This window comes from Mycobacterium decipiens, assembly GCF_963853665.1.
GTDB lineage: Bacteria > Actinomycetota > Actinomycetes > Mycobacteriales > Mycobacteriaceae > Mycobacterium > Mycobacterium decipiens.
Map to the genome: position 1 here is coordinate 2,474,502 of NZ_OY970459.1, position 115,343 is coordinate 2,589,844.

A 115,343-nucleotide genomic window follows, 5' to 3' on the forward strand; every position below is an offset into this window, starting at 1 on the left:
CCCGCACCCACCAGGTCATCGTGGTCACCCATCTGCCCCAGGTCGCCGCGTATGCCGATGTGCACTTGACGGTGCACAGCACCGGAGGCGATGGTGCCAGCGGCGTTCGGCGCCTCACCAGTGACGATCGGGTGGCCGAGCTGGCACGGATGCTGGCCGGGCTCGGTGAGTCGGACAGTGGCCGAGCCCACGCCCGAGAGTTACTCGAGACGGCGCAAAGTGACGAGCTCAACTGAGTGGCGCCGACACCGGGCCTCAATATTACTGTGACTAAAGTGACGCGGTTTAACTTCTGGGGCTGAAGTTACGGCGCGCCTCCACGCACCTGCCCGGCTTCACCGACAGAATCCCCCCATGAGGATGTCAGCGCTTCTGTCCCGTAACACCTCCCGGCCGGGCCTGATCGGCACCGCGCGGGTCGACCGGAATATTGACCGGTTGCTGCGCAGGGTCTGCCCTGGAGACATTGTGGTCCTCGACGTCCTGGATCTGGACCGCATCACCGCCGACGCACTGGTGGACGCCGAGATCGCCGCCGTGGTCAACGCATCACCGTCTGTCTCGGGCCGCTACCCGAACCTCGGACCGGAGGTGTTGGTCACCAATGGTGTCACCCTGATCGACGAGACCGGACCGGAGATCTTCAAGAAGATCAAAGACGGCGCCAAGATTCGCCTGTTCGAAGGTGGGGTGTACTCCGGCGACCGCCGGCTGATCCGCGGTACCGAGCGCACCGATCACGACATCGCCGACCTGATGCGGGAGGCTAAGAGCGGGTTGGCGGCTCACCTGGAGGCGTTCGCCGGCAACACAATTGAGTTCATCCGGAGTGAAAGCCCACTCTTGATCGACGGAATCGGTATCCCCGATATCGACGTCGATCTACGGCGCCGGCACGTGGTTATTGTCGCCGAGGAGCTCAGCGCAACCGATGATCTGAGGTCCCTCAAGCCGTTTATCAAGGAGTACCAACCGGTACTGATTGGCGTCGGTACCGGTGCGGACGTGTTGCGGAAGGCGGGCTATCGCCCGCAACTCATCGTCGGCGACCCCGACCAGATCAGCACCGAGGTGCTCAAGTGCGGTGCTCAGGTGGTGTTGCCCGCCGACGCCGACGGTCACGCGCCGGGCTTGGAACGAATCCAGGATCTCGGTGTTGGTGCTATGACGTTCCCGGCCGCGGGCTCGGCGACGGACCTGGCCATGCTGCTGGCCGATCATCACGGCGCAGCGCTACTGGTCACGGCCGGCCACACCGCCAACATCGAAACGTTCTTCGACCGGACCCGCGTGCAGAGCAACCCTTCGACCTTCCTCACCAGACTCCGGGTAGGGGAGAAGCTGGTGGACGCCAAGGCGGTCGCCACCCTGTACCGCAACCACATCTCCGGTGGTGCCATCGCGCTGTTGGCGCTGACCATGCTGATCGCCATCATCGTGGCGCTGTGGGTGTCTCGCACCGACGGCGTGGTACTGCATTGGATCATCGACTACTGGAACCGTTTCTCACTTTGGGTGCAGCACTTGGTCACGTAGCTTTCGAGGACGGTGTGTTCATGATCTCGTTACGTCAACATGCGATCTCACTGGCCGCGGTGTTCCTAGCACTGGCCATGGGTGTTGTGCTGGGGTCCGGGTTTTTCTCGGATACCCTGCTGTCCAGCTTGCGCAGTGAGAAGCAGGACCTCTACACGCAGATTGACGGACTCACCGATCAGAGAAACGAGCTAACCGAAAAGCTTAACGCGGCAGGTGATTTCGATATCCAAGTGGTCGGCCGGATAGTCCACGACGCGCTGGGTGGCAAGTCGGTGGTTATCTTCCGCACCCCGGACGCCCAAGACGACGATGTCGCCGCGGTGTCGAAGATCGTGGGACAGGCCGGCGGCTCGGTCACCGCAACGGTGTCGTTGACCCGGGAGTTCGTCGAAGCCAACTCCGCGGAGAAACTGCGTTCAGTGGTCAACTCATCCATCCTGCCGGCCGGTACGCAGTTGAGCACCAAACTCGTCGACCAAGGTTCCCAAGCCGGCGACCTGCTCGGGATCGCCTTGCTGATCAACGCCAACCCGGCTGACCCGGCCGTCCCCGGTGTCCAAGACGTCCAGCGCGACACCGTGCTGGCGGCATTGCGCGAAACCGGCTTCATCACCTATCAACCCAGCGATCACATCGGGGCGGCAAACGCCGCGGTGGTCGTCACCGGCGGAGCGCTCCCCACAGACGCCGGTAATCAGGGCGTCAGCGTTGCGCGGTTCGCCGCCGCGCTGGCGCCGCGCGGGTCCGGCGCGCTGCTCGCCGGCCGGGACGGTTCGGCGACCGGAACCTCCGCCGTCGCCGTGACCCGCGCCGACGCCGGCATGGCGGCCGCGACCAGCACCGTGGACGACGTCGACGCCGAGCCCGGGCGAATCACCGTCGTCCTGGCCCTGCACGAGCTGATCTCCGGTGGCCACGTGGGGCACTACGGTACCGGCCACGGGGCGACATCGGTCACGGTTCCCCAGTAGGCCCCGTTAGGGCGTGTTCCCCGCCGCGCGGCGGCGTGGATGTTAGGGTGGGTTTCCGTGGGTCGGCAGGCCCAGCAAGGCCAGAGAACACCTGGCAGCGTCTAGTAAAGGCAGCCCTGCCCGTCTTCACGGAGGTCGCTCAGTGCGAAAGCACCCGCAGTCCGCTACCAAGCACCTCTTCGTCAGCGGCGGCGTCGCTTCGTCGCTTGGCAAGGGACTGACCGCCAGTAGCCTCGGCCAGTTGTTGACGGCTCGCGGACTGTACGTCACGATGCAGAAGCTCGACCCGTACCTCAATGTCGACCCGGGCACCATGAACCCGTTCCAGCACGGCGAGGTCTTCGTGACCGAGGACGGTGCCGAAACCGACCTTGACGTCGGCCACTACGAGCGGTTCCTGGATCGCGACTTGTCTGGCTCAGCGAATGTCACTACCGGTCAAGTGTATTCGACGGTCATTGCCAAAGAGCGTCGCGGCGAATACCTCGGCGACACCGTACAGGTGATCCCGCATATCACCGACGAGATCAAACGGCGCATCCTGGCGATGGCCGAACCGGACGTCGACGGCAACCGTCCGGACGTGGTCATAACCGAGATCGGTGGCACCGTCGGTGACATCGAGTCACAGCCCTTTCTGGAGGCAGCGCGGCAAGTCCGGCACTATCTCGGCCGGGAGGACGTCTTCTTCCTGCACGTGTCGCTGGTGCCCTATCTGGCGCCGTCGGGCGAGCTCAAAACCAAGCCAACCCAGCACTCGGTGGCCGCGCTACGCAGCATCGGGATTACCCCGGACGCGCTGATCCTGCGCTGCGACCGCGATGTTCCCGAAGCGCTGAAGAACAAGATCGCGTTGATGTGTGACGTCGATATCGACGGCGTCATTTCCACCCCGGATGCCCCCTCGATCTATGACATACCCAAGGTACTGCACCGTGAGGAGCTCGACGCGTTCGTGGTGCGACGCCTCAACCTGCCGTTCCGCGACGTCGACTGGACCGAATGGGACGATCTGCTGCGCCGGGTTCACGAACCGCATGAGACGGTGCGAATTGCGTTGGTGGGTAAGTACGTTGAACTATCGGACGCCTACCTCTCGGTCGCCGAGGCGTTGCGTGCCGGCGGATTCAAGCACCGGGCCAAGGTCGAGATCTGTTGGGTGGCATCCGACGATTGTGAGACGGCCGGCGGCGCTGCCGCGGCGCTGGGCGACGTTCATGGGGTGCTCATTCCCGGCGGGTTCGGCATCCGCGGCATCGAGGGCAAGATCGGTGCCATTGCGTACGCGCGAGCGCGCGGGTTGCCGGTGTTAGGACTGTGCCTGGGCCTGCAGTGCATCGTGATCGAGGCCGCGCGCTCGGTCGGTCTCACCAATGCCAACTCGGCCGAGTTTGATCCCGACACACCAGATCCGGTTATCTCCACGATGCCCGACCAAGAAGACATCGTGGCCGGCGAGGCGGATCTGGGGGGCACCATGCGCCTCGGATCCTATCCCGCCGTCCTGGAGCCGGATTCGGTTGTCGCCCGGGCATATCAAACGACGCAAGTGTCTGAGCGTCACCGGCACCGCTACGAGGTGAACAATGCCTACCGGGATCGGATCGCCCAAAGTGGGCTGCGGATCTCCGGGACCTCACCCGACGGGCATCTGGTGGAGTTCGTGGAATACTCGCCCGACCAGCATCCGTTCGTTGTCGGCACTCAGGCCCACCCCGAGTTGAAGAGCCGACCCACCCGGCCGCATCCGCTGTTCGTTGCGTTCGTCGGGGCAGCCATCGACTACCAGGCCGGAGAGCTGCTACCCGTCGAGATCCCCGAGCACGCCTCCAACGGCAGCCCTCATCGAGATGGCGTGGGCCAGTCGCTACCTGAACCCGCGTCTCGTGGCTGAGCACGATTTCGAGACGACATCGTCGGAAACCTTGTACCGCGGAAACATTTTCGCGCTACGCCGGGACCAGGTGCGGATGCCGGGCGACACCATCGCGGTGCGTGAGGTCGTCGAGCACTATGGGGCGGTTGCCATTGTGGCGATGGACGAGGACAACAACATCCCGATGGTCTACCAGTACCGGCACGCCTTTGGTCGTCGGCTCTGGGAGCTGCCCGCCGGGTTGCTGGACGCTGCAGGGGAGCCCCCGCACCTCACGGCCGTCCGTGAGCTCAAAGAGGAGGTTGGCCTGCGGGCCAGCACCTGGCAGGTGCTGGTCGATCTCGATTCCGCGCCGGGCTTCAGCGACGAATCGGTGCGCGTCTATCTGGCCACCGGGCTAGCCGAGGTGGACCGGCCCGAAGCGCATCATGAAGAAGCCGACATGACGATCGGGTGGTATCCCATCGCCGAGGCGGCTCGCCGGGCGCTGCGCGGCGAAATCGTCAATTCCATTGCTATTGCAGGGATCTTGGCCGCCCACGCAGTGACTACCGGGTTCGCGCGGCCGCGCCCACTCGACACGGTGTGGATCGACCGGCCGACGGCGTTCGCCGCGCGGAAAGCCGCGCGATAACGTTGCTGGCACTTCAGACACAGCTACAGGGCTACCTCGACCATCTGACGATCGAGCGAGGTGTCGCGGCCAACACATTGAGTTCCTACCGGCGCGATCTGCGCCGCTATGCCAAGCACCTCCAAGACCGGGGAATCACAGATCTGGCCAGAGTCGGCGAGGACGACGTAAGCGAGTTCCTGGTGGCACTGCGCCGTGGGGATCCCGATTCCGGCGCGGCGGCGTTGTCTGCGGTGTCGGCGGCGAGGGCGCTGATCGCGGTGCGCGGGCTGCATCGGTTTGCCGCCGCCGAAGGGCTGGCCGAACTCGACGTGGCGCGCGCCGTGCGGCCACCGGCACCGGGCCGGCGACTGCCGAAAAGCCTGACGATCGACGAGGTGCTATCCCTGCTGGAGGGTGCCGGCGGCGACAACCCGGCCGATGGCCCGCTGACGCTGCGCAACCGGGCGATGCTGGAGCTGCTGTATTCCACTGGGGCGCGGATTTCCGAAGCCGTCGGCCTGGACGTCGACGACATCGACACGCATGCCAGGTCGGTGCTGTTGCGCGGCAAGGGCGGTAAGCAGCGGCTGGTGCCGGTGGGACGTCCGGCCGTGCAAGCGCTGGACGCTTATCTGGTGCGGGGCCGTCCGGACCTAGCACGTCGGGGTCGCGGAACGCCGGCCATCTTTCTCAATGCGCGCGGTGGCCGGCTGTCGCGACAAAGCGCATGGCAGGTGCTGCAGGACGCGGCCGAGCGGGCCGGCATCACCGCCGGTGTTTCGCCGCATATGCTGCGGCACTCTTTCGCCACCCACCTGCTTGAGGGCGGCGCGGACGTCCGCGTCGTGCAGGAGTTGCTGGGCCACGCCTCGGTGACCACGACGCAGATCTATACCCTCGTCACCGTCCACGCACTGCGCGAAGTGTGGGCCGGAGCACACCCGCGGGCACGTTAAGCGCCGAACTACCGCGTCAACCCAGGTATTCGGACTCCAACACCAGGTCCGGCACCAGGGTCTGGTATTCGAGGTGCGCCTTGTGCTCGATGGTGTTCCATGAAATGCCTTGTTGCCGGCGCATGTACGCGCGGTACTTCGGCGCGCCTGGCACCTTGACATTGTCGGCAACCACTACCGAACCCGGATGCAACCAGCCGCGGTCCAGGATGCTCTGCAGGTCGGCCAAGTAAACCTTCTTGTCATGATCCAAGAACACGAAATCGAGAGCGCTAGCTGCGAATCCGTGTTCGGTGGCCAGCGCGTCCAGGGTGCGCCCACCATCACCGATGGTGCCGACCACACACGTCACCCGGTCAGTAACGCCGGCATGTGCCCAGATCCGGCGAGCGTTGACGGCGTTGGCTTCGGCCAGCTCGACGGAGTACACCTTGGCGGTCGGGGCGGCCCGGGCGATCCGCAGTGCGCCGTAGCCGCAGTAGGTGCCCAGCTCCAGCGCCAATGCCGGGTCGGCTCGACGCACCGCCGCGTCGAGCAGTAGACCCTTCTCGTCGCCGACGTTGATCAGCATCGACTTTTCGTAGGCGAACTTATCGATGGTGGCCAACACGTCGTCAATGTCGCCGGCCGTGGCGCGCTGAAGGACGTAGTCGACGGCCGCCGCTTCGCGTCCGTCACCGATCTGGCCCGTCGTGGTGAGATGGCGGATTCCTGGCGCCAACCGCCAAACCGACCACCGCAACGGGGCAATGCGCGCTCTGAAGCTCATCAAAGCCCACCCTAGCTGGTATATCCGTGGTTGCTAATACCGTTACTCGGTCGGGGTATAGTCTCTACGAGTTCGCTTGTGGCGCCGCCAGAGTCGACGGTGTTGTGCGGGTGTAGGTAGTCGGTATCGCTACTTAGCTTCGCCATAAAGATTTCGTTAGCCACACGGACCCGCCGACCGGTGCTAGCATTATTTTCCGAGAAAAGCTAGTCCGACACGCTTAATCATCAGGACTTCCACAGCTGGGGGGTCAACGAATGGAACCCGACTGCACCGTCGCTCGGCCTAGCGGGTCGCCGCACCAGGATATTCGGGAGGCCAAGCGTTGTGGACTCTGGCTTACCGGTGCGCGTGGGTCGGTGGCGACCACTTCAATTGTGGGTCTGTATGCACTCAGCGCGGATCTGATACCGGATACCGGATGCGTCACGGCGAGCGAAGACTTTGCTGGCGTGCCGCTGCCGCAGTTTGCTGATTTCGTGGTGGGCGGTCGCGATGTGGTCACCACCGCTTTGGTCAAGCGTGCGGAAACGCTGGTCGAGGCGGGACTATTGCCGCCCCGGGTGGTCGACGCCGTGTCGGATCGACTGCTGGCCACCGAAGACGAGGTCGTCGGTCCGACGTGCATGGCCACGGCCGATCCGTCCACCGCAGGGGCCGCCACCCAAGCTGAGTTGGTCGACCGGCTCACCGATGTAATGGCTTCGTTCGTATCGCGGAACGCGCTCGATGTGCTGGTTGTGATCGACGTGGCGTCCACCCAGCCACCGGTGGCGGACTCGCCCGAATATCACGATCCTGATCGGCTGATCGCGGCCTTGGGGAGGAAGAACCGCATTGTCCTGCCTGCGAGCGGGCTGACCGCGCTTGCGGCCATTCGCGCTGGCGCCGCTTACTCCTGCTTCACCCCGTCACCCACCCTGGGTGTGCCCGCGCTGCGGATCTTGGCCGACCAAGCCGGAATCCCCTATGCCGGCCAGGATGCCAAGACGGGCCAGACGTTGCTGAGAACCGTGTTGGCGCCGATGTTCGCCACGCGCGCGATCACCGTTCAATCGTGGGCCGGGTCCAACCTGCTGGGCGGCGGCGATGGCGCCACGCTGGCCGACCCGGTCGCCGTTCAGTCCAAACTCGCCAGCAAGAAGCGCGGCATCCAACGGCTGCTCGGTGACACCGTCACCGCCCCGCTGCATATCGACTACGTGCCCGACCTCGGCGAAACCAAGGTCGCGTGGGATCACATCCATGCGACCGGGTTTCTGGGCGGCCAGATCACGCTGCAAACGATCTGGTCCGCGCCGGATTCCGCGTTGGCCGCACCGCTGGTTCTCGACGTTGCCCGCCTGCTAACGATGGCCCGCACGCGCGGTGTGCGCGGCGTCGTGCCGCAGCTGGGCTTCTTCTTTAAGGAGCCGTGGGGTTCCGAAACGCATTCACTTGCTGCCCAATACGAAGAACTGTTGCGGTGGGCTCAGTCCTTTTCGTCGTCGTCTTCGGCCGGCCGGTGAAGGTCAAGGCCTATCTAGACCTGATGCGGGCGCCGGCTGCGCTCACCGTTCTCGGTGACACTGCCGTGGGCGCCATCTGGTCGGGGCGGCCGCTGGCGGGGCCACGTCTGGCGCTGCCGCTGGCCTCCGCCCTGCTGTATTGGGGCGGCATGGTGCTCAACGACTACGCCGACCGCGATCGCGATGCGCTGGAACGCCCAGAGCGGCCAATCCCGTCCGGTCGCGTCTCACCCCGCGCGGCGTTGTCGCTAGCGGCGCTGTTGGCGGGGGCAGGTGTGGTGACGGCGACGGTGGCCGGGGGGCGTCACGGGTTGGCGGCCGCTGGCCGGATCACGCTGTGCGTGGCGGCCTACGACCTCGTTGCCAAGGACACCGCCGCAGGGCCGTTGGTCATGTCGGGTTGCCGGTTTTACGACGTGATGCTCGGGGCCAGCCCCAACTATCGCCGCGCGCTGGTTCCGGCGTCGGTGATCGGCCTGCACACCACGGCCATCACCGTATTGTCCCGCAGCGAAGTCACGGGTGCGCGGCGCAGTCTGCCGGCGACCGTCGCGAGTATGGCTGGGGCAGTGGCCACCTCGGCGTTGGTCGGCACGGCAGGCTCAGCGTGGTATCGCGGCCTGCCGGCGGGGGCCGTGTACCTGTGGTCGTTTGGCCCCAGTCTGTGGAAGGCGTGGCAGCAACCCACCGCGGACGCGATCCGCGCCGCGGTGCGAACCGGTATCGCATCGATGATCGCCGTGCAGGCGATGTTGGCGGCGCGATCGCCGAAGTTCAGCACAACACTTGCGTTGTGCGGGCTCGCAATCGGATTGCGGCTGAAAGTCTCCGCGCCTAGACCCACCGAGGTGACGTGATGGATGTGGGCTACAACACCAATAGCTTGGCCGACCATCCACTGGGTGATGCACTGGCCCTGATCGCCGACGAGGGGTATACCGCCGTCGCGCTGACCGTCGGTTATCCGCACGTGCGACCCTTTGACTCCGATCTTGGCGCGCAGCTAGCTGCTCTGCGTGCGTTGCTGGATACCTATGGCTTGCGGGTGGCCATCGAAACCGGAGCACGCTACCTGCTGGACCCGCGCAACAAGCACAAACCTTCACTGGTAGACATCGCCGGGGAACCCCGGGTCGAATTCATGCGGCGGGCCATCGATATCGCAGCGGACCTCGGGGCCACCTGCGTCTCGTTGTGGTCGGGCTACGCGGTCAGCCACAGCGACGCCAACACCACCCGCGACCTTATGCTGAGCAGGCTCGCGCGGGTGGTTGACTACGCGGACCGCAAGGCGGTCACGCTCGGATTCGAGCCCGAGCCAGGCATGTTCGTCGAGACCGTGCAACAGGTGCGCGAGGTGTGTCGAGCATTGGGTGACCCTCCGCGGCTTGGCATTACGCTCGACGTTGGTCATTGTGTGATGACCGAGCCGATCGGCGCGCAGGCTGCGATCGGCGAGCTGGGCGACAAGCTGGTCAACGTGCATCTGGATGACATGACGCCGCTCAAACACGAACACCTTGAGTTTGGCGATGGTGATGTCGATCTCGGTGCGGTGATGGATGCTTTGTCGGCCAGCGGGTTTGGTGGCATCGCCTCTGTCGAGCTGCCGCGTCACTCGCACGATGCACCGAATGTGTTGCGCCGCAGCATGTGGGCGATAAGCCTGGCTAGGCTGTCTCCTGGCGCCAGGTCATGGATCGGTTCGGCCGCCGCGGAGATCGGGCGATCTCCCGACAAAGTCGTTGAGATCTTTCCCGGTGCGGTGCGCGGGATGGTAGGAGCACAAGCGCCCGGCGGCGCGATTCTGGTGGCGCGAGTGCAGTTGCTGGCCACCTTGGTTTCGGGTACCAGCGATGAAACGGCGGCCGCGCTCATCGAAAAGCTCTACCGATGGGGCGACACCGACGAACGCTTGGCCGTGCTAAGCGGATTGGAGATGACGGTGCTGCGCGGCCAACTCGGCCCCGCTGCGTGCGCGACAGGAATGGAGCTGGCCCAGGATGCGTTGCGGTGCAACGATCCGCGGCTGGTCGCGGCTGCGCTCGGCGGGTTTGGCGCACGCTTCTTGACTCAGCACGCATGGCGCCATGGCGTGATGAAGCTCGTATTCATGGACGTGCCGTTGAGCGGCGTGCACGGGTTACACACCCGGGCTGATGACGAATTAGGGCGCATGGCAGCCGATTACGTTACTGAACGTTGTGCAGCGGGTCGCTCGGTGTCGGCCGACGTGGAGATGCTGCAACAGCTGACCGCCAGGACGGGGGCCGCGGAATGAAGATATTCGACCCGCACATTCACATGACATCTCGTACCACCGATGACTACGAGCGGATGTACGCGGCGGGTGTGCGCGCGGTAGTCGAACCGGCCTTCTGGTTGGGACAACCCCGGACGGATGCAGCGTCGTTCATCGACTATTTTGACGGCTTGATCGGGTGGGAGCGATACCGTGCTTCGCAGTTCGGCATTGCTCACAACTGCACGATCGCATTGAATCCGAAGGAAGCCAACGACAGCCGCTGCCGGCCCGTGCTTGAGCAGATACCCCGCTACCTGTCGAAAACCGGCGTGGTGGCCGTCGGCGAGATCGGCTACGACTCGATGACGGCCGACGAAACCGCAGTGTTCGAAACACAATTGGAAATGGCGGCCGAGCGCGCCATGCCCGCCCTGGTACACACGCCCCACCGGGACAAGCTCGGCGGGACTCTGGCCAGCATTGAGGTGGTGAAGCGGGTTGGAATTGACCCGGGGATGGTGCTACTGGACCATCTGAACGAGGTGACAATAGAGCCGGCACGGGATAGCGGGTGCTGGATGGGCTTTTCGATCTATCCAGACACCAAGATGGACGAGGGACGGATGGTCGCCCTGATGCAGCGGTACGGCCTCGAACGAATCATCGTCAACTCGGCCGCCGATTGGGGCCGGTCAGATCCGCTCAAGACGGCCAAGACGGCGCAGGCGATGCTGGCGGCTTCCTTCACCGAAGACGACGTCGACCGGGTGATGTGGCGCAATCCAGTCGAGTTTTACGGCCAGAGCGGGCAACTCCGACTCATAAGCGACGAGCACGACGCCACGGGCGCATTCGCCGGCAACACGATCCACCGCGGGGAAAAGCGGTGATGTTGTCCTACTGCAGCAACGTCGTTGCCGCCGACACCTTGCTGCTGCTGGAGCAGCAATTGCTATCGGTGTTCGCTGTGGCCCGGGACCGGGCCGGGCTCGACCAACTCGGCGTCGGGTTGTGGTTGCCGGCCCGCACCATGACTCGGCTGGCAGACGATCGTCGTGCGCGTCGTCGCCTGGCTGCCATCCTGGCGGACAACGGGCTAGCTGTGGTGACCATGAATGCCTTCCCCTACGGAGTTTTCCACGGCGGTTCGGTGAAGCACGCAGTCTACCAACCGGATTGGACGACACCTAAGCGGTTGGAATACACCAGAAACTGCGCCGAGGTACTAAATGACCTGCTGACTGACACGGAGCACGGCACCATCTCGACGCTGCCGCTGGGTTGGAGCGATCCATGGGACGACGACGCAGATGCCAAGGCCCGGCACAGTCTGTCCACGCTGAGCGATGAGCTACGCCGCATTGAGAACGGGTCTGGGCATCGAATCAGACTGGCCGTCGAACCCGAACCCGGCTGTGTCATCGGATCTTGTGGCGATGCGCTCGATTGGTTTGCGCGGGCAGTCGAGGGCGATGACGTGGACCCGCGATATGTGGGTCTGTGCCTGGATACCTGCCATTTGGCCGTGATGCACGAAGACCCCGTCGACGTCTTGGCCGGCCTGGCCGAAGTGGGAGTAGAGGTGGTAAAGATACAGGCCTCCAACGCTATTCAGATCTCCGACTTGGCCGCCAAAGGGTTGGACGAGGCCTTCGCCGAGTTCGGTAACTCCCCGTATTTGCATCAGGTCAACGGTATCGACGCGGACGGTCACCCGTGGTTTCGAGACGATTTCTCCCTCGAAGACCCATCAACACCCAGGTCGGGTAGTGCACGAGTGCACTACCATGTGCCGTTGCACCTCAGTCCGCCCGCACCGCTGAGCAACACGTCGCAGGTACTTGTTGATGTCATGGACATGCTGCGCGACGGGTCGCTGCCGGGGCCGATCGACATCGAAATCGAAACTTACACGTGGGATGTCCTTCCGCCGTCGCTGCGTAGTGGCAGCCTGGCCGAAGATATTGCGGCGGAGATTCGCTGGCTGGACGAACTGATAAGTGAGTGGGATCCGGCATGACCCAACGTGTTCTGCTGATCAACGTCGTCGGATTGACCGCGCCGCTGCTGCGGCAGATGCCGAATCTTTCCGCGCTCGCCAGCCAGGGGGCCATGACGCAGCTGGCAACCGTTTTTCCGGCGGTCACATGTTCGGTGCAGTCATCGATGGTCACCGGCCTAATGCCCAACCAGCATGGAATCGTCGGTAATGGATGGTATTTCCGCGAGCTCGGGGAAGTACTGCTGTGGCGCCAAAGCAACAAGCTGGTGGTCGGGGAGAAGGTGTGGGAGACGGCAGCCGGCCGGTTTGATGACTACAGCTCGGCGAACGTCGGGTGGTGGTACGCGATGAACGCTGGCCACGACGTGATCGTCACGCCGCGACCGGTATATCACCAAGATGGGCGGAAATCACCTGACTGCTATGTCGTCCCGTCCGATCTGCACGACATCCTAACCGAGAAGCTGGGCACCTTTCCCCTGTTCCAGTACTGGGGGCCAACGGCCAACATCGCGTCGTCGCGCTGGCTGGTGGATGCGTCGGTGGAGATACTGCGACGCTATTCACCCACGCTGCTCACCGCCTACATCCCACACCTCGACTACGACTTTCAGCGTTATGGTCCGCATTCCGAGCAGGCGGCAGCTGCCGCCGCGGATGTCGACGCGGCGCTGGCTCCCTTGCTGGGGTTCGCCGCTGAGCGCGGCATGACGACCATTGTCGTATCCGAGTACGGGATAGCGCCGGCCAACAATCCGGTGGATATCAACCGGCTACTTAGACGGGAGGGCTACCTCAACGTCTACGCCCAGCAGGGCCGAGAATACCTGGACCCGTGGACATCCCGGGCCTTCGCCGTCGCCGACCATCAAGTTGCCCACATCTATGTGCGGGAGCATTCGGATATTGCGCGGGTAGCGGCACTGGTCCAAGAATCCGACGGTGTCGACGAGGTGCTGGATCGAGAAGGGCAGCGGACCTTGGCCATCGATCACCCTCGATCAGGGGAGTTGGTGGCGATCGCCGAACCGGGCGCCTGGTTCACCTACTACTACTGGCTCGACGACAACCGCGCTCCAGAGTTTGCGCCGTGCGTGGATATTCATCGCAAGCCCGGCTATGACCCGGCCGAGTTGCTGATGAACCCAGACGACCGGGCAGTGAAAGTCAGAGCTACTGCGGCCCTGGTAAAAAAGCTGGTCGGGCTGCGCTACACGATGGGTGTCGTTGGGCTCACCGGTACGCACGTGGGCGGCACGCACGGGAGGCTGCCGGATTCAGACGACGACACGCCGGTGGTAATCACGTCGGTACCGGAGCTGCTCTCCGATGCGCCGGCGCGGGTGTCGGCTACCGCCGTGCGTGACCTCATTCTGGATGCCCATGTGCGGCAAAGAGCCAGGTAGGCTTTGACGGGCCGGCGCTGGGCGATGAGCCAACCCAGGGTGAGGACCACGAACCATAGCGGGAACCATGCCAACGCGAGCGTGGTTTCGGGTTCGGTGGTCAGCGTCCAGACCACGAACACGAAGAACGCAAGGATGGCCCAGCACATCGCCACGCCCCCGGGCATCTTGTAGACCGAGGCGGTGTGGCGCTGCGGGTGTCGGCGCCGGTAGACCAGATAGCTGACGATGATCATCGCCCACACAAACATGAACAGCAACGACGCGACCGCCGTGACGAGCGTGAACGCGCCAATCACCGACCGGCCGGCATACAGCACCGGGATGGAGGTCAGCAGCAGCGGAGCCGTCAGCAGCAGGGCGGATGCGGGCACGCCGCCGCGGTTGAGTCGGCGGAAGGCCGCCGGGGCGTGGCCTTCGTCGGCGAGGCCGAAAAGCATTCGCCCGGTAGAGAAGAATCCCGAGTTCGCTGACGAGGACGCCGCGGTGATCACGACGAAGTTGACGATCGAGGCCGCGGCGACAAGTCCGGCCAGCGAGAACATCGCCACAAACGGGGACTGACCGCCGGCGAACTGCCGCCACGGCACCACGGCCAGGATTGCCAGCAGCGCACCGATGTAGAAGACCGCCACCCGCAGCGGAACCGCATTGATCGCGCGGGGAAGGGTGCGGCGCGGGTTCTCCGTTTCGGCCGCCGCGGTGCCGATGAGTTCCACACCGATGTAGGCGAAAAACGCGATCTGGAAGCCACTGACCACACCCAGGAAGCCCGTTGGGAAGAACCCGCCGTCGTTCCACAGGTTCTCGATCGTTGCGTGCGCACCATGCGGGGAGACGAAGTTGGTCGCCACCAGGATCGCACCGATGGCGATCAGACAGATGATGGCGACGACCTTGATCAAGGCGAACCAGAACTCCAGCTCCCCGAAATGGCGGACGCTGGACAAATTGACCAGAATGATCAAGCCAATCGTGACCACGGCCGGGAGCCAGGTGGGCAGGTCGGGCCACCAGAACTTTGAGTAGCCGGTGATCGCGACGAGGTCTGCGATGCCGGTGACGACCCAGGCGAACCAGTACGACCACCCCACGAAAAAGCCCGCCGCAGGGCCCAACAGGTCGGCGGTGAAGTCGACGAACGACTTGTAGTTCAGGTTCGACAGCAGCAGCTCGCCCATCGCGCGCAACACGAAGAACACGAAGAAGCCAATGATCCCGTACACCAGCAGCACCGCCGGACCGGCGAGGGAGATCGTTCGCCCGGATCCCATGAAGAGGCCGGTGCCGATCGCGCCTCCGATCGCGATCAACTGAATATGACGGTTGGCAAGGTCGCGACGCAGATGTGGTTGGGTCTCTGCCGGGTCGGCAACGGGGACATCGTTCGGCATACGGGCGTCCTCATTCAGGTAGGAGCGGAGCTAGCGGAGACGGCCTCGCGCTATCCGGCAAACGGCGGCCGAGACATCACCGTAACCCGGAACCCGTACCGAGGACCTGCACCCCCCGCGCCGGTGCCCGGACCGGCCATCGGCATGCCACCCAACAGGTTTCCCGACGCCGCTGCCTCCGGTTGATCGACGATGTCGCTAACCAGCGGTGCGGAGGCCGAACCCACGGTCGGGGCCAAGCTCGGGGCGGCCCCCGCCCAGGTGCTCGGCACCGATAGCTTGCCGATGGCGGCCGCGTTGCCCAGACCGGCGGCTACCGGCCCCGCTTCGCCGAGCGCCGCCGGTACGGCGCCCTCGGCTATGGCGATCGGTGCCCCGGCAGCTTCGGCGGCTTCGGGTCCGATCAATCCCAGCGCCCGCCACGATGTAATGAGGCTGTTGGCAATACCAATAGCGAAATACGGCAAACCCACGGTGTTGTAGAAAAGCTGTGATATGGGCAAGTACCAGTTGATGAACCAATCCAGCCATCCCGGGGTTGCTCCGGCCGTCAAGAGGGACGAGAGGGGCGAGGTGAGCCCCATCAGCGTGCTGGGCAGGTTAGCGATCAGCTCGGCGATCGTGTTCTGCGCCGCACCGGCTGCAGTGCCAGCAGCTTTGCCGACTGCGGCCAGCTGCGACGCCGCGGCGCCGGGGCTGGTGGTGTGCGGCGGCGGGGCAAACGGTGTCACCTTCGCCGCGGTCGCCGAGGAACCCGCGTAGCTATACATGGCCATCGAGTCTTGGGCCCACATTTCACCGTATTGAGCTTCGGTGGTTGCGATCGAGGCGGTGTTCTGCCCGAACACGTTGCGCGCTACCAGCGAAGCTAGCTGAGCACGATTGGCTGCGATGAGTGGTGGGGGCACCATGGCGGCAAATGCAGTTTCATAAGCGGCCGCTGCTGCGCGCGCCTGACTGGCCGCTTGCTCTGCTTGGGCGGCGGTGGCTCTCATCCACGCCACGTAGGGGGCGACCGCCTCGACCATCAATGCCGACGCCGGACCCAGCCATTCTTCGGTGTTCAGCGTCGCAATCACCCTCTCGTAGCCGGCGGCCGCCGAACTCAGCTCCGCGGCCAGCCCGTTCCAGGCCGACGCGGCAGCAACTGTGGGTGATGACCCCGGGCCGGAATACATGCGCCCGGAGTTGACCTCCGGTGGCAACGCCCCAAAATCCATCGCTATGCACTCCTTACCTCGTCGCGGGCCGTGTCATACGGCGGCCGTCGGTCATTTCGCGCGCTATCCGACGTTCGGTTGGCGAGACATCACGGTGAGCCGTACTCCGTATCGGCGTCCCGTGTGGGCGGCGCGACTCCTGCCCTGCGTCGGTACACCCCGGAGGAGGCCCGATACCTCACCGACCTCAGTGGCGGCGCGAATACTAGGAACCGATATCCCCGCGGGCGGCGCCTGGGGCGTGGCGAGCTGAGCGCACCAGCTTGGCGGCACCGACATCGGTCCGATCTTGGCGGCCAGAGCCGCGCTCGCGGCCACCGGTCCCGCGCCCATCTGCGACAAGGCCGACCACGCAGCGGCTCCGCTCGCGCCGGCCGCTACCTCGCCCGCACCGGCCGTCGCCGCCGCGGGCGCCCACAACAGCTGTCCCGCGGTCCCAAGAATCATCAAAGTGAAGCCACCGCTGTCGTAGATGAACCCTTCTGCGGTAGCAAGGGCGCCAAGGAACATGATCCAGTACTGCTGTATGTCGCTCCATGGAATCGCCGCTACCGCGGTGTGCTGTGTTAGCACCGCGGCCAGCGCAGCGGCGCTGATGAGGTGGGCGGTCGCTTCTGACAACGTTGACGCGAAGGTGCCTGCCGTGGTGCCGGCGGCCTGGTCCACCGCGGCGGTCTGGCCGGCCAGGGCGGCCGGGTTGGTGGTTATCGGCGGCGGTGCAAACGGAGTCAAAACCGAGGAAAGCGCGGCGGCGCTGGCATAGCCGAACATCGCGGCGGCGTCTTGGGCCCACATCTCGGCGTATTGCAACTCGGTGGTGGCGATCGCTGGCGTGTTTTGTCCGAACCAGTTGGTCGCGATGAGCGTCGTCAACAATGTCCGGTTGGCCGCGATCACCGGCGGGGGCACCGTCATCGCAAAAGCCGCCTCAAAGGCCGCCGCCGTCGCCCTACCCTGAATCGCGGTCTGCTCGGCGAGCGTTGCGGTTGCACTCAACCAGCAGACAAAGGGCAGGGCGGCGGCCACCATCGAATCCGACGCGGGCCCCGACCACCACCGCATGCTGGCCAGCTCGGAGATCACCGAATCGTAGCTCGTCGCCGCCGAGGAGAGTTCTGCGGCAATGTTGTCCCAGGCCGCCGCCGCTTCCATTAGGGGCCCCGATCCCGCCCCGCTGTACATGCGCCCGGAGTTGACCTCGGGAGGTAACGCCCCAAAGTTGATTGCCCGGTGGGTGCTGCCGACGCCGACGGCGTCGACCCCACCCGGGCACCAGGTAGCGGTGCCCGGGGGGGCATACCCCTGGCTGACAGGGACATCGAGGGTCATCGAAATCCGCCTCGTTGTGAGACTGTTGGGCTGGCTCGACACCGGTGTCGGTGTGATAGCAATCACTAATGCAACTGTGGCCTATCACATTAATATCTATAGGAGATCTTCTGCAAGAAAGATTTCAGCCATGTTTAATTCATGTAAATACCCTATAGGGGTATTTAGTATGGTGTGAACGAAATTTGCATCACGACCATTGGTAGAACGGTCGGTGCACCGGCGGGCGTCGCGGCACCGCGATCCACGTCGGCAACCGCACCGATCCTTGTTTCCGGGCAGGCGGGCAAGGCGAAAGTTGTTGCGGCCCTGGTGAAGAATAGGCGCTCGGTCTTGGGTTCGCCAGGGAAAGTCGCACGCAATGACGCCACGCATGGGCGACTGCCGGGCTCAGCCGAGCGGGCTTTTCGGGATCATCGCTGCACTGGAAGCACCGTCCGAGGGGCCGGCTGACTTCGCCCGTCGCTTCCGGATGTGACTCAGTTCTCAACGCCTGTGCGCTACCCATAGGACCGGCGGCCCGCCAGCACGCGCCGGTTCGCGTTGCGTCTCGCGCCGGCTGGGTGTCCCGACACCGGACTGGCGGCCATTTTCGGAGTGGGCCGATAGAATCTTCAAGATTTTTATTTTGCACGCTGCCGGAATTGAGGTCACTATCTCGATGGCCGATAACGAGCTTGACGCCTACATCGACGATATGGGTCGCGCGCTGCCGAGCCGGAGCGACTGGACATTAGGTCTGTATCGCGCCCGCCGGCCTTTTCGGCAGAAACACCACCGGGATGATTACCAACGTCGCCAACGCGGCCGCGACCACAAACACCACGGTGTAGGCCTGTGAGAGGTCGTTCAGCAGGTTGGCTGGAAAATCGGGGGTCCGTGCTTGTTCCGGAATCGTCGACGGGTCAATGGGTACCCCGCGCCGGGCGGCGTCCTCGCGCAGGCTCGCCATCGTATTGGCGGCGGAAATGTTCGCACTTCGGTTGAACTGGCTGGTCAGGATCACCGACATCAGTGCAGTTCCGATGGACGCGCCTACCTGCTGATTGACGTTGACCAGGGTCGACCCCCGCGCGATCTGGCGGGGGGCCAAGGTCTGCACAGCGGCAGCGGAAAGCGGCATCATCGCGCAACCCATGCCCATGCCCATGATCGTCAACCCGGTGACCAGGGTGGGCAGGTAGTCGGCCTGGCTCGCGACCCCGTAGGCGAAGATGCCCATGCCCGATGCGATCAGTGCGAAGCCGACCACCAGGATCTGGCCCGGTCCACGTCGGTCAACGAGCAATCCGGCGAACGGCATGGTCAGCAGGGCACCGATGCCCCGGGGGGCCATGCTCATGCCGGACTGCAATGGCGTCTGGTGCAGCAATTCCTGAAAGTAGCTCGGAAACAGCAGCCCGGCACCAAAAAAGGCGGCCATGAAAATAAGCATCGCTGCGTTGGAAAGCGCCACCACCCGGTTCCGAAACAGCCGCAAATCGATCAGCGGATGATCCGCTCGGTAGAGGGCATGGAAAACGAACCCGGTGATCAATATCAGACCGATGGTCACCGGTATCCACACCTGACGATCGGTCAGCGTGCCGCGCTCTGGCACGACCGAAACCCCGTAAAGGAACGTTGCCAGGCCGGGCGACAGCAGCAGCATGCCGAGGAAGTCGAAGGTTTCCGACGGCGTCGGGTGATCGGAGGGCAGGACGATCGCCGCGAGGGCGAAGGCGGTCAGGCCGATCGGAAGGTTGATCCAGAAGATCCACTCCCAGCCATAACTATCGATCAGCCAGCCGCCCAGCACTGGCCCGAAGACCGGGCCGAGCAGCATCGGGATGCCCAGCAGCGCCATTACGCGGCCCAGCCGCTTGGGACCTGCCTCGTGGGTCAGGATGGTGAGGACCAGGGGTAGCAACATCCCGCCGCCGAGGCCCTGTGCCACCCGAAATGTGATGAGCAGTATGACGTTTGGCGCCATCGCGCATAGCAGCGAGCCCAGTGTGAACGCCGCGAGCGAGCCCATGAAGAGTCGTTTGGTGCCGAACCGGTCGGCGGCCCAACCTGCCAGTGGGATCACGGCGGCCATCGCGAGTGTGTAGCCCGTCATCGTCCAGGCGACGATGGCGTGGGTGGTGTCGAACTCGGCGACAAAGGTGCGCTGTGCGACGGTGACCACCGTCGTGTCCACGATCGCCATCATCGTGCCCAGGACACAGACGCCGGCGATGCGGAGCAGCCTCGCGTCGAGCTGGTCGGAACTTCGGTCTGTGCCCGGATCGTCGATGGCCATCAGCCCAGTATCGGGAAGTCGGTGCCGGCGAGCGACGGATTCGGCCGCATGGCGCACAGCATGTCATACGGCGGCAGCCGGTCGGCCGAGTCGCGGGTATTGGCTAGGATCGCTGCGGGCAAACCTCGGCAACGGCAGGGGTTGCCTTATCCATGGTCTTTGCGGCATGTTTAGGGCAGGGAGTGCCGGAAAGTCTGGTCGGCAACCCGGCCCGCAGCGGGTCGGGTTCGGGTTCGCTTGGCTAGAAGGTGCTTGCCTGGTGTTACAACGAATCGCCAAAGAGCTCTTATCCGGGGTGGCCGTCGCGATCGTTGCACTGCCGTTGGCGATAGCGTTCGGCATCACCGCCACCGGAACGTCCGAGGGCGCGCTCGTCGGGCTTTACGGCGCCATCTTCGCCGGATTCTTCGCGGCGGTGTTCGGCGGGACGCCCGGCCAGGTGACCGGCCCCACCGGCCCAATCACGGTCGTCGCCACGGCAACCATCGCCGCCCACGGGCTCGAGGCCGCCTTCGTCGCGTTCATCATGGGCGGCGTCTTTCAGATCCTGTTCGGGGTGTGTCGGCTCGGTTCGCTCATCCGCTACATCCCCAGCCCCGTGGTCTCTGGGTTCATGGGCGGAATTGCGCTGATCATCATCATGACTCAATTGGGTCAGGTGCGGAACAGCTTCCTGATCGTAGTGGTGACGATCGTTTTGCTGCTGGCATCCGGCAGGCTCATCAAAGCGATTCCGCCAAGCCTGATAGTCCTCGTGCTGATCACCTCGACGCTGCCGATTATCGAGCCTTGGGTGGAGCACGTCAGGATTGGGCCGGTCTCGATCAACCGGGCGGTCGAGTACATCGGCGAGATCCCAGAGGCCATGCCGTCGTTCAATGTGCCGGAGGTCAGCGCTTCGCTGGCTGTGCAACTGCTGTTTTCGGCGCTGGCCATCGCGCTCCTAGGATCCATCGATTCGCTGCTGACGTCGGTCGTGATGGACAGCATCACCGGAACCCGGCACCGCAGCAACAAAGAACTGATTGGCCAGGGGCTGGGAAATGTCGCCACCGGGCTGTTCGGCGGGCTGGCCAGCGCCGGTGCGACCGTCCGATCGGTGGTGAACATCAGAAATGGTGGCCGCACCGCGGTGTCGGCGGCCACCCACAGTGTCGTTCTGTTCACGTTCGTGGCTGGGCTCGGTCCGGTGGTGGAATACATCCCACTTGCCGTGCTCTCGGGAATCCTGATACTCGTTGCCGTCGGCATGTTCGACTGGAAGGCCATGCGTAAGGCACACGTGTCACCCAAAGGTGATGTCATCGTCTTGTTCGCGACGATGATCGTTACCGTCCTGGTCGATCTCACCGTCGCGGTGATGGTGGGAATCGTCCTCTCGCTGATCGTCCATGGGCTTAGATCCCGGCAGCGCAAAGCCAAGGTCACCCAGGACGACACCGGCACGTACCGCATCGAGGGACCGCTGTCGTTCCTGTCCGTCGACGGTGTGTTCAGCTCCCTGCGCAACGGCCATGACGATGTGTCGCTGGACCTCGAACACGTCACCTACCTCGACACTTCCGGTGCCCGTGCCTTGCTGAATTTCATCGACCACTCCGAGATGGACGGCGTCGAGGTAAATATCAAGAAGATCCCACCGCACATCGAAAACCAAATCACCTCCTTCGCTGACCACAAGCAACGCGACAAGCTAAGAAGCGTCCTACAATCAACCTGACGAATTGGCTGGTTGATTTGCCTGCGGGTCTGCTGGCCCAGGCGTAGGCAGCCGTTAGACTTTCCTGCGATGTCCACCCTGACGCCCGTCACCACGAGCCGCGACCGGGTATGACCGAGCACCCCGACAGCGGCATCGAGATCGGCCTCACCGGACGGCCGCCCCGGGCGATCCCTGACCCGCAGCCGCGCAGCTCGCACGGCCCGGCCAAGGTCGTCGCGATGTGCAACCAGAAGGGTGGAGTCGGGAAGACCACCTCGACGATCAACCTGGGCGCCGCGCTCGCCGAGTACGGCCGGCGGGTGCTGCTGGTGGATATGGATCCGCAGGGCGCGCTGTCCGCGGGCTTGGGCGTGGCGCACTATGAGCTCGACAAGACCATCCACAACGTGCTGGTGGAGCCCCGGGTGTCGATCGACGACGTGCTGCTCCACTCCCGGCTCAAGAACATGGATCTGGTCCCCAGCAACATCGACCTGTCCGCGGCGGAGATCCAACTGGTCAACGAGGTGGGGCGCGAACAAACCTTGGCCCGGGCGCTGTACCCGGTATTGGACCGCTACGACTATGTGCTGATCGACTGTCAGCCGTCGCTGGGCCTGCTCACCGTCAACGGGCTGGCCTGCGCGGACGGCGTGGTCATCCCGACCGAATGCGAGTTCTTCTCGCTGCGCGGCCTGGCATTGCTCACCGATACCGTCGACAAGGTGCGTGACCGGCTCAACCCGAAGCTGGATATCAGCGGGATCTTGCTCACCCGCTACGACCCGCGGACCGTCAACTCGCGAGAGGTCATGGCCCGCGTCGTGGAGCGGTTCGGTGATCTAGTGTTCGACACCGTGATCACCCGCACGGTTCGTTTCCCCGAGACCAGCGTCGCGGGCGAACCCATTACCACTTGGGCCCCGAAGTCGGCGGGTGCCCTGGCCTACCGCGCGCTGGCTCGCGAGTTGATCGACCGATTCGGCGTGTGAACGGCGTCGCGAACGGTGATACGGCACCTGAGAACGGCTGCCCGGATGGTTACGCGGATGGTTTCCGGGTCCGGCTGACCAACTTCGAGGGCCCGTTCGACCTGTTGCTGCAGCTGATCTTTGCGCATCGGCTCGACGTCACCGAGGTGGCGTTGCATCAGGTCACTGACGACTTCATCGCCTACACCAAAGCGATCGGTGCTCGGCTGGAACTGGAGGAGACCACAGCGTTCCTGGTGATCGCCGCGACCTTGCTCGATCTCAAAGCGGCCCGGCTACTGCCAGCCGGACAGGTCGACGACGATGAAGACCTAGCGCTTCTTGAGGTACGCGACCTGCTGTTCGCCCGGTTGCTCCAATACCGGGCGTTCAAGCACGTTGCGGAGATGTTCGCCGAGCTGGAGGCCACCGCGTTGCGCAGCTATCCACGCGCGGTGTCGCTGGAGGACCGCTTCGCCGGGCTGCTTCCCGAGGTGATGCTCGGCGTCGACGCTCACCGGTTCGCCGAGATCGCCGCGATCGCATTGACGCCGCGACCAGTGCCGACGGTGGCCATCGAGCATCTGCACGAGCTCATGGTCTCGGTTCCCGAGCAGGCCAAACACGTGCTGGCGATGCTGGAAGCGCGGGGCAGCGGCCAGTGGGCATCATTTTCGGAGTTGGTCGCCGACTGTACGGCGCCGATCGAGATCGTTGGGCGCTTCCTGGCGCTGCTCGAACTGTATCGGACCCGGGCGGTAGCATTCGAGCAGTCAGAGCCGCTTGGCGTGCTCCAGGTTTCGTGGACCGGGGAACGGCCGACCAGCGAGGCCTTCGTAGATGTGCGAGACCAATCATGACCGCGCGCAAGCGACGATGCAGAGCGCAGCGATGAGGAGGAGCGGCGCTGGTGACTGAAGCCGGCGACGATGCAGAGCGCAGCGATGAGGAGGAGCGGCGCTGGTGACCGAAGATATGCCCGATCACGATTTGGGCTATGGCATCCCGGGCATCCCGGAGATCGCTGAGCCCGCGGAGCTGGATGCCGACGAGCTCGGTCGGGTGCTGGAGGCGTTGCTGTTGGTGGTGGACACCCCGGTCAATGCCGACGCGCTCGCCGCGGCCACGGAACAGCCGGTCTACCGGGTCGCCGCGAAGCTGCGGCTGATGGCCGACGAGCTCACCGAACGCGACAGCGGTTTCGATCTGCGACACACCAGCGAGGGCTGGCGGGTGTACACCCGCGCTCGGTTCGCGCCCTATGTCGAAAAGCTGCTGCTGGACGGTGCGCGAACCAAGCTCACCCGGGCCGCGCTGGAGACCCTAGCCGTGGTGGCCTACCGGCAACCGGTCACGCGGGCGCGGGTGAGTGCGGTGCGCGGTGTCAACGTGGACGCCGTCATGCGCACGCTATTGGCGCGCGGTCTGATCACCGAGGTTGGCACCGACGCCGACACCGGCGCGGTAACGTTCGCCACCACCGAGCTGTTTCTGGAGCGTCTGGGATTGACATCGCTGTCCGAACTGCCCGATATCGCACCGCTGCTACCCGACGTCGACACCATCGACGATCTGAGCGAATCCCTGGACAGTGAGCCACGGTTCATCAAACTCGGTGGTGGTCAGGCGCCCGAGCAGACACTGTCGTTTGACGTGGACCGCGATTGATGGTCGAGCCGGAAGAGTTCCTAGAGACCCGGGCAGTCCGCCTGCAGAAAGTGTTGTCGCAGGCCGGGATTGCGTCCCGGCGGGCTGCGGAGAAGATGATCATCGACGGCCGGGTGGTGGTGGACGGGAAGGTGGTGACCGAGTTGGGCACTCGGGTCGACCCGGACGTTTCGGTGATCCATGTCGACGGGGCCAGGGTGGTCGTCGATGACTCGCTGGTGTACCTGGCGCTGAACAAGCCACGCGGCATGCACTCGACCATGTCCGACGATCGCGGCCGCCCGTGCTTGGGCGACCTGATCGAACGAAAGGTCCGGGGTACCAAGAATCTTTTTCATGTCGGGCGCCTGGACGCCGACACCGAGGGGCTGATCTTACTGACCAACGACGGCGAGTTGGCGCACCGGTTGATGCACCCCTCCCACGAAGTGCCCAAGACATATCTGGCGACGGTGACCGGGTCAGTGCCGCGTGGACTGGGCAAGAAATTGTGTTCCGGCGTCGAGCTGGACGATGGACCGGCGCGCGTTGACGATTTCGCCGTCGTGGATGCGATCCCGGGCAAGACGCTGCTGCGGGTGACGCTGCACGAGGGACGCAATCGCATTGTGCGCCGGCTGCTGGCGGCGGTGGGCTTCCCGGTGGAGGCCTTGGTGCGCACCGATATCGGCGCGGTGTCGCTGGGAAACCAGCGCCCGGGCAGCGTCCGGGCGTTGCGCCTCGACGAGATCGGCCAACTGTACAAGGCGGTCGGCCTGTGAGCGGAACGAACGCGGTGAGTGACGGGTACGAGACGAATGGGAATGCAGCGCACCAGCGGGCCGTGCGCGACGTAGTCATCGCGATAGACGGTCCGGCTGGAACCGGAAAGTCCTCCGTATCAAGGAAGTTGGCACGTGCTTTGGGGGCGCGATTCCTGGACACTGGGGCGATGTACCGGATCGTGACGCTGGCGGTGCTGCGCGCCGGAATTGACCCGGCAGACGCCGATGCCGTTGCGGCGGTCGCGACGACGGCGGAGTTGTCAGTGGGTTACGACCCCAATCTGAGCGGTTGTTCCCTTGCCGGAAAAGATGTTTCGACGGAGATCCGCGGTGATGAAGTCACCGCGGCGGTGTCGGCGGTGTCGGCCGTACCCGCGGTGCGTACCCGGCTGGTCGACCTGCAGCGCGCCATGGTCGAGGGCCCAGGCAGCGTCGTCGTGGAGGGCCGCGACATTGGGACCGTGGTGTTGCCCGACGCGCCGGTGAAGATCTACTTGACCGCGTCTGCCGAAACCCGGGCCCGGCGCCGCAACGATCAGAATGTCGCGGCGGGTCTGCCCGACGACTATGACGCGGTGTTGGCCGACGTGCGCCGGCGCGACCATCTCGATTCCACCCGGGCGGTGTCGCCGCTGCGAGCGGCTTCGGACGCGGTGGTCGTCGATACCAGCGCTATGACCGAGGCCGAGGTGGTCGCTCACCTGTTGGACTTGGTGACTCAGCAAAGCGAGGCAGTACGGTGATCCAGGACGGCACCTGGGCCGACGAAAGCGATTGGGAACTCGAAGATTCGGAGGTCGGGGAGTCCGGACCGGCGCCTGTGGTGGCGATAGTCGGTCGGCCCAATGTCGGCAAGTCGACTCTGGTCAACCGGATCCTGGGCCGCCGCGAAGCGGTGGTGCAGGATGTTCCCGGCGTGACGCGTGATCGGGTGTCCTACGAGGCGCTGTGGACCGGACGGCGGTTCGTCGTCCAGGACACCGGGGGATGGGAGCCCGAGGCCAAGGGCTTGCAGCAGCTGGTGGCTGAGCAGGCGTCGGTGGCCATGCGCACCGCGGACGCGGTGATCTTGGTGGTTGATGCCGGCGTCGGTGCCACTACCGCCGATGAGGCTGCCGCCCGCATCTTGCTGCGATCCGGCAAGCCGGTGTTCTTGGCCGCCAACAAGGTTGACAGCGAGAAAGGCGAATCCGATGCGGCGGCCCTATGGTCGCTGGGGCTCGGAGAGCCGCATGCGATCAGCGCGATGCACGGCCGCGGCGTCGGCGACCTGCTCGACGAGGTGCTCGCCGCATTGCCCGAGGTAGCGGAGTCGGCACCGGGGGGCGGCGGTCCGCGGCGGGTGGCACTGGTCGGAAAACCCAACGTAGGCAAGAGTTCGTTGCTGAACAAGCTGGCCGGTGATCAGCGGTCGGTGGTGCACGAGGTCGCCGGGACGACGGTCGACCCGGTGGATTCGCTGATCGACCTGGGCGGGAAGGTCTGGCGATTCGTTGACACCGCTGGACTGCGTCGCAAGGTCGGTCAGGCCAGCGGGCACGAGTTCTATGCCTCGGTGCGCACCCACGCGGCCATCGACACGGCCGAAGTGGTCATCGTGCTGATCGACGCCTCGGAGCCGCTGACCGAACAGGATCTGCGGGTGCTGTCGATGGTCATCGAGGCCGGGCGGGCGCTAGTGCTGACGTTCAACAAATGGGACCTGGTTGACGAGGACCGGCGCGAGCTGTTGGAGCGCGAGATCGATCGCGAACTGGTACAGCTGCGCTGGGCGCAGCGAGTAAACATCTCCGCCAAGACGGGGAGAGCCGTGCAGAAGCTAGTGCCGGCGATGGAGGGCGCGTTGGCGTCCTGGGACACCAGGATCGCGACCGGCCCGCTGAACACCTGGATCAAGGAGGTGGTGGCGGCGACGCCACCACCGGTGCGCGGTGGTAAGCAGCCACGTATCCTGTTCGCCACCCAGGCGACCGCCCGGCCACCGACGTTCGTGCTGTTCACGACCGGTTTTCTGGAGGCCGGCTACCGACGGTTTCTGGAACGGCGACTGCGCGAGTCGTTCGGGTTCGAGGGTAGCCCGATCCGGGTCAACGTTCGGGTACGCGAAAAGCGGGCAGCCAAGCGCCGCTGAGTGCTGCGATCGGCACGGTCCGCGCCGCGGCAACCGCTGTGCGTGGATACCGCGCCGAGGGGCGCACGGTACATCCGCCACGAGGCGAAACGTTGCCTGGTGCCCAACTACGTGGATAACTTCGTCTGCGGCACAGCGACCTTGACGGTTTCCGCTCGACCTGTCGTCGCAGTTGCCCCTGCCCTATAGGAAGAACGCGTACTGGTCGATGCACTGGGTCCGGACCGGGCAAGCTGGCTCTCAGGTCGAGTAGGCCGTCGCGGGCCTGGGGTGCGTCTACGGTAGGCTTTCGACCTGCCGCCGGTGGCGTCACCGGCAGCACCGGGCTGTGGCGCAGTTTGGTAGCGCACTTGACTGGGGGTCAAGTGGTCGCAGGTTCAAATCCTGTCAGCCCGACTTAGAGAAATATGTCTTGACCTGCCAATATGCACTCGCCGTTGGGTGAACAGCCTGTCGCGGTTTGACGACGCGGCACTCTTTTGCGGGATGGGCATGCCTGCGCTAGTCGCGACGGCTGGCACGGACCCGGTAGTCGAATGAGATGAATAACCGCTGACGATTGGCGCCCCGCCACCTCTCAACCGGCGGGAACTGGTGAACTGTATAGGGCGGCCGATAGACGATCTGGCCGGTCATGCCTGGTTGTGCCGTGCCAAGGCTCAAAAAGTCGATCGCCGCGATCTTCCAGTCCCCGCCAGAATCTTGCTGCAGCCGAACGACCCCGTCTTGCTCATCGAGGAAGAACTCGGTCGGCGGGCCACCCAGAACACAGTCGATCGAGTGGCAACCTCCCAGCCAGAGGAACGAACCAGGATCAGGCCGGTGTGGCGGAGGACTCTGCCATTCGCTCTCGTTGAAAGTGGTCCCCGCGCACCAGTCGATGTGTGCGCCCTGGCGCTGCGTGTACCGATCTTTTTCGTCGACCCGAACCGTCACCATCAGTTGGTTCTCGTCGAAGTCGACTCCGAAGATCTGCCGGCATGCCGATGTCATGCGAGCGAGCACATACAGGCTAACTGGCGTGGCCGATTTGATCGCATACGCATAGGGTTTCGCCGCGAATGTAGGTTGGTCCGCAAAATCGAACGACTCAATGCGCCAACGAACGACGTCAGGGGTGTGTTCGTCGACCACCGGTCCCAGCGGGAGGATCCGCCTGCTCGCAAAGCGCACCGTAGCGGTGGCGCGCCGGCGGTCACCGGTATTTGTTCGAACCCCGTGCACCATTGTTGGTGGGTCGACGTCGTTACCACCTACGCGCGGCCGTGGGCCAGGATGATTTCCTGGAGAATTCCGACGCGTTGCTCGTGCCGCGGGGTGGTGTGATCCGATGTCAAGGAGCCGGCTCGATACCCGGTCGATGGTGGCGCAGCGGGCATCGTGATCGTGATGATCACCGAGTCGAACGGCTCTGTGCCAGGATCGCCGCGCTAATTCGTCTGCCCGCTTTTGCCAGACGGGCAAACGCCCCGATCCCTCGGCGCACACCGCGACAAACCACGCCTCGAACACCTCGTCGCCTACGATGCGCGAAGCATCGTAGGCCGATGCAGCCCAATGCATAGCCAACCGCTCGTCTAGCTGCCACATCAGGGCGACGATGTGTTGCAGGACGGCGAGTTCCCACGGGCGTACTGTGCTCCCCAGAAGACGTCGTGCCGTCAAGTCGAGGATGGCGGTGTCGACGAGTTCTGCACCGCCGCGAGCCAGGTTCAACTCCGCGAGCCGGACGTCGCGCACCGCCGCCAACGGTGGTTCGGTTGCATGCTGCCAGTACACGTCGGCGACGGTGCTCCCCGCTTTACCGACGAGACGATCAACGATCAGGTGCGCCTCATCCAGCATGTGGCGCAGATGGAGCTCGCACTCGTAACCATCGAGCGCAGAGGCGATCTCGTCGATGCGGTCATACGCGCCGTCACGCAGGGCGCAGAGCAGGTTCTCATGGGTCCAGTTGTATCGCAGGAACTGTGGCAGCACCTCGACTTGGGTGAGCAGCTGGTCCCAGTCGCCAGGGGCGAGCGAGGCAGCGCCTATGGTTGCCGACTTCGTCTGCCATTCCCGGCGAAGGACATCGAGCCTCTCGACGGCCCGGTCATAGTGGCCCTCGACGCGATCCAGGCGCGCAAGGTTTACCCAGGGCTGGAACGCGTAGGCAATCACGCCCCGGTTGTTCCCAGCACAGGCCATCCTCTCGAGCCAACCGATCTCAGTTTCGCACAGTCGCCGCGCCAGATCCGTTCGGCCGAACATTGCTGCCAGCAGCGCCCCCAGATTGAAGCACTTGACAACCGCATAGACACGGGCCAAACCGGTGTCATCGGCTTCGGGCGCTGAATCGAGTTGACGTTCAATTGATTCCACCATCCACGGCAGCGCAGGTCGTAAGGCGTGGTCCAACGTCGCAAGCAGGTTCAAGGGCACATTCTGCATTACACGTACTCCCGCAGCTCAACTTTTGGTATGTGGTGCCGAGTTCGGCCTGTAGCTCCTCCGGGCGTCAGCCGAGCCGGAATCACCGGCCGTTGAAATCGCAGATAGCTCCGTCCAACGTCGCATGAAACGTCCGCAACGGAAAGCGAATCTCTGTTGTTCTGAAGTCTGAACTGGAATAGAGGGGCACAGTTCGTACGGTGTCGGAATGGTAGGTGACTGCTCAAGCAGCGACGATCCGAGGGTCGTGCCGCCAAGTTGAGGTGCGAATGCGCTCCGCATGTGTGTAGTTTGTCACGCCGCGGCTACAGGCGCTCTCGTCAGGCGATGAACCGGCTACGTGGGCATTATTGACGGCCGCGTGGACATTATTGACGAGTCAACGCGACCCGTTGACAGCGCTGACACGACCGTATTATGCTCATGTTCACATTGCGCTCACACGCATTTTCAGCTAACGCGTTCTAGCCAAGTTGGCGATCGCGTTATCGGGGAGGGGAATGTGGTATGGCCGGTGGGGATTATATTTCTCCTGCAGATATCGATTTCGATGACCAGGGCCGGGCAATAATTTCTAATCCGGCAGTCGTGAAACGGTTACGTGAATTGGGCAGCAACGACACGATTAGCGCCGCGGCCAGTCTCGAACTCAAGAATGTCGGCTGCTGCAGCGTAACCGACGAGTTGCGCAAGTCGGCCAAAGATTTCGCCGAAGTTGAACTTAAGAATGTTGGCTGCTGCAGCGTAACTGATGAGTTGCGCAAGTCGGCCAAAGATTTCGCCGAAGTTGAACTTAAGAATGTTGGCTGCTGCAGCGTAACTGATGAGTTGCGCAAGTCGGCCAAAGATTTCGGCGAGCTCGAACTCAAGAATGTTGGCTGCTGCAGCGTAACCGACGAGTTGCGCAAGTCGGCCAAAGATTTCGCCGAAGTCGAACTCAAGAATGTCGGCTGCTGCAGCGTAACCGCGGAGTAGCGCAAGTCGGCCGAAGATTTCGCCGAACTCGAACTCAAGAACATCGGCTGCTGCAGCGTCGACAGGCCCCGAGTCCCTAATACAGCAACACTCGGTGGCAGAGGCGCGGTCGAGCCAAAGGAGCTTACCGTGACGATCCTGCCTGTGCGCGACTACTGGACGGCCGCGGCGGATGCATTCGCCGCAGACGCACTTGAATTGACACTATTGCCTACAGAGCAGTGCAATCTTCGTTGCACGTACTGCTACGAAACATTTGCAGTCGGCCGGATGGAGGACTGGGTCGTTGCGGCGGTAAAGGAGTTGATTGCCCGTCGGGTGCCCGAATTGCGCCGACTGACACTAGATTGGTTCGGCGGCGAACCGCTGCTGGCGATAGATATTATTGAGGAGATCAGCGGACTGGCGCAGATTTTGTCGCACGCCAATCCTCTTGTCGAGTACCGGTCTTCGATTACCACAAACGGCGTGCTGCTCACCGCCGATTACGCGCGGCGGCTTTCCGCGGTCGGTGTGGACCACCTACACGTCAGTTTGGACGGGCCGGCACCAAGCCACGATCTGACTCGCAAGCTGCGGGGAGGGCGGGGCACATTCGAGCGAATCCAAACAAATCTGTACGAGATTCGCGCTAGTGATGTCGATACGCACATCGACCTCCGAGTGCACGTGACTCCAGCCAACGTCGACGTTTTGGACGAGTTCACGACGCATCTGATCGAGACCTTCCTCGACGACGAACGTTTCTCGGCATACTTCTTCCCCATAGTCGACCTGGGTGGCCCCAACCAGGGCGACTTTTCGGTGCTGCGTCCTTCTGAGGCGTCCGCTGTGGTGCAGCGGTTGTCGGTACGTGTGGCGGAGGTACAACGACGAAAGCCTAAGAAAGGCAAGGGCTGTGATTCCTCCTATGTATGCTACGCCGCGAAGCCGAACGCCTGGGTAGTTCGCGCCGACGGGCGCCTCGCCAAGTGCACAGTCGGCTTCGAAGACGAGCGCAACAACGTCGGCCGCATCCTGCCCGATGGGTCGTTCGAGGTCCGCAGTGACGACGTGCGACCGTGGCTTCGGGGATGGTCGAACGGTGACATGCTGAGCTTGCACTGCCCATACGAGGAGATGCGCGACGACGTGCAAAACGGACTTGTCACCTCGCGGCGATAGCGCTATCGACACACGGGTCTTGTCATTCAGCCCGGGCAATCGGCATGCCCCGGTACGCGGTCGGGCGGGTTACATTGAAACGCCCACTGGTGCAGTACAACTGCCCAACCTGCCGCCAGCGTTCGAGACCCTCCTGATGCGGCTGCCGCTGCCATCGCCGTTAGCTACCGGCGGTTTCGCTGCCATCGGCCCGGAAGCTGTGGCGGTGATTGCGGCGCTGGGCCGCTCGCGCATCGTTGAGGAACAAGTCCTATCCGGCGACGGCCGGGTACTGGCAATAGCGCACTGTCCGACGCTTGCAACGGCGAGCCAGCGTACCCGACAAGTTCGACTGCACGAGTCGGTGTTCTTGCGGCGCGGGCGCATCGGCTGGACCCTCTATCGTGCCGATGGCGCGCCTCATGTCGACATCGAACCTAGCGCCGTCGACTTTGCCCGGCTTATCGGCGCGCCGGAAGCGAGCGACCTCACCGCCGTCGAAAGACTGCTTCTCGACAATGGTCTGCTTATCGATCTCACCGGCCATGCCGAGCGGAAACCGGTATGGGAGTTCCATGATGAACTGTTGCACTCGGTGTCCGTGCATGGTGCCGCCACGGCCATCGCTTACGGCGCGCGCCGTGAAGCCAGTCTCCCTCAGGCCCCGCTGAACGGCACCGGCAGCAATATCAATACTCACCCACTGCCCGAACCAGAGGCATGTACCACTCCGCTGGACGAAGTATTCGTAAAGCGGCGGTCCTGCCGTGTTTTCAGTGCCGAGCCGCTGAGCGCCTCCGCGCTGGCCACCATCCTCGGTCTGGCGCTCCGCTCGCACTCCGCCCATGTAGCCAACACAGGCGACATGGTTCGGCATTCCTATCCGAGCGCGGGAGCTCTCGACGAAATCACCACAGTGGTCGCCAGCACCGGCCCCTTCGCCGGGGTGAGCATATACCGGCACGCACAGCACCGACTCGAAATCCTCCAAGACTCGACTGTGCGAGCGCGGGAGCTGATCGAGACATTATGTGCCCCTTGCGGAATCATCAAACCGCTGCCCTGCATCGGTCTGGTATTCGCCGCAGACTACGCGGTGATGGCCGCCAAGTACGCGAGCATCGCCTACGCCAACATCCTGCGCGACGTCGGTGCCGTCTATCAAACCGTCTCACTGGCCGCCACTGCGGTCGGTGCCGGCAGCTGCATTGTCGGCGGTGGCTGGGGCCAGCTCGAGCGGCAGTCTGTGGCCGGGCTTCATGAGAATCAGGTTGTTGTCGGCGGCATGGTCCTCGGAGCGCGGGGACAATGACCAACGCAACAACCACACGACGCGTGACCGGGCACCTCATCGACAGCTTTGTCGTGCACATCGAGACCGATGGCGCCGACGTCGTGATAAGTCCATTGCTCGGCGACGGCAGGCTGTGTGAGCGGTGCTGGCGGCGCCGGCGCGCAGCGGCGATTGACCGACAGCGCCTGACGGCCGCCGAAGCTGAAGCGAACTTGGCGGCGGCTCTTGACCAACCTGTCACAGACTCGCAGTGGAGCACCTCGCAGCGGAGTGAAGTCAATCGGCATCTCGCCGCGCGCACGGTCGATGCCCAACGGGGTCGTGCCGAAATCCCATATCAACTGGCCAGAATCGCGTCTGACGGCTATGTCCGCGTTGAGCCGGTTGTGCCGTTGCCGGAATGCCCGACGTGTTGGCACGCTGCCGTTGAGCCGCCCAAGCTACGCGCGCCGCAGAACATAGTGGGTGAAACCGCGGGCATCGTCACGACCATTAAAGAATTGCCCCCTGCGGAGGGTGAGCTGCCGATGCCCCATGTGATGATCGTCCGCTTGGCCAATAGTTCGCTGAATCCAGACCGGCCGATCTGGACGGGCGCCTCTGGCAAGGGCTGGAGCAAGCCCGACGCGATTCGGTCCGGACTCGGCGAAGCCGTAGAGCGCTACTGTGCCAGCGTCGTTAGCGTGCCCGTGGTCACCGCCTGCCACGCTGAGCTTCCGACCGCGGTCGATCCTGCATATCTGAGCGGCATGAGTTCGGCGGCAGCTGCGGCCGCAGGCCAGGATCCGACCGCGCCACGCCCGTGGGTCGCTGCTCGAGTGATCGACGGCGCGCAGGAGCACGTGTGGGTACCAGCCGCATCGGTCTATCTGAATCTGCCCCCTCGGTGGCGTACCCCGCGCAGTGCCCCGATGTCGTCGAACGGTCTAGCCTGCGGGGTGGATGAGGCTAGCGCGATCACGTCGGCGTTTCGCGAGGTCATCGAACGACACGAGTTCTTTTCGGTCTGGTACGGACTGAGCTCCGCCTGCGAGGTAGTCGCGGACAACGCGCTGGCTCCGGAATTGCAGGACCCGTTCGCAGCGCACGAGTTGCGGCTGCGGGTACTTATTCTCGGCGAACGCGATGGCGTGGTCGTTGCCTCCGCGTCCTGTTGGCCGCGCAGTCCGTCGCCGAGCAGGCCTGGATTCACGCTCGGTTTGGGTGCCGGGGACGACGCCGCAAAAGCGATGACTAACGCGGTCCTTGAGCTGGCTCAGGTCTACCGCGGTTTGAGCTGGGCCCTTCAACTGCCGTCGATGATCGGCCGCGCACGTTCACTTGCGGCGGGTCGCATCGTGCCCGTCGAACCGTATGACCACGGCCTGCTGTATTCGCAGCGTGACGCCTCGACAGTGCCGTGGCCGTTCGGCTTGGGCGCTCGCCGTGCGTGCCGAACGGTCGGAACCGTTTCTAGCGTAACCGATTTCGGCCAGGCGCTGTTCGTAGATCTAACGTCGAAGGATGTGCTGGAATCGGTGGGGTGGCGGGTCGTCCGCGTCTTGGTGCCCGACGCTATCCCGTTTCATTTCGGCACCCGCACGATCCCTGACGCCCGTCTGTACTTGTCGACCGCGCAGCGTATCGACTTTGCAGGCCCACTCCTGCATCCGCTGGCTTGAGACCTTTGTGATGTCGGCCAATGTCTCGAGCCCGGCGCGGTGCCCCCCAACAACGGCCAGGGCTTGGATCACTAAACGGGTCCGGTCGGGTCGGCCATAAGCGTCGTCATCATCCGGAACCTGTAATCAACATGGGCATCGGACTACCAGTTGCCACCGTGGCCACAATTCATGCCGCCGTTGCATGCAACAGCGTGACATGCAACACAACAGTCGAGGTATGGGTGCATCATCGACACGGCGAGCCAGCGAATGCCGCCAACGTATGCGTGAACGTGGCTACCGCCTGTGCAGGTGTGAGTGCCCGACGTTCGGTCGCCACAGTTTGCCGAAGCGGCGCACAGAGAAGCGCTGGCGCTGGCCGAAGCCGACCGGAACAGCGATGACATGGACTTCGTCGAGGCGATCTCCGCCCTGGGTGACCACGGGGAAACCGTGGTGAGCTCTGGACCGTCTCGGGGGGTTGCTAGGCGGCCAAGCCTCGCCCGGCGCTGATCATTCAAGACGATCTGTTCTCCGCAACCGAATCGGTCATTCGTCATCCCATTGACCAGGACTGTGGCTGACGCGACCATAGCGCGAATCGCGGTACCGATGACCACCGGAATCGCTCGACCTGGCTACGCCGTGATCGACAAGATCACCACCATCCGCCGGTCCAACCTTGGGCAGCGGGTTCGGTCGCGTATCCGCAGCGCTCATGGCGGACATCGAACGGTCGCTCATGGTGTTTCTCGGCCTAGCCTGTTGACCGATGGGAACATTCCGTCGGTATTGCGCGACTATAGAGAGGTGAACTGTGAAGTGGCCCGCGAGGCGCTCTCCGCCCGACTCGACGGCGAGCGGGAGCCGGTGCCCGCGGCACGGGTCGATGAGCACCTCGATGGGTGCGCCGCTTGCCGCGCCTGGTTCGATCGGGTGGCTAGCCAGGCTAGCGACCTGCGGGGGTTGGTCCAGCCGCGGCGTGTTGGCGCACCTCTTGGCCCGCTCAGGATCCGGCGAGTGCCGCCGCGGAGACGGATACGGATGAGTTGGCAACGATGGGCGTTGTTGGCCGTGGGCATCGCGCAAATTGCGCTGGCGGTCGTGCAAGGGGTGGGCCTCAACCTCGGGCTGGCACCCGCGCACGGCATGAGTTCTGGGCACCACCTGCTTAACGAATCCACATCCTGGTCGATCGCACTCGGTGTGATCATGGTGGGCGCGGCGGTGTGGCCGGGTGCCGCTGCGGGTCTTGCGGGTGTCTTGACGGTGTTCGTCGGTGTCCTAACGGTCTATGTTGTCGTGGATGCATTGTCCGGCGCCGTCACGACCACACGGATCCTGACGCACATCCCGGTGGTGATCGGCGCGGTCCTGGCGACCATGGTGTGGCGAAGCATTGCTGCGCCGCGGCCGGCACCGGATAGCGCCGCGGACGAGCCCGATATCGTGTTGCCCGACAACGCAGCCCGTGGCCGGCGCCGCGGTCATCTGTGGCCTACCGATGGGTCGGCGGCCTAGTCACGCTCTAGAGCACTAGTGGCCCCGAAGTTCCGCAACCGCAAGCTGTTCGAGACGACGAAGAACGACGAAAACGCCATGGCCGCACCGGCAATCACCGGGTTGAGCAGTCCGGCGGCGGCGATCGGGATTGCGGCGATGTTGTAGCCGAATGCCCAGACCATGTTCATTTTGATGGTGCGCATCGTCGCTGCGGCCAAGTCGAGCGCCAGGGGCACAACCTCGAGGTTGTCGCGGACCAGGATGATGTCGGCGGCGCCGATCGCGACGTCGGTGCCGCGTCCGATGGCCACACCCAGATCGGCGGATGCGAGTGCGGGACCGTCGTTGATGCCGTCCCCGACCATGGCGACCACCCTGCCGCGGTCGCGCAGCTGCTCGATGACGTCGACCTTGCCTTCGGGCAGGACATCGGCGATCACCTCGTCGATACCGACCCGAGCGGCCACGGCGGCCGCCGATTCTGGATTGTCGCCGGTCAACAGCACGGTTCGAAAGCCGCGCTTGTGCAGTGCCGCAACGGCATCGGCTGCCGAGTCCTTCACCGCATCGGCCACCGCGATGACCCCGCACGGCTCACCGTCGACCTCGACGAAAACGGCTGTCTCACCACGTGATTCGGCGCTACGCCGGGCCGCGACCATCGTCGCCGAGCTGCGCGACGAGGAAGCGATCCATGATGGTTTGCCCACCCGTACCGCCCGCCCCGCCACCGTGCCACAAACTCCGCGCCCGGGTACTGCGCGGAAGTTCGCCACGTGTTCCCGCGCAATCCTTGACGTGGCGATCGCCAGTGCGACGGCGTGCTCGGAGGCCGCTTCCAGCGTCGCAGCCAGTTCGAGCACCGCGTCGGCTTGCCAGCCCGGCGCCGCCACCACCGCGCTGACCGCCAACTGGCCCGTGGTCAGGGTGCCCGTTTTGTCGAAAACGACAGTGTCCACTGCCCGGGTGGCTTCCAGACAGTGCTGGCCTTTGAGAAATATCCCGAGCTGGGCGCCGCGACCGGATGCCACCATCATTGCGGTCGGGGTCGCCAGTCCCAGGGCGCACGGGCAGGCGATGACAAGTACGGCAAGTCCGGCCGAGAACGCCCGATCGGGTACACCGCCGGCGATGAGCCATCCCACGGTGGTCAGTACCGCGATCGCGAATACGCACGGAACGAACACCGAGGCGATGCGGTCGGCGAGCCGCTGCGCGTCGGCCTTTTGCGCCTGCGCCTGCTCGACGAGGCGAACCATTCCGGCGAATTGGGTGTCGCGACCCACCGCGGCGGCCTCCACGATCAGCCTGCCGTCGAGTACCGTCGTGCCACCGACGACCTTTGCGCCGGGATTCACCCGGACCGGCTTGGCTTCGCCCGTCATCGCACTCATGTCCACCGCGGCCGACCCGTCGACGACGAGGCCATCGGCGGCGATTGTCTGACCGGGGCGGACCACGAAGCGCTGCTGTTCGGTAAGTTCGTCGGCCGGGATGACCATTTCCGAGCCGTCGGGCTGCAGGACTGCGACGTCTTTAGCGGTCAGCGCTGCCAGGGCACGCAACGCGCCGCCGGCCTTCGACTTGGCGCGGGCTTCGAAATACCGTCCCGCCAGCACGAACACCGTGACCCCCGCGGCGACTTCGAAGTAGACGGCGTCGCTTCCCAGCAGCGCTTGCCAGACACCCGCGTGCTCGATGGGCCGCCGACTGCCGAAGACGGTGTAGAGCGACCACACCGTGGCGGCGGTGATGCCGACGGAGATCAACGTCTCCATGGAGGCGCCCAGCGCGTGCGCGTTGCGCAGCGCGACTCGGTGGAATGGCCACGCCGCCCAACACACGACCGGGATGACCAGTGCAGTCAGCACCCACTCCCAGCCGGCGAAGCGGGTGCTGGGCACCACGGCGAACATCACCGACATGTCGGCCAAGGGCACGAACAATACCGCGGCGACCGCCAACCGGATCAGCAGATATCGCGCGTGATCGGCGTCGGGATCGGCCTCGCCCGCACCGCCGGCGCTGCGCGGCTCGGCTTGATATCCCGCTCGCGCAACCGCCTCGCACAGCGCGGTGGCCTGGGTGTCCTCAGCGGCGTCGATAGTTGCCATTCGGGTGGCGAAGTTCACCGACGCCCGCACTCCCGGCAACTTGTTGAGCGCCGACTCAACCCGCCTGGCGCACGCTGCGCAGGACATCCCGGTGACCTCGAGTTGTACCCGATGCACGCCTACGGGGCGCTCATCGGTTGCCGCGGTCGTCGCCGACATCTTTACCGTTCACCTCCTGTGAACCCGAGCTCACTGGTCACTGTGACCATCCATTTGCCAATAGTGCCCGAACCGACTGTGGTGTCGCGGTGAGCTCGGCAACGGGGTCGACCCCAACGGCGATGGTCGGGCGCTCCGCCAGGTACTCAGCATAGGAGCGGGCACCGAGCGTCATACCCAAGGTGACCCACGCATCGACCACCGACCACCTGCGCGGATGCTTCTTCGCCCAGTCGCTTTGATCCAGCCGATGCTTCCACTCGGGGGGGTCGAGTTCGTCGAGCCCGTACCCGCGGAGGAACTCCGCGTATGCCACCGCTTCACCGCGTACGACGCTGATTCCCCGTCCCAACTCGGCCGATCCGCCCAATTCCGGCAACAGGCCCAACACGGCCTGCGCGGCGGCTCGGCCCGTGGTGATCTCTTCGGTCAATGTCAACCAAGGATAGGCCCGCAACGCGATACAGGCATCGACGACCGAGACCAGAACGTCGGCGGAATCGTGCAATTGATAGTCCTCGCCAAGTACCCGGGGCAGGCGTACCAGGGTGAAATCGAGTGCGTGCGGCGAGCCGGCCACGACCAGCTCCGCCAGTGCCTTGGATGCGGCATAGGGATAGGGCGCGGCACGGGGATCGGTGACTCGCGGCGCGGTGACATCCGCATTGACGACGAACGTCGACAAATGCACCAACCGGATATTGCGGCGCGCGCATGCCGCGGCGATGGTGGAGACAAGCTCCACGTTGGGCGACCGGATTTCGCGGTATGGCACGAGCACGTTGGTATTGCCGATGCAATTGACGAGGGTTCGGGCGTCCGTGTCGGGCATTAGTGCGTCGAGTTCTCCTGGGCCAAGCTGAGCGGAGATGTGTTCGATCCGAACCCCATCAACGTTGCGCAGAGCTGCCCATGGATCCCGGTCGGGGAGTTTTGATCTCGTGGCCAAGACCACTTCAGGACACGGTGCCCCGGACCGTCTCAGGTCGAGGACCGCGCGAGCGAATCCGGTGCCGAGAATTCCCGACGCACCCAGCACGAGGATTGCCCCGTCGCGGTTGCCGTTCGGAGGCGCTTCGACGCTCAACGCGGTAGGCGGATGGGGCCGCCACTGTGAAGCAAGATCGCGGTCAATCTCGGCGGCAGTCTCCGCGTCCATCCATGCATCGGCCCTCGGCGCTGCCCCGCTCAGGTTGGCCGTCAGGTTTGCGGCGGTATCGGCGCTGATCAGATCCAGAACCGATAGGTGCTGACCCAGATACTTGCGGGTGTCGGGGAGGATCCGGATCAGATCCAGCGAGCCGATCCCCTCGCCGAGCAGCGACGCGTCTACCGGGATGGCCCTGCCGAGGTGCCGGCTCCAGATGTCCGCGAGACCCGCCGCCCGTTCGCCCGAGCCGGAACGGCTTCGCACAGCATCCACGAACTGCGGCATCGTCCGCAGGGTGTCGCCGTCGACCTTCCCGTTCGGCTTCCGCGGGATATTCGGCACGCCGACAACGCAAAACGAGGACACCCCGAAGCTGACGAGAATCAGCCTGATCCGTGCCGCCGCCGCATCATCTTCGCCGCCTTCGCGGGTCCGTTGGGTCTGGAACCACACCCCCAAACTTGCCCTGAGAGCAAATTCGTGCAGCTCGACGGCGACATCGGATACCGCGGGATCCTCGGAGATGCGCCGGGCTACCGCAGCGGTGTCGACACGCTTGCCGGACACCTTCACGATGGCGTCTTTACGTCCGGAGAAGACCGGAAAACCGTCGGCATCAATAGTTACCCGGTCGGCGGTGGCGAACGCGCGGCGTCGTGAACCGTCAATGGTGGTCACGGTGCCGAAGCCGGGGCCGTCGATCCCGAGGTAGCCGGCGGAGACCAAGTCCCCGAGGATGACGACTTCACCAAAGGCGAGGAACACCGTGTTCGGTACTATCGGCCGGCCCAGACCGAGGCGGGCTCCGTCCGCCAGGTTCGCCCGGTCGCAGACGATCGGCAAATGGGTGACGACTACTGTGGTCTCTGTCGGACCATAGGTCGATACAAGCGAGATCCCCTGCGAGGCACCAGAATCGATCCACTTGTCGACGGCGCTGGAGCGGATGGCTTCACCGCCGACTACTATCTGCCGCAGCTGCGAGCGACGCATCGCGTCAATGGCATCGCCGTCCTCGCACAACAGCTGCCACACAGCGGTCGGTAGGTCGACAACTGTCGCCCCCTGGCCAGCGGCATCTCGTGCGAGCGCCTGCAAGTCACCCGCTCTCATGGCCGTGGATCGAACCAGCTTCGATCCACTGAATGCGCCGCCAAAGACCTCCTCGACACTGATGTCCGACGTCAACGGCGCGCACTGGAGGATGGCGTCGTGTGTTCCCCAGCCATAGGCGTGTCTGATCGCGGCGCAGAAAAGCGCGAGCGACCCGTGGGAGATTCGGACAAGTTTGGGTTGCCCGGTGGTCCCCGAGGTCGGCATGATGTACGCCGTTTTGGCGGCGAGCAGGGTGTCGTGTGCCACCTGTTTGATGCGCCCGTCGACGAGCTTGCGGAGTTCGTCCTCAACGCCCACCGCGAGCCGGGCAGCGGCGACGTCGACAACGTGCGCCGACACGCCATCGCCGTGCTCGGCAATTGTGTTCGCTCGCAATAAAACCTCGTCGGCGGAGTCGCAGACGCTGTAGCCGCAGCCAGCGAGGTGGCACGCGATCAGGAGGTCGATGGTCTTGTCGGTGTTGTCGTCGGTGAACACCAGGACGTCACCCGGCACGGCGCCGCTTTGCACCAACCACGCCACCCATGGGTCGACATAGCAACGCGTTTCAAGAGTTTGGTCGACGCCCCCCGAGGGGTCCAGGAACCAGGCGGGCGCTGCCGGCCGGTGTGTCTGGGGTGTTCCATCGCCGTGGTTGCGGGACCCGTCCGGGCCAATGCCGAACCACTCGTTGACGGTCATGGCGATCGGCTGCTCCCACATCGCCGCCATCGATTCCAATGCCGCGGCGACGCGTGCTGCGACCCTGGGGTGTGTCTTCCACTCGGAAAGATCCGCTCTGTTCCAGATGGACAGGCTAAGGGTGCGCTGGCCCTCGTCCAGAACACAGGCCACGGTCATGCCCTCGACTGGACCAATCGCCGTTGCCACCGGTGTTGTTGACAAGAATGGGCGAAGGCTGGGGGCGCATGGCTCTCGTATGAAATTGAGCGTCAACGCGTCCACCTGAGATGTCCGGTTGATCGCCAAATACATTCGGCGGTAGTGCTCCTCACGAAGCCACCGGCGTCTGACTGCCTTAACGTAGCCGCGGTCAACATTGCGAACGACGTCCTGTACCGACGCAAATGGGGGAAACCGGACCGAGTGCGCAACCGAGTTGACCAGACACGTCGCGACATTCAGATCAGCATCTCCGAACCGGTTGTCCACGGCGTGAACCAGCAGGCTCTCGGTGTTCTGCCGAAGGCTAGCGTCCACCGCTACCGCCGCCGCGGCCACCAGCACGTTGAGGGGGACCTGCTGTGCCTCCGAAAGGGTGAGGATTGTGTCATAGGCCTTGCCGGAGATCACTATTGATTCGTGCAGGACCCCCATGGCGGCGGTCCCAGAAGCGTTGGTTGAACCGTGACCGTACCCGCCATGGTGCGCCTCTTCGGCGAGCTCACGCTGCACCACGTCGGCGAGACGCTGCCGCGATTCCTCCGCCCTGGTCGTCTCGCGACGGTGTGCTTTAGTCAGCTTGGTCAGACCCACTATGACACAGGGGATCTCCTCCACCCATCCGGCTGCAAGGTGCCGTGCCAGATCATCCTCGATGATCCCCGTCGCGCCGCCATCAAGCAGGATGTGGTGGGTGTGCACGTCCAGGCCCAACACATAGCCGCTCTCGTCGGTCCGCACGGCATACCGCACGAGTGGCTTCGCGAGGATGTCAGAAGACCACGCGCGCTTGAGCTCATCGGCACCGCGAGGTATCTGGTCTGTCGGGTACGGATCGTCTGACCACACGCTCACGATGTCGCCGAGCTGCAGCCCTGGCACGAACTCCGGATAGCCACCTTCCGTCGGCGCATCGAGAACGCAAAGCTGCAAAGGGTTTTCGAGTATCGTTGCTTCCAGGGCCGCCTGGAATCGCGGCAGCTCCACTGGGTGAAACCGATAGCTCTTGCCGATCAGATACAAGGCGGGATCACTATCCTGCAATACGCCGTTGTAGATGTTCTGTTGCGACCTACTCAGGGGCACTCGATCAGGCGGGGTCACACAGACTCTCCAGCTCCCGAACCCAGCCCGCAATCGACAGGTTCTCCGCGAGTCGGGACGGCAGTTCGGATTCTCGGTTCACGCCGAGCTGCTTCATCAGGAGAACGAACCGCACCGAGTCGAGCCCCAGGTCCCTGAGATCGGTTTTGTCGCCGTCAATGAGATCGGATTCCTCGATGTACAGCACGGCGCAGACGGCGGCGAGGATCCGCTCCCGCACCGTCTCAGCCACGAACGGCCACTGCGGTTTTGTCGGCGCTTATCGCCGCTGCCAGCGACGCCCGCATGACCTTTCCGGACTGCGTTCGGGGAATATCCGCCACGATCACGATTGTCGATGGCCGCGCCATCGACTCCGAGTCACGTCGAAAGCGAGCCGCAATCGATTGCTTCAGCTTGCCGGCTGCTGGCTCGTCGAGGTCTGTCGACGGGACCACCGCCAGGCCCACCAACGCCCCGAACTCCGGATCGGGTATCTCGTAACACGCGGCGGCACGGACACCCACAACGCCCTCCGCAATGCGATCGACCTCGTCGGGCGCGATGTTGACGCCACCGGAGATGATCATCTCCGACGACCGGCCCTTGATATAGAAGAAACCGTCCGGGTGGCGCTCCAACAGGTCGCCGGTGTTCACCCACCCGTCACTCAGAACTTCTTGGGTGCGATCCGGATTGTTCCAGTACCCCAGCATGTTCGCCGGTGACCTTATCCAAAGCGTGCCGAACGTCGCGGACGGGGCAGCGCCGGGGGCGGTGGGGCCCCCGCCATCGGTACTAGCCGCATCCGCCAGATAGACGTCCACGCCAGGGTAGGGACGTCCCACAGCACCAGCCTCGATCTTGGAGATTGAGCCTTCATCGGTCGGCAGACACAAGGCGGTACAACCCGTCTCGCTCAACCCGTAGACCTGTGCGGTGCGGACCCCGGTGGCTTCAATGAATCGCACATCGGCTGCGATCGCCCGCGAACCGCCGTATCCCACTAGACGCAGCGACGGAAGCGTCGCGTCTGCGGTCTTGAGTTCGGAAACCAGTTTCGAAAGAAGAGTCGGAACCAGGCATGTCGTCGCGACCGCGTTCGCGTTGAGAATCTCCATTAGGGACGGCGTGTTCTCCCCCCCGGTGATACACAACCCCCCATGCATCAGGCAGGTGAGTATCCACCACAGTCCGCCGATGTGCGTCGCCGGCAGCGGTGAGTAGGTGGTTTCGCCGACGACCCAAGTGACCCAGTTCAATCCCTCCTTTTGCAAGATGTCCGGGATGGCGAAGAAGGTGCGATTGGCCAGCAGCACCGCCTTTGGATCACCCGTTGTGCCGCTGGTGAAGATCATCGCCAGCGGATCATCGGCGCCCTGCTGGGGGAGTCCGGCAACATGATCGGCATCCAAGCATTTACCGAAATCCATTGCAGCAGCGGATATATCGACCGGGATCGTCGGTATCGAGTCGAGCGTTTCGGGCAGCGAGGAAGATCCGATCTTGCTTCCGGGTGCAATGAGAATCGCGCCCGGGTCGGTGATCTGGCAGAACCGGCCGATGGTTGCCGGCGGAAGATTGCCGTCCGCCATGACCGCGATCGCGCCGAGTTTCGCGCACGCCAGCACCGAAAGATATGTCTCGGGTCCGTTGTCCGAAACGACGATTACCCGGGATCCTCGTGAAACCGCCTGCGTACGAAGCTTGGCGGCGAGCTTCGCCACTTCGGTGACAAGTTCGGAGTACCGCAGCGCGCTGGTGCCGTCGCAGCGACGCAAGGCGACCGCCTCAGGCCGCTGCCGCGCCTGCTGAAAGACTCGTTCCAGGACGGTAGGCGGCAAGTGAGGCATAGCCATGACCGCTCTCCTTTCGGGGGTCAGGGGATGTTCAGGGCTGCTAGTTCGATTTCGCCGGACGCGGCCCCGCCATATTCGTCCCAGAACTCGATGGCGCACGGGACGAGGAGATAACGCCACTTCCGTTCGATGACCTGCAAATCTCGACATAGCAAGCGGGCGGAAAACTTTTGGGGGTTGATCGGCTTTCTGAATCGCGATGAGGTGCTCCTGATCAACATGCTGGCGAGCTGGTGCCCGTAGTAGTCGTCGATCGACCAGCCCCGGAGTGCAGGAATATCCCCGTTGATGACGGCTGGCGCGAAAGCGCTGTAAGCGAGTTGGTTAAAACACAGCAACAATTCGACCGCATTGAAGTGTCCCGTGCTTCGAATATAGGCGGATTCGCCAATCCTAAAATTGCCATAGGCAATGACCGAATCGGCGGTAGCTTTGGATGCCGCGTCGATGAGATAGCGGCATCCTTTGTAGGAGTAGGGCTCCAACACTCTGCTGAGCAAATCCTCTGCAATCGGAACGGTGTCGGTGGCTTCCACCGCAGTCGCCTCGGCAGGAGTGAGATCGATGTGGGTCATACGGCGTACCCCGGCGTCTTGAGGCCATCCAGCATGGTCAGCCGGTAGGTCGTCAGAGTGCCTGAGGCTGTGCCGTGTTTCGCTCGGTGCATGAGAACCCGGTTGTCCCACAAAATGATGTCACCAACTTCGTAGTGTTGAGTGTGTATGAATGGCGATTTGTACTCGGGATCGAGCTGTCCCGTCGCGGCCATGAGTTCTTGCAGCACCGCCGGATCGAGCAGGTTCCCGTCTTTGTCCTCGATCTTGGTGGTGCCCGACGCGCAGATGTAGAGGATCTCTTGCCCGGTCTTCGGGTGCTCGATCACCGTAGGCCACTTGATCGGGGGAGTGGTCCGGCTGATTTCGTTCCAAACTTCGCCGATGGGCTTATGAACATCGCTCGGACGGATTTTGATGTGACGCCGAGGATCGTGGGTGCTAAATGTTCCCCGGACCGGGTCTCGCTTGGCGGGGGGGAGTGACTCCCACACCTTGTTGAGATCGATGAAGTAGGTTCCGCGGTCGTTTCCGGGTACTGCAAGAGGTAGAACCATTGAAAAGGCGAAAGGTTCCGGCATAAACATATAGTCGATATGCCAGAACGCGCCGGTCCGCGGAACCCCCTGGCCTTCCTCGGTGGAAGAAACAAAGATCTCGGGATACTCGTTGTGATGGTACATCGGCTCGTAATACGTAACGATTTCTCCGATTAGCCCACCGAGTTTTGTGAATTCCTTCGGAGATGGATGGACATCTTTTAGGACGACGAGCTTGTTCTCGTAAACTATTTCGCGGAGCTCGTCGGTGGATATGTTGTCCAGGTTTTTAGGATCAATCCCGGTGACCTGTGCACCGAGGCCCTCGCCTTTTACATTGAGCTTCATCGGCTCCGTTCACCCCATCCATTTCTTACGGTTTTGGTCATTGTGTAATGCAAAGTTCCCCTATTCGTGTCCCTATGTTTGGTCGGTGTCTTTTGTCCAGGTAATGGGAAGGAGCGGAACGGCTTTGCGTGTGCTGTCGGATGACAGTTGGACCATTCCGGCGGGCCTGCGGGTGGTTGTTGGTGCGGTACCGCTAAAGCCGAGCGGGCCGGCGCCCTGGCCACCCGTTGGGTCGTCCATTGTGACGGTCGCTTCCAGGAATTCGTCTCGGTAGCCGCGCACTTTGCTCTTGCTGCGCTTTTCGCGGCGGGCCCGGGCGGGTGCGGCGCCCTTTCGTGCGGCGGCGGCGGCGCCGACGTTGTCGGGGAGGGAGGCAGGGGATCTGGTGCCGGCTTTCGGGCCGAAACCTACACCGGGCGGTGCCAGAGTCGGCACGGCATAAGTGATGGTGAGCGAAGGGGCAGGGCCGCTAGCCGGAGCCGTGGGGGCCGCGGTTGGCGCGGGGTTGCCGACTTGTGAGCCACCGATGGGGGCGGCCGACGGGGCCAGCGCGACCGCAGCATTCATGCGGGAGCCAACGTGCGGGCCGGGGCCGGGTTCTGCGGGAGTGGGAGGTGTTCCGAGAGAGGGCTCTCTAATCAGCAAATAGGCCAGGGCGCTCAGAGCGCTCATCGCGCTCAATGCAGGGGTGAAAAATGGGAGAAGCAGGAGAGAATAGGACGCATAGTACGGGTACCAAAGAACGTCATACAAGAACAATGCAATTATTGCAAGCGCGACCGTAACGGCGGGGCTGAATCCGAATCTTTCGAAAAACTCAAGAAAATACTTGTATGGATTGGCAATAAAATCCAGGATATCCCTGATGAGTTGACCGATTGAAGTCAATACGTCCGCGGGGATACTTCGGGCTTCACCACCGGGGGCAAGGATGGCTGGCGCTGGTTGGATGGACGGTGCTACCGAGGTCGCGGCCTCGCTGATGGCCTGGTAGTTGGCCATGGTGTCGGCGGCTTGAACCCACATGCGGACGTAATCGGCTTCGTTGATGGCGATAGGGATGGTGTTGATCCCGAAGAAGTTCGTGGCGACCAGGACGCCGTGGATAGCGTGGTTGGCGGCCAGTTCCGCCAGGGTGGGCATGGTGACTAGGGCGCAACTGTAGGCGGCGGCGGCGGTGTCGTGCTGTGCGGCGATGACCGCGCTATCGATGGAAGTTTTCTCCAGCCAGGCCAAGTACGGGGTGTGCGCCGCAACGTACTGGGTGGTGCTGGGTCCCTGCCAGCTGCTGGCCTGCACGTCGGCCAATAGCTGGGCCAATTCGGCAGCCGTGTGCAGGTACTGACTGCTCAGCACCCTCCAGTGCGCTGCCGCGGCAAGCAATGCTCCCGGGCCTGGACCGGTGCTCAGCAGGGTCGAGTGCACCTCCGGAGGCATAGCCATCCATACCGGTGCACTCACAACTTGACCTCCCTACCGCATCGCGTCACCAGAGGAGTAGTCGGCGGAGCGGACAGAAAAGTTCCGAGCGCTCTTTAGATCCTCGACCCCGCGACTCGACAACGGTGCTCGGGTTGTGCACCACTACAGTCGGATCCATGCCAGTCATCGATGCCCGTCATCTCGACGGGATCTCTGAAACCGCGCTGCTCACACTGCATCAACGCGCTACCGAGGCCGCCCGGCCTGACGGCATCATCCACGACCCGATGGCCATCGCCTTGCACGCCGACCTCGCCTACGACTACCACCACTTCGGTCGGACACACCAGGCGACCGCCCTACGAGCGTTGGCATTCGACGCGGCCTCCCGGGCATATCTGGACACGCATCCGCGCGCCACGGTGGTCGCGCTGGCAGAGGGGCTGCAGACCAGCTTCTGGCGCCTGGACAACGGTGAGCTGACCTGGCTTTCGGTGGACCTGGCGCCGATCGTGCGGCTGCGCCAGCAGCTGCTGCCGTCATCGAACCGGCTGCGCCACTGTACCCAGTCGGCGCTCGACTACTCCTGGATGGACCGGGTCGACGATACCCACGGCGTGCTGATCACCGGCGAAGGTCTATTTCAGTATCTGGAGCGCGATGTGGTGTTCGACCTAATAGCGGCCTGCGCCAAACGATTTCCCGACGGTCAGTTGATCTTCGACAGCGTCCCCTGGTTCTTGAGCGCGTATACGCGACGCGGCATGAAGCTCAGCAAACACTATAGGGTGCCGGCGATGCCGTTCGCGTTCACCGCCAACCAGTATGACGAACTGCGCGCTATCCCCGGCATCTGCGCGGTACGCGAGCTGCCGGTGCCGCCGGGGCGTGGCAAATTCCTGCGGTGGGCTATTCCGCTGTTCTACAGGCTGCCTCACCTCGATCGGCTCCGGGCCCCCACAACACTCGTCGAATTCGGTTGATTCGCAACTAGGCAACCACTAGCGGAAATATGATTCGTCCCACTTCTCCATACGACGTTTGCGTACCGCATCGAGCTTGTGGTTAAGCGCTGTCTGCTCATTTTCGATGGCACGACCGGCATTTCGCACGGCGTTGTAGACGATGTCGTCTAGCTTGCACAGATCTTGTGCGGACACGTCGCTCGATACGAAAACCGAGAAACGAATGCAGTCGTCAACCACCGAAATGTCGATCTTTGGTGACGGTTCCAGTTGGCGGTGGAAGTGTTTGGCTAGTGCTTGGATCCAGTATCTTGGCCAACGTGGAACGGGCCGCAGGTCGTAGACGACGATCGCTTGTTCGCCGTTGTAGACGCCGATTGGCGCGTCTGTTCGGCTGAAGCGTGGTTGCTGCGCTGTCCGCTCGTCCGGCGGTTCGTTCTCGTCATTGCCCACCATTGTCAAGCGGGCGGCGTCGGGCTCATGGATCCGATGAAGTAGGTTTCGCGCCCGGTTGGATATCCACCGCCGTCGGTGGCGATATGCACGTGGTCATAGTGGTTGAGGGTTTCGGAGCCGTAGTCCGCCGTCCAACTCGGTGCGCCGATGCCCGGGTAATAACCCTGCCGCCAGATCACATGCAGCACTCCCCATCGTTTCGCATTCGCCAAGGCAAGCCCGGCGATTTGGTTGCCGAGCTGGATTCCCTCATCGCTGTGATAGTTCGGGATCATCACGTCGATCGCCAACCCGTTGGGGTGCCACTTCAATGGATCCTGCCGAAACCCGAAGATGTTGGTGATCTGCGGAAATAGCACGCTGATGGCACGGGCCGCCCAGATGGTCTTGACCTGCAATCCCTCCTCCGATGCGACGCCAGTAGGTAACGCGAACCGGAATTCCTGGGCAGCGACCGGCGCGCTTGCCGCCAAGAGGTCCGCCTGTGTGGGACGGGCGAATTGTGGCGCACTGGGCGCAGCTCCCGGAGCTGCTGCGGTCACCGCCGGGGTCTTTGGGCAGCATGGACGCTCGGTGTCTTTGCCCTGGGCATAGAGCATGGCGGCAGAGACGACGAGCGAGGCCGTGATTGCCAACCAGCGGCCCCGGCCGTTGGCTAACAGGTCTTTGCCCACGGACAGCACTCTAGTGTCGGGTGCGACGCGTGTGGCAGTCTTTGTTATCGATTGGTTACCGGTACGGCGGAGTACAGCCGACGGCGACCGCCGCAAACGGCGGCTGAATGCATTTGGCTGTCCCTCTAGGAGGCAGACGGTGAGTATGGTGCGGACATCCTTTTTTGGCAGCTTCGCGATAGTCATGTTGGCGGTCGTTACTGGGTGCGGCAGCGACGACAACTCCGCTGCACCGTCGACGGCATCACCGGGTTCAGCCGCGCCGACGACCGCGGCGGCATCACCGAGCCCGGGGAGCCCGCCGGCGAGCCCACCGGGCGTCGAACCCGAATACAGCTCATTGCTGATTAAGGCCAGCGACATCGGCCCCGATGCCTGGGCTGATGGCCCGCCGATCGCGAATCCGGCCGGCGTGGTGGGCGTCGGGCAGACCTTCAAGAACCCCGACGGCAAGCGCACGATCGTTGTCACGCTCGCGGTCTTTGCCGATCCATCCGAAGCGGCGCACATGGTCCCGGCGATGAGAGAAACTCTCAGCAAGAAGGTCGCTGGTGAACCGCAGCCGGTCGACGTGGGTTCCGACGGGCTGATGGTCGCGGGTGTCGCGTCCGAAAAATCCATGGAGGTGTCCGAGGTGGTGTTCACCGCGGGGAAGGTGCTTGTCGATCTGGAGTTCGACAGCTCTCTGGGCAATCCCACACCGCCGGATGTCGTGCTCGACGTTGCCCGCAAACAGGACGCCGCCGTCAGGAACGGCTTGCCCAGCTAGCGCAGCTTGGGAGAGGCGCGTGGCCGTCGGGGGGGCCAGGTAGTATCGAAGGTATGTTCGATCAACGGGTATCGCCGCAGGTGGCGGGGCCGAGTTTGGTCGATGATGCGGCCCGACTCGACAATGCGGCCGGACTCGACGATGCCGCGGTGATCGATGCGCTGGGAGTGGCCGCGCGCGCAGAGAACGCCGCCGCGGCACGCCGGTTGGCCTGGATGGGTGAGCTGTATGCCCGTCGTGCCCCCAACGATGACGTCGATCGGATCAACTGGGCCATCGATGGGCAGGCCAACGTGGTGGCCGAGATTTCGGCGGCGTTGCGGATCAGTCGGGGCCGCGCCGGGGCCCAGCTGCGCTATGGCATCGCGTTGCGGGAACGGCTGCCCAAGGTGGCCGAGGTGTTTGGTCGCGGGGCGATTGATTATCCGATGATGGTCGCGTTGGTGGCGCGCAGCGACATCGTTGACGGCGAGGTGATCGCCAAGCTGGATGCGGTGTTCGCCAAGCATGCGCCCAACTGGATGCGTATGTCGGGGCCCAAGCTCACCGAGCGCATCGACATGTGGGTGGAGAAGTTCGACCCCGAAGGGGTGCGTGAGCCGCGCGCGCCGCGCGAGGACCGGTTCCTGGAGATCGGGCCAACCAGCGCAGGGATGGCTGGCATTTGGGGCCAGCTGGAGATGACCGAGGGTGCGGCCCTGGATCGCCGCCTCGATGAGCTGGCGGGTGCGGTGTGCGGCGATGATCCGCGCACCACCGTGCAGCGCCGCGCCGATGCGCTGGTAGCGCTGGCCGGCGGGCAGTCGCGGCTGGCTTGCGGGTGTGGGGCCAAGGATTGCCCGGCCTCGGGTGCTGTGCACCAGCCGCTGGCCCAGGTCGTGATCCATGTGCTGGCCGAACAGGCCACCGTGGCGGGCGCGTCGCGGGCACCCGGGTATCTGCCCGGGTTGGGGCCGGTGCCCGCGCCGCTGGTGCGCAAGCTGGCCGAAAGCGCCAAGTGCACGCCGGTGCGGATACCGCCGCCGGTGGCCGAGCCGGGGTATCGGCCCTCGGCAGCGCTGGCCGAGTTCATCCGGTGGCGAGATCTCACCTGTAGGTTTCCCGGTTGTGATCAACCCGCCGCGGTGTGCCATATCGACCACACCATTCCGTATCCGGCGGGGCCCACACACCCCTCGAACCTCAAGCTCTACTGCCCGCCACACCATCTGATCAAAACCTTCTACACCGGGGTCGACGGCTGGACGGATCGCCAATTGCCGGACGGCACCGTCATTTTCACCGCGCCCACCGGCCACACCTACCTAACCACACCCGCCGGGGCGCTGTTCTTCCCCGCCCTGGGCACCCCGACCGGACAACTGGCCATCCCCGAGCGCACCACCGCGCCAACCGTGCAGCGCGCGCTGATGATGCCCAGACGCACCCGCACCCGCACCCAAGACCGCGCCGCCCGCATATCCGGTGAGCGCAAACGCAACGCCGCGCGCATCAACCGCAAAGGTTTCCTCCTCGCCGAGCGCCTCGCCCGCGACGACGAACCCCCGCCATTCTGATGTGGTCCTACCGCTGGGTCGCACGCCCTTGGCCAGGAGCGGCGGGCCGATAGTCTGGTGCCTAAGACACCTGCGCTTCGTGGAGAGGTAACGATATGCCTGCACCGTCTGCCGAAGTCTTCGATCGCCTGCGCAATCTGGTCGCGATCAAGGACGTCAGCGCACGTCAGACCAAAACGATCGATGAGGTCTTCACCGGCACGCCGCTGACCACGATTCCGGTCGGCACGGCCGTCGACGTCGAAGCGGCCTTCGCCGAAGCTCGTGCGGCGCAGGCCGATTGGGCGAAGCGTCCGGTGCACGAGCGGGTCGGGATCGTCCGTCGCTACCGTGACCTGGTCATCGAAAACCGCGAGTTCCTCATGGACCTCCTGCAGGCCGAGGCGGGCAAGGCGAGATGGGCCGCACAAGAGGAAATCGTCGATCTGATGGCGAACGCGAACTACTACGCGCGCGTCGCCGCGGACCTGCTGAAGCCTCGCAACGCGCAGCCGCTGCTGCCGGGGATCGGCAAGACCACGGTTGGCTATCAGCCCAAGGGTGTGGTCGGGGTGATTTCGCCGTGGAACTACCCCATGACGCTCACGGTGTCGGACTCGGTCCCCGCGCTTATCGCGGGCAACGCGGTGGTGCTCAAGCCGGATAGCCAGACACCGTACTGCGCGCTTGCGTGTGCCGAGCTGTTGTACCGGGCCGGATTGCCGCGAGCGCTGTACGCGATCGTGCCGGGTCCGGGCTCCGTGGTGGGCACCGCGATCACCGATAATTGCGACTACCTGATGTTCACCGGTTCGTCGGCGACCGGCAGCCAGCTAGCCGAGCGCGCGGGCCGTCGGCTCATTGGATTCTCGGCCGAACTTGGCGGCAAGAACCCAATGATCGTCACGCGGGGCGCCAACCTCGACAAGGTCGCCAAGGCGGCAACCCGCGCCTGCTTCTCGAACGCAGGACAGCTCTGCATCTCGATTGAGCGGATCTACGTCGAGAAGGACGTCGCCGACGAATTCACGCGTAAGTTCGGCGATGCGGTGCAGAACATGAAACTTGGGACCGCGTATGACTTCTCAGTGGACATGGGCAGCCTGATCTCTGCGAGTCAGCTGCAAACCGTGTCGGGCCACGTGGACGACGCAACCGCCAAGGGCGCCAAGGTAATCGCGGGCGGCAAGGCTCGACCCGACATCGGGCCGCTGTTCTACGAGCCGACCGTGCTGACGGATGTCACGCCCGAAATGGAGTGCGCGGCCAACGAGACATTTGGGCCACTCGTCTCGATCTATCCGGTCGCCGACGTGGACGAAGCCGTCGAGAAGGCCAACGACACCGAGTATGGGCTCAACGCGAGCGTGTGGGCGGGCTCGGCCGCAGCTGGCCAGGAGATCGCCGCCCGCCTGCGGTCGGGGACGGTGAACGTCGACGAAGGCTATGCGTTCGCCTGGGGCAGCCTCAGCGCACCGATGGGCGGGATGGGCTTGTCCGGTGTCGGCCGCAGGCATGGCCCCGAGGGGCTGCTGAAGTACACCGAATCTCAGACGATCGCGACCGCCCGCGTGTTCAATCTCGATCCGCCTTTTGGCGTTCCGGCGACTCTTTGGCAGAAGTCGCTGCTCCCGATCGTGCGAACGGTGATGAAGCTCCCCGGTCGGAAGTGAAGCGCGCGCTCGGCGTGAGCCGCGCTCAACGCCACTTGATGCTGCACCCGATCGACGGCCGCTGGTCGGGGTTTACCGGCCGCCCGGCGAGCACGGCTTCGACCGCCGCCTGAACGTCAGCTCCCGTCACCGGTAGGTCGTTGCGGGGGCGGGAGTCGTCAAGCTGGCCGCGGTAGACGAGGCGACGATCGCCGTCGAAGACGAACGTGTCGGGTGTGCAGGCTGCGGAAAACGCGCGGGCCACGTCCTGCGTCTCGTCGTAAAGGTACGGAAATGTCCAGCCGTGGCGGCGGGCCTCGGCAACCATCTGATCGGGTCCGTCCTGGGGGTAGGTGACGACGTCGTTGCTGGAGATGGCGACCATCGGGACGCCTCGGTCGGCGAGGTCGCGACCGAGCGCGGCCAGCCCGGCGGCGACGTGCTGGACGTACGGGCAGTGATTGCAGATGAAGGTGACAACCAGGGCGGGGCCGGTGAGCTCGTCGAGGCTGACCGTGACGCCGGTGGCTGGCTCGGGCAGAGTGAAACCCGGCGCGGGGGTACCGAGGGCGAGCATGGTGGACTCAGTGGCCATGGCCTCCAGCGTAGGTCCACAACGGCTGTGCGCAGCGAGCTGGCCGCGATCCGCCGCCCCCGCGCTGATATCGCCCGGTGCTGCGGGAGAATCACGACCCATGTCCAATCACCATGCGCGGCGAGGGAAGTGTGAGCGATGAGCGCCCTGCTGGACCAGGTGCTGGATGCTCACGGGGGCCTGGCGCGATGGCGGGCTGCCGCAGCGGTCCATGCGCGGGTGCGCACGGGAGGGCTGTTGCTTCGAACTCGGGTGCCGGGCAATCCCTTGGCGGACTACCGCATCACGGTTCAGGTCCAGCGGGCCCGCACGGTCCTGGACCCGTTTCCGCGTGACGGCCAGCGCGGGGTTTTCGAGAGCGGGCAGGTGCGGATCGAGAGTCACGAGGGCGAGGTCATCGGCTCGCGCGGGAACCAGCGGGCGGCGTTCTTCGGCCGCTCGGGCCTGCGCCGAAACATCCGGTGGGACCCGCTGGACACCGTCTACTTCGCCGGCTATGCCATGTGGAATTACCTCACCACGCCGTACCTGCTGACCCGCGAGGACGTCGAGGTCGACGAGGCGGATGAGTGGCAAGAGGACGGACAGACGTGGCGGCGCTTGAACGTGAACTTCCCGCCGCATATCGACACCCACTCGCCCCGCCAGACCTTCTACTTCGATGACAGTGGTCACCTACGCCGGCACGACTATGTCCCGGAGGTTGTTGGCCGCTGGGCACGGGCCGCTCACTATTGCGCCGACCCCGTGCACACCGACGGGTTGGTGTTCCCAACTCGTCGCTGGGTCCACCCGATAGGTCCGGGCAATCGCACGCTGCCCTTCCCGACCCTGGTGTCGATTCAGCTGACCGACGTGCGGGTCGAGAGCGAATAGACTTCGCCGCCTCGCGGATCGGGTTATCTCTAGTCCCTGCACCCCACGGCTGCCCAAACCATTAGCCTTATGCCTGGCACGCCACCGCGTACTGGTGTCCGGCGCAGGCAAAGGCCGGGGCGCGAAGATCCTTCTAGTCGGTTGCTGCGCGCGGTTGGCGGGGTGAGGAGTCGGGCGATGAGTGAGACCGCGGAATCGCGGGAGGGTACGCAGTTCGGGCCGTATCGGTTGCGGCGGCTGGTGGGTCGCGGCGGCATGGGCGACGTCTATGAGGCTGAGGACACGGTGCGGGAGCGGATCGTGGCGCTGAAGCTGATGTCCGAGACCCTCTCCAGCGATCCGGTCTTCCGCACGCGTATGCAGCGCGAGGCTCGCACCGCGGGGCGCCTGCAAGAACCGCACGTCGTGCCGATCCACGACTTCGGTGAAATCGACGGGCAGCTCTATGTGGACATGCGCCTGATCGACGGCGTGGACCTGGCCGCAATATTGGGTCGCCGTGGGCCGCTTGCCCCGCCGCGGGCGGTGGCGATCGTGCGCCAGATTGGCTCGGCGCTCGACGCCGCGCACGCTGCCGGGGTAACGCATCGCGACGTCAAACCGGAGAACATCCTGGTCAGTACGGATGACTTCGCCTATCTCGTCGATTTTGGGATCGCCAGCGCCACCACCGACGAAAAGTTGACACAGCTCGGCAACACGGTGGGCACCCTCTACTACATGGCCCCGGAGCGGTTCAGCGAGTCCGAGGCAACCTATCGGGCCGACATCTATGCATTGGCCTGCGTGTTGTATGAGTGCCTAACCGGATCGCCGCCCTACCAGGGTGATCAGCTCAGCGTGATGGGCGCACACATCAACCAGGCGATCCCGCGGCCCAGCGCCGTGCGGCCGGATATTCCGGTCGCGTTCGATGCGGTGATCGCCCGTGGCATGGCCAAGAATCCCGAAGACCGCTACGCCAGCTGCGGGGATCTGTCCGCGGCCGGCTACGCGGCGCTGGCCACACCCGATCAGGATCGGGCCACCGACATCTTGCGGCGCAGCCAGGTGGCCAAGCTGCCGGCGGGCTTTTCCGGTCACCCGGCCAGCGGGTTTACCCCGGTGCCGCCGGGCGCGGGGTGGCCGGCCCCGACCACCCCAGCGTCTCCGGTTGCTCGGGGCGGGCCTGTATCGCAGCCGACAGCATGGGCTGGCGCTCCTGGCTGGGGCGGGAGCGCGGGCAGCGGCGGGGCACCGCTGTGGAGTCAACCGATTCCCCAGCCCGCCAGTCGTAAGCCCTGGCTGTTTGTTGGCGTTGCCGTTGCCGTTGTGCTGGCGCTCGCGGGCGGCCTGGGCGTCGTGGTTGCCCATCCGTGGCGGTCATCCGGGCCCGCGTCGTCGCCGCCGCCGCCAGCGCCGCCCGCAGATGCGGTCGAGCTCCGGGTCCTCAACGACGGTGTGTATGTGGGTAGCTCGCTGGCACCGACGAAGATCGACATTTTCAACGAACCCATCTGCCCGCCTTGCGGCAGCTTCGTCAGGTCGTATGCGACCGATATTGAAACCGCGGTAACCGAAAAGAAGCTCGCGGTGCGCTATCACCTGCTCAACTTCCTCGACGACCAGTCGCACAGCAAGAATTACTCCACTCGGGCGGTGGCCGCCTCGTACTGTGTCGCCGGGCAGAACGATCCAAGGCTCTACGCCAGCTTCTACTCCGCTCTGTTCGGCAGTGACTTTCAGCCGCAAGAGAACGCCGCATCCGATCGCACCGATGCCGAACTGGCCAATCTTGCGCAAACCGTCGGCGCGGAGGCCACCGCGATCAGCTGCATTAGATCGGGAGCTGACCTGGGCACCGCCCAAACGAAGGCAGCAAACGCGAGCGAGACGCTGGCCGGCTTCAATGCCAGTGGCACGCCGTTCGTGTGGGACGGCAGCGGTGTCGTGAACTATCAGGATCCGAGCTGGCTTTCCCGGCTGATCGGGTAACGCCCGGCCGCTCTCAGCGCTGTCGTGGCGTTCGGTAGGGTCCTGGCCGTGAATCCACGCGCCACCGTCAGATCCGTAACTGCCCGTCTCGCTGAGGAACTCGCTGTGGGGGAGACCCAGGTGCTCGCCGCGGTCCGACTGCTCGATGAAGGCGCAACGGTGCCGTTCATCGCCCGCTACCGTAAGGAGGCCACCGGAAGCCTCGACGACGGGCAGCTCCGGGCCCTTGAGGAACGGCTGCGGTATCTGCGCGAGCTCGACGAACGCCGAGCCGCGGTGCTCACGTCGATCGGGGAGCAGGGCAAGCTCACCGATGAGTTGCGGGCAGCACTGGTCGCCGCCGACACCAAGGCGCGGATCGAGGATATCTATCTGCCCTACAAACCCAAGCGCCGGACCAAGGCGCAGATCGCCCGCGAAGCCGGCCTTCAGCCCCTGGCCGACCTGCTCCTGGCCGATCCGACGCTCGTCCCCGATGCTGCGGCCGCGGCGTTCGTCCGCGACGACGTTGCCGATGCCGCCGCCGCATTGGAGGGGGCACGACACATTCTGGTGGAACGTGCCGCCGAGGACGCCGAGCTTGTCGGCGCAATTCGAGAGAGGTTCTGGACAGAGGGCGCGCTAAGGACGGTGCCGTGCTCCGAAGATGCCGCGAAAAGTGCTGAAGCACAGAAGTTTCGCGACTACTTCGAGTTCTCCGAGTCGCTGCAGACCTTGCCGTCCCATCGAGTGCTTGCCGTAATGCGCGGGGAGAAGGAGAAGGTCCTTGCCCTCACCTACGACGGCGGCGCTGATGACGCGTACCAAGCCATGATCGGTCGGGCGCTTGGTATCGATCTGTCGTCAACTGCCGCGGCGACGCCGTGGCTGGCAACCACGGTGAGCTTCGCGTGGCGCACCAGACTGATGTTCTCCGCGGCGGTCGATGCTCGCGTTCGGCTGCGACAACGCGCGGAGGAGGAGGCCGTCGCGGTATTCGCCAGGAACCTCAAGGATCTCTTGCTCGCGGCACCGGCCGGAGCGTGCACCACAATCGGCCTGGATCCCGGCTTCCGGACGGGCGTGAAAGTGGCGGTGGTGGACGGCACCGGCAAGATGCTGGATGCGTGCACGATCTATCCGCATCAACCTCAGCGACAATGGGATTCGGCTAAAGCCACCCTGGCTGCGCTCGTCGCCCGGCACGGCGTCGAGCTGATTGCCATTGGTAACGGAACGGCGTCGCGCGAGACGGACGCCCTGGCCACCGAACTCATCGCCGATATCCGGGCCGCCGGTGCGGCGGCACCGGCAAAGGCCATGGTGAGTGAAGCCGGCGCATCGGTGTACTCGGCCTCGGCGTACGCGGCACACGAACTGCCCGGTCTCGACGTGACACTGCGCGGGGCGGTGTCGATTGCTCGGCGGCTCCAAGATCCGCTGGCTGAATTGGTGAAGATCGAGCCGAAGTCGATCGGCGTAGGCCAGTACCAGCATGACGTGACACCCGGGATTCTCGCTCGCAGCCTGGACGCCGTGGTCGAGGACGCGGTGAATGCGGTGGGCGTCGACCTGAACACGGCGTCTGTACCTCTGCTGGCTCGAGTGTCCGGCATCTCAGAATCCTTGGCTGAGGCCATCGTCTCCTATCGTGATATGACGGGTCCGTTCCGGAACCGCCGCGCACTGCTGGACGTCCCCCGCCTGGGCCCCAAGGCATTTGAGCAGTGTGCGGGCTTCCTTCGAATCCGCGGCGGTGACGACCCCCTCGACGCATCCGGTGTCCACCCCGAGGCGTACCCCGTTGTCCGGCGCATCCTGGACCGCTCGGGTGTCACGCTGGCCGAAATTATCGGTGATGAACGATCTTTGCGAGCCCTCCGACCCGCTGATTTCGCCGACGACCGATTCGGTATCCCCACCGTGACCGACATCCTCGCCGAGCTCGAGAAGCCGGGACGCGACCCGCGGCCGGCGTTCACCACGGCCACGTTCGCTGCCGGGGTCGAGAAGGTGGCAGACCTCAAGGTTGGCATGGTCCTGGAGGGAGTCGTGACCAATGTGGCCGCGTTCGGCGCCTTTGTCGATGTCGGCGTGCATCAGGACGGCCTTGTGCACGTCTCGGCTATGGCCGAGCGGTTCGTTTCCGACCCCCACCAGATCGTGCGGTCCGGACAGGTGGTGCGGGTGAAAGTCCTCGATGTCGACGTTGAACGTCAGCGAATCGCGCTGAGCCTGCGCCTCAACGACAATCCGCAACCCGCCCGGGGCAAGCGCTCCGATCGCGCGCCGGCTCCTCGCAACAACTCCGGTCGCCGGGAAGCCAAGCCGGTGGCGGGTTCGATGGCTCAGGCGCTGCGCGACGCGGGCTTCGGCAGGTGAACGCGACAGCTGTCACAGCAACTTTTCCACGGTTATCGGCAGGTCGGTGACTCGCCTTCCGGTGGCGTTGAACACCGCGTTGGCGATCGCGGCCGGCACCGCGACGATCACCAACTCGCCGAGCCCCTTGACTCCGATCGGATCGGCGATCTGGTCCGCAGCCGGTAAGAAGGTTGCGTCCAATTCCGGGACGTCGGCATTGACCGGGACCAGATAATCCGACATGTTCGCGTTGACGATTCGGCCGTCGCGGTGATCCAGCAGGGTCGCTTCCAGCAGCGCCATCCCGATCCCGCCAACCATGCCGCCGATAGCTTGACTGTGCGCGAGTTTGGGATTGATCACTCGGCCCGCGTCGTAGCACGCATAGATGCGGCGGATCCGCACCGTCGCAAGTAGTGGGTCGACCGCGACTTCAGCGAACACGGCTCCGTAGGCATAGATGGAGAATCGTTTGTCGACGTCGCCAGGCACCCAGGTCTGTTCCGACTCCAGTTTGGACCAGCCGCGCCGGCGCAATAGTTCCTGATACGACTCGCCGCGCTCGGGTCCGACCCCGGCGATCATGCGACCGTCGGTGACGACCACATCCTGCGGATTCAGGCCGCTCAGCGGCGATCCCGGGTCGACAACAGCGGTGCGAATAAACCTGTCGCGCAGCATATTCCCGGCGGTGAACACCGCAGAACCCACACTGGCCATGGTCCGGGAGGCGGAGTGCGGCGGCGCCGGCGGAAACTTGCTGTCCCCGAGGGCGAATCGCACCCGGGGAAGCGGCAGTCCGAGGGCATCCGCGGCGACCTGTGTCATCGACGTATATGTTCCGGGTCCCATGTCGCTGGTTCCGCTTTGTACCTCGGCAGTGCCGTCGGCTAAAACCCTTGCAACAACCCTACATTGACTACGATACGTGTGATACGCCGCCGCGGCCGTCCCGATCCCGACGAGGTGATCGCCGTCTCGGGTAGCGCCAGGCGCGGGATTACGCCGGTTCCACCCGAAGGCCGCTGCGCCCTGGCTGAGGCAATCGGTGAGTCGTCTCGTGGAAAACGGCAGGCCGCTGCTCTGGTCGATATCGGGTTCGTTGCGCAAACGCAACTCGATCGGATCGATGCCCAGCCGGTGCGCCAGATCGTCCATGCTGCACTCGAGCGCAAACGTTCCGGTGACCGCACCAGGTCCCCTCATAAACCACGGAAGGTTGATGTCCAGCGGCACAACGTGATACGTCGAACGCATATTGGGGACGCGATAAACGAAACGCGGACTGCGGACCAGGCCTTCTTCATAGGTTCCGTATCGGGCTGTCTCCGTGCGCCCCTCGTGGATGATGGCGTCGAGGCGTCCGGATGGGTTCGCGCCAATAGCCATGCGCTGCCGGCTGGTAGGCCGAAAGCCGATTCCGCTGTACATCTGCTTGCGGGTCAGCACCAGCTTGACGGGTCGTCGCATGCGGCGAGCGGCGAACGCGGTCAACAGTTGATGCGGCCAGGTCTTGCTGGCACTACCGAACGCACCGCCGACGAACGGCGAGATCAGCCGAACGTGGTCTTCGGGCACGTCGAATGCGGTGGCGTAGGACTGCCGCGCCGAGCTGATGTCCTGCACCTTGTCCCATACCGCGAGCTGGTCGCCATCCCACTGGGCGATGGTTGCAGGCAATTCCATGGGGTTGTGATCGTTGCGGGCGATGCTGAACTGGAGGTCTGTCACCACCGGCGCACTGCGCATCGCCAGATCCGCGGCGCCGCGGGCGTAATCGTGAATGTAGCGGCCGGATCGCATAACGGCATGCGGTGCATCGATATCCGTCAACGGCGGTCGACTTGAACAGCGGACATCGACGAGGGCCGCCCCGTGGGCCGCCGCCTCGAGGGTGGTGGCGACCACCACGGCGACTGGCTGGCCGAAGAAGGAAACCTGGCGGGTGTCGAAAGGCAGTTTCACCCCGGCAAAGTCGGTTAGTACCCGGAGCACGCCACGATGTCGCAATGCGGCACGGCTGTCCACGCGGTCGATGTCGCCGCATGCCACCGCGCTGCAGACCAGCGCGGCGTACAGCAAGCCGGGAATTTGGTTGTCGGCAGCGTATCGAGCTGTCCCGGTCACCTTGAGCGGGCCATCGACGCGGGTAATCGGCTGGCCGGAAGCGATCTGGGTGGTGGGTGATGGCCGAGTCACGGCATTGCCGCCACGATGACCAGCTGTCTCTCGACGGTGCGATTGAGCAGGTCGATCTTAAAACCGTTCTCACGCAGAGGCTTTGCCCCGTCAGCCGCAAGTGCGGCTGCGCTGCGGAAGACGTCGGCGTTGGGTGGTCGGCCCTGCAGCGCTGCTTCGACGGCCGGCAAGCGCCACGGCACGGTGGCCACCCCGCCAACGGCGACCCTCGCGCTTCGAATCGTGCCGGCGCCGATGTCGAGTGCGACGGCCGCCGAGGCCAGTGCGAACTGGTAGGACTCGCGGTCGCGTACCTTGAGATAGCCGGACCGGCGGGTCTCCCGTCCGACCGGCACCTCAATGCTGACGATCAGCTCGCCCGGGCGAAGATTGTGCTCGCGCGCGGGTGTATCGCCCGGTTGCCGGAATAGATCCGCAATTCGAATCCGCCGTTCCCCGCAAGGTTGCCGAGTCTCCACGACGGCGTCCAGCGCCAGCAGGGCAACCGCGATGTCTGATGGGTGGGTCGCGCTGCAGTGTTGGCTCGTGCCAAGTATCGCGTTGGTGCGGTTGCGTCCTTCGGCCGCCGCGCAACCGGCACCAGGGGTACGCCGGTTGCATGCGGCCGACACGTCGCGGAAATACAGGCATCTCGGGCGTTGCAGGAGATTGCCGCCGATCGAAGCCATGTTGCGCAGCTGAGCGGAGGCACTGAGCTCGACGGCTTGACTGAGCACGGGAACTTGTTGCCGGACGACCGGATGAGCGGCGAGATCAGACATCCGCACCAGCGATCCCACCCGGATCCTTCCCGCCTGCACGTCGATCGAGCTGTAAGGGAGGGCGTTGATATCGACCAGGGAATCGGGGCGTTCGACCGTTTCGCGCATCAGGTCGACCAGCGTGGTTCCACCGGCGATGTAGCGAGCACCGGCCGCCCCCGCCCGCAACGCCGACTGCTCGTCGGCGGCCTTGGCGTAGCGGAACGGGAACACGGACCTAGCGTGCCTGCGCTGCGGCCGTGACCGCGTTGACGATGTTGGTGTAGGCCCCGCAACGGCAGATGTTGCCGCTCATCCACTCTCGTATTTCCGCCGCAGAGCCCGTGTGCCCTTCGGCTATACAACCCACCGCGGACATGATTTGGCCGGGTGTGCAGTAGCCGCATTGGAACGCGTCCTCAGCAATGAACGCCTGTTGGAGCGGATGGAGCCCGCCGTCGTCGGCCAAGCCCTCGATGGTGGTGATGTGCGCACCGTCGTGCATGACCGCGAGGGTCAGGCAGGAGTTGATCCGGCGACCGTCAACCAGCACCGTGCACGCACCGCACGCGCCGTGGTCGCAGCCCCGCTTCGTTCCAGGCAATCCGGCTTGCTCTCGCAGCATGTCCAGCAGGGATGTGCGGTTATCGACGGCGAGTTCTCGATGCTCGCCGTTGATCTCGGCATGTACGACGGTGGTGTGGCTTCCGTCGTGCTCGGTGCGGTCAGATCCGGCAACGGTTGCGACGGCGGCTACTGTGCCACCCAGGGCGACCGAGGCGCCCATGAATGTCCTGCGGTTGAGTGGGACACCGACTCGGTCGTTCACGGATCCACTGTAGGACGGGCAGCTCGAAACGTGGCCGTTAAACCGAAAAACCAGCCCAAGTTCGGATGACCGGGTCCGCACCTCAATGATCAATCATGCGGCGACTCAACCCGAAGATTGCGGGCGCCGACCACATTTCGTAGTCCCGAACAATTCACGCAGCCGATACACCCCACACAGTCGGTGCAGCGCACACAGCCGACGCAGGCCACGCACCTGATGCACCCGATGCATGCCAGGCATGCCACGCATTCTCGGGCAGCCACGCACAAGACGGTGAGCAGACTGGCGACCACTCCGACGCTTCCCGCGGTCGCGACCGACCCGGCGACCGCGACGCTGCCCGCGGTCGCGACCGACCCGGCGACCGCGACGCTACCCGCGGTGGCTGCCGACCCGGCGACCGCGACGCTGCCCGCGGTGGCTGCCGACCCCGCGACGGCAACGCTGTCGATGCTGGCGATCGAGCCGACAATCGAGTCACTATCGACCTCGACTGTTGAATCCCACCTATCAACCATTTGGTCATCATTTCAGGGTGGGGTGCGATGAATCGAGGGTTCTATCGTTCGGCCGTCGTGGGCGGCTTCTGGTGTGCGGCTTTGGGCAGCCGGCAGTCGTCGGCAACGGGCCAGCGTGCCGGATGTGGTCCCAGCATGGTCAGCTGCTCCAGCTGTGAGCGGCACCAAGGTGACAGCGGAGCGATTGCGCCGGCGGTGACGTCGCGCGCGAATTGTTCCCAGGGCAACCAGCGGGTCGCGTCGACCTCGTCCGAGTTCGGTCGGGGTTGTTGGTGAACCTGGACCCGGTACACGGGGCAGATCTCGTTCTCCACGGTGCCGTCAGCCATGGTGGCCCGATAGCGGAACCCCGGCAGGATCAAATCCACAAAATCGGCGGTAAGTCCGAGTTCGGCGGCTAGCCGCCGGCGAATGGCGTCGGGTAGCGATTCGCCGGGCAGCGGGTGCCCGCAACAACTGTTGCTCCACACCCCTGGCCAGGTCCGCTTTGTGGTGGCCCGCCGCGTGATCAACAGCCGATCCTGCGGATCGAACACATAACTGGAAAACGCGAGGTGCAAGGGGGTGTCAGCAGTGTGCACGGTGGCTTTGTCGGCGACACCTGCCGCACCGCCGCGCTCGTCGAGCAGAACTACCCGCTCGACGGGTGGGGCCGGCGGGCCGCTTTTGGCCATGTCACACCTCGTGCCCGTGTTCTGCTTCCGGCACGAAATACGGAAGCAACCGTCGGGTCATTTCTAGCATGCCGACATTCAGCTGCCTCGCCGGATGCGCGCCAGCAGGGTGCGGGCGTAGACAAAACTGAACGCGGTGCCCACGATCACCGACGGCGCGATGGCCACGACGATGTGCGGTGTGCCGGTGAATGCGTGGCCCACGACGAGCCAGACGATCGCCAGCGTCGGCGTCCCCACGCTGGCTAACCAGAAACCGTGCATGGGTTTGGACGGCAAGCGGAACAGTCGTTCCAATACCAAGACCAGCGCCAGCGTCGTCGGCATGCTCAGCGCTGCCTGCGTACAGCCCGCGCGCAGCGCCACCTCCGCGCCCAAGTGGCCGTGGGTCAATGCGGCCCAGCTGCCGTAAGCCACGCCGGCCACCACCGCGACCAATACGGGGCGTGCGAGTTCACGCAGTCGCCTTCTCGTGGTAAACGTGCTCATCGGGCCAACCGCCTGCGCAGCAGGCCAACGAATCCGCCGGCGATGTTTGCCAGGTCAAGGGGCAGCCAGATCAACAGCGCTTCCCCCTCGGCGTACGTCGGGGCGAGTTCGGTAAAGAACCGCGCGTCGGGGTCGTGGCCGAGGAAGCGCAGCTGCGACGCATCGCGCGGTATCGCGACTGTTCGCACGATCCACGGGTTCTCGCCGACCGGGACGTAGCGTCGCCGAGCGCTGGCCGCGCGCGCCAGGGCGTCGATGTCGGCCGGCGTCGCGAACGTGCGATTCGGATAGATCCGCGGCACCGTGGCGAGCAGGCGGTAGACCGCCGGCGATGAGCAGCGGGTCACATAGGCCAGCGGAGTGCGTGGGTGACGGAGCTTGAACCGCAGGGCCTGCCGCAGCCCGAAGAGCCCGGTGAGCGTGCCGCCGTGATAGCCCGGCCGGAAGAACACGCCCGCGTTAATCAGTGCGTACCTGCGTCCCCCGTGTTGCAGGTATTCGAAGGCGGTGTAAGAGAAGCCCGCGAACTCGTCGTGCGCATCGTAGAAGAACACGAAGCGGCCATCGCCGGCACTGAACACCACTGCCGCGAACTCGTCGCGCGTGCAGCCGTAGGAAGTCTGGCTGTAGACACCGTAGAGAAGATCCACCAGCGCGTAGCGCTGGTTGGGATCTAGTGACGCCGATCGGAGGTATTTGCTGCGGACGATGCGCTTCGGATTCGCGTCGCGCACGCGTGTTGGTGGGGGAGCCACCGGGTCATCGGCGTCGTCGATCGCCTCACTAGTAGTGGCGAGTGACTCGCGTCTTGTTGAGGGCAGGGGTGGTGGCTGCATTGCACCTTCCTTTGTGTGTTTGGAGAGCGGCTGGGTTGAGTAGCCAAATATGGTGATGCTGAAGGAGTCTCGCACCATACAGCTACGATTGCATCCTAATTAACTAGAACGCAACGTAATTCAGTGATGTTGATGCAAAAGTAGTTGCAAAACAGAATGTTTGGAGCAACATTCGTGTCTTGCTCCGCTCGCAGACAGAGTTTCACGCCATGGAATAACCCCTCCGGTGCACACACCATTGCGTAGCTGTCCTCGGGCAGACGCGCCTGCCGAGAGCGATCGGAAAGGCCTTGCGGAGCAAGGATTTCGCGCTTGCGTTGGGACAACCGCTCCACGTTCGAGGGAGCCGCCGGGGCTGGAAGAGTTTAGCGGAGCAAGGATTCCGGGCCAGATGTTCGTGGCTTCGCGGGTCGCGTGTGGGGCAGTGACCGCTCCGGCGGTGAGGCCGCGGTCGCCGCTGCCCGCCGAGTCGCCGCATCTGACCTGCGACGTGCTCGCGACCCCGCCGTTGGCGCGGTTGATACGGCCCCCCTGGGGCGTCTGGTTCGTCGTATGCTTAGCGGTACCCAACACGCCGCATTTGCCGGGCGCTGTTGCAGAGAGGGTGTCGGTTGACGGTCGAGTTCCGGTTGTTCGGCGGCGTCCGAGTCCTAGTCGACGGGCGGAGAGTGGACATCGGTCCGGCCCGCCAGCGGTGCGTCCTGGCCGCGCTTCTAGTCGATGTGAACCGGCCCGTCCCACTGCATCAGTTGGTCGATCGGATTTGGTCGGATCGGCCGCCGCATCGTGCCCGAAATGCTCTTGCGGTGTACGTGTGTCGGCTGCGGGATCTGCTCGCCGACGCCGAGGAGGTGACAATTTCGCGTGACCTGAGTGGCTATGTTCTTACCGCCGACCCGCTCTCGGTGGACCTGCACCGGTTCCGGTCTGTAATCTCGCAGGCTCGGGCGAGCGTTGATCCACACGTGGCCGCGGGCTTGTTCGACCGGGCACTGGCGATCTGGTCCGGTGAGCCATTTGTGCTGTTGGACACCCCATGGATTAACGACGTCCGCACCGCCATGCAAGCGGAGCGGTTTTCGGCGCAACTGGACCGCAACGATGTCGCACTGCGCGTCGGAAGACACGATGCGCTGTTGGTCGAGTTGTCTGCGGCGTTCGCCGCTCACCCGCTCAATGAACGCCTAGCCGGGCAATTGATGCTGGCCCAGTACCGCAGCGGCCGGCAGCACGATGCGCTGGACACCTACCGCCGGATCCGCGAGCGCCTCGTCAATGAGCTCGGCGTCGATCCAGGCCCAGCGCTGCGCCAGGTGCACCAGCAGATTCTCACCGGCGAGACCGAGGCACCAGTGACTACCGCCGCTGCGGCGCCGGTCGATGATGCGGTGCTCGCGCACTCGCTCACCGTCGATCGCCCACAGCTGGCTCAATTACGGCGCGCGACCAGCTTTGTCGGGCACGAACACGAATTGGGTCGGATCACTGATGCGCTGCTCGCGGGCCCGTTGGTAACGCTCACCGGGGTCGGTGGTGTTGGTAAGACACGGCTTGCTGCCGAAGTCGCGCGCCGCGAGCAGCAGCGCTTCGGTGAGGGAGTGTGGATCTGCGAACTCGGGCCGTTGGAGCAGGGCAACGCCGTGGGCCAAGTCGTTGCCGCGGCGGGTCGGGTGTGGCGGCAGCAGGGCCTGGATCTCGAGGAATCGGTGATCGAGTACCTGCGAGCTCACGAGGTGCTGTTGTTGCTCGACAACTGCGAACACGTGTTGGAAGCGGCTGCCAGGTTGGTGACCCGGATCATGCAAAACTGCCCGCGGGTGTCGGTGCTGGCGACCAGTAGGCAGCCGCTCGGCGTGGAGGGTGAGCAAATCGTCGTCGTCCCGTCGCTGCCGGAACAGGACGCGGTGCGACTGTTCGCCGATCGAGCCAGGGCGAGTCGACCGGACTTCACACTCGACGACCAACCGGCGGGTGTGGTCGCTGAGATCTGTCGTCGGGTCGATTGTCTGCCTCTTGGCGTGGAGCTGGCGGCGGCGCGGATGCGGGTGATGAGCACCCTCGACGTGGCGCGGCGGTTGGACGATCTGCGCCTACTGGACGGCGGGATGCGCGGTGTCCATCCCCGCCAACAGAGCCTGACCGCAACAATCGCTTGGTCGTACCGGATGCTAACCGAAGCCGAGCAATCGTTCTTCGCGCGACTTTCCCTGTTCGCCGGCACCTTCGACCTCGAAGCAGCCCACCGGGTATGCGGTGCGGACGGGACCACCGAGCATGAGTCGCTTTCATTACTTTCCGGTCTAGTGGACAAGTCGATGGTGGTCGTCCGCGATGTCACCGATTGGACACGCTACGGCGTTCTGGAAACACTGCGCGCGTTCGGGCGTGAGCGCTTGCAGGAGAGCGGGATTGACGCTGAATGCACGATGCGGCACGCCGTCTACTTCGCCGAACTGGCCGAGCGCGCCGGGGCTGGCATGCAGAGTCGGCAGGAGCGGGACTGGGTGGAGCGGGTGCTGCCCGACTACGACAACCTGCGCGCCGCGTTCGTCTATGCGATGGACCAGCACGATACGGACCTGGCACTGCGACTGGGCGCGGCAACGCCGGAGTTCCTCGGCTGGCGCATGGGCTATGCGGAGGCCGAGTTGGCCGAGCAAGTTATCGCGGTCGCCGATCCCGAGCATCCGCTGTTTCCTACCGTAGTCGGGGCCGCCGCCCGGGTTGCGTGGAATCACGCAGACTTTTCGCACGCAAAATCGTTGGCGGCCCTGGCGCGGGGCCGACGTCCGCTGCACGGCACTGCGCGGGTGGTTTACCCCTCCGATGTGCTGGCCGACATTGCGCTGTTTGAGGGTGACCCGCTGGGAGCTCGGTCGTACTGGGAGGCCGAGGCGCAACGCGCTCGAACCGACGCCGACCCCATCCGCCTAGCGTGGACGCTGTATCTACTCGCGATCTGCCAAGCCCTGCTGGGAAACCCAGACACCGCCTTATCGGCCGCGCGCGAGGCGGTCGAGGTGGCTGACCGCACCGCCAACCCGACGACGCAGGCGTTGGCCTACTTTGCGCTTGGATATCTACTGAGAAGGTCCGAACCCGATCGCGCGTTGGCCCTATTCGACGATGCGGCGCGACTGGCCGCGGAAGTGCAAAACTTCTGGGTGTACGGAACTGCGCTGATGGGAGCCGCGGCGACGCGTGCCGTGCACGGAGATCCACGAGCGGCGGCGCAGATGCTTATCGCGGTCCTCGACCATTGGGACCGGTTCGGCGACGTGACCGAACAATGGGTCGCCCTGCGCTATGTCACGCGATTGTTGTTTCGGCTCGGCAGCCATGAGGAGGCCGCCTTCTTGCACTATGCGCTTGTGAATGCGGGTAAACCGCCGCCGCTGAGCGCATCCCAATTGGACGTCGTTGTGGACAGGCTGGGCGCTGCTGGCCTGGATGCCGGCAACGCACCCACCGGCAGTGCCATCGTGTTCGCACGAGCGCGTTGCAGCCTGCAGTGGCAAGTGGAAAACGCCGTCGTGCCCGTCGGCGGTCGCGGGGATGCCGACCCGTCAGGCCTGTGACCAGGAAATTTAATCTCTGAGCAATGCCTTCCTACCAGCGTGCGGGCAGGATTCGCAGCTGAGGGAAGGGAATCGGGGAGGTGAAGTCCAACAACAATTCATCGCCACTAGGTGGGCGATGGCACCCATCTAGAAAGGAGCGATGAGGCTGTGCTGAGTCCTCGTCTCCAACATCCCGACTTTGTCATTGACTCCGTCGAAGCGCTTGTCGCGGGGGCTGGGATGGACGCACTGACAATACGGGCCCTCACCAAGGCCACCGGCTTCTCCAATGGCGCGATCTACCGGACCTTCGGGTCGCGTGGAGGCCTGATAGGGCGCATGTGGATTCGTGCAGAGTGCCGCTTTATGGCCCTGCTGAAGAGTCTGGTTGCCCAGGCACAGGACCCGTTCGATGCGGTGCTCGCGGCGGCGGAGGCTTCGATTCACTACCCCGAGCGATATCCGCAATCGGCGGCGGTGCTGTTCACCGTACGTCGCGAAGAAGCCTTGACCAAGCCGATATCGCCTGAGGCCAGCGAGCAACTATGCGCGCTGGATCATGAATTGGCGCAGATCATATCGCGGCTAACGATGGATCTGTGGAAGCGTACTGATGCGGCCGCGGTCGACCTCGTGTCAGCCTGCATTCTTGATCTCCCGAAGTGGATTGCCTTGCGGAGCACGCGATATGCCAAACCCATCGTGCGCGAATATCTTCGTGCAGCCGTACGAGCGGTCTTGGAAGTTGGTCCGCCGCCACTAACGCAGGAGTGGGCGGTCAAGCCAGCAGGAGATATGTACTGCGTGCTTGTGTGATAGTTGGCCGCTGGCAAATGAATATTGCGGAAACCCCGGATATTGTGCCCCAGGTGCTCTATATTTTGTTGCTGCCGCGGTTTGTAATCGAGGTGGTCGCCCAAGCCCTGATTGGCGGGAGGCGGCGACGGGTGTCTGTTTTCAACACGGGCAAGGGGACTGGGCTGTGCGTGTTGCAGCCGGCGGGGGTCGCTGGGTAGCGCGGTAGCTGTCGCCGGGCGGTGGGCTGGCGATTGCGGCCGGCGCGAACAGTGCGGCCAATGCTGACTTGGCCGACATCGCCTTCGCCTTCGGCAGCAATAGCAACGCCGCCGCCACCGGCGGTGTGCTCAACATTGCCGGGGTCGGCGGCAACAACTCCACCGCAAGCGCTACCGGTGCGGTCAATGTCGGCACTGGCGCCATCGCGTTCGGCGACAACAACATCGTGAGGGCCAGCTCGATCGGGGTCGGCAATATCGGCACCGCGGCCGCGGCTTTCGGCAGCAACAACACCGGGGTTTCAGCCCTCGTCAACGGTGTAGAAAACACCGGCATCGTGTCGGCCGTGTTTGGTAGCGACAACTCCGGGGTCGCAGCCAATGCGTTCGGCGTGGAAAACAACGCCGTCGTCGCGACGGTGGCCGGGACCGGCAACAGCAATGTCTTGGCTGAGGCCGGCGGTGCGGGTGCCAACGAAATCGTTCTAGCCACCGCGTTCGGCAACAGCAACAGCGTCGTAGACCTGGCCATCGCCTATACCAACGGCGCGGAGGCGATTGCGGGTCCCGGCAACCTCAACGTGACCATCAACCCGTCGTTGTTCGAATTGTTGGCTTAGTTCCGGTTGCTGGACGCGGGCCCAGCCGGCCCTAGCTACGCTTGGGCCTATTGACCAAGGAAAAGCGGTCGGCGGCAGTGCCCGCGTGCGGGTTATCGCGGTGCTAGCCGTGGTGGTGGGCCTGGAAAGCGCCAGCAATGGCACCATCGGCGCACTTGCGGTGGCGCTGAAGCAGGCGTTCCGGATCAGCAACATGCAGGTCGGCCTGCTGGTGACGGTCTCAACCGGGATTGGGGTCGTCGCCACGCTGGTGTCCGGGACCCTCGCCGACCGGGTAAACCGCACCCGCGTGCTTTGGATTACCGTCCTGATCTGGTCGGTGGCGATGGGATTGAGCGGCCTCAGCGTCGGTTATGGATGGTTGCTGGCCAGCCGAGTCGCACTGGGCATCGTGATCGCTGTCGGCGGCCCGGTTGTTGCCTCGCTGATCGGCGACTATTTCGGTCAGCATGAGCGGGGGCGCATCTATGGGTTTGTACTTGCCGGCGAGGGAATCTGCACCGCATTGGGGGTGCTGGTGTCGGGATGGTTGGCCGCCATCACGTGGCGGTTGAGCTTCTTCTGGTTGGCTGTGGCCGGACTGCTGCTCACGATAGCCGTGGCCAGGATGGTGCCCGAACCGCCCCGCGGCGGAGGCGGCATCCAGCGCGGCGCGATCCAGCAGGTCGGGCCGCCTCGCGGCGCCGCGGAACGGAAGGTGATCGCTCAACATGCCGAGCCACATCCACAGCTGGTCTTGCATGAGAGCCCCCAACATCGATCGTTGTGGTGGGTGGTGCGCTACGTCCTGTCGATCCGAACCAACGTTGTATTGATCGTCGCTTCGACGTTCGGATACTTCTTCTACACCGGCCTTGGCACCTTCGCGGTGGCGCTGCTGCGGAGCCGTTTCCGCATCAGCCAAGCGCTCGCCATATCGTTAATCGCCATCATCGGTGTCGGTGCGCTGATCGGGACGCTGAGCGCTGGGCGGATTGCGGACTCGCTGATCGGCCGGGGCTACATCAGCGCCCGGATGACCGTCGCCGGCGCCGCGTTTCTGGGCGCGGGCGCATTCTTTGTCCCTGCGTTGCTGACCGACAGCCTCGTCGTCGCTGTTGCGTTCGCATTTTTTGCCGCGATCGGCCTTGGTGGGGTAAACCCGCCGCTGGACGCGGGTCGGCTCGACATCATGCACTCGCGGCTGTGGGGCAGGGCCGAAGCGGTTCGCACCACACTGCGATCCGGTTTCACCGCCATTGCTCCGCTGGTGTTCGCCTATGTCGCCGCCAAACTGGCGCCACGCCGCGGACCTGGCCACTTCGCAGACGAGCCGAGCGGACTACCGCAGACCTTCTTGATCATGCTGGTGACGATGTACGTGGCTGGCGCCCTCATCTTGTTGGTGGCTCGGCGCACATATCCGCGCGACGTCGCCACCGCGGTCGCCTCTGAGCGGGCTACCGACCAGCACCGGCAGTCGCGCGGAGACGCTGCAGCCGCGGTGAGCGACGGTGACTGACCGGCGAGCCGGTGGCCACGCGGGCTACGATGCCGCCATGCCGCTCGCCGAAGGTTCGAGGTTCGCCGGCTTCACGATCGTCCGACAGCTCGGATCCGGCGGGATGGGCGAGGTCTACCTGGCCCGGCATCCGAGGCTGCCCCGCCAAGACGCGCTCAAGGTCCTTCGCGCCGAGGTGTCAGCCGACACCGAGTACCGAGCACGCTTCAACCGCGAAGCTGACGCCGCGGCGTCCCTGTGGCATCCGCACATCGTCGCCGTCCACGACCGCGGCGAGTTCGGCGGCCAACTGTGGATCGACATGGACTTCGTCGACGGCACCGACACCGTACGGTTACTCAGGGATCGGTATCCGAACGGGATGCCCGGTCCCGAGGTCACCGAGATCATCACCGCGGTGGCCGAAGCGCTTGACTACGCCCACGAACGTAGGCTGCTGCACCGCGACGTCAAACCCGCCAATATCCTGATCGCCAATCCCGATTCCTCCGATCGTCGAATCATGTTGGCCGACTTCGGGATCGCCGGCTGGGTCGACGACCCGAGTGGGTTGACCGCCACGAATATGACGGTGGGCACCGTGTCATATGCGGCTCCCGAACAGCTGATGGGCAACGAGCTCGATGGACGAGCCGACCAGTACGCACTGGCCGCGACGGCCTTTCATCTGCTGACCGGTTCCCCGCCCTTTCAACACTCCAACCCCGCCGTTGTGATCAGTCAGCATCTCAGCGCGTCACCCCCGGCGATCGGCGATCGACTTCCCGGACTGACGGCGCTCGATCCGGTCTTTGCCAAAGGGCTGGCGAAGGACCCCAAGGACCGTTACCAGCGCTGCGTCGACTTCGCGCGCGCACTCGGCCATCGTCTGGGCGGCGCGGGTGATCCTGATGACACGCGGGTGTCCCAACCCGTCGCGGTGGCTGCACCAGCAAAGCGGTCGCCGCGGCGAGCCGCCGTCATCGTCCCTGCGGTGCTGGCGATACTGCTGCTCATAGCCGTCGTGGTAGCGCTGCGGGAGGTCCAGCGCGCCGACGACGAGACGGCCGCACCGCCGGAGCAGACCAGGACCACCACATCGGCTGCCACGACTACCTCGGTTGCCCCTCCGAGCACCACGCCCAACACGACCCAGCAGACGACGCCGACGACTACCGGCGCCGCCGACACCCCGACGACTACCCCCCCACGGGCCCCAGTCGTCATCGGCGCCGTCTGTTCCCCACTCGGTAGCACCGGCACTACCAAGACCGGGGCAAGGGCCTACTGTTCGACACTGCAGGGCACCAACACCACCATCTGGTCCCTGACCGAGGGCACGGTGGCCAGTCCGACCGTCACCGCCACGGCCGAACCGACTGAGCCGCCGCTGCCCATCGAGCAGGAATCGCCGATTCGAGTGTGCATGCAGCAGACCGGCCAGACGAGGCGGGAATGTCGGGAGGAGATCCGCAGAAGCAACGGTTGGCCGTGACCCGCGGGCAGGCATGACGCATGCCTTTAGCGCAACACTTCTCACCGGTATGTGCCGCAGTCGGGTGCAGTGCCGATACAGTTGGTGCCGATGAGCCAACCAGCCGCCCCGCCAGTGCTGACCGTGCGGTACGAGGGATCGGAGCGCACCTTCGCAGCGGGACACGACGTTGTCATCGGGCGTGACCTGCGCGCGGATGTCCGCGTCGCGCATCCCTTGATCTCCCGGGTGCACCTACTGTTGCGTTTCGACCAGGGCCGGTGGGTCGCCATTGACAACGGCAGCCTAAATGGGCTCTACCTCAACAACCGTCGCGTGCCCGTCGCCGACATCCACGACGGCCTCCGAGTCAATATAGGCAACCCGGATGGTCCGGCGCTGCTCTTCGACGTTGGCCGCCACCAGGGTTCGGCTGGGCGCCCACCCCAGACAACGGCGATACGCCTGCCCCTCCTGCCGGGCGGAGCCGCGCCGGCCGACGGACCGCCGCCGGCCGGGATGTACCACTCCGGCCAGGTGCAACAGCCTCCGCCGGCCACGACACGGATGCCGGCAGCGCCGCCCGGCGCCCCGCAACCGGGCTCCCCAACGGGGCCGCAGCCGCGATACCCGACCAGCGGGCAACCGTTGCGGCCACACAGCGGAGTGCATCAGGTGCCGCAGATTTACCGGCCACCTACGGCCGCGCCGCCGCCTCCGGTCAGTGCCCGCGGTGGCACCGAGGCGGGGAACCTCGCGACCTCGATGATGAAGATCCTGCGGCCCGGCAGGTTGACGGGGGAGTTGCCGCCGGGCGCGGTGAGGATCGGCAGGGCCAACGACAACGACATCGTCATTCCTGAAGTGTTGGCGTCCCGCCACCACGCGACCCTGGTCCCCACTCCCGACGGCACCGAGATCCGGGACAACCGCAGCATCAACGGCACCTTCGTCAACGGCGCCCGGGTTGATGCGGCGGTGCTGCACGACGGCGACGTCGTCACCATCGGCAACATCGACCTCGTCTTTGCCGACGGCACGCTGGCGCGCCGCGAAGAGAATCTGTTGGAGACGCGGGTCGGTGGCCTGGACGTGCATGGCGTGACATGGACCATCGACAACGACAAGACACTGCTGGACAGCATCTCGTTGGCAGCGCGCCCCGGCATGCTGACCGCCGTCATCGGTCCGTCGGGCGCGGGCAAGTCGACGTTCGCCCGGCTGGTGGCCGGGTACACCCACCCCACGGATGGCCTGGTGACGTTCGAGGGTCACAACGTCCACGCCGAATACGCCTCGCTGCGCAGCAGGATCGGCATGGTCCCGCAGGACGACGTGGTGCACGGTCAGCTGACCGTGCACCAGGCGCTGATGTATGCCGCCGAGCTGCGGCTGCCGCCGGACACCACCAAGGACGACCGGGCCCAGGTGGTTGCCCGAGTGCTCGAGGAACTCGAGATGTCCAAGCACATCCACACCCGGGTTGACAAGCTGTCGGGTGGTCAGCGCAAGCGCGCATCGGTGGCACTCGAGTTGCTAACCGGGCCGTCGCTGCTGATCCTCGACGAGCCGACATCCGGGCTGGACCCTGCGCTGGACCGCCAGGTCATGACCATGCTGCGGCAGTTGGCCGACGCCGGTCGGGTGGTGCTCGTGGTTACCCACTCGCTGACCTATCTGGATGTCTGCGACCAGGTTTTGCTGCTGGCCCCCGGCGGCAAGACCGCGTTCTGTGGGCCGCCCAGCCAGATCGGCCCGGCCATGGGGACCACCAACTGGGCGGACATCTTCAGCGCGGTCGCCGACGACCCGGACGGCGCCAAGGCCCGGTACCTGGCGCAAACCGGTCCGCCCCCGCCGGCGCCACCGGTGGAGCAACCCGCCGAGCTGGGCGATCCGTCCCACACCAGCCTGTTTCGGCAGTTCTCCACGATCGCCAGGCGACAGCTGCGGTTGATCATCTCGGATCGAGGCTATTTCGTCTTTCTGGCGCTGTTGCCGTTCATCATGGGCGCGCTGTCGATGTCGGTACCCGGCGACGTCGGCTTCGGTACGCCGAACCCGATGGGTGACGCACCCAACGAGCCCGGGCAGATCCTGGTGCTGCTCAACGTCGGCGCGGTTTTCATGGGGACAGCGCTGACCATTCGCGACCTGATCGGTGAACGGGCCATATTCCGCCGCGAACAGGCGGTCGGCCTGTCCACCTCCGCATACCTGATCGCGAAGGTCTGCGTCTACACCGTGTTCGCGGTCGTTCAATCGGCAATCGTGACTGTGATCGTCCTGATCGGCAAGGGTGGCCCGACCCATGGCGCGGTGGCGTTGGGCAAGCCGGGTCTGGAGCTGTTTGTCGACGTCGCGGCGACTTGCGTCGCCTCGGCGATGCTCGGCTTGGCGCTCTCGGCCATCGCCAAGTCCAACGAACAGATCATGCCCCTGCTGGTCGTGGCGGTCATGTCGCAGTTGGTGTTCTCCGGGGGCATGATTCCGGTTACCGCGCGCATCCCGCTGGACCAGATGTCCTGGGGCACACCGGCGAGATGGGGTTTCGCGGCCTCAGCGTCCACCGTCGATCTGATCAAACTGGTGCCCGGCCCGCTGACCCCGAAGGATTCGCACTGGCGTCACACGGCCGGCGCGTGGTGGTTCGACATGGCCATGTTGGTGGCGATCAGCGTTTTCTACCTCGGCTTCGTGCGTTGGAAGATTCGTCTCAAGGGTGGCTGATCGGTGTGCGGGCAAAGGTAGTGCAGCACAAGGGCGGTAACTATCCCATATCCGAAGTGCGGGATCAGATCGCTGATCCATCCAACTAAACCCCAGGTCCGTGGGTCGGTCACGCCGAGCACGGTCATCGGTCCATTGGTGCCGACCAGGGCGAGGGCCGTCGCGACCAGCGTGGCGAGCGGTAGCCCCGGCCGCCAGCCCAGCGCATAGACCAGCCCCAGAGCCAGTCCGATCCCGATGCCGGCGGCATACCCGGTAAGCGCGCCGAGGCCTGCGACTCGGTTCGCCAGGATGTCACCGGTGCCCGGAACCGTGAGACCGAACAGCCTGGCCAGAGCTTCAACGGTCCGTTCGGGCGTTGTGCTCGCCGGCCGTCCCCGTACCACGATGTCCAGATAGCCGATAACGTTGAGCGCAGTGCTGCCCGCGGCGCCCGCGGCAGCGCCGATCAGCAGTCCCGGCCAAACCTGGGTAATCTGTCCGGTTCTCATCGCACTGCCTCCTGCGCTGCCCGACCACTGGGGTGCGATTCCGTGATGACAGGAACCAGCATCTCTGTCAACCGTATTCGACTCGGCTGGAGACGGCGTCGCGATGCGGTCAGGGGTGGGCGGCGACGAACGTCTCGTTCGGAAGGCCGGCGGTAAGCACCTCGACATCGAAGGCTTGGTCGAGACGAGCGTGAAGTCTGCTGCGATTCGTGAGCAGGCCGATCTCGGCAGTTTGGTGAGCAAAGAGCCGCCCGAAGAGCGGGTAGAGCCGACGCATCATCGCCCGCTGCACGGTGGTACACCGCGCCGCACAGTAGCCGACGTGGCCCACCTCATCGGTGAGGATCTCGTTGTAGAGGCACTCGATCCGCTCGGCCACGCTTGGTTCGTCGGCGAACACCTCGACGCCGATGCGGCGCAGCTCGTCGAACATGATGCAGCCCGCCATTTCCGCCGCGCCCACGAACGGGAAGCCGAATCGTTCGGGGAGAAACACGCCGATCTTGACGAACTGACGCATTACCAGCGGCGGCGGAACGACGTGGAACGGCAGATCGAAGATGTCCAGCACGTAGGCCAGCAGGCGGGTGTGATAGTGCTCCTCAAGCTCCACATAGATCCGCTCGGGAGGGACGCCCTGCCCGCTGTTGCGCCCGTAAGTCTCACCCAAGCCCACGCCGAATCGCTCGGCCTGGTTCAGCTTGGCGGTGGCCAACAAGAACAGCGTCTTGCGGTCAACACCGCGCTCCGGTCGGCGGCGACGCAGATTTCGCAGGAACACCTGCCGGTTGATGGGATGGATCGACCGGACGGGGTCCGACTGTAGCGTCGCGAAGAATTCCTCCCGGCACGACAGGCGACGACGGGATAGATCGGCGTCGCCGTCGCGTCGCGTCAGGAAGGCACGGTAGCCCTCGATGCCCGAACTGCTCATCGCGCCTCCATCCCCGCAACGATCGTGATGACATACCGGTCCAACAGCGCCGCCCGTTCCCGGGGTGCGGCCGCGCCGGTGGCCAGGATTGCGAACAGCCCGGTAAGGAAGATCATGCCGAGTTCACCCGGGTCTGCGTCCGGCGATACCCGTCGGGCTGCCTGCGCCCGGCCAATCGCGGCGATTACGAACTCAGCGAGCGGATGCTTGCCCAGCTCGTCGGCGACGGGGCGCGTCGGCGAAAAGTGCAAGCCCAGCATTTCTCGGAAAACCACCCGACCCAACCGCCGCTCCGCGGCTAGCACCTGACGCACCAGCAGAGTTAGCACCGTCATCAGGTCGTCGGACTCGGTCGCCCGCGGCTTGAGTTTGGCCGCGATCCGGACCTCTTCGGCGCGCTCCAATTCGACTAGGACGTGCTCTCTGGTCGGGAAGTGGAAGTAGAACGTTCCTCGCGCCACGCCCGCTGCCGTGGCGATCGCAGCGACGTCGGCGTTCGCCAATCCGGACCGGTTGATCTCGGCGACCGCGGCATTGAACACCCGCGCCCGGGTCTGAATCCGCTGGGCCTCCCTAGTTCGCGCAACCGGCGGCACGGGTTCCGCCGCGGACGCTGGCGAGGTCATGTTGGCAATGTAGCGTGTCTCGCTGGCGTAATTCAATGACAGGTGTCAGCGACATGTGTCAGCGAACAGAGCGAGTTGCGGTGTGGCATATGCCCGCTATGCCCGGGTCCGATACTCGATTAGCCTCGTGCAGGTGGAGCTGACCGGAAAAACCGTCCTACTCACCGGCGCAAGCGGTGGCCTTGGTCGCGCGATCGCCACGGCGCTTGCCGGCCGTGGCGCGCGTCTGATTCTCAGCTCGCGCAAACAACAAGCACTCGACGAGCTCGCGGACTCCCTGTCTGGGAGTGGGCACACGACGATAGTCAGCGACCTCGCCGAGTCAGGCGCAGCCCTGGCTCTGCTCGCAAAAGCGGGTGAGATCGATGTAATGGTCGCCAACGCCGCGCTGCCCGCCTCCGGCAAGCTTGACAGCTTCACCGCCGAGCAGGTTGACCGGGCGGTGCGGGTCAACCTCGAGGTGCCGATTCAGATGACCCGAGCGCTGATCCCGGCGTTCACTGCCCGCGGCTCCGGGCACTTCGTCTACATCTCGTCGATCTCCGGTCAGACGGCGACGGCCTGTGCCTCGCTTTACGCCGCGACGAAGTTCGGTATTCGCGGATTCGCGCTCTGCCTGCGCGATGACCTGCGGTCCGTGGGTGTGGGTGTCTCGGTGGTCAGCCCGGGCGCGATCAGCGGCGCCGGGATGTACGCCGACTCGGGAGCCCCGCCGCCGCCGCTGATTGGCATGGGCACCCCCGAGCAGGTAGGAGCCGGGGTGGTCAGCGCGATCGAGCGCAACCGAAGCGAGGTCACGGTGGCACCGCTTCGCCAGCGGGTGACGGCGCGGTTCGCGGCGAACGCGCCCGAGATTTCCTCGCGCCTCTTTGGACGCCTCACCGCCAAAGTTGCTGACGGGGTCGCGGCCGGCCAGACCGACAAGCGCTGAGGGAATGCCGGTTGAGATGGGGTGTAGTGGTGGCATCCTGGCCTGGTGGGGCTACTGATTCGACTGGTCGAGCTGCTGCTGGTGATCCTGCCGCTCATCGGCGTGCTGTACGCCGGCATCAAGGCGTTCTCGACGTTCAGTCGGCGGCCGGGGGAGCAGGCGGGCGATCCCGCGCCGGATGGCTCGGTGCCTGCGCAGGCAACCACTCTAGGAAACGGCCCAACGCGGTGGCGGGCGATCACTCGTGCGGTCGAGGCGCATGAGCGAACGGACGCACGTTGGTTGGAGTACGAGCTCGACGCCGCCAAGCTGCTCGACTTCCCGGTCATGACCGATATGCGGGACCCGCTGACGACCGGATTTCACAAGGCCAAACTGCGGGCCGACCTGCACAAGCCGCTGCGGGCAGAGGATCTTCTCGACGACCCGGACGCAGCGCGCCACTACCTCGATGCGGTTGGCGACTATGTGACCACGTTCAACGCCGCGGAAGCCGAGGCGATGCGCAGACGCAGAAGCGACTTCTCGCGACAGGACCGGCAGCGGCTCGCAAGAGCGCAAAGCCTGCTGCGGGTGGCGTCGGACGCCGGCGCTACACCCCAGGAACGTGAACGCGCGTATGGTTTGGCTCGCGCCGAACTCGACGGCCTCATCGTGTTGCCGGACAGTACGCGAGCCAGCATCGAACGCGGCATCGCGGGCGAGATCGACGGGTAGGTCAGGTCATCCGCGGCATACACTGCTGGCGGCAACCGACGTTCCAACGAAAGGCCACCGTGAGCCGTCGTCCAGCTTCGTCCGCAGCGCGCGCTAGGTCTCGGTTGGTGGGATCTCTGCTCGCCCTCGGGTCCCTGTTGATCGGAGCGTGCGCAGCCAACCCGACGACGCCCGCGATGCCGAGCGAGGCGCAAGCGATCCTCGACTTGCCGGAGTATGCGCATGGCTCGTGGAACTGGGACGTCGTCGAGCTCGGCGGCGGCAAGACGTTGTATGCCCGCAACGAGAACAAACTCAACTTCCTGGGCTCTACCACGAAGTTGTTTACCGTCGGCACCTACTACGAGGAGTTCGGGGCTGAATCGACGCTGACAACCCCCGTGTATGCGATCGGGAACCGTTCCGGTGACGCACTACGAGGTGACCTCGTGCTGGTCGGTTCGGGTGACTTCATCCTCGGCGGTCGGGGCGTCCTAGACGGGCAGCTGCAATACACCGAACCCGATCACGTCTATGCCTATGCAGTGCCGACGGTGAAGCCGGTCGCCGCCAACCCGTTGGCCGGGCTCGATAAGCTCGCGGGACAGGTCAAGGCGGCTGGCATTGCCTCGATCGGCGGCGATGTGCTGGTAGACGACAGTCTGTGGAACCCGTTCATGACCAAAGAGGGCGTCGTCACCTCGATCATGGTCAATGACAACCTGTTCGATATTCTCATCAGCCCCGGGGCGAAGGTGGGCGATCCGGTGGAGCTGGACACGGTGCCAAAGACGCAATTCTTCACCGTCGACAACCAGGCCACCACCGGTGCCGCCGGCGGCCAGGCGACGTTGGTCGCCACCCTCGAGCCGGACAACCGCGTCGTCGTCACCGGCCAGCTTCCGCTGGGCGCGCAACAGGAGGACCTCGCGCAGTTCGCGCCCAGCCCGGCCGCCTACGCGCGCGCCTTGTTCATCGAGGCGCTGCGCCGTGCCGGCGTCACGGTCGACGCGCCCCTGCAGACGGCCACGGGAACACTTCCACCGCAGAGCGCCTACACCTCAGCCGACAAGGTCGCGTCGCTGACCTCGCCGCCGACCAGCATCCTGACCAAACTGGTCACCAAGATCAGCGATAACCGAGGCGCGGAGACACTGCTGTGTCTGCTGGCTAAGAAGGCGGGGTCGCGGGATTGCGAGTCGGGTGGCATGCCCGTGGTGATCGCGAAATTCGCCAAGGCGAAGATCGAACCGGCAACGGTGAACATCTACGACGGCGAAGGGTCCGATCCGGCCTCGGCGACACCAGCGGCGATGACGCGCTGGCTGACGTACATCCACAGCCAATCCTTCGCAGCACTATTCGAGGCCGGGCTGCCCGACATTGACCACGACGGCAAGATCATGGTGAAAAGTGGTCTATCGGCGCGACCCGAAATGGGTCCGATGCCGGCTATGTTCGTCGCCGCCGGACAGGCCGGCTACCTGATGACCGCCAGTGGCAAGGAGGCGGTGGTAGCCGTCTACGCCCTCAACGGGACCTATCCCACGGTCGCGGAAGGTTTGGATCGAGACCTGTCCAACACCGAAAAGGTGCTGAACCAGATTCAGCGGTCGAGCTGACTAGCGGGCTACGAAGTTTGCTCGACTTTCAGGCGCACCAGGCGCGTTGTGCTGCTCTCATCAAGATCGACGAGGTCGCTGCGTGAGCGCAGGAAGTCGCTGAACGACTTGAAACCCAGCGACTTCTCGCTGAACGACGGGTCCATCCGCTTCATCTGGGCCTTGACCACGGAGTTGTGCAGCCACTCGACGTCATCCTTCTCCTGGCCGATCCGCAGCGCGCGTTCAAGCAGTCCGGTGGCGGCGGCCTGCGGGTCGGGCGGCGCCGGTTCGTCGTCGGGCTGCGCGGCGCTCCCGCGGCGGCCACGCTTCTTGGGCTGTGGCGCGGTGGGGGTGGCGGATATCCCGGGCAGCGCGTCATACGTGACGAACTCGTCGCAGGCTGCGGCCAGCGACTTGCTGCTGGCGCCGGCCACGCCGATCCCGACGACATAGCGGCCCAACCGCTTGCAGCGCTGCGCCAGCGCGATGTAGTCGGAATCGCCCCCGACGATCACCACATGGGTCAGGTCGGGCAACCGGAACATATCCTCGACCGCGTCGACGGCCAGCCGAATGTCGGCCCCGTTCTTGCCGTAGGCGGCCGCGGGAAACAATTGCACGAGATCGACGGCGCGGCCGACGAGCTGGTCGTGGTAGCCGGCGTTGACGTCGGCGGACCAATCGGCATAGGCGCGGGTGAGTACCAGGGTGCCGAACGAGGAGGCGAAGTCCATGATTGCGCCGAGGTCGACGGTCGCCAGCCGAAGCCGTTCCTTGTCCAGGCCCTTGGCTTTTTCCCGCTGGAAAGTGTTGCGGCCGTGTACCTGGTCGTAACGCGAAATCACGATGTTGTCGAAGTCGAAGTAGACGGCCACCCGGGTCGTACTGGATTCGGTCATGGTCGTCATCGTGCGCCACCCGACACCGGCGGTGCCAGGTTGACCTTTGCCGCGCTGCGGTAGGCGTTGCCGCGCGGTTCGCGCACCCACAGGGTGTCACCCTCGCCAAGGGTCATTCCTTCGGCGATCAACTGGCGCTTGAGCACCTTATGCGTGGCCGTGCTGGGAAGGTCGGCGGTGATGCGGATGTATCGTGGCCGGGCCTTAGCGGATAGGTCGGGCTGAGCGTCGAGAAATGCCTCGAACGAGTCGGGGTTGAAGGCGTCACCAGCTTGTAGGACGACCGCGGCCATCACCTGGTCGCCGACGCGTTCGTCCCCGACGGCATACACCGCGACCCGATTGATAGCCTTGTAGCGCAACAGAATTCGCTCGATCGGTGCGGCAGTTAGGTTCTCGCCGTCGACCCGCATCCAGTCGGCGGTGCGCCCCGCGAGGTAGATCCAGCCTTCGGAGTCGCGGTAGGCGAGATCGCCGGACCAGTACATGCCGTGGCGCATGCGGTCGGCGTTGGCTTCGGGGTCGTTGTAGTAGCCGGTGAAGAAGCCCGACCCCATCGTGTTGACCAACTCACCCACGGCTTGGTCGGCGTTGGTGATCGCTCCGTGATCGTCGAACTGTGCGACGGCGCACTCGGTGTTGGTCTCGTTGTTGTACACCGCGACCCCGTCGATTCCTCGGCCGATCGAGCCCGGCGGTGTGCCGGGTTCGCGTATCACGATGACAGCGTTCTCGGTCGAGCCGAAGCCATCCTCGACCTGGACCCCGAAACGGCGGGAGAACTCCTCGATGTCTTTGTCGTTGGCCTCGTTGCCGAAGGCGACCCGCAGTGGATTGTCGGCGTCGTCGTCGCGTTCGGCGGTGCCAAGGATGTAGGCGAGAGGTTTGCCGACGTAGTTCATGTATGTGGCGTTGTATCGGCGGATGTCATCGAGGAAGCCGGTCGCCGAAAACCTCGCCGGCACGATCGCGGCACCGGAGACCACCGCGGGCGCCCATCCCGCGACCACCGCGTTGGAGTGGAACAGCGGCATGGACACATAGCAGGTGTCCTGTTCGGTAAGGGTGAAGCGCTCGGTCAGACTACGCCCGGCGAACGCCGCCATCAGGTGTGACACCGGCACCGCCTTGGGATCTCCGCTGGTTCCGGACGTGAAGATCATCATGAACGGATCCATCATGTCGACTTCTCGAAGGGGGACCAACGCCTTTCCAGCACCCACCAGTTCAGCCCACCGAGGTGTCGACGTATCAAGGATCTGCACGCCCGCGAGGTCCAAACCGTCCAACAGCGCCCGATTGTCGGCATCGGTCACGACGATCTGACAGTCGGCCCGCCTGACGTCGGCGGCCAGTGCATCGCCTCGTCGCGTGGTGTTCAGGCCGCACAGCACATAGCCGCCCAGCCCGGCCGCCGCCAGCTGAGTCAGCATCTCGGGCGTGTTTCCCAGCAGAGCGCCGATATGCATCGGCCGTCGCGGATCGGCAAGTGCGATCAGGGCAGCCGACCTGGCCGCCGACTGCGCCAGGTACTGGCTCCAAGTCCATTGCAGGTCACGGTATTTTACGGCAACCGTGGGGTCGGATATGCGCTGGCGCAAGAGCGCTTGAATCGTGTCAGTCATGAATCCGATCCCATCCGGCTGTCGGGCCGCGTTATGTGGCCGCGACGCATTCATTTAGCACCATCTGTCGGGTGACGTCGATAGCCGGGGTACGGATGCGTTGTACCGGCGGCGCACCGGTCGCCCCTATGCTTGAGCGCTAATGGGCGAGACAACCACGTGCGTGATTATCGGCGGCGGCCCCGCTGGGATGGTGCTCGGGCTGTTATTGGCGCGGGCGGGTGTGCAGGTCACCCTGCTGGAAAAGCACGGCGATTTCCTGCGCGACTTTCGTGGGGACACGGTGCATCCGACGACGATGCGGCTACTCGACGAGCTGGGCCTGTGGGAACGCTTTGCGGCGTTGCCCTTTAGCGAGGTACGCCAGGCGAAGTTAGATGCGAATGGGCGTTCGGTGACCTACATCGACTTCGGGCGACTGCGACGCCAACCCCATCCGTATATCGCAATGGTGCCGCAGTGGGATCTGCTGAACTTGCTCGCCGAGGCAGCCAAAGCCGAGCCGACCTTTACCCTGCGGATGAAGACCGAGGTGACCGGGCTGTTGCATGAGGGTGGCCGAGTTACCGGAGTGCGCTATCGCGGCACAGAGGGCCCGGGTGAATTGCGGGCCGAGCTGACCGTGGCGTGCGACGGCCGGTGGTCGATCGCCCGTCAGGAAGCCGGATTGAGAGCGCACGACTACCCGGTGAACTTCGACGTGTGGTGGTTCAAACTGCCGCACGAGGGCAACGCGGAGTTCTCGTTCCTGCCGCGGTTCGCCCCCGGCAAGGGTCTCGGTGTGATCCCGCGCGACGGTTACTTCCAGATCGCCTACCTCGGCCCCAAGGGGACTGACGCCCAATTGCGCGAGCGAGGTATCGAGGAGTTCCGCCGGGACATCAGCGCATTGCTGCCCGAAGCGACCGAGTCGGTGGCTGCGCTGGCGTCCATGGACGACGTCAAGCACCTCAATGTCAAGGTGAATCGGCTGCGTCGCTGGCACATTGAGGGGCTACTGTGCATCGGCGACGCCGCGCACGCGATGTCGCCGATGGGTGGTGTCGGCATCAACCTTGCGGTCCAGGACGCCGTAGCGGCCGCGACCATACTGGCCGAACCGCTGCGGCAGCACCGGGTCACCGGTCGCGACCTGGCGGCCATCCGGCGCCGCCGCGTCTTTCCCACCGCGGTGACCCAAGCCATACAACGAATGTTGCACAACAGGCTACTGGGCCCGCTCCTCCGCGGTGAGGACCCCACGCCGCCGGCGGCCCTGCTCGGTCTGGTCGAGCGCCTGCCGTGGCTCTCCGTTGTGCCCGCTTACCTTGTGGGCGTTGGAGTCCGGCCCGAGCGCGCCCCGGCTTTCGCGCGTCGCGGACCCGGGACCCGGCGGGTAGCGTCGGGTCCGTGATCGAACACGGGACCCCGCTTCGAATTGGCGTCCTGGGCGCGGCCCGGATAACGCCGCTGGCGCTTGTCAAGCCGGCCAGCGGCAGCATCGAGGTCGTGGTGGCCGCGGTGGCAGCACGCGATGTGTCGCGTGCGCAGGCCTTTGCCGCCAAATTCGGCATCCCCCGGGTGCACCACAGCTACGAGGCGCTGATCGCCGACCCGGCCCTCGATGCGGTCTACAACCCGCTGCCCAACGGCTTGCACGGCCGGTGGACCCGAGCCGCACTGGCCGCGGGTAAGCACGTGCTGTGTGAAAAGCCGTTCACGGCCAACGCCGCCGAGGCGCGGGAGATCGCCGAACTGGCGGCGCAGGGGGATCGCGTGGTGATGGAGGCGTTCCACTACCGCTACCATCCGCTGGCTTTGCGAATCGAACAGATCATCGCGTCGGGTGAACTGGGCAAGCTCGAGCGGGTAGAGACGTCCATGTGCTTCCCCCTGGCGAAGTTCTCCGACATCCGCTACGACTACTCGCTCGCCGGGGGCGCGACCATGGACGCGGGCTGCTATGCCGTCCACATGGCCCGCACGTTCGGCGGTGCAACGCCGGAAGTCGTTTCGGCGCAAGCCAAATTGCGCGATCCGGAGGTCGATCGGGCCATGACGGCCGAGTTGCGATTTGCGGCCGGGCACACGGGCCGGATCCGGTGTTCGATGTGGTCGTCGGATCTGCTGAACATGACTGCCAGGGTTGTTGGCGATCAGGGCGAGCTGCGTGCGCTCAATCCGATTGTGCCCCAGCTTTTCCACCGGCTGACCGTTCGTTCAACGCGCGGAAAACGGGTGGAGCGGTTTGCCCGCCGCGCGTCCTATGCGTATCAACTCGACGCTTTCGCCGCGGCAGTGCTACGCGGGGAAGCGATCAAGACGACACCGGAGGACGCGGTCGAGAACATGACCGTCATCGACGCCATCTATTGCGCCGCCGGCCTTCCGCTCCGCATCCCGAGCTGAACATCACCGATCAAGGACATCGGCGGCGGCGCCGTGCTATGGCAGTACGGTGTGCATCAACATCACGTTATATGCCGACCACAGCGAAAGATTGAAATATACGTCTTTGCCCGTCGACCAGGGATGCATCATCGGCGCGTAGATGCCGCCAGGCATTTGGAAGGACGACACGAGCATTTGCTCTGGACTCCACGGTCCTTGCGGAGCCGGCGCGGTCCTTGCCACCACGTCGTTCATCCCGTTGGTGTACAGCGCCAGGTATTGCTTGAGATAGGTGTTGTATTGGACCGACATTTCGCCTACCGGGCCCGGGATCACGGGTGTGGCCGCGTCCGGCTTGCCTGGGACCCAGGAGTTCGAGTCGCCGTTGAAGTATTCGTACTTGGCTAGGTCGGGCACAAAGCGCTGCGAAACTCGCGCCAGATGCGCCGAACCGCCGCGCCCGGGCGGGGTTCCGAACGAGTAGAGGTAACCGTCGTTGGACTTGACGAACGCGCCCATCTGGAAATTCTCATTTCCCGGAACGAACTTGGCTCTCCCGCCGCTGCCCGGCCCCGACGCGCGGATGGTGCCCGGGTAGACCCCCCAGGTCTGGCCGTTGTCCTTGGACACCGCGATGCCCGAGTAGTTCGTCGTCCATTCTCCATCACGGCCCCAATTCCTGATGGACATGAAGTTGACGTACTGGGTTTTGCCGACGGAGATACCCGCGGTCGGAATGATGCCCGTCTCGTCTGGCGCCCATTTGATGCTGTTGATGAGCTGTTTGGAAAAGCCCGGTCGGTGTACCGGCGAACCGGAAAATCTGTTGGCGGCCTCGCCGGACGTCACATGGACGCCGTTGGCCAGGTCACGGTCTTGGCTCCGGAACAGGGTGTTGTATCGCCATTGATGGCCATCGACGGCGCAATAGCCGAACGTGTCGCCGAAGATCATCAGCACCTGATGGCTAGCGGGATCGCCGTTATCCCAGGGGATTCCGAGGTCGGTCCCGGAAATGCCGAAGCGCTCCAGGGTTTTGTTGGGGCTGTCCGGTCCGGTCACCCACTCGGCAAGTGACGTGCTAGCCCCGGCGATCGCGGCACCAGGATCTCCTGCCGCCTCCGGTGGGGCAGGGTCTGGTGCTGGTGCTGGTGCTGGTGCTGGGTTTGGAGCTAGCTGAGGAGCAGTCGGGGGCTGTTGGCCCGCGGCGGGAGGATGGGGCGCGGGATTGGGACCGGGGTTGGCCCTGGGTACCAGCGCCTGCTGTTGTAGCGGCGCGGAGGGGCGAGCACCCGGGTTGAGCAGGGCGGATATCAGTGGGCCCAGCTTGGGCAACGGTGCGCGTTCGTTGGCGCCGCGAGGCCTGCGCCCGGTCGGTAGCGGAGCGCGCCCAGGGTGTACCGGGCCGAGCGCCGTGCCCCCGGGGTCGGTCACGACAGCGTTCGGTGGCGGCGGAGCGTTGGCGGCGTCTCCGCTGCAAGGCGCCGCCATCGCCGGTGGCGCGAGGCCGATCGGAACGATGAGTCCGATGGCGGCCGCCGACGCCAGCGATAACGACACGATTCGAGGAATCGCCGACATGTCACACCTTCCCGGGCTGGACGTCGCGATTGACGTCCGCAGTTAGCTGATGTGACGATAGTGATCTCTGGGACTCTTGTGATCAGTGATCCATTGATAGGTATGCGTCCGTGACCGTGTCGCAACCCATCCGTTCACCTCCGACCCGATCCACGCCAGACCGTCGAAAGGTTTGACATCGCCTACCGCGGGTATGTTCGAAGGTAATTGCCGTCGGGCCGCCCGGGGGGGACGCAACGGAGAATCGGCCGGACAGGGAGGCTGAGAATGAACATAAGGAAGCTTGCGGGCACGGCGGCGCTTGCCGGTGGGCTGGGCGCTGCCGCGCTCGGACTCGGCGCCGGCCAGGCGCTGGCCGATCCGGGGCCACGGATACCACGACCACCGGTGCCGAATATCGACAATCCGATCAATTTGCGCCCGCTGTCGCCCGGACAGATCAAAAAGGTGTGCCCTTGGCAATCGCCACCCGGTCACTGGATCGGGGGACCGCACGGAATACCCTGCACCTGATCGGATTCGGGCATAACAAGCCACTACGCCCGTTGCCGGACGGCCGTCCTTAGCAAGGACCGCTCGGAATGCTGCGGCTAGGCATGGTTTCCTGGGTGGGGATTCCGCGTTGCACAGTTGCCAGCGCCGCGTTGGGCAGGCATTGCGGCACCTTCGATAGTGCGTGCAGCCCAGGGTAAATCTGGTCGTCCGGGTCACCGCCGCACCGGCTACTCAAGGCCGTGGCACCCAACGTCGTCAACATGCTGGCTGCCGCCCGTTGCCAGGTGAATATCTCGGCGCGACGCCGCGCGCAATGGCGGCGGTGCTGCTCGGGCCGGCTGACGATTGCGCGGGCCGCGTGTGCGATCGCCTCTGGGTGGTTGTCGGCGCAGGCACCGCTGTCCGCGGTGATGATCTCGGTCAGCGCCGACGTGCGGGAAACCACGGCTGGTGTGCCGCACGCCAGCGATTCGAGTGCGGCCAGCCCGAATGTCTCGTGCGGCCCGGGCGCCAATGCGACGTCGGCCGCCGCCAGCAGGCTGGCGACGGCGCGCCGATCGGAGATGAAGCCGGTGAAGTCGATTGGCAACCCGGTTGCCTTGCGTTCCAGCCTGGCCCGGAGCGGGCCCTCGCCAGCGATGACGAGTCGGGCGTCGACGCCGGCGTCGCACAATGCGGCGAGCGCGTCGATGCTGCGGTCGGCGTGCTTCTCCAACGACAGCCGGCCGCAGTGGACCAGCAGCATCTGCGTTGGTGTGGCCCAGCGGCGTCGAACCCGGGCCGAACGCCGTCTCGGGTGGAAGGTCTGCAGATCTACGCCCAGTGGGACGGTGACCGTATTTGTCGCCCCGATTCGGTCGAATTCTTCGCGCGCGAACCCGGTAGTGCACACCACGGTGTCGTAGTCGGCGGCAGTTCGTGCGTTGGCGAAGTCTGCGAACTTCTGCGCTGCTCGACGTGGAAGCAATTGGCCTGCAAAGCGATCAAGGCGTTCATGGGAAATCATCACCGTCGTAACGCCGTGTTCGCGGCCCCACCGGCCCAGTGACCTCAGGGTGAGCCGGTCCGAGACCTCCAAGGCGTCGGGTTGCAGTGCTTCCAGAAGAGTCCGCACCGGTCCCGGCATTGCCGCACGGTAACCACCTGTGAATGGAATGAACCTGGCAGGCAGGGTAATTCGCACGACACCTGTGCGTAGGTGGTGCCGTTCGGTGCGCGCACCCGGAACGATCAAGAACACGTCGTGACCACTGGCGCAGTACTCCGCGCCGAGCCGGTCCACCGCGGTGCGGAGGCCGCCCGAGCGAGGTCCGTAAAAGTTGGCGACCTGAACAACACGCATACCGTGAGAAGAACCGGCCGTCGTGTGCGGTCAACGACGTGGTATCGACGGTGCCCTGAACATAGTGTGAACTCCTGCGGATCGGACACTCGTCATGTTAGGTAGCAGCGCGGCCGGCGATGTGAGTAAGTAGGTCTCGGGCCGCTCCGGCAGGTGGAGTGCGCCCGCCCGCCCAAATGGCGCGGAGCTTCCGTCTGAGATCCAGCTCGGGTACCGCCACGGGGCACAGGCGACCGATTGCGAGGTCGTCGGCAACCGCGAGTCGGCTCATCACCGCGGGTCCCGCGCCGGCGACGACGGCGGCGCGCACCGCAGCGGCAGAGGACAATTCGAGGACCGGATGTGCTTGCTGTGGGGAGTCACCCAGCGTTCGGCTCAGGGCTGCGGTCAACGAATCGCGCGTCCCCGACCCTGGCTCGCGGGTGACAAGCGGGGTTTGGCTCAGTTCCCGTGCACTCAGTGATCGCTGGCGACGAGCCCACCGGTGATCGGCCGGAACGACCACCACAAGCTCATCGCTGCCAACCACCCGGCTGCGTAACCCTGTTGGTATGTATGGGGTTTCGATGAAGCCAAGATCGGCGGTCCCAGCGTGCACGCCGGCAATCGCCTGGTCGCTATTGGTGGCCGTCATGATGATCTCGGGAGCGGCTGCGCCGGTCCGGGCGTTCGTAACTTGCAAGGACACCAGCCAGCGTGGCATGAGTTGTTCGGCGATCGTCAGGCTCGCTGCCACTTTGATGCGTTTGCGCCTTTCCGATCGCAACGAGGCCAACCCGGCGTCCATATGTTGTGCGACGTCGAGCAAGCGATCTGCCCACTCGGCGACGACCACTCCGGCGGGTGTCAAGTGTGAGCCGCGCGGGGTCCTGACGACTAGGGCCACTCCGGTCTGAGTCTCAATTGACGCCAGCCGCGCCGACACCGCCTGCTGCGTCAGGCCGAACTCGCGGCCCGCTGCACCGAGACTACCGGTCCGCGCGATCGCCAAAAATATTCCGAGCGCGGACAGTTCGGGCATGCGAGCGCTGAGGGGCGGCATGGCCTAGCCAGACGCTGCCCGTCGGGTTGCTCGCATTGGGCCCTCCAGTCATGGATCGCTATCCTGTGCACCGGCAAGAATACACAAGTGCGCCTTGTGTGAAGGCCATCCGGCACAAGAAAAACTTGTGAGCGCACAAGGTCAAACCCTCTACCGATAGTTCCGCCAACGGCGAACAATCGGAGTCATGCTGGAGACCGCCGGGTTATGGGGCAAGCGTGACGACATGATCGTGCGTGGCGGCTTGCCGTACAACGCCGAACCACCACCGGCCGTGTTGGCTGCCAGCGACATCACCCCGATCAATGCGTTCTATGCCCGCAATCACGGCCCAGTCCCGGACATCGCGCCGGAGCACTGGCGGTTGACGGTCGACGGGCTGGTGGATAGCCCGCTTACCGTGACCTACGAACGGCTGACCAGTGAGTTCGACCAACACACCGTGGTGGCGACGCTGGCGTGCGCCGGCAATCGACGTGCCGAGCTGCTGCGGGTGCGACCGATCCCGGGTAAAGATCCTTGGGAGCACGGGGCAATCTCGACCGCTCAGTGGCGCGGTGTCCGTCTTGCAGACGTCCTCAAGGCCGCCGAGGTGCACCTCGGCGAGGGGTTGCATGTCGCGTTCGAAGCTCCGGACGTCGCCGAGGAGGCTCGCCCCGTACAGCCCTACGGCAGCTCTATCCCGTTGCGCAAGGCGCTGTCGTCGGAGGTTCTGCTGGCATGGCAGATGAACTCCGAACCGTTGCCGCCTGCCCACGGAGGTCCGGTTCGCGTAGTGGTTCCCGGATACGTTGGGGCTCGCAGCGTCAAATGGGTCACGGCCATCACCGTGCAACCTGGCCCTTCGCAGAACTACTTTCAGGCTCTGGACTACCGCATCCTTCCGCCGGACGCCGATGCCGACCTCGTCGCGCCGGGCGAAGGAATTTCGCTATCGTCGCTGGCGCTCAACTGCGACATCCTCGACCCCACCGATGGCGATGACGTGCCGTCTGGAGCGCTGACGATTCGTGGCTACGGGATCGCCGGTGATGGCCGCAGCGTTGAGCGTGTCGACATATCCCTCGACGACGGGCTGACCTGGCAGCAGGCCGACTTGCACGCCGCGCCCAGTCAGTGGTCCTGGCGCCCGTGGTCGCTGACCGTCGACGTCGAGCCGGGACCTTTGGGCATCATCGCGCGCGCCTGGGACGACACCGGGACGCTGCAGCCCGAATCAGCGGCGTCCCTGTGGAATCCGCGCGGATACGGCAACAACGCTTGGGCCCGCGTCGCGTTGCGCGTGGGTCAGGCGGTAACTCGGTCATAGCCGCAAACTTGGATGAGTTGGGGGAAGCGCGAGTTGGGAAGGTACCCGACGCGCCGGCTAACGCCGAAAGCGCTACCGATCCGCTGGGTAGGGTGGTTGAATTAGCCGACTCGCTCTGCGGCTACGCCGCGAGGCACATGAGGCGAAGGTGATACCAGTTGACGGTACTAGCCGGCGGCGTGATATCCGACCCGGTGGCGTTGCTTAGGCTGATGCGGTGACCGCCATAGGACGATTCATCCATCGCTACGCGCTATGGATCGTGGTCGTCTGGACTCTGGCGGCAATCATCGCCAATGGCTTTGCCGTGCCACTCGAGCAGGTCATCACCGCCGAGGATCAGCCTTTCTCGCCGTCTGGCACCGCCACTTCGCTTGCCGTGCAACGGTCGGCCGCGGCGTTCGGCGAAATGCCCGGCGACAACACCGGGTACCTGGTGCTTGAGCGGAACGAGTCCCTCAATGACCAAGACCGGGCGTTCTACGATCAGTTGGTCGCGGCGCTTCGCGCCGATTCCCGCCATGTCATCGAGGTAGTGGACTGGTGGGGCGTCCCGGCCATGAAAGATGCGGTCCGAAGCGAGGATCATCGCGCAGTGACTGCGGCCTTGCGCTTTGGCGGCATGGTTGGCACGTCGCAAGCCAGGGAGTCGATAGCCGTCGTGCGCAACATCGTGGCACAACTGCACCCTCCCGACGGCTTGCACGTATTCGTCACCGGTGCCGGCGCCACCATCGTGGACGAGTTCGCGGCGATCGACAGGCAGATGCCGTTCATCACGACGATGACGATCGCGGCGTTGCTATTCCTGTTGTTGATCGTCTACCGGTCCCTGATCACGGCGATGGTGCCGTTGCTATCGGTCGTCGTTGCCCTAGCTGTGGACAAGCCGATCGTTTCCGTGCTTGTCCAACGCGAAGTCATCGAGGTTTCCCTGTTTTCCGTCGGACTGGGTATTGCGGTCGTTGTCGGAACGGGTACCGGCTTCGCGATCTTTCTGATCGGGCGCTACCACGAGCGGCGAAGGCAAAGCGTCGCCCCAGCGGCTGCATTGGCCGATGCGTATCGCGGTGTGGCGCCGGCGATCGTGGGCTCCACGCTTATCGTGGTCACGCCTCTGGTCGCCATGGGTTGGGTGAGCCTCGCGTGGATCGGTATGTTCGCGACAACCGGAGTTCTTTGCTTCATCGGCGTTCTCACAGTTGGCCTGGCCGCATTGACGTTGACCCCGGCGCTCATTGCGCTCGCCAGCCGCGCCAACCTGCTCGAACCCCCACGAGATGAACGCATCCAGCGGCGATTTCGGCGCATCGGCACCCATGTGGCGCGCTGGCCGGCACCGATTTTGATCGGCAGCGGCGTTTTCGTGTTCATCCTGATGCTTGCCCTGCCGGGAGTGCCGATTGGGTGGGACGAAGCCGCGGCAACCCCGGCCGCGGCCGAATCCAATCGCGGTTACCGGGCGGCCGAGCGCCACTTCGCTCCCAACCAACTGCTGCCCACCGTGGTCACCATCGAAACCGACCACGACATCCGCAATCCCACCGGACTCACTGCCATCGAACGAATCACCGCTGCGATTATGGGTATTCCCGGTGTGCGGATGGTGCGGTCAGCGAGCCACCCCAACGGATTGGTGTCCAAGCAAGCTGCCTTGACCACCACGGCGGGGAATCTCGGTGATCAGCTGGACGCATTTTCTGACCGGCTCACATCCCGTGAGGCGACGTTCGCCAATCTCGAAACCGCGCTCCGCGACGTGGTGTCAGCCCTCGATCTGCTTCAGACTGGCGTCCGACAGGACGCCTACGGAATTGGTCAGGTGAGTTTGGCCGTCCGATTAATGCAGGACGCGCTGATCAAGCTGCAGGGCGACGCCGCTGACGTCTACGACATTTTTGACCCGCTGCGGGGTTTTGTCGCGGCGATACCAGACTGCGGGGACAATCTCGTGTGTTCTGCTGCCCAAGAGGTGGTGCAGTGGGCAAATACCGTCGTTGAAAGCTGCACGAAGCTGGTCGATGCGGCAGGACAGCTCGCCAGGGGGATAGCGGACGCCGCCTCGGCGACCTCAGGCGTACCAGGCCTCGCGAATGCGTTGAACAGCGCCAGCGGTGAACTGGCGCAGGTAAGAGCGTCAGCGGCAGGTTTGAAAGAGATACTCAGCAATGTCGGAGTGGCCCCATTGGGAGAGCTTCCCGAGTATTTGCACGAACTCGCCGCGGCCTCCCAGGATGCCCCCGGCGTGGACCTCCATGCCGCCCGGAAGATTCTGACCGACCCGAATATGCGGCCAGCCTTGGACTACTTTGTCTCACCAAACGGCCATGCAACGCGTCTACTCGTCTACGGCGACCGGAGCGAATGGGGCAATGATGGCGCCCAACAGGCACGCGCCATCGTGGCCGTCGTACAGGAGGAAACCAAGGAGGACACGCTCAAGCCCACGGCCGTTGAACTCACCGGCGTTGGACCGGCTACCCGTGACCTTCAAGATCTGGTGGGCAGAGACCTTGCCTTGCTGGCGGTCATCACATTCGCCGTAATTCTCGCGATCGCCGCACTGCTTCTGCGAAGTCCGCTCGCCGGGCTTGTCGTCCTCGCCACCATCGCCGCGTCGTACATCTGCGCGCTTGGCGCCAGCGTACTGATTTGGAAACACATACTGGGCCACGACTTGCACTGGTCGGTGTTGCCGATTGCGTTTGTGTTGCTGATAGCCGTGGGCTCGGGCTGCAACCTGCTCTTCGCGCTGCGCATCCGCGAAGAGCTTCCCGCCGGGCCACGAACCAGTATCATCCGAGCGTTCGCCACGACAGGGGCAGTGGTTACCGCCGCTGGAATCGTGCTTGGGACAACAATGTTCGCGCTTGCCGCGAGTAGCGTGCTAAGTGTCGCGCAAATCGGTGTCGCCGTTGGCAGCGGGCTAGTGCTGGACGCCCTCGTGATGCGTAGTTTCGTGCTGCCCGCCCTGATGGTGGTGCTGGGCCGTTGGCTGTGGTGGCCGCGTAAATCGGTCAGCACGGGGCAGCTGCCTGAGCCAGTCGCTATCCAGTGAGCTGCCCCGCGACACCTTTTCCCGCAGGCGCGGCAACGCTTCTCGGTGTTCGTGTGACCGGATCCACCGGGTGAGTTGGTCTGCGGTGCCCTCGTTTCCCGGGCATGTGGAGCTGACTAGTTTCAGATCACCTTGAGCCGCAACGAATTCGCCTGCCTTGCCAGGTACCACGCGATGCAGGAAGATACCGGTGTGGGTGGGCGGTTGTTCGCCGTGCGCGAGGATCAGCTCCGAAGCGGACCGCAGGTACCCGCCTGCGGCACCTTCGGCGCGTACGGCCTGGCTTCTGCCTTGAACCGATTCGCGCGCGCTTACGTATCCAGGAGTATGACGAGCCGAAGCGAAGTATCCGTCTTGCGTCGATGCGCGGGTTAAACCGTCGGGAGCCCACTTCGAGAAATGCCTGGTAACCAGGTTTTGGCGAAGCCGCCGGCGGCGCCGAAGGCGGCGCCGCTACGGATTCTTGTCATCGGAGCCGGTGTGAGCGGCATTTCCGCGGCGCGGGGGCTGTTGCGCGACGGACATGACGTAACCGTGTTCGACCAGCGCTCGGATTTGCAGGCGGGCGGCGGCGCCGTGACCATCTGGTCGAATGGGGCAACGGTTCTGGGCCAACTGGGCGTCGACATGGACGCGGCGGGTCAGCAGCTATCCAGCGTGCGGGTGTTGACCTCCAAGGGGCACGTGCTTGCGATCCTGGACGTGGCCGCCATGGTCAACCGGCTAGGCGCCCCTGTTCGGATGGTCCCCCGTCGTGTCCTGCTTGAACGGCTGCTGGAAGGCTTCCCGACGGATCGCATCCGATGCGGCTGCCGTGCGGTGGGGGTAGTCAGCAGGCCCGGTGGGGTGCGCGTCGAGTTCGATGACGGCAGCTCGGCCGATGGAGATCTGGCAATCGGTGCGGATGGCCTGCACTCGATGGTCCGAGATGTCGTTGGCGCGCCGGCTGCGCAGACGACCGGCTGGTGCAGCTGGCAGGGACTCGTCCGTCTCCCGGACGTCGTTGACGATAGGCGCGTGGCGCAGGTCATCATCGGTGAGGGCGGAAATACCGGTCTGTGGCCGGCCGGGGACTGCGATGTGCAGTGGTGGTTCGACCTGCCCTGGTCCCACGACTTCGTGCGACCGCATCGTCCGATCGAGGTGATTCGGTCGCATTTCGGCGGTTGGTCCGACCCGGTCGATCGAGTGCTCGCCGCTTTGACCGACGATGATCTTGCCCCCTCGCCATTCCCACACTTTCGACATCCGATTCCTGGGAAGGGCCAGGGAGCGCTGACCTTGCTCGGTGACGCCGCACATACGATGCCGCCCACCCTCGCGCAGGGGACCAATCAGGCGCTGCTCGACACGATGGTGTTGTGCAGGGCGCTATCAGGTGTCCGGAACAGAAGTAGCGGCAGCAAAAGCGATCAGCTCTCACGCGCGCTGCGCTGGTACGAGAAGATCAGGCGACGCAGGGTCAGGGCAGTGTCCAGGGTGGCGTCGCTGCGGGTGTGCCACGGTGAGGCCGTGCTGCGGCCGGCGGCGTTGATCTCGGACCGGCTGCACACCTGGGCACTCACCATGTTTCTGGATCTGACGAGTCACCGTCGAATGTCGGCAAAGATTAGCCGTGGCCTCGCGGCCACACCTGCTACACCGCGTTCTTCGTCTGGGTTGGCGCGATGAGCAAACCGCCTAATCCCGTCCGGGTCCGAGGTGGTCTCGACGCCCCATCCCGGTGGCTCTGGCTCGTCAAGTGGTGCGTGCTGGCCGTTCCGCACTACCCCATATTGGTATTTCTATACCTGGTCTATCCACTACTGACCGTCGTTGCCGGCGTTGCGATCTTGTTCACCGGGCGGTATCCCCGGCCAATCTTCGACTTCAACGTGGGAGTGCTGCGCTGGTCGTGGCGAGTCATGAATTACCGATTTCCGATGAACTGCACCGACAAGTACCCACCCTTTACGTTGCGGTCTCGGCCGGACTACCCGGGCGATCTGGAGGTCGACTATCCGGAACGGCTGACGAGATGGGCGGTTCTGGTGAAGTGGTGGCTGCTCGGGCTCCCGCAGATACTGCTGTGTTGGGCGATGGAGCCGCTGCTGCAGGTGCTTTGCGTTATCAACGCGGTGTGGTTGCTGTGCGCCGGGAGGATTCACCGGGGCATGTTCGATCTACTGATGGGCATCGTTCGATGGCGTTACCGGGTGGCGGTGTACGTTTCGTTGATGCGTGACGAATATCCGCCGTTCCAACTCGATCTAGGTGACCGATAACGCGCCGTAATCCGTTGTTCCCGTACGTGTATCGAATCGGCATGCCGATCTTCGACCGGTTGTTCTATTGCCGATACCGTCGAGCGGCGATCACCCATGCGACCGGCCGGCTGCTGATGATCGGGCTCGGCCCGGGGGCCGATTTGAAGTATGTTCCGCCGGCAGTCACCTCAGTCGCCGCCGTGGAGCCGGTGGCGGCGTTCCGCCGGATGGCGGCTCGTCTTGCTCGCCATTGCGGCATTGCCGTCGACATCGTCGATGGGCAGGGCGAGTCGATTCCGTTCCCGGACAACAGTTTCGACTCGGTACACGTTGGGTTGGTGCTGTGTTCAGTCGATGATGTGGCCGCAACTCTCGACGAGATCCGGCGGGTGCTCGTGCCCGGAGGCAGGTTGGTCGTCCTCGAACACGTCCGCGGAGAGGGCGCGATGGGGCGATTCCAGGACATGATCGCAAAGCCGTGGTCGTGGATTTCGTCGGGCTGTCATCCAAACCGCCGAACCATCGACGCCATTGCCGCGGCCGGATTCGATACCTCGGGGTTGCGCAGCATCCCCCGAACCTTGGTGCCGCCGCCCTGCACACCTCATCTGCAAGGATTTGCCACCCTGCTCAAATGAAGAACGGGAGTCGACAAGTAATGCCTCGAACTAATTGTCAGATCTTGAACCTTCCTCCGACAAAGGTATAGGATAAAAGATCCGACGTCCGGGGGTGGGCGCCGCGAATGCGGCGGGATCTAAAGCGGGATTTAAAGAATGACAAATAGGGGGCCTGTGGTGATGAATTTCTCGGTGTTGCCGCCGGAGGTCAACTCCGCACGGCTGTTCTCGGGTGCGGGTTCCGGTCCGATGTTGGCAGCGGCCGCGGCGTGGAATGGGTTGGCAGACGAGTTGGCATCGGCGGCGTCGTCATTTTCCTCGGTGACGTCGGGCCTTACGGCTGGGCCGAGCCAGGCGTGGCAGGGTCTGGCGTCGGCGGCGATGACGGCCGCGGCGGCTCCTTATACGGCGTGGCTGAGTGCGGCGGCGGCTCGGGCGACGGGGATGGCTGGGCAGGCGCAATGGGTGACCGATGCATTTGAGGCTGCGCGGGCCGCGATGATTCATCCGCTGGTCGTGGCGGCCAACCGGAATGGGTTGGTGCAGTTGGTGTTGTCGAATTTTTTCGGGCAGAACGCGCCGGCGATTGCGGCAGCTGAGGCCGAGTATGAGGAGATGTGGGCCCAGGACGTGACCGCGATGGCGAGTTACCATGCCGGGGCTTCGGCGGCCGCCGCGCAGCTGGCGCCGTGGCAGGAATCGCTGCGACATCTGGCGACCCAGCTCGCCGCGGCGTTGGGCCTCAGCCCAGTTACAAACCCGGTACCCAGCGACCCAACATTAGAGAGTCAAACCACCAATTTCGGCTTGTTCACAATCACGTCCCTTGCCGACACCGCCGACGATAATTTTGTCGCAACGATTTTCTCGAGCCCGCTCTTCACCAATACTTTGACTTCTGGGTTTGAACCCACAACGGGCCTAGGTGCGCCCGGGCAGACAGTAAACACTTTCCAAAGTCCGGTCTTTCCTTTCCTGAATAGTTCGTTCGCCCTCCCATTTACGGATCCGGTAGCCCCACTGTTTATTGCGCTCCTTCCGCTCGGCTTCTGACCGCGCGCCCTACTCGACGCTGACGGCGTCGATGATGTTCATTTTCGCCGCGCGTCGGGCGGGCGGTAGCGAGCCGAGCAGGCTGATCGCAAGCGCACCGCCGGTGAAGACGAACGTCATCGGGCTCGGGCGGAAGCTGACCTGGAAGTTCATCATGTTCGCGCTGACCAGACTGAACAGCCACTGGTCGGCCAACCCGAATATCAGGCCCAGGGCACCGCCGATGACACCGATTCCTGCCGCTTCGGTCAGCACCATTTGCAAGCTGAATCGGCGGCTCGATCCCATTGCACGCAGCACCCCGATCTCGCGTCGTCGTTCCAGCACCGAGAGCGTCAACGTGCAAAGAAGTGCTACTGCCGCGACCAGCACCACGATGATCCACACGGCATTCGCGATGAACATGCTTTGATGAATCGGCGCCTCGCGCCCCGCCAATGCCGTGTGGCCGTCATACACGTGGTTCGGCACGGGCACCGCTTGGCGCACGTCGGCCAACAGACGATCCGGATCCACGCCGAGCGCCGCGGTCACCTGCAACGTGGTCGCCCCCGGTCGATCGAACCACGCCCGCAGCTGATCGAGGCTCATCCCGACGGTGCCCATGACCGTCGCGAAGTACGGCACCAGGGCCAACACGACGGCATGTCGTAGGCCGTGGGGCGTTTGCAGCCGCAATTCGTCGCCGATCCGTACGTTGAGTGTCGTGCCCAGATTCTGCGAAAGCACCACACCCCGACCGGCGAGCACCTCGTTGCGTACCCGCTCATCGAGCGCGCGGTAAAGCGGATCGGCGGTTCCGGGGGAGAACCCGTCAAGTATGACGCGCGTACCACCGACGACAGCGAAGGCGAAAGCACCTTCGGTGACGCGTGCTACGCCCGGAACCGCGGCCACCTTCTCGGAAAGACCCTGCGGCAGAACATCGGTGGGATAGGTGTCAGGAGGGTCTGCGCTCACCCAGACCGCGACATCGCCGACTGGCGCGAAGATGTCGCGCGCGGAACGGATCATATCGGTGTTCGTACCGGTGATCGCGACGGTAGTGACGATCGCGATCAGCACTGTCATCACCGTGGCCCACACCCGTCGAGGCGCACGCTCGATCGTCGCCGCCGCGAGCGCTCCGACCGTTCCGAACATTCGTGCCGTTGCCGATGTGGCTTTGACGATGGGCATGGCGAGAGCGAAGCCCAATGCGATCTCGGCACCGAACACAGCAGACATCCCGACAAAGGCGAAGACGCCTCGTTGGGTGACGACCAGCAGGGTTGACATCGCGAACACCGCGACGGCGCCGACCCCGCACCAGATCCGCAGCCAGCGTGGTACGCGGTCGGCCGCTGAGACTCCGACAGGTGCCAACGCTTCGATCGGTGACACCTTGTACACCTGCCTTGCAGCCATCGCGGATGCAACCACACTGGTGACCGCGGTGGCCACGACGGTGGCTGGTGTTGCATGGCTGGGCAGCCAGTATTGAACGCGAGCCTCCAGCCCCTGGGTTATGGCCGAAGGCAGTCGGCCAATCGCAATGCGGCCCATCAGTATTCCAAGACCGGAGCCGATGGATCCGCCGATCAGGCCGAGAATCGCTGCCTCCGTGAGAATGTCGCGAACGATCGTGATCCGTCTGCCGCCGATGGCACGCAGGATCGAGATGACCGGCCGGCGCTGGGTGATCGCCATGGTCACGGTGGTGTAGATAAGGAACGCACCGACCGCCAACGCAACCGTCGCGCCCATCAGGGCCATATAGCTCATCATCTTGACGCCGTCGCCGGCCCGGGTCGCGCGCGCGCTCGGCTCGGCGACGATCGCCCGATTGTTCACCGCAGCGGTCACCATGGCGCGAACCGCGACAAGGTCGGTTCCCGGTTTCGCGGTGACCAGAATCGAGTCGAGTTGGCCAAGGCGGTCGGTAACGCTCTGCGCCAAAGCGACTGGGGCAAGGACATAGTGGCCGCCGTTGAGGTCCGCAAGCTCCTCGCCCTGCAGCACTTCGGTGACCGTGACCCAACCCGAGCCGAGTCGAAACGTCTCGCCTTGCCCATGACGGACACTTGGTCCGACCCGGACGCCGTTGGGTATCGCCGAGGGGGCCGTCAGCCGCTGTTCCGCGACAGCATCTTTGAAGGCGCCGCCCAACGCGGAAATGTTCGCGTCCGCGCCCAGCAGCAGCACAGGCCCCGACGGCGTGGGTGCGGAGGTCCGGATCATCGGCACTGCGGCCGCGACGCCCGGAACTGCCGCCACGTCTGTGGTTATCGTGTCCGGGAATCCCGCGTCGGTGATACCCGACACCTCTAGTGCGGCAACGCCGGCGATCCCGTCCGCCAGCCGGTTGACCGATGCGGTGATCGATCCGAAAATGCCGAATATCGCAACCAGATACATTGCCGACACCGCCATCACCGTGATCGAGGCCATCGTGCGTCGACGATGTGCGGCGAGTTCACGCAGGCTGAACAGCTGAAACCGGCCCGCTGCCGCAGCTATCGCCGTGCCCGGCTTCATCTCCGGGTCACCGATACGTCGGATCCGACGCGACCATCCTGAAGGGCAATCACCCGATCGGTCGACGCCGCGGCATCGCAGTTGTGCGTCACCATCACCACCAGGCGCCTACGGCGATTCTCGTGCGCCACTTCGGAAAGAAGCGCCAAGATCGAAGCGCCCGTCGTGGAATCGAGGTTCCCGGTTGGTTCGTCGGCGAGGATCAAGGGCGGGTCCATGATCAAGGCACGGGCCACCGCTACACGCTGCATTTGCCCACCGGATAGCTCCGCTGGTTTGTGCTCGGTCCGGTTACCGAGGCCGACCCGGTCCAGCACCCGCGTCGCATCCGGTTTGGCCCTGCGCAATGCGATACCGTCGAGCAGCTTCGGGACCGCCACGTTCTCCCACGCTGACAGGTTCGGCAACAGGTTGAAAAACTGGAAGATGAATCCCACGCGATGATGCCGAAACTCGGACTGCTGATCATCGGTGAGGCGTCCTATCTCGTCGCCGGCGAACACAATCGACCCGGAATCGGGGGAGTCCAGCGCGCCGAGCAGATGCAGCAACGTGCTCTTGCCCGCGCCCGACGGCCCGATGACCGATACGAACTGCCCGCCCTGAAGCCGCAGGCTGACCTCGTCGAGTGCACGCACGGCCGCATCGCCGAGGCGATATTCGCGCACCACGTTGTTGAGTTCGAGGGTTAGCTCGTCCGTGCGTGTATCGGAGCGCTTGGTCATGGTCCTCCCGCGAGGCCACCTTGCCGGTGCGCAACGGCGACGACCCGTGCGTGACCGGATGCCGATATGGGATACACGAGCCAGATTGCTAAGTGGTTCGACCGGGCGCTGCCACCCTCGTCGTTTGGGGAGTGTGTGCAAAGGGCATTATTGTTTCGTGAGCGCATTCAACATCTGTCGATTCGTTGCTGCCGCAGTGGTCACGACCTGGGCTTTGCTGTTCGCGCCTGCGCTATCCGCGTCTGCCGAACCGTCCGCATCTGCCGGCGCGTGTCCCGACGTCGAAGTGGTGTTCGCCCGTGGCACCGGCGAGCCACCCGGTGTGGGGGTGATCGGAGAGGACTTCGTCGACGCGCTGCGTTCGAAGATTGGCGGGAAATCCATGAAGGTTTATGGGGTCGATTACCCGGCGACCACTGATTTCCCCACAGCGTTGGCCGGTATTGACGACGCTGGCACCCATGTCGAACAGACGGCGGCGAGCTGTCCCAAAACCAAGCTGGTGCTCGGCGGGTTTTCGCAGGGTGCGGCCGTGATGGGCTTTGTCACTTCGGCGGCGATTCCGGAGGGAGCGCCGGTGGACGCACCCAGGCCGATGCCGCCCGAGGTCGCCGACCACGTCGCCGCCGTCACGCTCTTCGGTATGCCCTCGGTTCAGTTCATGAATTCGATCGGCGCGCCGCCGATCGTCATCGGTCCGCTCTATGCGGAAAAGACCATCCAGCTGTGCGCCCCCGACGACCCCGTCTGTTCTTCCGGCGGTAATTGGGCGGCACACAATGGGTACGCAGACGACGGCTTGGTCGAGCAGGCCGCGGCATTCGCCGCCAGCCGCCTGTCGGCCCTCGACCGACCGGGCGGTGCTTGATCCGGCACGCCGGCGGCGGCTGGGAAAAGTGCAGGTTTGACGTCCCTGCTGTCTGGGAACTCCCGGCGTTGAGCCGGGTGCCGGGTAGTCACCCCAGGGCTTGTTGCGTTCCGTTCGGCGCAGTGGGGTGCCGACAGCAACGTCGCGGTCATCAATAATTTACGCGGAAAGGCTTGTCAGGGACTGGATCTGAGCGTTTTCGGCGCCTAAGCTTTGTCGGGTCGGGGGAGCAATTGAAATTCTCTAGTCGGGTGGGCGGCTTGTGGAGCGACTAAGCGGACTTGATGCATTCTTTCTCTACCTAGAGACACCGACGCAGCCGTTGAATGTGTGCTGCGTTCTGGAGTTGGACACCTCGACAATGCCCGGCGGCTACACGTACGGACGGTTTCGCGCCGCGCTGGAAAAGTACGTGCAGGCGGTACCCGAATTTCGGATGAAGCTCACCGATACCCAGCTGAACCTGGATCACCCCGTGTGGGTGGACGACGACAACTTCCACATGCGACACCACCTGCACCGGGTGGCTGTGCCCGCGCCCGGAGGGCGTCGCGAGCTGGCGGAGATCTGCGGCTACGTCGCGGGCTTGCCGCTGGACCGCGACCGCCCGCTGTGGGAGATGTGGGTGGTTGAAGGCGGTGCCCGCAGCGACACCGTGGCGGTGGTGCTCAAGGTCCACCACGCGGTGGTGGACGGGGTCGCGGGCGCGAACCTGCTGGCCCATCTTTGCAGCCTGCAGCCCGATGCGCCGCCACCGCAGCCCTTGCCCGGCGCTGGTGGCGGCAATCTGCTGCAGATCGCTGCGAGTGGACTGATGGGTTTCGCGTCGCGGCCCTTGCGGCTGGCGACGGTGGTGCCGGCGACAATGCGCACGTTGGTAGAGACGCTGCTGCGCGCCCGGGAGGGCCGCACCATGGCCGCCCCGTTCTCGGCGCCGCCGACTCCGTTCAACGCCCCCCTCAGCCGTCAACGCAACATCGCCTATACCCAGCTCGACATGCGCGACGTCAAGCGCGTCAAGGACCGGTTCGGGGTGACCATCAACGACGTCGTGGTGGCGTTGTGCGCCGGGGCACTACGACGCTTCCTGCTCGAGCGCGGCGAACTGCCGGACGCCCCGCTGGTGGCCACCGTGCCGGTGTCGGTACACGATAAGTCGGACCGACCGGGGCGAAACCACTCCACATGGATGTTCTGTCGGGTCGAGAGCCAGATCAGCGACCCCGCTGAGCGCATCCGCACCATCGCCGCCGGAAACACCGCCGCAAAAGACCACACCGCGGCCATCGGCCCCACCCTGCTGCACGACTGGACCCAGTTCGGCGGCCCGACGATGTTCGGCGCGGCCATGCGGATCCTGCCGCGCATTCCGATTATGCGCAGCCCCGCCTACAACCTGATCCTGTCGAACGTGCCCGGCCCGCAGGCCCAGTTGTATTTCCTGGGTTGCCGAATGGACTCGATGTTTCCGCTCGGTCCGCTGCTTGGCAGCGCGGGCCTCAACATCACCGTCATGTCACTCAACGGAGAACTGGGTGTCGGCATCATCGCCTGCCCCGACCTGCTGGAAGACCTGTGGGGAATCGCGGACGGGTTTCCCGACGCTCTCAAAGAGCTCCTGGAGTGCGGCGACGACCGGCCGGAAGGTGGCCTCCAGCCGCATTCGTGAGCTGTGCGTTCAGAATCGGTAGCCGGCGCTGGTGCCAAGAACTTCGATGGCCGCGTTGATGTTCGGGACTACCGTTGCGCCGTATCGGCTGACGAGTTGCCCAAGCGCGCGACCGATGTGCGGTCCGACAGCCTCGGCGATGAGGACTTCCTCGGCGATGACGATGCCGTTCACCATGTGCGCGGCGAGCAGCCGTCCGTCGTGGGCGATCTCGTAACGCCAGTCGCCGATCTGGACACGCTCGGGATTGGATCGAAAGAAGCCACGTCGCGCGGGAGTGTGCAGCACTCCCGGAAGTCCGGCGAACACGTTGATCACCAACGCGACGCCGCCGGGACCGGCGAGCGCGGCCGCGACAGTGCGGCTCATCCGCTCGGCATCGAAATCGGGCATCAGTTGTCCATCGGCAGGACGAACGACGGCGTGATGGTTTCCCCGCTGCCGGTGCGGCGCACGGCGGTTCCCGCGGTGTAGAACTCCACCGTATGCACTCCCCACGCGTAGTTCGAGATGGCGAAGTGCACGCCTACCACGCCGGTTGCGCCGTCTCGCTCCGCCTCGCTTTGCATGCGTGACATGGCCAGCTCTCGCGCTTGATAGTTGCCCTGCGTCCACTGCGGCATCTCCATATTGCGCCCGATCTGGCGAAGCGTTTGCATGAACCCCTGCACGGCGATGTGAAACACGCAATTGCCCATCACGAAGGCGACCGGCGCGAAGCCGGATCGCAGCAGGGTCACCATGTCCTGGCCGGATAGGTGACTGGAGAACGCTTGTCCGTTGGGACGCCGAAAGGCTCCTGGTTTGGCGGTATATCGCACCGCGGTGCCGACCGCCATGAATTCGAGATGTTCGCCGCCCTCACCATGGTGGCGCCAGCTGAGCCGGACACCGACGATCCCGTCGGCTTTGAGCGCATCGGCTTCGGCTTGCATCCGCGCCATCGCGTTCCAACGGGCTCGGTAGGTTGCCTCGGTGAGCACGCCCAGTTCCTGTTGCTGTCGCATTCCGCTGAACTGGAAGCCGACGTGATAGACCGAGACACCCATGACCAGCTCGATGGGTTCAAACCCGGCCCCATGCAGCAGCGCGAACTCGTTGATCGACAAGTCCGACGTCCACGACTTGTCAGCGTGTGCTAGCCGTTCGCTGGCCACCGGATCGAGCGAGCTTGGTTGCATCGGTTGGAGTCCTTAAGTTCGTAGGTGCAGTTACTTCGTGTTGTTGCGGTGTGCTGTGACCCGGGTGGGTCGGGTGTGGCGGTGGTTGGTTTGCCGGCCCGGTGGTGCGGCTTGAAGGGACTGGCCGCCCGGCCTGCCTGGACTTCCTCGGGCCGCTGATTGAGATCTGCGATGAGATCGCTTGGTTAAGGAAATGCTGGCGGGGTTGTCCGTGGGGTTGATGTTGGCCAACAAGTGAAAAGGGGTTCGATGGAATCTGACCAGTGGTTGTGGGCGGGTGTTGATGTCGGCAAGGAGCATCACTGGGTTTGCGTGGTCGACGACACGGGTGCGGTGGTGCTCTCGCGCAAGGTGGCCAACGACGAGCAGCAGATCCGCAGGCTGTTGGCTGAAGGCGACGGGCTCAGTGGGCAGGTGTCGTGGACGGTGGATCTGACTACGGTGTATGCCACGTTGCTGTTGACCTACCGCGGCGGTGAAGCCAAAACCGACGCCAAAGACGCCCGGGTGATCGCCGATCAGTCGCGGATGCGTGGCCAGGATCTGCCGGTGTTGCATCCCGACGACGAGCTGATCACCGAATTGCGGATGCTCGCCGGACATCGCGCTGATCTGGTCGCCGATCGCACCCGCACCATCAACCGGCTCCGGCAACAGCTGGTCGCGGTGTGTCCGGCTTTGGAGCGGGCCGCCCAGCTGAGCTCCGACCGCGGCTGGGTGGTGCTGCTGGCGCGCTACCAACGCCCGAAGGCTATTCGCCAAAGCGGCATTACGCGGCTGACCCGGATACTGGCCGACGCCGGAGTGCGTAACGCACCCACGATCGCTCAAGCCGCCGTCGCTGCCGCCAGGGCCCAGACGGTCGGGTTGCCTGGCGAACAGGTCGCCGCGGGGCTGGTCGCACAGTTGGCGCAGGGGGTGATTGCCCTCGATGAACGCATCAAGACCACCGACGCTGACATCGAGGACCGATTTCGCCGCCATCCACTCGCCGAGGTGACCACCAGCATGCCCGGCATCGGTTTCCGGCTCGGCGCCGAATTCCTGGCCGCTGTCGGTGATCCCGCGTTGATCGGTTCGGCCGACCAACTCGCCGCCTGGGCCGCACTGGCGCCGGTCCCGCGAGACTCGGGGAAGCGAACCGGACGACTGCGCACCCCCAAGCGCTACAGTCGCAGACTGCGCCGGGTGATGTACATGTCGGCCCTGACCGCGATCCGCTGTGACCCGCAGTCCCGGACCTACTACCAACGCAAACGTGATCAGGGAAAGCGGCCGACCCCGGCCACCATCTGCCTGGCCAGACGGCGCACTAACGTCCTCTTCGCGCTTATCCGTGACAACCGCACCTGGCAACCCGACTCACCCCCGATCGCTACGACGGCGGCTCGACATCCTCATTGAGAGTCCCTTCTATGGTTTGCGTCAGCGTACGACGCGCTCGATTGCGATCGCGTGTTCTTGGCAGTTCTGCGCGCGGGTGTAGCCGAGTTCAGTACCGGGCGCGATCTCGTAATCCGGGCTGCGCCGGTGGAATTCAAGCCGGCTCAGAACTACCGCTTGCGGCGCCCGCAATGCCGTCGGCTGCTGCCATGTAGCAAGCCTGACACCAAGGCGAATTACGGGCAATGCCTTCCGGCCGCTATCGGTCGGCTCCGCGCCACCCGCGCATCAGGGCGGTGGCGGCACGCAACGCGCCGCGCAGTGCGTAGACGGCGGTCACGGCCGTCAACAGAATCAGCAGGATGAATGTCGGGAGCCAGTTGGCGCGGCTGTGGTTGACCTCCCACCAGATGATCGTGAAGAGCAGCACGCAGAGGAGCAACACGATGTCGCGCCAGTTGCCCCGGTACGACATCGCAGCTTTGCGCAGTGCCCGACTCCGATCGGCCGCATCGACCAGGTCGTCAATCCGGGCATCGATTGTGCGCTGCAGGTCGGTGCGTCTCTTGGTGGCGTCCGCGGGGAGCCGATCGAGCAGGTCCATATCCTGCTTGATCGATCCGCGAAAGTCGGGGCCTTTGAATTGCCCGGCCGCAATGGCAAGCATGGCACCACCAAAGATGGGCGCGCTGTTCAGTGCGATTTGTCCCAGACCCGCCACGTCCACTCCCTTTCTTCGGCTCATCGGCTGGCGCCCGCGTCCACGTGCACCAAGTGAGACCCGATGTGTTACCTGACGACAACGTTGCCCTCAGACATAGACTTAGCAAATAGGTCTACCTGGTTCGAGGTGCATTCTGGTGCGAATTGCAAAGGCGCGCAAACATTCACCCGACCGACGGAAGAGGCATCGGAAATGAACATCGCATTGTCGACCGCATTGCACACCACCTTTGACGATGCGGTTAGGCGCACGCGCGTGGCGCTGGCCGAGCAGGGCTTTGGCGTCCTGACCGAGATCGACGTGAAGGAAACCCTGAAGGCCAAACTCGGTCGAGACATTGAGGACTATCTGATCCTGGGCGCGTGCAACCCGCCCCTGGCGCATCGCGCGGTGGAGGCGTATCGCCAGATCGGTCTGCTGCTGCCCTGCAACGTCGTCGTGCGTGCCGACCCAGAGCGGACCGGGACCGTACTCGTCGAAGGGATGAATCCCCAGCTGCTGGTGGACGTGACCGGCGAAGCCGAGCTCATCCCGGTCGCCGAAGAGGTGTCTAGCAGGCTGCAGGCAGCGATCGATTCCTTGAACGTTCGGACGTGACGGCGGCGGGCTGAAACGTTCCGCGGCCGAATAGCGAAACGCATGGTAGGTCGCGCGGAAATGCGCGGTGTGCTGGCGCGATGGCGATACCCTTTGCCGAGGGTTCAATGGCGACTTGGCGCCTGCCGGGTTTCCATGAGGCGGGAGGTCCCGGATGTCGTATCTCATCGCGGCGCCAGAGATGCTGACGGCGGCGGCGACCGACTTGGCGAACATCGGTTCGTCGATCAGCGCAGCCAACGCGGCCGCGGCCCCACCCACCACGGCGCTGGTCGCCGCCGGCGCCGATGAGATATCGGCGCGCATAGCCGCGTTGTTCGGGGCGCATGCGCAGGCATATCAGGTGTTGAGCGCCCAAGCGGCGATGTTTCACGAACAGTTCGTGCGGGCCCTTAGCACCGGTGCGGGCGCCTACGCCGCCGCTGAGGTGGCTAGCGCGCAATCCGTGCAGCAAGACCTGCTCAATCTGATCAACGCGCCCACCCAGGCGCTGTTGGGGCGTCCGCTGATCGGCAACGGCGCCGACGGGCTGCCGGGAACAGGCCAGAACGGCGGCGACGGCGGGATCTTGTTCGGCAACGGCGGTAACGGCGGGTCCGGGGCGCTAAACCAGCGCGGCGGTAACGGCGGCAATGCCGGGTTGTGGGGCAACGGGGGCGCGGGCGGAGCGGGCGGGAACGCCACCGCCGCCGGAGTGAACGGCTTCAGCGGGGGTGGCGGAGGCCTCGGCGGGTTGCTGTTGGGCAATGGCGGCGCCGGCGGGGCCGGCGGGAACGGCGGTCCGGCTCCGCTCGTGGGCGGCGTGGGCACCATCGGCGGCCCCGGTGGAAACGGCGGCGGCGCCGGGCTGTTCTACGGCTTCGGTGGCGCCGGGGGAAATGGCGGGCTTGGCGGGGCCGCGCCGGCTACGGGCCCGTCGATGGGCATCCTCCCGGCGGGTGGTGTCGGCGGGTTCGGGGGTGCCGGCGGCGCGAGTGCGTTTGCGTTTGGCGGCGGCGGCGCCGGGGGAACGGGTGGGGCCGGCGGGACTACCGATGGCACGGTGCAGGGCGTGGGCGGCTTTGGCGGTCAGGGTGGGAACGGCGGGCAGAGCGGCCTGTTGTTCGGTAACGCGGGCGCCGGTGGGCCCGGCGGTGTCGGCGGAGCCGGAACCGGCACGGGCACCGAGAGCTTCGGCGGCCACGGCGGGGCCGGCGGCGATGGCGGCGGGATCGGGCTGACCGGCAACGGTGGAGGCGGAGGCAATGGCGGGGTCGGCGGGGCAGGAGCGCCGGGCGGCGCCATGGTGGGTGGTAACGGCGGGGTCGGTGGCCTCGGTGGCACCGGCAGTCCCGGAGGTCTGCTGTTGGGCACCGGCGGGGCCGGCGGCAGCGGCGGGCTGGGTGGCGACGGTGGCGCCGGGGCCACCGTCGGCTTTGCCGGCTCCGGCGGTTTCGGTGGCACCGGTGGCATCGCCCAGCTGATCGGCACGGGCGGCATGGGCGGCAGCGGCGGCGGCATAGGCGCCGGCGAAACCACGGTGGTGCCGCCCGAGGTGGCGCCGGTTGGCGGCGTAGGCGGTAATGGCGGCCGCGGGGGGCTGCTGCTGGGTACCGGTGGCGTCGGCGGCAACGGCGGGGCCACCAGTGTCGGCGGCACGCTGTACGCCACCGGCGGAAACGGCGGCAGCGGCGGCCTGGTGTGGGGCAACGGTGGTACCGGCGGGGATGGTGGTGCGGGCGGGGCGGGCAGTGTTGGCAACGGCGGTGCCGGTGGCAGCGCGGCGCTTCTCTTCGGCAACGGTGGCGCGGGTGGGACCGGTGGCGCGGGCGGAATCGGCGCCGGCGGGTCCGGCGGCGTGGGCGCGATTCTGTTTGGTAACGGCGGAGGTGGCGGGAGCGGTGCCCCCGGCGGCATGGGGGCCGGCGGCAACGGCGGAAATGCGGTGCTGATCGGCAACGGCGGCAACGGCGGGGCCGGCACCGGCGGCGCGGGTGGCGGCGCCGGTGGCCGGGGCGGGGTGCTGTTCGGCCAAAACGGGGCGCACGGGCTGTGATGCCCACCAACTAGTGCGGGGAGTGGGCAAACTGCACATCGACCGGTGCCATTGTCGGCAAACCGCACAGATCCCGCGAGTTTCGTTGGCGATCAGCTCGCCGCGCCGGGAAAGGGGGCTGTAAGAGTTGTCCAGGTTCATCTAGGGTGGCGGCGTGCATGAGGTGGCTGCTCGTGAGCAATGTGTGGACGGGCCGGTGAGGCTGGATGCGCAGGGTCGGCTACAGCGTTACGAGGAGGCGTTCGCCGACCACGATGCGCCGTTTGCGTTCGTAGACCTCGACGCGATGTGGGGCAATGCCGACCAAATGCTCGCGCGCGCGGGTGACAAACCAATCCGGGTGGCGTCGAAATCGCTGCGTTGCCGGCCACTGCAACGCGAAATCCTCGATGCCAGTGAGCGATTCGACGGGCTGTTGACGTTCACGCTGACCGAGACGCTGTGGCTGGCCGGCCAAGGCTTCTCGAATCTATTGCTGGCGTACCCACCGACTGACCGGGCCGCGCTGCGTGAGCTGGGCGAGCTGACGGCCATGGACCCGGACGGGGCGCCGATTGTGATGGTCGACAGCGTCGAGCACCTCGACCTGATCGAGCGCGTGACCGACAGGCCGATGCGGCTGTGTCTGGATCTCGATGCCGCCTACTGGCGGGCGTGGGGACGGGTGAAGATCGGATCCAAACGATCGCCGCTGCATACCCCGGAGCAGGCTCGCGCGCTCGCGGTCGAGATTGCGCGACGGCCGGCACTGACGTTGGTGGCGTTGATGTCGTATGAGGCCCACATCGCGGGCCTCGGTGACGATGTTGCCGGCAAACGCGCTCAGAATGCGATCATCCAACGGATGCAGCACATGTCCTTCGAAGAACTACGCCAGCGGAGGGCGCGGGCTGTCGAGCTGGTGCGCGAAGTCGCCGACATCAAAATCGTCAATGCCGGCGGCACCGGCGACTTGCAGCTGGTTGCTCAGGAGCCGTTGATGACGGAGGCGACCGCCGGCTCGGGGTTCTACGCACCAACACTGTTCGACTCGTATTCGACGTTTACGCTGCAGCCTGCGGCTATGTTCGCGCTACCTATATGCCGCCGGCCCGACGCGAAGACCGTGACCGCGCTCGGGGGTGGTTATTTGGCCAGCGGGGTCGGGGCCAAGGACCGCATGCCGACTCCCTATCTGCCGGTCGGGCTGAAGCTCAATCCGCTGGAGGGCACGGGCGAGGTCCAGACGCCGCTGACGGGGGATGCGGCACAGCGCCTGAAGATTGGCGACAAGGTGTACTTCCGCCACACGAAGGCCGGCGAGCTGTGTGAGCGGTTCGACCATCTGCATCTAGTTCGCGGCGCTCAAATCGTCGACACCGTCCCCACCTACCGGGGTGAAGGGCACACGTTCCTCTAATGCTGAAATTGACATGCTCACCCGGCAGGTGCGGCGCGGCCTGGTGACCCAATTCAAGGCGCGCGAAGAGGAGCTGCCATGACACCGATCACCGCTTTGCCGACCGAGTTGGCGACCATGCGCGAAGTAGTCGAGACACTCGCGCCAATCGAGCGGGCTGCCGGCGAGCCGGGCGAGCACAAGGCGGCCGAGTGGATCGTCGAGCGGCTGCGCGCGGCGGGTGCGCAGAATTCGCGGATCGAGGAGGAACAGTACTTCGACGGCTACCCGAGGCTGCACCTGAAGCTGTCGGCGATCGGGGCGGCGGCTGGCATTGCGGGCCTGGTCAGCCGGCGCTTGCGCGTCCCCGCCGCGCTGGCCGGGGTGGCAGCGGGACTGGCGATCGCCGACGATTGCTCCAACGGGCCGCGCATTGTGCGCAAGCGAACGGAGCAACCCCGCACGACATGGAATGTGGTTGCCGAGGCGGGTGATCTCGCGGGCGAGGTGACGGTCGTTGCGTGCGCGCATCATGACGCGGCGCACAGCGGAAAGTTCTTCGAGGCTCACATCGAGGAGTTTCTGGTCGAGCGCTTCCCCGGCATTGTTGAGCGCATCGACACTCAGCTGCCGAACTGGTGGGGGCCAATCCTGGCGCCCGCGCTCGCCGGCATCGGCGCCCTGCGCGGCAGCCGCCCGATGATGATCGCCGGAGCGGTGGGTAGCGCTCTGGCCACCGCCTTGTTCGCCGACATCGCGCGCAGTCCGGTCGTCCCCGGCGCCAACGACAATCTCTCCGCGGTCGCGTTGTTGGTAGCGCTGGCCGAGCGGCTGCGCGAGCGGCCGGTGAAGGGCGTGCGCGTGTTGCTCGTTTCGCTCGGTGCCGAGGAAACGTTGCAGGGTGGGATCTATGGGTTTTTGGCGCGACACAAGCCCGAGCTCGACCGCGACCGCACCTACTTTCTGAACTTCGACACCATCGGTTCCCCCGAGCTGATCATGCTCGAGGGCGAAGGTCCGACGGTCATGGAGGACTACTTCTATCGGTCATTCCGCGATCTGGTCATACGGGCCGCCGAGCGCGCCGACGCGCCGGTGCGGCGTGGCATCCGGTCGCGCAACAGCACCGACGCGGTGCTGATGAGCCGCGCTGGCTACCCGACCGCGTGCTTCGTATCGATCAACCGGCACAAGTCGGTGGCGAATTACCACCAGATGTCGGACACGCCGGACAATCTCTGCTATGACACGGTGTCCCACGCCGTTACCGTCGCCGAATCCGCCATACGGGAGCTAGCACGGTGAGCCCGAGGTGGGGCAACTGGGCGCGTGAGCAGTTCTGCGCGCCGTCGGCGATCGTGCGGCCGACCTCGGAGGCCGAGCTGGTCGACGCGGTCAAACGGGCGGCGCAGCGCGGTGAGCGGGTGCGCGCCGTCGGTACGGGACATTCGTTCACCGATTGCGCCTGCACCGACGGCGCGATGATTGACATGACCGGCCTGCAGCGGGTTCTGGATGCGGATCCGGTGAGTGGTCTGGTCACGATCGAGGGCGGTGCAAAGCTTCACACGCTCGGCCCTGCGCTGGCCGCGCGCGGGCTAGGGCTGGAGAACCAGGGCGACATCGATGCCCAGTCGATCACCGGCGCCACCGCGACCGCGACACACGGGACGGGAGCACGTTTCCCTAACCTGTCGGCCCGGATCGTCGCGCTGCGACTGGTCACCGCGGGCGGCGACGTTCTGGAATTGTCGGAGGGGGATGACTACCTCGGGGCGCGGGTGTCGCTCGGTGCGCTTGGGGTGATCTCACAGGTCACCGTGCAGACGGTGCCGCTATACACGCTGCATCGCCGTGACGAGCGGCGTTCGGTAACCGAAACGCTGGACCGCCTCGATGAGTTCGTCGACGGCAACGATCATTTCGAGTTTTTTGTGTTCCCCTACGGGGATACGGCGTTGACCCGCGCCACCAGTCGCAGCGACGAGGAGCCGGTGGCGACGCCGGCGTGGAAGCGCAGGATCAGCGAAGACTTTGAAAACGTGGGGCTGAGCTTGATCTGCCGGACCGGCCGGCGCTTCCCGGGCGCGGCGCCGAGACTCAACCGCCTCACGACGAGCTTGATGGCGGACGCCACCGTCTGCGACCGCGCCTACAAGGTGTATGCGACCGAGCGCAAGGTCAGGTTCACCGAGATGGAGTACGCGGTGCCGCGCGAGCATGCGCGGGCTGGGATCGAGCGGGTGATCGACCTGGTGCGCCGCCGCAACTTGCCGATCATGTTTCCGATCGAGGTGCGGTTCTCCGCCCCCGATGATTCTTTCCTGTCGACCGCCTACGGGCGCGACACCTGCTACATCGCTGTTCATCAGTACACCGGCATGGAGTTCGAAAGCTATTTTCGCGCCGTCGAGGAGATTATGGACGAGTACGCCGGTCGGCCGCACTGGGGTAAACGTCACTATCAGACCGCGGCCACGCTTCGCGAGCGTTATCCGCACTGGGATAGATTCGCCGCGGTTCGCGATCGCCTCGATCCCGACCGGGTGTTTCTCAACGACTACACCCGGCGCGTTCTAGGGACCTGATCAGGCCGATCGGAGGGTCGTGGTGTCGGGTGGATACCGACACGATCACAGCGACGTACCGATACCCGCGGTGATATGGCACAACGGGCACGCCCCGCAAATCATGGCACAGTGCGCCTTGGCGGACCGCCGCCGTGACCTGGGCGCGCCTTCGCGGGTTTTCATCCGCGTGGGTTGGCGT

At 64.8% G+C, this 115,343-nt stretch carries 91 protein-coding genes, 1 tRNA gene and 5 pseudogenes (1 of these 97 only partly in view); 60 read left to right on the plus strand and 37 right to left on the minus strand.

The genetic code is table 11. The features are described from left to right. From recN to xerD, 6 genes are all read left to right on the plus strand, one after another. A protein-coding gene (gene recN / locus AADZ55_RS11020) for a DNA repair protein RecN (RefSeq protein ID WP_085327484.1) crosses the window boundary here: on the plus strand, positions 1-236 show its final stretch. Its footprint begins 1,537 nt before the window's first position; the window shows 236 of its 1,773 coding nt (coding positions 1,538-1,773); its start codon lies off the left edge, out of view; its stop codon occupies positions 234-236. A gap of 118 nt (positions 237-354) precedes the next feature. Continuing rightward, on the plus strand, positions 355-1,536 hold the full coding sequence (gene steA / locus AADZ55_RS11025) for a putative cytokinetic ring protein SteA (RefSeq protein WP_085327485.1): 1,182 nt from the start codon (positions 355-357) through the stop codon (positions 1,534-1,536). Positions 1,537-1,556: 20 nt separating this feature from the next. Beyond that, a complete protein-coding gene (locus AADZ55_RS11030; RefSeq protein WP_085327493.1) occupies positions 1,557-2,510 on the plus strand; it encodes a copper transporter in 954 nt (317 codons plus the stop codon). A gap of 142 nt (positions 2,511-2,652) precedes the next feature. Continuing rightward, positions 2,653-4,404: a CTP synthase gene (locus AADZ55_RS11035; RefSeq protein WP_085327486.1), complete on the plus strand. Its 1,752-nt coding sequence runs from the start codon at positions 2,653-2,655 to the stop codon at positions 4,402-4,404. Further along, entirely contained in the window at positions 4,397-5,020 is a 624-nt protein-coding gene (locus tag AADZ55_RS11040) for an NUDIX domain-containing protein (protein WP_085327495.1), read from the plus strand. The genes AADZ55_RS11035 and AADZ55_RS11040 overlap by 8 nt, the downstream gene beginning before the upstream one ends. Next, positions 5,017-5,958: a site-specific tyrosine recombinase XerD gene (gene xerD, locus AADZ55_RS11045; protein ID WP_085327494.1), complete on the plus strand. Its 942-nt coding sequence runs from the start codon at positions 5,017-5,019 to the stop codon at positions 5,956-5,958. Before AADZ55_RS11040 ends, xerD begins: the two co-directional genes overlap by 4 nt. Positions 5,959-5,974: 16 nt before the next feature. Here the strand turns inward: xerD and AADZ55_RS11050 are convergent, their stop codons facing one another. Next, positions 5,975-6,727: an O-methyltransferase gene (locus tag AADZ55_RS11050; RefSeq protein ID WP_085327487.1), complete on the minus strand. Its 753-nt coding sequence runs from the start codon at positions 6,725-6,727 to the stop codon at positions 5,975-5,977. Positions 6,728-7,086: 359 nt separating this feature from the next. On the opposite strand from AADZ55_RS11050, the gene AADZ55_RS11055 reads away from it, so the two are divergent. The 6 genes and pseudogenes from AADZ55_RS11055 to AADZ55_RS11080 form a co-directional block, all read left to right on the plus strand. Beyond that, complete coding sequence (locus AADZ55_RS11055; RefSeq protein WP_242670372.1) at positions 7,087-8,235, plus strand: inositol-3-phosphate synthase; 1,149 nt, start codon at positions 7,087-7,089, stop codon at positions 8,233-8,235. Beyond that, complete coding sequence (locus AADZ55_RS11060; protein WP_242670373.1) at positions 8,193-9,092, plus strand: SCO3242 family prenyltransferase; 900 nt, start codon at positions 8,193-8,195, stop codon at positions 9,090-9,092. Before AADZ55_RS11055 ends, AADZ55_RS11060 begins: the two co-directional genes overlap by 43 nt. Further along, positions 9,092-10,516 carry an EboA domain-containing protein gene (locus AADZ55_RS11065; protein ID WP_085327490.1) on the plus strand — a complete coding sequence of 475 codons (1,425 nt, stop codon included), beginning with the start codon at positions 9,092-9,094 and terminating at the stop codon, positions 10,514-10,516. Before AADZ55_RS11060 ends, AADZ55_RS11065 begins: the two co-directional genes overlap by 1 nt. Continuing rightward, the gene (locus AADZ55_RS11070) at positions 10,513-11,370 is read left to right on the plus strand and encodes a TatD family hydrolase (protein WP_085327491.1); all 858 of its coding nucleotides are present in this window, start codon (positions 10,513-10,515) and stop codon (positions 11,368-11,370) included. The genes AADZ55_RS11065 and AADZ55_RS11070 overlap by 4 nt, the downstream gene beginning before the upstream one ends. Beyond that, positions 11,370-12,500 carry a metabolite traffic protein EboE gene (gene eboE / locus AADZ55_RS11075; protein WP_085327492.1) on the plus strand — a complete coding sequence of 377 codons (1,131 nt, stop codon included), beginning with the start codon at positions 11,370-11,372 and terminating at the stop codon, positions 12,498-12,500. The genes AADZ55_RS11070 and eboE overlap by 1 nt, the downstream gene beginning before the upstream one ends. A gap of 56 nt (positions 12,501-12,556) precedes the next feature. After that, positions 12,557-13,546, plus strand: a pseudogene (locus AADZ55_RS11080) (alkaline phosphatase family protein); the annotation flags it as partial. Between the two features lie 146 nt (positions 13,547-13,692). On the opposite strand, the gene AADZ55_RS11085 reads toward AADZ55_RS11080, so the two are convergent. The 5 genes from AADZ55_RS11085 to AADZ55_RS11105 all read right to left on the minus strand — a co-directional run bounded on the left by AADZ55_RS11085 (position 13,693) and on the right by AADZ55_RS11105 (position 20,237). Further along, a complete protein-coding gene (locus tag AADZ55_RS11085; RefSeq protein WP_341286292.1) occupies positions 13,693-15,282 on the minus strand; it encodes an amino acid permease in 1,590 nt (529 codons plus the stop codon). A gap of 50 nt (positions 15,283-15,332) precedes the next feature. After that, positions 15,333-16,502, minus strand: a complete 1,170-nt coding sequence (locus tag AADZ55_RS11090; protein ID WP_085325832.1) for a PPE family protein — start codon at positions 16,500-16,502, stop codon at positions 15,333-15,335. Between the two features lie 63 nt (positions 16,503-16,565). Further along, positions 16,566-17,726: a PPE family protein gene (locus AADZ55_RS11095; RefSeq protein WP_207569115.1), complete on the minus strand. Its 1,161-nt coding sequence runs from the start codon at positions 17,724-17,726 to the stop codon at positions 16,566-16,568. Positions 17,727-18,564: 838 nt separating this feature from the next. Then, a complete protein-coding gene (locus AADZ55_RS11100) occupies positions 18,565-20,115 on the minus strand; it encodes a DHA2 family efflux MFS transporter permease subunit (RefSeq protein WP_085325838.1) in 1,551 nt (516 codons plus the stop codon). After that, positions 20,115-20,237 carry a hypothetical protein gene (locus AADZ55_RS11105; RefSeq protein WP_278248618.1) on the minus strand — a complete coding sequence of 41 codons (123 nt, stop codon included), beginning with the start codon at positions 20,235-20,237 and terminating at the stop codon, positions 20,115-20,117. Before AADZ55_RS11105 ends, AADZ55_RS11100 begins: the two co-directional genes overlap by 1 nt. Positions 20,238-20,374: 137 nt before the next feature. On the opposite strand from AADZ55_RS11105, the gene AADZ55_RS11110 reads away from it, so the two are divergent. The 9 genes and pseudogenes from AADZ55_RS11110 (at position 20,375) to AADZ55_RS11145 (ending at position 27,747) form a co-directional block, all read left to right on the plus strand. Then, positions 20,375-21,835 carry a SulP family inorganic anion transporter gene (locus AADZ55_RS11110; protein WP_085325840.1) on the plus strand — a complete coding sequence of 487 codons (1,461 nt, stop codon included), beginning with the start codon at positions 20,375-20,377 and terminating at the stop codon, positions 21,833-21,835. A 110-nt stretch (positions 21,836-21,945) separates the two neighbouring features. Then, entirely contained in the window at positions 21,946-22,809 is an 864-nt protein-coding gene (locus AADZ55_RS11115) for a ParA family protein (RefSeq protein WP_085325842.1), read from the plus strand. Beyond that, positions 22,806-23,648, plus strand: a complete 843-nt coding sequence (locus AADZ55_RS11120; protein WP_085325844.1) for a segregation/condensation protein A — start codon at positions 22,806-22,808, stop codon at positions 23,646-23,648. Before AADZ55_RS11115 ends, AADZ55_RS11120 begins: the two co-directional genes overlap by 4 nt. Further along, a pseudogene (locus AADZ55_RS23580) lies at positions 23,629-23,738 on the plus strand (hypothetical protein); the annotation flags it as partial. The gene AADZ55_RS11120 and the pseudogene AADZ55_RS23580, both read left to right, overlap by 20 nt. 13 nt (positions 23,739-23,751) lie before the next feature. Next, the gene (gene scpB, locus AADZ55_RS11125) at positions 23,752-24,456 is read left to right on the plus strand and encodes an SMC-Scp complex subunit ScpB (protein ID WP_085325846.1); all 705 of its coding nucleotides are present in this window, start codon (positions 23,752-23,754) and stop codon (positions 24,454-24,456) included. Further along, the gene (locus AADZ55_RS11130; RefSeq protein ID WP_085325848.1) at positions 24,453-25,217 is read left to right on the plus strand and encodes a pseudouridine synthase; all 765 of its coding nucleotides are present in this window, start codon (positions 24,453-24,455) and stop codon (positions 25,215-25,217) included. Before scpB ends, AADZ55_RS11130 begins: the two co-directional genes overlap by 4 nt. A 62-nt stretch (positions 25,218-25,279) precedes the next feature. Then, positions 25,280-25,963 carry a (d)CMP kinase gene (gene cmk, locus AADZ55_RS11135; protein WP_085325939.1) on the plus strand — a complete coding sequence of 228 codons (684 nt, stop codon included), beginning with the start codon at positions 25,280-25,282 and terminating at the stop codon, positions 25,961-25,963. Then, entirely contained in the window at positions 25,960-27,351 is a 1,392-nt protein-coding gene (der, locus tag AADZ55_RS11140; RefSeq protein WP_085325850.1) for a ribosome biogenesis GTPase Der, read from the plus strand. The genes cmk and der overlap by 4 nt, the downstream gene beginning before the upstream one ends. Positions 27,352-27,673: 322 nt before the next feature. After that, a tRNA-Pro gene (locus AADZ55_RS11145) sits at positions 27,674-27,747 on the plus strand. A 105-nt stretch (positions 27,748-27,852) separates the two neighbouring features. Here the strand turns inward: AADZ55_RS11145 and AADZ55_RS11150 are convergent. Further along, the gene (locus AADZ55_RS11150) at positions 27,853-29,718 is read right to left on the minus strand and encodes a hypothetical protein (RefSeq protein ID WP_133056433.1); all 1,866 of its coding nucleotides are present in this window, start codon (positions 29,716-29,718) and stop codon (positions 27,853-27,855) included. Positions 29,719-30,291: 573 nt separating this feature from the next. Here AADZ55_RS11150 and AADZ55_RS11155 point away from each other — a divergent pair. The 6 genes from AADZ55_RS11155 to AADZ55_RS11180 all read left to right on the plus strand — a co-directional run bounded on the left by AADZ55_RS11155 (position 30,292) and on the right by AADZ55_RS11180 (position 36,360). Continuing rightward, the gene (locus AADZ55_RS11155; RefSeq protein ID WP_341286293.1) at positions 30,292-30,759 is read left to right on the plus strand and encodes a hypothetical protein; all 468 of its coding nucleotides are present in this window, start codon (positions 30,292-30,294) and stop codon (positions 30,757-30,759) included. A gap of 129 nt (positions 30,760-30,888) precedes the next feature. After that, complete coding sequence (locus tag AADZ55_RS11160) at positions 30,889-31,923, plus strand: radical SAM protein (RefSeq protein ID WP_165759419.1); 1,035 nt, start codon at positions 30,889-30,891, stop codon at positions 31,921-31,923. Between the two features lie 136 nt (positions 31,924-32,059). Beyond that, positions 32,060-33,214 carry a SagB/ThcOx family dehydrogenase gene (locus AADZ55_RS11165; RefSeq protein WP_133056434.1) on the plus strand — a complete coding sequence of 385 codons (1,155 nt, stop codon included), beginning with the start codon at positions 32,060-32,062 and terminating at the stop codon, positions 33,212-33,214. Beyond that, a complete protein-coding gene (locus AADZ55_RS11170; protein WP_085325859.1) occupies positions 33,211-34,857 on the plus strand; it encodes a YcaO-like family protein in 1,647 nt (548 codons plus the stop codon). Before AADZ55_RS11165 ends, AADZ55_RS11170 begins: the two co-directional genes overlap by 4 nt. A gap of 300 nt (positions 34,858-35,157) precedes the next feature. After that, positions 35,158-35,352, plus strand: a complete 195-nt coding sequence (locus tag AADZ55_RS11175; protein ID WP_242670187.1) for an antitoxin MazE-like protein — start codon at positions 35,158-35,160, stop codon at positions 35,350-35,352. Positions 35,353-35,649: 297 nt separating this feature from the next. After that, complete coding sequence (locus tag AADZ55_RS11180; protein ID WP_085325941.1) at positions 35,650-36,360, plus strand: zf-HC2 domain-containing protein; 711 nt, start codon at positions 35,650-35,652, stop codon at positions 36,358-36,360. Here the strand turns inward: AADZ55_RS11180 and AADZ55_RS11185 are convergent. The 7 genes from AADZ55_RS11185 to AADZ55_RS11215 form a co-directional block, all read right to left on the minus strand. After that, positions 36,357-38,615, minus strand: coding sequence for a heavy metal translocating P-type ATPase (locus AADZ55_RS11185; RefSeq protein ID WP_119185017.1), 2,259 nt, complete (start codon positions 38,613-38,615; stop codon positions 36,357-36,359). The genes AADZ55_RS11180 and AADZ55_RS11185 overlap by 4 nt on opposite strands. Before the next feature lie 37 nt (positions 38,616-38,652). Next, a complete protein-coding gene (locus AADZ55_RS11190) occupies positions 38,653-42,867 on the minus strand; it encodes an AMP-binding protein (RefSeq protein WP_242670188.1) in 4,215 nt (1,404 codons plus the stop codon). Further along, on the minus strand, positions 42,854-43,087 hold the full coding sequence (locus AADZ55_RS11195) for an acyl carrier protein (RefSeq protein WP_085325945.1): 234 nt from the start codon (positions 43,085-43,087) through the stop codon (positions 42,854-42,856). Before AADZ55_RS11195 ends, AADZ55_RS11190 begins: the two co-directional genes overlap by 14 nt. A gap of 4 nt (positions 43,088-43,091) precedes the next feature. Continuing rightward, complete coding sequence (fadD10, locus tag AADZ55_RS11200; protein ID WP_085325943.1) at positions 43,092-44,699, minus strand: fatty acid--CoA ligase FadD10; 1,608 nt, start codon at positions 44,697-44,699, stop codon at positions 43,092-43,094. 26 nt (positions 44,700-44,725) lie between these two features. After that, positions 44,726-45,280: an FcoT family thioesterase gene (locus AADZ55_RS11205; protein WP_085325862.1), complete on the minus strand. Its 555-nt coding sequence runs from the start codon at positions 45,278-45,280 to the stop codon at positions 44,726-44,728. Beyond that, entirely contained in the window at positions 45,277-46,146 is an 870-nt protein-coding gene (gene scoE / locus AADZ55_RS11210) for a (3R)-3-[(carboxymethyl)amino]fatty acid oxygenase/decarboxylase (RefSeq protein WP_085325864.1), read from the minus strand. The genes AADZ55_RS11205 and scoE overlap by 4 nt, the downstream gene beginning before the upstream one ends. Positions 46,147-46,218: 72 nt before the next feature. Next, positions 46,219-47,589, minus strand: a complete 1,371-nt coding sequence (locus AADZ55_RS11215) for a PPE family protein (protein ID WP_119185018.1) — start codon at positions 47,587-47,589, stop codon at positions 46,219-46,221. 155 nt (positions 47,590-47,744) lie between these two features. Between AADZ55_RS11215 and AADZ55_RS11220 the strand changes: the two genes are divergently transcribed. Continuing rightward, positions 47,745-48,551: a class I SAM-dependent methyltransferase gene (locus AADZ55_RS11220; RefSeq protein WP_085325868.1), complete on the plus strand. Its 807-nt coding sequence runs from the start codon at positions 47,745-47,747 to the stop codon at positions 48,549-48,551. 18 nt (positions 48,552-48,569) lie between these two features. Here AADZ55_RS11220 and AADZ55_RS11225 read toward each other — a convergent pair whose 3' ends face one another. Both AADZ55_RS11225 and AADZ55_RS11230 read right to left on the minus strand, forming a co-directional pair. Continuing rightward, complete coding sequence (locus AADZ55_RS11225; RefSeq protein ID WP_085325870.1) at positions 48,570-48,989, minus strand: hypothetical protein; 420 nt, start codon at positions 48,987-48,989, stop codon at positions 48,570-48,572. Between the two features lie 2 nt (positions 48,990-48,991). Beyond that, positions 48,992-49,715 (minus strand): annotated as a pseudogene (locus tag AADZ55_RS11230) (glycoside hydrolase). 93 nt (positions 49,716-49,808) lie between these two features. Between AADZ55_RS11230 and AADZ55_RS11235 the strand changes: the two are divergent. The 3 genes from AADZ55_RS11235 to AADZ55_RS11245 all read left to right on the plus strand — a co-directional run bounded on the left by AADZ55_RS11235 (position 49,809) and on the right by AADZ55_RS11245 (position 53,640). After that, positions 49,809-50,432: a hypothetical protein gene (locus AADZ55_RS11235; protein ID WP_242670192.1), complete on the plus strand. Its 624-nt coding sequence runs from the start codon at positions 49,809-49,811 to the stop codon at positions 50,430-50,432. A gap of 53 nt (positions 50,433-50,485) precedes the next feature. After that, entirely contained in the window at positions 50,486-51,988 is a 1,503-nt protein-coding gene (locus AADZ55_RS11240) for an HNH endonuclease signature motif containing protein (protein WP_085325874.1), read from the plus strand. A 95-nt stretch (positions 51,989-52,083) separates the two neighbouring features. Further along, positions 52,084-53,640, plus strand: coding sequence for a succinic semialdehyde dehydrogenase (locus AADZ55_RS11245; protein WP_085325876.1), 1,557 nt, complete (start codon positions 52,084-52,086; stop codon positions 53,638-53,640). 25 nt (positions 53,641-53,665) lie between these two features. Here AADZ55_RS11245 and AADZ55_RS11250 read toward each other — a convergent pair whose 3' ends face one another. Next, positions 53,666-54,214: a thioredoxin family protein gene (locus AADZ55_RS11250; RefSeq protein WP_085325950.1), complete on the minus strand. Its 549-nt coding sequence runs from the start codon at positions 54,212-54,214 to the stop codon at positions 53,666-53,668. A 138-nt stretch (positions 54,215-54,352) separates the two neighbouring features. On the opposite strand from AADZ55_RS11250, the gene AADZ55_RS11255 reads away from it, so the two are divergent. The 3 genes from AADZ55_RS11255 (at position 54,353) to AADZ55_RS11265 (ending at position 59,425) form a co-directional block, all read left to right on the plus strand. Beyond that, positions 54,353-55,090 (plus strand): hypothetical protein, encoded by a 738-nt coding sequence (locus AADZ55_RS11255; protein ID WP_085325878.1) that lies wholly within the window; start codon positions 54,353-54,355, stop codon positions 55,088-55,090. Between the two features lie 177 nt (positions 55,091-55,267). After that, positions 55,268-57,064, plus strand: a complete 1,797-nt coding sequence (locus tag AADZ55_RS11260) for a serine/threonine protein kinase PknE (RefSeq protein ID WP_085325880.1) — start codon at positions 55,268-55,270, stop codon at positions 57,062-57,064. A 48-nt stretch (positions 57,065-57,112) separates the two neighbouring features. Continuing rightward, positions 57,113-59,425 carry a Tex family protein gene (locus AADZ55_RS11265; protein ID WP_085325952.1) on the plus strand — a complete coding sequence of 771 codons (2,313 nt, stop codon included), beginning with the start codon at positions 57,113-57,115 and terminating at the stop codon, positions 59,423-59,425. A gap of 12 nt (positions 59,426-59,437) precedes the next feature. On the opposite strand, the gene AADZ55_RS11270 is transcribed toward AADZ55_RS11265, so the two are convergent. The 7 genes from AADZ55_RS11270 to AADZ55_RS11300 all read right to left on the minus strand — a co-directional run bounded on the left by AADZ55_RS11270 (position 59,438) and on the right by AADZ55_RS11300 (position 65,695). Further along, positions 59,438-61,606 (minus strand): xanthine dehydrogenase family protein molybdopterin-binding subunit, encoded by a 2,169-nt coding sequence (locus AADZ55_RS11270; protein ID WP_085325881.1) that lies wholly within the window; start codon positions 61,604-61,606, stop codon positions 59,438-59,440. Beyond that, positions 61,603-62,580 carry an FAD binding domain-containing protein gene (locus tag AADZ55_RS11275; RefSeq protein ID WP_085325882.1) on the minus strand — a complete coding sequence of 326 codons (978 nt, stop codon included), beginning with the start codon at positions 62,578-62,580 and terminating at the stop codon, positions 61,603-61,605. The genes AADZ55_RS11270 and AADZ55_RS11275 overlap by 4 nt, the downstream gene beginning before the upstream one ends. A 4-nt stretch (positions 62,581-62,584) precedes the next feature. After that, the gene (locus AADZ55_RS11280; protein ID WP_242670189.1) at positions 62,585-63,175 is read right to left on the minus strand and encodes a (2Fe-2S)-binding protein; all 591 of its coding nucleotides are present in this window, start codon (positions 63,173-63,175) and stop codon (positions 62,585-62,587) included. A gap of 89 nt (positions 63,176-63,264) precedes the next feature. Beyond that, positions 63,265-63,696, minus strand: coding sequence for a hypothetical protein (locus tag AADZ55_RS11285; protein ID WP_085325884.1), 432 nt, complete (start codon positions 63,694-63,696; stop codon positions 63,265-63,267). A 41-nt stretch (positions 63,697-63,737) separates the two neighbouring features. Further along, complete coding sequence (gene idi, locus AADZ55_RS11290) at positions 63,738-64,370, minus strand: isopentenyl-diphosphate Delta-isomerase (RefSeq protein WP_085325886.1); 633 nt, start codon at positions 64,368-64,370, stop codon at positions 63,738-63,740. Between the two features lie 78 nt (positions 64,371-64,448). Further along, positions 64,449-64,859 carry a hypothetical protein gene (locus AADZ55_RS11295; protein ID WP_085325888.1) on the minus strand — a complete coding sequence of 137 codons (411 nt, stop codon included), beginning with the start codon at positions 64,857-64,859 and terminating at the stop codon, positions 64,449-64,451. Continuing rightward, complete coding sequence (locus AADZ55_RS11300) at positions 64,856-65,695, minus strand: hypothetical protein (RefSeq protein ID WP_133056435.1); 840 nt, start codon at positions 65,693-65,695, stop codon at positions 64,856-64,858. The genes AADZ55_RS11295 and AADZ55_RS11300 overlap by 4 nt, the downstream gene beginning before the upstream one ends. A 611-nt stretch (positions 65,696-66,306) precedes the next feature. On the opposite strand from AADZ55_RS11300, the gene AADZ55_RS11305 reads away from it, so the two are divergent. The 6 genes from AADZ55_RS11305 to AADZ55_RS11330 all read left to right on the plus strand — a co-directional run bounded on the left by AADZ55_RS11305 (position 66,307) and on the right by AADZ55_RS11330 (position 76,575). Further along, on the plus strand, positions 66,307-69,273 hold the full coding sequence (locus AADZ55_RS11305) for an AfsR/SARP family transcriptional regulator (RefSeq protein ID WP_085325892.1): 2,967 nt from the start codon (positions 66,307-66,309) through the stop codon (positions 69,271-69,273). 150 nt (positions 69,274-69,423) lie between these two features. Then, positions 69,424-70,071 carry a TetR/AcrR family transcriptional regulator gene (locus AADZ55_RS11310; RefSeq protein WP_278248619.1) on the plus strand — a complete coding sequence of 216 codons (648 nt, stop codon included), beginning with the start codon at positions 69,424-69,426 and terminating at the stop codon, positions 70,069-70,071. Between the two features lie 268 nt (positions 70,072-70,339). Next, entirely contained in the window at positions 70,340-70,891 is a 552-nt protein-coding gene (locus tag AADZ55_RS11315) for a hypothetical protein (RefSeq protein WP_085325897.1), read from the plus strand. Positions 70,892-70,976: 85 nt separating this feature from the next. After that, positions 70,977-72,392, plus strand: coding sequence for an MFS transporter (locus AADZ55_RS11320; protein ID WP_085325899.1), 1,416 nt, complete (start codon positions 70,977-70,979; stop codon positions 72,390-72,392). A gap of 37 nt (positions 72,393-72,429) precedes the next feature. Further along, positions 72,430-73,866 carry a serine/threonine-protein kinase gene (locus AADZ55_RS11325; RefSeq protein ID WP_085325956.1) on the plus strand — a complete coding sequence of 479 codons (1,437 nt, stop codon included), beginning with the start codon at positions 72,430-72,432 and terminating at the stop codon, positions 73,864-73,866. 84 nt (positions 73,867-73,950) lie between these two features. Beyond that, positions 73,951-76,575 (plus strand): FHA domain-containing protein, encoded by a 2,625-nt coding sequence (locus AADZ55_RS11330; RefSeq protein WP_085325958.1) that lies wholly within the window; start codon positions 73,951-73,953, stop codon positions 76,573-76,575. Here the strand turns inward: AADZ55_RS11330 and AADZ55_RS11335 are convergent. From AADZ55_RS11335 to AADZ55_RS11345, 3 genes are all read right to left on the minus strand, one after another. Further along, positions 76,530-77,066, minus strand: coding sequence for a hypothetical protein (locus AADZ55_RS11335; RefSeq protein ID WP_085325901.1), 537 nt, complete (start codon positions 77,064-77,066; stop codon positions 76,530-76,532). The two genes, AADZ55_RS11330 and AADZ55_RS11335, sit on opposite strands and share 46 nt — an antisense overlap. A 109-nt stretch (positions 77,067-77,175) precedes the next feature. Then, the gene (locus AADZ55_RS11340; RefSeq protein WP_085325903.1) at positions 77,176-78,000 is read right to left on the minus strand and encodes a hypothetical protein; all 825 of its coding nucleotides are present in this window, start codon (positions 77,998-78,000) and stop codon (positions 77,176-77,178) included. Further along, positions 77,997-78,626: a TetR family transcriptional regulator gene (locus tag AADZ55_RS11345; protein ID WP_085325960.1), complete on the minus strand. Its 630-nt coding sequence runs from the start codon at positions 78,624-78,626 to the stop codon at positions 77,997-77,999. The genes AADZ55_RS11340 and AADZ55_RS11345 overlap by 4 nt, the downstream gene beginning before the upstream one ends. Positions 78,627-78,759: 133 nt before the next feature. Here AADZ55_RS11345 and AADZ55_RS11350 point away from each other — a divergent pair, with 133 nt between their 5' ends. The 3 genes from AADZ55_RS11350 to AADZ55_RS11360 all read left to right on the plus strand — a co-directional run bounded on the left by AADZ55_RS11350 (position 78,760) and on the right by AADZ55_RS11360 (position 81,875). Continuing rightward, positions 78,760-79,557 carry an SDR family NAD(P)-dependent oxidoreductase gene (locus AADZ55_RS11350; protein ID WP_085325962.1) on the plus strand — a complete coding sequence of 266 codons (798 nt, stop codon included), beginning with the start codon at positions 78,760-78,762 and terminating at the stop codon, positions 79,555-79,557. 45 nt (positions 79,558-79,602) lie between these two features. Further along, a complete protein-coding gene (locus AADZ55_RS11355) occupies positions 79,603-80,274 on the plus strand; it encodes a hypothetical protein (RefSeq protein ID WP_085325904.1) in 672 nt (223 codons plus the stop codon). A gap of 107 nt (positions 80,275-80,381) precedes the next feature. Continuing rightward, on the plus strand, positions 80,382-81,875 hold the full coding sequence (locus AADZ55_RS11360; protein WP_133056436.1) for a D-alanyl-D-alanine carboxypeptidase/D-alanyl-D-alanine-endopeptidase: 1,494 nt from the start codon (positions 80,382-80,384) through the stop codon (positions 81,873-81,875). An 8-nt stretch (positions 81,876-81,883) separates the two neighbouring features. Here AADZ55_RS11360 and AADZ55_RS11365 read toward each other — a convergent pair whose 3' ends face one another. Both AADZ55_RS11365 and fadD1 read right to left on the minus strand, forming a co-directional pair. Then, entirely contained in the window at positions 81,884-82,756 is an 873-nt protein-coding gene (locus AADZ55_RS11365) for an NYN domain-containing protein (RefSeq protein WP_085325966.1), read from the minus strand. A 5-nt stretch (positions 82,757-82,761) separates the two neighbouring features. Further along, positions 82,762-84,381 (minus strand): fatty-acid--CoA ligase FadD1, encoded by a 1,620-nt coding sequence (gene fadD1 / locus AADZ55_RS11370; protein WP_085325964.1) that lies wholly within the window; start codon positions 84,379-84,381, stop codon positions 82,762-82,764. 142 nt (positions 84,382-84,523) lie between these two features. On the opposite strand from fadD1, the gene AADZ55_RS11375 reads away from it, so the two are divergent. Together AADZ55_RS11375 and AADZ55_RS11380 are read left to right on the plus strand one after the other, a co-directional pair. Further along, on the plus strand, positions 84,524-85,774 hold the full coding sequence (locus AADZ55_RS11375) for an FAD-dependent oxidoreductase (RefSeq protein ID WP_085325908.1): 1,251 nt from the start codon (positions 84,524-84,526) through the stop codon (positions 85,772-85,774). Continuing rightward, positions 85,771-86,769 (plus strand): Gfo/Idh/MocA family protein, encoded by a 999-nt coding sequence (locus AADZ55_RS11380; protein WP_085325910.1) that lies wholly within the window; start codon positions 85,771-85,773, stop codon positions 86,767-86,769. The genes AADZ55_RS11375 and AADZ55_RS11380 overlap by 4 nt, the downstream gene beginning before the upstream one ends. A 36-nt stretch (positions 86,770-86,805) precedes the next feature. Here the strand turns inward: AADZ55_RS11380 and AADZ55_RS11385 are convergent, their stop codons facing one another. Next, positions 86,806-88,332, minus strand: coding sequence for a DUF4185 domain-containing protein (locus AADZ55_RS11385; protein WP_085325912.1), 1,527 nt, complete (start codon positions 88,330-88,332; stop codon positions 86,806-86,808). Positions 88,333-88,599: 267 nt separating this feature from the next. Here AADZ55_RS11385 and AADZ55_RS11390 point away from each other — a divergent pair, with 267 nt between their 5' ends. Further along, positions 88,600-88,845: a hypothetical protein gene (locus AADZ55_RS11390; protein ID WP_085325914.1), complete on the plus strand. Its 246-nt coding sequence runs from the start codon at positions 88,600-88,602 to the stop codon at positions 88,843-88,845. Positions 88,846-89,059: 214 nt separating this feature from the next. Here the strand turns inward: AADZ55_RS11390 and AADZ55_RS11395 are convergent. Both AADZ55_RS11395 and AADZ55_RS11400 read right to left on the minus strand, forming a co-directional pair. Beyond that, positions 89,060-90,169 (minus strand): annotated as a pseudogene (locus AADZ55_RS11395) (glycosyltransferase); the annotation flags it as partial. Between the two features lie 97 nt (positions 90,170-90,266). After that, entirely contained in the window at positions 90,267-91,211 is a 945-nt protein-coding gene (locus AADZ55_RS11400; RefSeq protein ID WP_207569114.1) for a LysR family transcriptional regulator, read from the minus strand. Positions 91,212-91,398: 187 nt separating this feature from the next. Between AADZ55_RS11400 and AADZ55_RS11405 the strand changes: the two genes are divergently transcribed. The 6 genes and pseudogenes from AADZ55_RS11405 to AADZ55_RS11430 all read left to right on the plus strand — a co-directional run. After that, complete coding sequence (locus AADZ55_RS11405; protein ID WP_085325917.1) at positions 91,399-92,520, plus strand: sulfite oxidase; 1,122 nt, start codon at positions 91,399-91,401, stop codon at positions 92,518-92,520. 217 nt (positions 92,521-92,737) lie between these two features. Then, complete coding sequence (locus AADZ55_RS11410; RefSeq protein WP_085325919.1) at positions 92,738-95,578, plus strand: RND family transporter; 2,841 nt, start codon at positions 92,738-92,740, stop codon at positions 95,576-95,578. Between the two features lie 399 nt (positions 95,579-95,977). Further along, entirely contained in the window at positions 95,978-97,249 is a 1,272-nt protein-coding gene (locus tag AADZ55_RS11415; RefSeq protein ID WP_085325921.1) for an FAD-dependent oxidoreductase, read from the plus strand. Beyond that, on the plus strand, positions 97,246-97,842 hold the full coding sequence (locus AADZ55_RS11420) for a DUF4389 domain-containing protein (protein ID WP_085325923.1): 597 nt from the start codon (positions 97,246-97,248) through the stop codon (positions 97,840-97,842). Before AADZ55_RS11415 ends, AADZ55_RS11420 begins: the two co-directional genes overlap by 4 nt. Next, the gene (locus tag AADZ55_RS11425; RefSeq protein ID WP_085325925.1) at positions 97,839-98,462 is read left to right on the plus strand and encodes a class I SAM-dependent methyltransferase; all 624 of its coding nucleotides are present in this window, start codon (positions 97,839-97,841) and stop codon (positions 98,460-98,462) included. Before AADZ55_RS11420 ends, AADZ55_RS11425 begins: the two co-directional genes overlap by 4 nt. 162 nt (positions 98,463-98,624) lie before the next feature. Then, positions 98,625-99,144: pseudogene (locus tag AADZ55_RS11430) on the plus strand (PPE family protein); the annotation flags it as partial. Between the two features lie 362 nt (positions 99,145-99,506). On the opposite strand, the gene AADZ55_RS11435 reads toward AADZ55_RS11430, so the two are convergent. Together AADZ55_RS11435 and AADZ55_RS11440 are read right to left on the minus strand one after the other, a co-directional pair. Further along, on the minus strand, positions 99,507-102,014 hold the full coding sequence (locus AADZ55_RS11435; protein WP_085325927.1) for an ABC transporter permease: 2,508 nt from the start codon (positions 102,012-102,014) through the stop codon (positions 99,507-99,509). Further along, the gene (locus AADZ55_RS11440) at positions 102,011-102,739 is read right to left on the minus strand and encodes an ABC transporter ATP-binding protein (protein WP_085325929.1); all 729 of its coding nucleotides are present in this window, start codon (positions 102,737-102,739) and stop codon (positions 102,011-102,013) included. The genes AADZ55_RS11435 and AADZ55_RS11440 overlap by 4 nt, the downstream gene beginning before the upstream one ends. A gap of 196 nt (positions 102,740-102,935) precedes the next feature. Here AADZ55_RS11440 and AADZ55_RS11445 point away from each other — a divergent pair, with 196 nt between their 5' ends. Beyond that, positions 102,936-103,607, plus strand: a complete 672-nt coding sequence (locus tag AADZ55_RS11445; protein ID WP_085325970.1) for a cutinase family protein — start codon at positions 102,936-102,938, stop codon at positions 103,605-103,607. Between the two features lie 262 nt (positions 103,608-103,869). Continuing rightward, on the plus strand, positions 103,870-105,276 hold the full coding sequence (locus AADZ55_RS11450) for a WS/DGAT/MGAT family O-acyltransferase (RefSeq protein ID WP_085325931.1): 1,407 nt from the start codon (positions 103,870-103,872) through the stop codon (positions 105,274-105,276). Positions 105,277-105,285: 9 nt separating this feature from the next. Here the strand turns inward: AADZ55_RS11450 and AADZ55_RS11455 are convergent, their stop codons facing one another. Then, entirely contained in the window at positions 105,286-105,669 is a 384-nt protein-coding gene (locus AADZ55_RS11455; RefSeq protein ID WP_085325932.1) for a DUF5073 family protein, read from the minus strand. Beyond that, positions 105,669-106,457, minus strand: coding sequence for a heavy metal-binding domain-containing protein (locus AADZ55_RS11460; RefSeq protein WP_085325934.1), 789 nt, complete (start codon positions 106,455-106,457; stop codon positions 105,669-105,671). Before AADZ55_RS11460 ends, AADZ55_RS11455 begins: the two co-directional genes overlap by 1 nt. Before the next feature lie 249 nt (positions 106,458-106,706). On the opposite strand from AADZ55_RS11460, the gene AADZ55_RS11465 reads away from it, so the two are divergent. Next, positions 106,707-107,861, plus strand: coding sequence for an IS110 family transposase (locus tag AADZ55_RS11465; RefSeq protein WP_119185019.1), 1,155 nt, complete (start codon positions 106,707-106,709; stop codon positions 107,859-107,861). A 238-nt stretch (positions 107,862-108,099) separates the two neighbouring features. Here the strand turns inward: AADZ55_RS11465 and AADZ55_RS11470 are convergent, their stop codons facing one another. Continuing rightward, positions 108,100-108,567 (minus strand): hypothetical protein, encoded by a 468-nt coding sequence (locus tag AADZ55_RS11470; RefSeq protein ID WP_207569116.1) that lies wholly within the window; start codon positions 108,565-108,567, stop codon positions 108,100-108,102. Between the two features lie 189 nt (positions 108,568-108,756). On the opposite strand from AADZ55_RS11470, the gene AADZ55_RS11475 reads away from it, so the two are divergent. The 5 genes from AADZ55_RS11475 to AADZ55_RS11495 all read left to right on the plus strand — a co-directional run bounded on the left by AADZ55_RS11475 (position 108,757) and on the right by AADZ55_RS11495 (position 115,162). Further along, the gene (locus tag AADZ55_RS11475) at positions 108,757-109,161 is read left to right on the plus strand and encodes a DUF302 domain-containing protein (RefSeq protein ID WP_085325938.1); all 405 of its coding nucleotides are present in this window, start codon (positions 108,757-108,759) and stop codon (positions 109,159-109,161) included. Between the two features lie 154 nt (positions 109,162-109,315). Continuing rightward, the gene (locus tag AADZ55_RS11480; RefSeq protein ID WP_341286294.1) at positions 109,316-111,196 is read left to right on the plus strand and encodes a PE family protein; all 1,881 of its coding nucleotides are present in this window, start codon (positions 109,316-109,318) and stop codon (positions 111,194-111,196) included. Between the two features lie 154 nt (positions 111,197-111,350). After that, complete coding sequence (locus tag AADZ55_RS11485; protein ID WP_085326127.1) at positions 111,351-112,595, plus strand: amino acid deaminase/aldolase; 1,245 nt, start codon at positions 111,351-111,353, stop codon at positions 112,593-112,595. A 78-nt stretch (positions 112,596-112,673) separates the two neighbouring features. After that, positions 112,674-113,879 (plus strand): M28 family metallopeptidase, encoded by a 1,206-nt coding sequence (locus AADZ55_RS11490; protein WP_207569122.1) that lies wholly within the window; start codon positions 112,674-112,676, stop codon positions 113,877-113,879. After that, positions 113,876-115,162: a D-arabinono-1,4-lactone oxidase gene (locus AADZ55_RS11495; RefSeq protein ID WP_085326131.1), complete on the plus strand. Its 1,287-nt coding sequence runs from the start codon at positions 113,876-113,878 to the stop codon at positions 115,160-115,162. Before AADZ55_RS11490 ends, AADZ55_RS11495 begins: the two co-directional genes overlap by 4 nt. Positions 115,163-115,343 lie beyond the last annotated feature (181 nt).

What these genes read in the sequence shown, in the direction of transcription:
- AADZ55_RS11465 (WP_119185019.1), top strand. Translation starts at nt 106,707, where the DNA reads ATGGAATCTGACCAGTGGTTGTGGGCGGGTGTTGATGTCGGCAAGGAG.
- scoE (WP_085325864.1), bottom strand. Translation starts at nt 46,146, where the DNA reads ATGAAGCTCAATGTAAAAGGCGAGGGCCTCGGTGCACAGGTCACCGGG.
- AADZ55_RS11250 (WP_085325950.1), bottom strand. Translation starts at nt 54,214, where the DNA reads ATGGCCACTGAGTCCACCATGCTCGCCCTCGGTACCCCCGCGCCGGGT.
- AADZ55_RS11205 (WP_085325862.1), bottom strand. Translation starts at nt 45,280, where the DNA reads ATGACCCACATCGATCTCACTCCTGCCGAGGCGACTGCGGTGGAAGCC.
- AADZ55_RS11255 (WP_085325878.1), top strand. Translation starts at nt 54,353, where the DNA reads ATGAGCGCCCTGCTGGACCAGGTGCTGGATGCTCACGGGGGCCTGGCG.
- AADZ55_RS11405 (WP_085325917.1), top strand. Translation starts at nt 91,399, where the DNA reads ATGCTGGAGACCGCCGGGTTATGGGGCAAGCGTGACGACATGATCGTG.
- AADZ55_RS11415 (WP_085325921.1), top strand. Translation starts at nt 95,978, where the DNA reads ATGCCTGGTAACCAGGTTTTGGCGAAGCCGCCGGCGGCGCCGAAGGCG.
- AADZ55_RS11030 (WP_085327493.1), top strand. Translation starts at nt 1,557, where the DNA reads ATGATCTCGTTACGTCAACATGCGATCTCACTGGCCGCGGTGTTCCTA.
- AADZ55_RS11375 (WP_085325908.1), top strand. Translation starts at nt 84,524, where the DNA reads ATGGGCGAGACAACCACGTGCGTGATTATCGGCGGCGGCCCCGCTGGG.
- AADZ55_RS11340 (WP_085325903.1), bottom strand. Translation starts at nt 78,000, where the DNA reads ATGAGCAGTTCGGGCATCGAGGGCTACCGTGCCTTCCTGACGCGACGC.
- AADZ55_RS11260 (WP_085325880.1), top strand. Translation starts at nt 55,268, where the DNA reads ATGAGTGAGACCGCGGAATCGCGGGAGGGTACGCAGTTCGGGCCGTAT.
- AADZ55_RS11295 (WP_085325888.1), bottom strand. Translation starts at nt 64,859, where the DNA reads ATGAGCACGTTTACCACGAGAAGGCGACTGCGTGAACTCGCACGCCCC.
- fadD1 (WP_085325964.1), bottom strand. Translation starts at nt 84,381, where the DNA reads ATGACTGACACGATTCAAGCGCTCTTGCGCCAGCGCATATCCGACCCC.
- AADZ55_RS11220 (WP_085325868.1), top strand. Translation starts at nt 47,745, where the DNA reads ATGCCAGTCATCGATGCCCGTCATCTCGACGGGATCTCTGAAACCGCG.
- AADZ55_RS11090 (WP_085325832.1), bottom strand. Translation starts at nt 16,502, where the DNA reads ATGGATTTTGGGGCGTTGCCACCGGAGGTCAACTCCGGGCGCATGTAT.
- AADZ55_RS11390 (WP_085325914.1), top strand. Translation starts at nt 88,600, where the DNA reads ATGAACATAAGGAAGCTTGCGGGCACGGCGGCGCTTGCCGGTGGGCTG.
- AADZ55_RS11100 (WP_085325838.1), bottom strand. Translation starts at nt 20,115, where the DNA reads ATGGCCATCGACGATCCGGGCACAGACCGAAGTTCCGACCAGCTCGAC.
- AADZ55_RS11215 (WP_119185018.1), bottom strand. Translation starts at nt 47,589, where the DNA reads ATGGCTATGCCTCCGGAGGTGCACTCGACCCTGCTGAGCACCGGTCCA.
- AADZ55_RS11440 (WP_085325929.1), bottom strand. Translation starts at nt 102,739, where the DNA reads ATGACCAAGCGCTCCGATACACGCACGGACGAGCTAACCCTCGAACTC.
- AADZ55_RS11325 (WP_085325956.1), top strand. Translation starts at nt 72,430, where the DNA reads ATGCCGCTCGCCGAAGGTTCGAGGTTCGCCGGCTTCACGATCGTCCGA.
- eboE (WP_085327492.1), top strand. Translation starts at nt 11,370, where the DNA reads ATGTTGTCCTACTGCAGCAACGTCGTTGCCGCCGACACCTTGCTGCTG.
- idi (WP_085325886.1), bottom strand. Translation starts at nt 64,370, where the DNA reads ATGGCCAAAAGCGGCCCGCCGGCCCCACCCGTCGAGCGGGTAGTTCTG.
- AADZ55_RS11070 (WP_085327491.1), top strand. Translation starts at nt 10,513, where the DNA reads ATGAAGATATTCGACCCGCACATTCACATGACATCTCGTACCACCGAT.
- AADZ55_RS11300 (WP_133056435.1), bottom strand. Translation starts at nt 65,695, where the DNA reads ATGCAGCCACCACCCCTGCCCTCAACAAGACGCGAGTCACTCGCCACT.
- AADZ55_RS11235 (WP_242670192.1), top strand. Translation starts at nt 49,809, where the DNA reads ATGGTGCGGACATCCTTTTTTGGCAGCTTCGCGATAGTCATGTTGGCG.
- fadD10 (WP_085325943.1), bottom strand. Translation starts at nt 44,699, where the DNA reads ATGCCTCACTTGCCGCCTACCGTCCTGGAACGAGTCTTTCAGCAGGCG.
- AADZ55_RS11345 (WP_085325960.1), bottom strand. Translation starts at nt 78,626, where the DNA reads ATGACCTCGCCAGCGTCCGCGGCGGAACCCGTGCCGCCGGTTGCGCGA.
- AADZ55_RS11435 (WP_085325927.1), bottom strand. Translation starts at nt 102,014, where the DNA reads ATGAAGCCGGGCACGGCGATAGCTGCGGCAGCGGGCCGGTTTCAGCTG.
- AADZ55_RS11165 (WP_133056434.1), top strand. Translation starts at nt 32,060, where the DNA reads ATGCGGCTGCCGCTGCCATCGCCGTTAGCTACCGGCGGTTTCGCTGCC.
- AADZ55_RS11335 (WP_085325901.1), bottom strand. Translation starts at nt 77,066, where the DNA reads ATGAGAACCGGACAGATTACCCAGGTTTGGCCGGGACTGCTGATCGGC.
- AADZ55_RS11240 (WP_085325874.1), top strand. Translation starts at nt 50,486, where the DNA reads ATGTTCGATCAACGGGTATCGCCGCAGGTGGCGGGGCCGAGTTTGGTC.
- AADZ55_RS11050 (WP_085327487.1), bottom strand. Translation starts at nt 6,727, where the DNA reads ATGAGCTTCAGAGCGCGCATTGCCCCGTTGCGGTGGTCGGTTTGGCGG.
- AADZ55_RS11225 (WP_085325870.1), bottom strand. Translation starts at nt 48,989, where the DNA reads ATGGTGGGCAATGACGAGAACGAACCGCCGGACGAGCGGACAGCGCAG.
- AADZ55_RS11085 (WP_341286292.1), bottom strand. Translation starts at nt 15,282, where the DNA reads ATGCCGAACGATGTCCCCGTTGCCGACCCGGCAGAGACCCAACCACAT.
- AADZ55_RS11385 (WP_085325912.1), bottom strand. Translation starts at nt 88,332, where the DNA reads ATGTCGGCGATTCCTCGAATCGTGTCGTTATCGCTGGCGTCGGCGGCC.
- AADZ55_RS11245 (WP_085325876.1), top strand. Translation starts at nt 52,084, where the DNA reads ATGCCTGCACCGTCTGCCGAAGTCTTCGATCGCCTGCGCAATCTGGTC.
- AADZ55_RS11475 (WP_085325938.1), top strand. Translation starts at nt 108,757, where the DNA reads ATGAACATCGCATTGTCGACCGCATTGCACACCACCTTTGACGATGCG.
- AADZ55_RS11365 (WP_085325966.1), bottom strand. Translation starts at nt 82,756, where the DNA reads ATGACCGAATCCAGTACGACCCGGGTGGCCGTCTACTTCGACTTCGAC.
- AADZ55_RS11185 (WP_119185017.1), bottom strand. Translation starts at nt 38,615, where the DNA reads ATGTCGGCGACGACCGCGGCAACCGATGAGCGCCCCGTAGGCGTGCAT.
- AADZ55_RS11480 (WP_341286294.1), top strand. Translation starts at nt 109,316, where the DNA reads ATGTCGTATCTCATCGCGGCGCCAGAGATGCTGACGGCGGCGGCGACC.
- AADZ55_RS11155 (WP_341286293.1), top strand. Translation starts at nt 30,292, where the DNA reads ATGGCCGGTGGGGATTATATTTCTCCTGCAGATATCGATTTCGATGAC.
- AADZ55_RS11065 (WP_085327490.1), top strand. Translation starts at nt 9,092, where the DNA reads ATGGATGTGGGCTACAACACCAATAGCTTGGCCGACCATCCACTGGGT.
- AADZ55_RS11115 (WP_085325842.1), top strand. Translation starts at nt 21,946, where the DNA reads ATGACCGAGCACCCCGACAGCGGCATCGAGATCGGCCTCACCGGACGG.
- AADZ55_RS11285 (WP_085325884.1), bottom strand. Translation starts at nt 63,696, where the DNA reads ATGGTTGATAGGTGGGATTCAACAGTCGAGGTCGATAGTGACTCGATT.
- steA (WP_085327485.1), top strand. Translation starts at nt 355, where the DNA reads ATGAGGATGTCAGCGCTTCTGTCCCGTAACACCTCCCGGCCGGGCCTG.
- AADZ55_RS11420 (WP_085325923.1), top strand. Translation starts at nt 97,246, where the DNA reads ATGAGCAAACCGCCTAATCCCGTCCGGGTCCGAGGTGGTCTCGACGCC.
- AADZ55_RS11400 (WP_207569114.1), bottom strand. Translation starts at nt 91,211, where the DNA reads ATGCCGCCCCTCAGCGCTCGCATGCCCGAACTGTCCGCGCTCGGAATA.
- AADZ55_RS11170 (WP_085325859.1), top strand. Translation starts at nt 33,211, where the DNA reads ATGACCAACGCAACAACCACACGACGCGTGACCGGGCACCTCATCGAC.
- AADZ55_RS11150 (WP_133056433.1), bottom strand. Translation starts at nt 29,718, where the DNA reads ATGGTGGAATCAATTGAACGTCAACTCGATTCAGCGCCCGAAGCCGAT.
- AADZ55_RS11455 (WP_085325932.1), bottom strand. Translation starts at nt 105,669, where the DNA reads ATGCCCGATTTCGATGCCGAGCGGATGAGCCGCACTGTCGCGGCCGCG.
- AADZ55_RS11490 (WP_207569122.1), top strand. Translation starts at nt 112,674, where the DNA reads ATGACACCGATCACCGCTTTGCCGACCGAGTTGGCGACCATGCGCGAA.
- AADZ55_RS11460 (WP_085325934.1), bottom strand. Translation starts at nt 106,457, where the DNA reads ATGCAACCAAGCTCGCTCGATCCGGTGGCCAGCGAACGGCTAGCACAC.